Genomic DNA, 113,812 nt, shown 5'->3' on the forward strand with positions numbered 1-113,812 from the left:
CGTAAATGGTCTGGGCTTATTGGATTGCTCCAGGCTGTGAAGTTGTCCCAGGAAATAGCCCCTCCGTATAGACCGTACCCTAAACCGACACAGGTGGAATGGTAGAGTATACCAAGGCGTTTGAGAGAAGTATCCTGAAGGAACTCGGCAAATTGCCTCCGTACCTTCGGAAGAAGGAGGCCCCACATAAGCGCAAGCTCTTGTGGGGGGCACAGGCCAGGGGGTAGCGACTGTTTAGCAAAAACACAGGGCTCTGCTAAGTCGGCTTCAAGACGACGTATAGGGCCTGACGCCTGCCCGGTGCCTGAAGGTTAAGAGGAGGAGTGCAAGCTCTGAATTGAAGCCCAGGTAAACGGCGGCCGTAACTATAACGGTCCTAAGGTAGCGAAATTCCTTGTCGGGTAAGTTCCGACCTGCACGAATGGCGTAACGACTTCCCCACTGTCTCCAGGATATGCTCAGCGAAATTGAATTCTCCGTGAAGATGCGGAGTACCCGCGGTTAGACGGAAAGACCCCGTGCACCTTTACTGCAACTTCAGAGTGGCATTAGGAAAGAGCTGTGTAGCATAGGTGGGAGGCTTTGAAGCATCGACGCCAGTTGATGTGGAGCCATAGGTGAAATACCACCCTGCTGTTTTCTGATGTCTAACCTCGTACCGTTATCCGGTACAGGGACCCTCTGTGGTGGGTAGTTTGACTGGGGCGGTCGCCTCCTAAAGAGTAACGGAGGCGCGCGATGGTGGGCTCAGGACGGTTGGAAACCGTCTGTTAGAGTGCAATGGCATAAGCCCGCCTGACTGCGAGACTGACAAGTCGAGCAGAGACGAAAGTCGGTCATAGTGATCCGGTGGTCCCTCGTGGAAGGGCCATCGCTCAACGGATAAAAGGTACGCCGGGGATAACAGGCTGATGATTCCCAAGAGCTCATATCGACGGAATCGTTTGGCACCTCGATGTCGGCTCATCACATCCTGGGGCTGGAGCAGGTCCCAAGGGTTTGGCTGTTCGCCAATTAAAGTGGTACGTGAGCTGGGTTCAGAACGTCGCGAGACAGTTTGGTCCCTATCTGCCGTGGGCGTCGAAATTTGAGAGGAGTTGACCCTAGTACGAGAGGACCGGGTTGAACATACCTCTGGTGTACCAGTCGTTCCGCCAGGAGCGCAGCTGGGTAGCTATGTATGGACGGGATAACCGCTGAAAGCATCTAAGCGGGAAGCCTCCCTCAAGATAAGATTTCTCAGGACGGTCGAAGACCACGACCTTGATAGATCGGATGTGGAAGTGCGGTAACGCATGAAGCTAACCGATACTAATTGTCCTATTCGCGCTTAAACGGTTCACTTGTGAACCGCAGAGTCCCACCATCAACGACAATGCTGGAAACAGCAAAGCTCGGCGATCGCAGGTTGTTAAGCCAGCCCAGATATACGCTTACAAAACATACACCAAACGCGGCTGTTGCCGTGTTTGGCAAGCAAATACTCATGTGCACGGCATCGATCAAAAACCCATATATGCGCCAGCTTCATTGCTTGGTGACCATAGCGTCTGTGACCCACCCGATCCCATCCCGAACTCGGCCGTGAAACCAGTCTGCGCCGATGGTACTATTGCTCAAGCACTGGAAGAGTAGGGCGTCGCCAGGCATTGAAGCTCGCGCATATATCGGACAAACATAAAACCCATTCATAAGTCTCATAAAAGGGCGACCCAAAAGGTCGCCCTTTTACCGTTGGTGACGCGGGATGAAGCAGCCCGCCGTCAGACCGCAAAAGCGGGATGACAAGCAAAAATGCTTCGCAGGCTGCAAAACGCAGCCCATGTTGGTGACGCGGGATGGAGCAGCCCGGTAGCTCGTCAGGCTCATAACCTGAAGGTCGCAGGTTCAAATCCTGCTCCCGCAACCAACGAAACCGACATTCCACAAAGCCCCGACGCCAAAGCGCCGGGGCTTTGTGCATTCTGCGCCACTCGACGCTGTTCGATCCACTCCAGGATTCTGCCAAACTCGCCATGGAGCATGGCGTTGACCTCACCACGCTTCGCGCCGGGCGTAAGCTCGATGCGCTCGATCAGCGCCCGCAACGCATCGGCGGCTTCCTGGCGCTCCTCCGGCTGCGATAGTGCGTGCGTCAATCGCTCGACTTTGCGCCGATAAATCTCGGAGATGTTGGGATGGATGTCCGGCACGTCAGCAGGGGCCGCAGCCAAACGAGCGCGGATCGCATCCTCCTGGGCTTCCAATTCCAAAAGCTCATCGACCAGCGCGCGCGTGCCCTTGCCTGCCTTTGCGAGTGTCACGAGACCCTTGATGGCCTTGACGACTTTCTGCAGGTCGGTTCGATCGGCACTTTCTGACGCGCGGCGCTGGTGGTTAATGCGATTATTCTCCTCGACATAGGTCCGAATGGCCTCTGCCGCGACCTCGGGGGTCATCATGCGATCGCGCAGACCATCAAGGACGCGCGCTTCCAGCTTGTCGCGTGTGATGCTGTGGCTGTTCGAGCAGCTTTTCGTATCACCATGGTTCGAACAGGCAAACCGCCCCTGCCCGCGAAGGGAATAAGGACCGCCGCAGCAGCCGCAATAGACCAGGCCTGAGAGAAGGCTTTTGGGGCGATGCGTTCGATTAAGAGCTGTATGGGCAGAGCGCGTTGCCTCGATGACGTCGGCATATTGGATCGCGATATTCTCCTGCCTTGCCTTCACAGCCTGCCAGAGTTCTTCATCCACGATCCGCAGGTCAGGAACCTCGGTCACAATCCATTCGGATTTGGGATTGATGCGGGAGACCCGCTTGCCGGTTTGCGGGTTCTTCAGATAGCGCAGCCGGTTCCAGACAAGTTTGCCGATATAAAGCTCGTTGTTGAGGAGGCCTGTGCCGCGCTTGGCGTGGCCGCGGATCGTGGTTGATGTCCACAGCTTGCCCGTTGGGGCTGAAATCCCGGAATCATTCAGACGGCAGGCGATTGCGTGGGGGCTGAGCCCGTTGGCGAACTGTCGGAAAACCTGGCAAATGACTTCAGCTTCGGCGGCATTGATACTCCGCTCGCCGTGGACCGGTTCGCCTTCGCTGGAGAAGCGCCGCACGACGTCATAGCCAAAGCTGTCAATCGGCGTGCAAACGGGACCCCTTATCGGCGCGCAAAAGGGACCCCCTGTCAGGATGGCGGAGCGTTGATGTGACGGGCTTCCTTGCGCTGCGCGCGGCGTAGGGAGGGCGTAGCCCGACCGGAGGCGCGCGCAGCGCAAAACATCTTCTAATTGATCGGTGCTGGGGGGGATCAGCTGCGGTTTTTGAAGCGCCAGCTGTCATTGCCGGTCTCGACGATGTCGCAATGATGGGTGACGCGGTCGAGGAGCGCGGTGGTCATCTTGGGATCGCCGAACACGGTGGGCCACTCGCCAAAGGCGAGGTTGGTGGTGATGATGACGCTGGTCTGCTCATAGAGTTTGCTGATCAGGTGGAACAGCAGCTGGCCGCCTGATCGGGCGAACGGCAGATAGCCCAGTTCATCGAGCACGATCAGATCGAGGCGGGATAGCTGGGCGGCGAGAGCGCCACTCTTGCCGATCCTGGCCTCCTCTTCGAGGCGGGTCACCAGATCGACCGTGTTGAAGTAGCGGCCTCGGGCGCCGGAGCGCACTACATTGGCGGTGATGGCGATGGCCAGATGGGTCTTTCCTGTGCCTGTGCCGCCGACCAGGACGATATTGCGCCGTGCGGGCAGGAACGCGCCGCTGTGCAATGAACGCACAAGCCCCTCGTTGATCGGGGTACCCTCGAACCGGAAGGCATCGATGTCCTTTACGACTGGCAGCCTGGCAGCGGCCATCCGGTATCGGATCGACGCGGCATGACGATGCGTCGCCTCCGCTCGCAGGAGATCGGTCAGTATCTCCATGGTGGTGCGCTGGCGCTGAAGGCCGGTGGTGACGGCATCGTCGAACGCGCCCGCCATGCCCTTGAGTCCAAGCCCGCGCATGGCCTCGATCATATCATGCCGCTGCATCGAAGGTCCTCAGCTGGTCGTAACGGGCACAGTCGGCGATCGGGGGATGGCGCAGAGCGCTATCCTCGGAGGTGATGATCGTCAGAGGACGCGGCGGTTCCCGGCGTCGTGCCAGGATGTTGAGGATCAGGTCGTCGCTTGCCGTGCCCGTCGCCAGTGCCTCACGCACAGCGGCTTCGACAGGCTCCAGGCCATCGGTCAGTACGGCCGACAACACACGGACGAACCGGCGATCGGCATCGTCGCCATTACCCAGCTTGCGGCGCAGGCGGGCAAGCGCCGGTGGCAGATCCCAGTCCTGGAAGGGGGCACCGTTCCGCAGCGCGCCAGGCTTGCGGGCCAGCACTGGCAGATAATGCCAGGGGTCATAGATCGTGCGGTTGCGCCCAAAGTAGCGAGGATGTTCAGCGACAACCTCTTCGCCGCAGCGAACGACGATGCGATCGGCATAGGCGCGGACCTGCACCGTGCGTCGTGCCACCGTCGATAGCACCGAGTAGCGATTGCGGTCGAAGCTGATCAGGCAGGTGCCGGTCACAGCATGCTCGCTCTCATTGAAGCCGTCGAACGGTCCCAGCATCGGCTGCAGCGCAGATCGTTCGATCTCCAGCATCTGCGCCACGGTCAGCTCTCCCTGTTCGGGATGGGGCTGCCGTTCCGCCCAGCGCCGACACTCGGCCTCCAGCCAGCCATTGAGCTCTTCGAGACTGGCGAACCGCAACCGGGGCTGGAAGAAGCGACCCCGGATCGTCTGCACCTGGTTCTCGACCTGACCCTTCTCCCATCCCGCCGCAGGCGAGCAGGCCGTGGGCTCGACCATATAATGGTCGGTCATGATCAGGAACCGCCGGTTGAAGACGCGTTCCTTGCCGGTGAACACGCTCGTCACAGCCGTCTTCATATTATCGTAGATGCCGCGCCCTGGCACGCCGCCGAAGAAAGCAAAGCCGCGCGCATGCGCGTCGAACAGCATCTCCTGGCTCTCACGAGGATAAGCCCGGACATAGACCGCGCGTGAGGCACACAGTCGCATATGCGCGACCTTCACCCGCATCGGTGCCCCGGCGATCTCAACATCTTCATGGCTCCAGTCGAACTGGTAGGCCTCGCCTGGCCTGAACATCAGCGGGATGAAGGCCGTGACACCATCGCCGGCATCTTTGCGCCGCTCGATCTTCCAGCGCGTCGTATAGCGCCGCACCGCATCGTAAGAACCCTCAAAGCCTTCGCGCACCAGCAGGTCATGGATCCGCGTCATCCGCAGCCGGTCACGCCTGCCGCGCAGCTCGTTCTCTTCCAGCAGCGTGTTCAGGCGCTCCTGAAACGGACCGATCCTGGGCAGCGGCTGAACCTTGCGCTGATAATCAAAGGCGCCCTCCGGCGCTCGGACCGCTTTGCGGATGACCTTCCGCGACACATGCAGATCCCGTGCGATCGCCTTGATCGCCTTGCCTCCGGCATACTCGCGCCGGATCCGTAAAACTGTCTCCAAAACCAACATCCCGATCTCGCCGCCTGAAAATCCAGCCGGCTGCTTAAACCATCGAAATGAGGGGTCCCTTTTAGACGCCGATCACCCCGCTAACGGGGTCCTTTTTGCACGCCGATCCACATGCTGCGGCGGTGCCTGCGCTGTTGGCCGCGCTTGCGATGTTCAGCGCGGGCTGGATGCGTCGCGATCGCTAGGGCCTGCTCGACTGAGGTTGGGCTTTCCTCAAATCGATCTGCTAATCAGAATAGGCTTTGGCTGGTCCCAAGCGAAGCGGGCTGGATCAGAAATGCTTTCGCCTTCATCCAGCCCCACAATCCGTCACGATCAATAGGCCAGCCCTGTCGCCTTGGTTAAAGGCCGACTTTTGCCCTTTTTCGACCCCTGTCAGAAAGAGATCGGCTCATGTGTTGGCCCTCCTAAAGACATTCTCACGAAGCGACCGCCCGGCCGTCTCAGGCATGAACCGAAGCGCGACGAGGCCCACGAGACAGGCGAGCATCATGTAGAAGGCCGGCATCAATTCATCGCCGGTTGCGCCGATCAGACTGCTACTGATAGCAGGGGCTGTCCCGCCAAATATCGAAGTCGACATATTATAGGCGATCGCAAAGCCCGCAAATCGAACCGGTGTGGGGAAAAGGGCCGGAAAAGTCGCAGAAATGGTCGCCAGTTGCGGGACATAGAGCAGTCCAAGCAACACGAACCCTAAAATCGCTCCGACAAGTCCCGTCGCCATCAGCATGTAGAGCGGAACCACCGCCAGTAGCAGGCCGACGAACGATAGCCGCCACATCGGGCGACGGCCGATCCGGTCTGACAGATGACCTGCAAAAGGCAAAAAGAGCATCATGAAAAGCATACCGATGATCGGCACGAGCAGCGCTTCATCGGAAGACAGGCCGATACGCCGCTGCAAATAGGTCGGCATATAGCTGAGCAGCGTATAGTTGACGACATTGAGCGCCACCACCAAGCCACTGACAACCATCATCGGTCGCCAGTGTTCGCGCACCAGTGTTTTGAGCGCTGGCGAACCGCTACCATCGGCGGCCTGTTCGCGAAAGACCGGCGTGTCCTCCATTTTCGAACGCAGATACATGCCGATCAGGCCCATGGGCGCGGCCACCAGAAACGGAATCCGCCAGCCCCAGTCATGCATCACCGCGTCGCCCAGCAGGAGTGAGAAGCCGAGCATCAGCACGGCACCGAACGAAAAGCCGGCCAGCGTTCCGAATTCCAGGAAGCTGCCATAGAAACCGCGCCGGTCGTCTGGCGCATATTCGGCCATAAATGTCGCTGCGCCGCCATATTCGCCACCGGTCGAAAATCCCTGCACCATACGCAGCGCGATCAGCATCGCGGGCGCGCCCCAGCCTATCTGCGCATAGGAAGGAATCAGTCCGACCGCGAGGGTAGCCCCCGACATCAGCAAGATGGTGAGGGCCAAGACCGACTTGCGCCCCAACCGATCCCCCATCGGTCCCCAAAACAGCCCGCCCAATGGTCGCACAATGAAGGAAATGGCGAAGGTCGCCAGTGCAAACAACACAGCGTCATCCACATTGCCGGGGAAAAGCGCTGCCGAGATATAGGTTACACCATAGGCATATATGCCATAGTCAAACCATTCGGTTGCATTGCCCAGCGCAGAAGCTGTGATGGCGCGCCGCAAAGTGGCCCTGTCGGCCATGGCTCTATCGGCTTCGGCCTCCGGGGCTGACAGGATTTTGGCGGAAGCGATCATGACAAATGTCCATCTGCGGTATTAGGGTCGAGCAGCGATGCCACCGGAGTGGTGCGCGGAACGATCTGAAAATCCTGTTGATCGGGCGCTGGAGGGGTGGCCGTCTGGCGCCATAGACCGAAAACAACTGTGGCTCCGGCGCATAGGGCGATGAAGAAGAACATGCCGCCGCCGGGCGCAATGCTCATCATTAACGCCGCGCCCAATGGACCGATCGCTGCGCCGACGGCATAGAGCAGCACCAACCGTCCGCTTGCCGCGATCCGCTCCGTCGTCAGCAGCCGATCGTTGCAATGGGCGACGCACAGGGGATAGAGGGCAAAGCTGAGGCCGCCGAACAGCGCGCCAAGCCCCAGCAATTGCGGCCCGCGCGACACCGGCATCGCCAACAACATGCACAAGGTGAGCGTCGCAGCGAAGCAACCCACGATTACGCGCCGTCGATCAAGACGGTCGGACAAGCGACCGAGCGGCCATTGCAGAGCCACCCCGCCCAGGATCACGACCATCATGAAGCTGGCGGTCGCGCCTAGATCCAGCCCCAGTCGCCGGACATGGACCGCAGCCATACCGTAGAAGGCGCCCAGCATCAGCCCCGTCGTCACAGCGCCAAAGGTGCCAAGGGGGGACGCGGCGTAGAGGGTGCGGATTGAGAAGGCCGGCGCCTCCATGGGCGTCGGCGCAGCGCTGCGGGTCAGACACAGCGGAATGATGGCCAAGGAAATGAGAAGGGAAGCCAATTGAAACGGCGCAGTCGGCTGCGCGCCGCTCGCCGCCAGCAGCAATTGTCCGACCGCCTGCCCCGAATAGAGCGCCACCATGTAGGCGGCCAGCACGCTGCCGCGCGTATGCGCTTCGGACCGGTCATTGAGCCAGCTTTCAAGACAGATGAACACGCCCGCCACACAGATGCCATCGACGAACCGGAGACAGGCCCAGAACAGCGGAAACCGAACCAGCGCATAGGCGAGCGTGCTGGCGGACAATAGGGATACGAAGGCGGCGAAGGCGCGGATATGCCCGACCTGGCGCACGATGCCGCCAGCGCGCAGGGCGCCGATCACCAGCCCCCCGAAATAGGCGGTGGCGACGGCGCCGATCGCCATGGTGCCCGCCCCTGCCCGTTCGAGCCGAAGGCTTATCAGCGTGGACAGGAAGCCGCTGCCCGCCATCAACATGAAGATGGCGAGCAGCAGGCTGCGAACAGGATGGATTGCGGCGAACATGGATGATGATGGAACGTGGTTCAGGCCGCGCGCCGATCCTCCGTGGCGTCAACTCCGCCCTCTATCAACGCGCGGTGAAGCGCGCGCACTGCGCGATCAAAATGGTTGATATCGACGATGAATTGCACATCGACGTTGCGAATCTGATGCTGCATCGCGATGATCGGCACATGTGCGGCCGCCAGAGCCTGAAACGCATCGGGCATAAGCCCTGGTCGTGATATATCGCTGCCGATGACCGACACGATCGCGATCGGTTGGGCCGATATGGCCGCATCGGGATAGCGCCCCTGAAGGTCGGCGATCACCCGCTTCACCGTCGCGGCATCGGCCGACAGATAATGGGTGATGGTGTTGGCGTTGGACGCCTTACTGACGATCCATGCGCCATGACGGGTCAGCGCCTCCAGAATGGCGGCGTCATAACCCTTAACTCCAACCATATCCTGCTCGAAAAACTGCAGCGCCTGCGCGTGGCGCACTCCCGTCACGATCTCAACGCGCGGCATGTCGGAGACGTAATCGCCGCAGATCAGCGTCCCGCCATCCTCCCTGTCGAAGGTGTTGCGCACACGCAGCGGAATGTCGGTCTGACGCAGCCCTCTGCCCGCGCCGGGGTGGATAGCCTCCATCCCAAGGTTCGCTAACTGGTCCGCCACATCGTAATTGGTGCGGCCGATCTTACGCGCCTTATCGGCGCCGACGAGGCGCGGATCAGCGCTCGACAGGTGAAACTCCTTGTGAATGATCGCCTCGGATGCGCCGGTCAAGACGGCGATGCGGGAAAATGTCATTTCAGAATAGCCGCGCGCATAGCGACGCACCATCCCTTCGCTGCACCCCGCATAGCCGGTGACGATCGGCAGGGTGTTACCAAGATCGATGGATGCGAAGGCCTGCACGATGCGATCGTCCAGTTCCCGCATGTCCTGCTGGTCCCACAAGGTGAGATCGACAAATTGGGCGTTGACGCCGCGATCGCGCAGCAACAGCGCGGTCGAATGCGCGCTGTGCGCTTCGCCAAGACCCGCGAGCAACTCGCGCACCGTGACCAGCTGTTCCTTGACGCAGAACCGGCCATGGCTGCGCAGCCGCGCCAGATCATCGAGGCAGGCGGCGACGGCGTCTATGCGCATGTCGACAAAGGCGTTCGCCTCCGCCAGCCGGTCAGCCCGCACGAACATGGCCCTATTGCGATCCTGCATGGCGCCGCGCACCATTTCTATCGCCTCGCGCCAGCCATCGGCATCCTCATCGGCGACGAAGCGCGCATAAACGCCCGGCTCGCCGCTTTTCTTATGCTCCAGCAGCAGGTCGGTCATGCCGGCATAGGCCGACACCACGAAGATGCGATTATATAGGTCTGCATCCTTGCGCCCGCCGATCAGCACATTGTCGAATAATGTAGCGGTCGCGGCCATGGAGGTGCCGCCGATCTTTTCGACGCTATGAAAGTTGCTCATGCCAATGCTTCCTCCATCAGCGGCCCGCTGACCGGCGTGATGACATCCGGCTCGCCGCGCGCTGCTATGAAAGCGGGGCGCGGCCTGTCTACGCCGAAGGGCGCGATCAGCCGGTTCGACACCGCGTTATAGACCAGAAAAGCGTTGGCGCGCGGGAACGGCGTGATGTTGCCATTCGATCCGTGCATGATGTTGCAATCGAAGATCACGACCGATCCTGGCTTGCCTGTCGGCGCCACGATGCCGTGACGATGCGCCAGTTCCGCCAGGCTGTCCTCGTCGGGAACGCCATATTCCTGCTTTTTGAGCGACTGGCGATAATGGTCCTGCGGTGTTTCGCCCACGCAGGTCAGATATTGGCGATGCGATCCGGGAATCAGCATCAGCGGGCCATTATGCGGCGTGTTGTCCGCCAGCAGGACCGACATGGATAATGCCCGCATTCGCGGCATCCCGTCCTCGACATGCCATGTCTCGAAATCGCTGTGCCAATAGAATTCCTTGCCCTGGAATCCCGGTTTATAGTTGAGGCGCGACTGGTGTATGTAAACATCGTCGTCCAGCAGGAAGCGGGCGACCCCGGCTAGTCGCCGGTCGGCTGCCAGGCGCGCGATCACGCGGCTCTGGGCATGAATACGGAAGATGGACCGGACTTCCTTGCTGCCTGGCTCGGCGATCACCGTTTCGGCTTCCAACGCATCGGGATCGCCCAGCAGCTTGCCTGCCTCGTTCTGTAGGAACATGACTTCATTGTCGGAAAACATGTCTTCCAGCATCAAATAGCCGTCACGCTCGAAGCGTTCCGCCTGTTCGCGCGTGATAGGCGAGTCCTGATGCCAATCGCTATGGACTACGGGATCAAGGCGCGGTAAAAATTCCGCCACGCTATCGTGGCGGGATGGGTAGAGGTCTTTCATGGGACTCCCCCTTTTCAGGTGATAGATGGTTTAATGCGATTTCTAATCAGATGGATTCATCTGAGGCCTGGGCAATCGCATAACATCAGTCGGCCAGCGCGTGTTCGCGCGGCGCACTTGTGTCGGCGGGATAGGCGCCCGTCTCATCATGTACTTCCTTGCCGGTCACCGGCGGGTTGAAGGTGCAGACGCACAGGATGTCGGTTTCCGGCCGCACGATATGCTGGTCATGAGCGTCAAGCGCGTACATGACGCCGGGCGCCAAACGATGCGTGACACCGCTGCCCAGATCCTCAATCGTGCCCTTGCCCTTAAGCACCAGCACCGCTTCCAGATGATTCTGATAATGCATGTGCAGTTCCTTGCCAGCGTACATGGTGGTGACGTGGAAGGAGAAGCCCATATTGTCGTCCTTGAGCAACAGGCGGGCGCTCTCCCAGCCTTCGGACTTCACGTTGCGGTCGGACTTGCGGATATCCTGAAGTTTGCGAACGATCATTTGTCGTATCTCCTTTATTCTGCGGCGACGCCATAGGTGACGGCCAAGGCCGAGCGGACGCTTTGCTCAAGAATGTCGAGGCCGGCCGACAGGACCGAATCGTCGATCACGAGGGGTGCCAACACCTTGACGATTTCGTCATGCGCGCCGCTGGTTTCGATGATGAGTCCCTGCGCAAAGCAAGCGGCGGTGATGGTTTGCGCGATCTCGCCCGATCCGACATCAATACCGCGCATCATGCCGCGCCCACGAATGGACAGGCCATGTTCAGTCGCCATCGCTGCGAGCCGGCGCTCCAGCAACGCGCCGCGACGGGCGATATCCTGCTGAAAATTGCCGTCGCTCCAGAAATGCCGGAGCGTCGCAGTCGCAGTGACGAAGGCGTGGTTGTTGCCGCGAAAGGTGCCGTTATGCTCGCCGGGCGACCATTGGTCGAGTTCGGGGCGGAACAGGGTCAGCGCAAAGGGCAGGCCCATGCCCGACAGCGATTTGGCCATGGTGACGATATCGGGCGTAAAACCCATGCCTTCGAAGCTGAAGAAATTGCCGGTGCGACCGCAGCCCGCCTGAATATCATCGATGATCATCAACGCGCCGTGGCGCTTTGCGATGTCGGCGATCTGGCGTAGCCATCGGGGCGATGCGGCATTGAGACCACCTTCGCCCTGCACCGTCTCCACCAGAATGGCCGCCGGCGCGTCGAGGCCGCTCGACGGGTCCGAAAGGCGACGCTCCAACTGTTCGGCGGTGTCCACGTCGGGACCATGATAGCCATCATAGGGTTCATGGCTGACATGGTTCAAAGGCACGCCGGCGCCACCGCGTTTGGCGGCGTTGCCGGTGCAGGCCAGCGCGCCCAGCGTCATCCCATGAAAGCCGTTGGTGAAGGCGATCACCAGTTCGCGCCCCGTGATCTTGCGCGCCAGCTTGATCGCAGCCTCGACAGCATTGGTGCCGGTCGGTCCGGTGAACATGGCGCGATAGTCGAGGTCGCGGGGCGTAAGGATCACATCCTCCAGCGCGGCGAGGAAGTCCGCCTTGGCGTCGGTATGGAGATCAAGCCCATGGGTGATGCCATCGTTGACGATATAATCGACCAATGCGTTTTTCAGGACCGGATGATTATGGCCATAATTGAGGGTGGAACAGCCCGACAGGAAGTCGAGATAACGACCGCCCTGATTGTCATGCATCCACACGCCTTGCGCCTGGTTGAACTGGCGCGGCATGGCGCGCGCATAACTGCGCACGGCGGACTCGCGCCGTTCATAGATGGCGGTGTCGGGGATGGAGGCGGTCGCCTTGGGATAGATGTCGATGGTCATAGTGGTTGATCCCTCTTAGGAATGGGCCGGCGTCTGCAGCGGGCCGATGCATGTCTGCCACTCGGTGGCGTGAGCGCCGGCAAAATGGCGATTGCGCTCAAAGCGTGCGCTCTTGTCGATGGACGCGCCCCATCGCCGGGCCAACCCTTCGAACAGGCCCCAGGATGCGTGATTATCTTGTGTTATGGTCGTCGTCAGATGGGTGACGCCGGCCTGTTGTGGTCGCGCCAGCAAAGCTTCGATCATACGACCGGCAAGGCGCTGGCCCCGCGCGGCGGATGACACCGCCACTTGCCAGACGAAGAATTTGTCGGACGCAGCGGGTGGGCGATAACCCGACACCCAGCCCACCATTTCGCCGCCTCGCTCAGCGACGATGCAGCTATCGGCGAAGTCCGTGCATTGTAGCAGATTGCAATAGGCCGAATTGGTATCGAGCGGCGGGCAAGCCGCGATCAGTCCGCTGATGGCCGGCCCGTCGGTCGGGCGGGGCTTTCGAAGGTCAATGTCCTGCCCCTTGTTCTCTTGCGAACACGCAGAAGCCCGTGGCGGCTCGGCGGCCGCTGTAGCTTGGGAATCAAAGATTGTTTATCTCCCGAATTATATTTTGCTCAGGATGGCTGATGCATCCCGGCGAGATGGGCCGCTATATGCCCGGATGCCTCGAAAATTTCAACCCGGCCTACGAAATTATATTTCATTGTATGAAGGATTATGGCCGATGTCCTGAGACGGTTGGTTCCAAAGCCGCTTTCCAGCTATGGCGAAAAGCTATGGACTCTGAAATTTCCTCCCTCACTCTTCGGGCGTTACGACGCGTTCTGCGGGCCACCGAAATCGGTAGCCGTCAACTCGCCGCCACAACCGGGCTGACGCCTTCTCAAATGCTGGTATTACGTGAGATCGACGTGCGTGGATTGACGACGCCATCGACTATCGCTCACGCTGTGCAGTTCAGCCAGGCGACGATTACGGCAATCGTCGATCGCCTTGTCGCCCTGGGCTTCGTACAGCGCCAGCGCAGCGAAACGGACAAACGCCAATTTCGCCTCAGCCTGCTGCCAGAGGGGGTCAGGGCGCTGGCCGAGGCGCCGGACCCGCTTCAAAAGCGCTTTACCGATCGGTTCGATGCGCTGCCTGCATGGGAACGGGCGATGATTTTGGCTGCGACGGAACGGCTGGCCATGTTGATGGACGCGCAAAGTATCGATGCCGCGCCACTGCTCGATGGTGGTCGCATTGATCGCATCGAGCCGGATTGATATTTGGCGATGCGCCGGGTTGCGCAGGCGCATCGGGCTTGGCATAGCGCCCGTCGGGTGTTCGCCATGATGCAGGCGGGCAGGTTTGTGTCGTTGGTCGGGCCGCCAGCGTGCGACGTCCCTTGCCCGGAGTTTCCCTGATGGCCTTATCGCGCGCCAAGCCACTCAGCGCCCTGCGTCAGTTTCTCGAAGGTCAGGCCTCCGCCGGACTGGTGCTAATGGGTGCCGCCGTCATCGCCATGGTCGTCGCCAATTCGCCTGCGGCAGCGGATTACGAGCATGTGCTTCACAGCATGGTCGGACCGCTATCCTTTCATCATTGGGTGAATGATGGCCTTATGGCCATCTTCTTTCTGCTCGTCGGGCTGGAGATCAAGCGCGAAATCATGGACGGCCAGCTTTCTTCCTGGCCGCGCCGGATCTTGCCGGGCATCGCCGCGGCGGGGGGCATGGCCGTGCCAGCGCTTGTCTATCTTGCTTTCAACAGTGGCGCTACAGCCCGCGGCTGGGCGATCCCTGCCGCAACGGACATTGCCTTTGCGCTTGGCGTCATCGCGCTTCTGGGCAACCGCGTCCCCATATCTCTGCGAGTCTTCCTCACAGCGCTCGCGATCATTGACGATCTGGGCGCTGTCGTGATCATCGCCTTTTTCTATACGGCGCAAATCTCTTTGTTCGATCTTGGCGCGGCGGCGGTTATCACCTTGCTTCTGTTTGCGCTCAACCGGAGCGGCGTGCGCCGCCTTGCGCCCTATCTGCTCATTGGAGCCGTGCTGTGGATTTTCGTGCTGCGGTCGGGCATCCATGCCACTCTGGCGGGCGTGATACTGGCCTTTGCCATTCCGCTGCAAGGAACCCCAGGCAAGCCGGACGCCGATGAGCATAGTCCGCTCCATCGTCTCGAACATTGGCTGCATTTGCCTGTCGGATTCCTGATTGTGCCGATATTCGGCCTGGCCAATGCCGGCGTTCCGATATTGGGCCTCCAGCCAGAAGCTTTCACCGCGCCGGTCACGATCGGCGTGGGACTTGGGTTGTTGGTCGGAAAAGTCATCGGGGTGTTCGGCACGTCCATGATTGCGATTCGATTGGGAATCGCCGACATGCCCGCCCATGCCAGCCGCCTGCAACTTGCGGGTACCGCGCTGCTCTGTGGCATCGGCTTTACGATGAGTCTGTTCATTACGCTTCTCGCCTTTTCTAACGATCTGCTTCTTCAGGCAGAGGCCAAGATCGGCATTGTCGCAGGATCGCTGCTGGCGGGCTTGCTGGGCTATGCTTTGTTGAGGGTGGCGAAAGGCGAGAGATCAGAGGGTGCTGGCGACAACCAATCGATCGCTTAAGCTCAACCAAACACATAGCTATCAATCGGAGGCGTGATCCATTTTTACGCCAATCCCGGCACCTTCTACACCGCGCTCGGCAATATCGATTTCCGCGTCATGGACGGCAACCCCGCCGCCACGGCGATCCGTTTCCATTCCGCCCAGCATAGCTTCGTCAGCCCTGTCGATTTCCACATCGGATCCCCGCCAGCGACATCGCCGTCATTCCGGCGACGCCCACCGCTACCCATGATGGCGCGGCCACTGTGCTATCGGTCAACTGGTGGAATAATGGCGAGTTCAAGGATCAGATCGACCCCGCCACCTATCAGTTCACCACCCTCGTCGAGATGTTCGCCCGCGATATGGCACGGCGCGACGCGCGGGATTATGTGCCATCCGACGGCAGCGTGGTCCTGCCCGCCTGGCGGGTTCTCGCGCAAGGGCCGGCGGACCATCGCGGCCTGCGCTTCTCGGACTCGCTCGACAGCTATGGCTTCATTCAGGGGCGGCCAGGCGAGCGTGTCTATGTCGCCAACGGCCAGGTCTTCGTCTACGCTGCCACTGGCAAGGAAATCGGCCGCATCGATTTGCCCGAACGTCCCTTGCAGATACCGTTCGGCGGGCCGGATCGACGCACCCTCTTCATCCTGTCTCATCATGGCGTGTATGTCGTGAAGTTGGATATGGAAGGCGCGGCAGATAATCGGTTCGTCCTGGCCTGCCCCACGCCTCGCGTGCCTCATGGGGCTGCGCTGTCTTTACCACTTTTCGCGACGAGCGGATTGATCGTCTGGATGGTGCCGTCTGGATTATAGCGCAACTCCGTCACTTTGACATTGCGAAGGCGGGTCTGCCCTGACAGCTGCGTATCGGCATAGAATAGCCACCAGCGGCCATTCCATTCGACGATTGAATGATGCGTCGTCCATCCTTCGACCGGCTCGAGGATGCGCCCCTTGTATGTGAACGGGCCATAGGGTGAATCGCCGATCGCATAGGCCAGATAATGGGTGTCGCCAGTCGAGTAGCTGAAATAGTATTTACCCATATATTTATGCATCCAGGACGCCTCGAAGAAGCGGCGATCATGATCGCCGCCCAGCAACGGCTTGCCCTTCTCGTCCATGATCTGCACCGCCTTGGGCGTTTCGGTGAATTCCAGCATGTCGCCTGTCAGTTTGGCGACGCGCGGCGCCAGTGCGGGCTTGTCGTCCTGGCCCAAATCGGTCTTCGACCCATTGGCGTCATATGTGCCATCGACATTGCGTTGAAGTTGCCCGCCCCAGATGCCGCCGAAATAGACATAGCTCTGCCCATCATCGTCGGTGAAGACGGCCGGGTCGATCGAATAGCTGCCCTTGATTGGCTGGGGCTGCGCCTTGAATGGACCCATCGGGTTCTTCGACGTCGCCACGCCGATGCGGAAAGCGCCCTCCTTATCCTTAGCCGGGAAGTAGAGATAATAGGTGCCATTCTTGTATGCGGCATCGGGCGCCCACATCTGCTTGTCGGCCCAGGGCACATCTTTGACGTCCAGGGCTACCGGTCCGACCGTTACCGGCCCACCGATCTTGTCCATCGACAGGATGCGATAGTCGCGCATCTCGAAATGCGCGCCCAGATCGTCTTCGGGCGTCGGGCCGTCGATATCATGGCTGGGATAGACGTAGATTTTGCCGTTCCACACATGCGCGGACGGGTCGGCGGTATATATGTCTTTCACCAAGGGTTGAGACAGATAGTCGGAAGCGTCGCCGCCGCTGTCGCTGGATTCCTGCACCTTGTTTTCCGGCTGCGCCGATGGCTGGCACGCGGTTGCGAGCAAGGTCGTGGCAAGCGCGAGCGGCGCCAGTTTTCGCAATGGCATGAGCATGGCTGTCCTCTCCGATTGTGCGACATTCATTTATGAAATCGAAAGATAGCGCTATCATAAATCGCGCGCAATCCCTGTCATGCAACGTGTCGATAGCGGCGGTGCGGATCATGGCGTCGCTCGTCAACGGGCCGGACTATAGTGATAGAGGCCGATGACCGTGCCCACGAAGCCACCTGCCTTCTTCGTACTGAGCAGCGTGGCGTCGATATCGTCCTTGAGCGTCTTCGTGCTGCCGCCCACCCCATAGTCGAAGCCGATCGTCCCGCCGGTCACGCGGATGGTCAGGGTTACAGGGCCGCTGTCGACGACAGGCGCGCAGGCGACCAACCCGTCGGTATCGGCGGCGTCGCGGGTGTAGAGGGCGACCACTGGCTTGCCCGCGATCCGGGTGAGCCCGAAGAACAGGTTGCTGCGGTCGCTCTGCACGGCGGCGAGGCCGGCGCGGTCGCCCTCTCTGGCCGGCGTGTAGCGTAGCGTCGTGGAGAAGGTGGCGTTGCTATGCTGTTGCCGCCGCCCGATGAAGGCGGGAACGCCGTTCAGGTCGCCAAGGCGCGCGCCGCTGTCCAGCGCCAGCGCGCCGCCCGCGAGATGATAGAAGGGCTTTTGCGGCGTACGGATGCCGATCCATTCCATCGGCAGCTTAGTGCCGTCAAATTCCTCGACATAGGCGAAGTCGCCGCTGCTGGGTACAGTGGGTTTGGGCTGGACGGGTCGATCCCTTCGAACGGCAACCAGATCGGGTCGGACCAGGGCCGGCCGGGTCTTTGGCGGTGATGACGAAATTGCCCTTACAGTCGACGCAGGTGTTGACGATGTAGAAGAGGCCATCGTGATAGCTGATATGCGGCGCGAACACGGCTTGAGAGATGCGGCGGCCTTTGAAATCCAACTGTTCCGGCCGGTCAATCGCGTTGGCGATCTGGGTCCAGTTGACCAGATCCCTCGAGCGGAAGATCGGCAGGCCCGGATAATGGGCGAAGGACGAATTGACGAGATAATAGTCGTCGCCCACGCGCGTAACCGACGGGTCGGGATAATAGCCGGTCAGGATCGGGTTGCGATATTCGCCGGGCTTGACCATGATCTTCTCGGCCCACTTCCCCGCATAGGTAAGCGTTCGAACGGCGCCGGCGCGGTTTGGGCCGGCGCGGTTTGGGCCGGTGCTGCGAACAGCGAGATAGACAGTATCGCGGGCATAAGCGCAGACAGGCGCAGGGTCCGGTGGAACATGATCAATCTCTCCTTCAATCGCCGCGCTTTGGTGCGCCACGCTTGTAGTTAGCGCTAACATAAACTGGGATGAAATGCCGAACGGATAGCCGGATTCTACGCCGCGGTTCGAAACCGGCGGTGTGGAAGTCCAGATGGTGCATGGCGATACGTCCGCCGTTCCGAAAGGACGCGCGGCAGCGGGGCGAGGAGCGGTCAAGGCTCTCGCCGCCGTCTGCCTCCAACTTGGCGGAAAGGGCTGCGGCATCGTCAGCAGGGGGCCCCGATCGGTGATCGTGCGCAGCAGATTGGGACAGAGCGCGGCGATCGGCAGACAGTCCGCGCCATCCCGCGATAACAATATCAGCGCGCCGATGCCGCTCGTCGATCTGCCTATCGTGCGCGCAATACTGCAATATCATCATGCGCGATCGGCGGACATCGGTTTCGTCAGCAACTGCGTAACGCCATCGCCGACGGCATAGGTGGAAGGATCATCGTCACCAAAGGACGGTCCGTCCAATCCCTATCTTTCCCAATATCGGTCAAGCCGCTTTCATGGCATTGCGGGACGGCTCTTCATCAGCGGTTGGATGCGGGTGCCGAATGCTTCCACCCCTTCGAGAAAATCGTCAAAGGTCAGCAGCACGCCCCCGGTATTCGGCACTTGCGCCATCTTGTCGAGCATATGCGCCACGCTTTCGTAGCTGCCGACCAGTGTACCCATGTTGATGTTGACCGCTCCTTCGGGCGCCGCGAGTTGGCGCACGTTTGTGTCGCTGTTCACAGTGTCCTTGGCGCCCTGATCAGCCAGCCAGGCGATAGCGTCGACATCGACGCCGTCATTGTAGCTTTGCCATTTAGCCATGGCTTCTTCATCGGTTTCGGCGGCGATCACCATAACCAGCACGAAGACTGAAACGTCGCGACCCGTCTCTGCGGTGAAGTGGGCCAAGCGATCGTTGTTGAAGGCGAAAGCGGTCGGCGTATTGACGCCCTTGCCAAGGCAGAAGGCATAATCCGCCCACTTGGCCGAGAAGGCGAGTCCCGCATCGGACGAACCTGCGCAGATGATCTTCATGTCCGCTTGCGGTTGGGGGCGGACGAGACAGTCGTCCATCTGATAATATTGGCCGTTGAAGTCGGAGCGGCCGGTTTTCCACAATTCGCGCAATATGCGTGCATATTCATCGAGCACGTCGTAGCGGTTGCGAAAATGCTCGTCGCCCGGCCAAAGGCCCATTTGTGTATATTCGGGCGGTTGCCACCCGGTAATCAGATTAAGCCCGAACCGGCCATGGCTGATGCTGTCGATGGTGTTGCACATGCGTGCGGCGAAGGCGGGCGGAATGATCAGCGTGGGGCAGGTGGCGAAGATCTTGATCTTTTCCGTCACCGCCGCAAGCCCGGCCATCAGGGTGAAGCTTTCAAGCCCATATTCCCAAAACTGCGTCTTGCCGCCGAAGCCGCGCAATTTAATCATCGAGAGCAGGAAATCCATCCCATATTTCTCGGCGCGCTGGGCGATCTCCTTGTTGAGATCAAAGCTCGGCATATATTGCGGGGCGTTCTCGCTGATCAGCCAGCCATTATTGTTGATGGGAATGAAAACGCCGACCTGCATGGATTTCAACTCCTGAGAAATTCGAGAGCGATGCGGTTAAAATGGCCGGGATCGGTCACGTTGCAGGCATGACCGCCCCATTCGAACGTGGCGACAGCCGCGTGGGCGACCGGCTCCGCGAGATCGAGGGCGGTGGCGAAAGGCACGAGAAAGTCGTCGCGGGTGGCAATGACGAGCAACTGTTCAAACGCCGCCAGCGCCGCCGGATCGGGCGCATAGGCCTGGACGGCGGCGATGCGCTTGGCGGTCGTCTCGACGCCGGGAAATGCTGCGATATGGTAGTCTAGGTCTGCCGTCAGTTCGTCGTCATGGGCGGCGATCCAGTCTGGCGGATACAGGAAAAGCGGCTGCGCTTCCAGAAAGGCTTGCTCGCCTGCGCCATGCAGCAGCGCGAGGCGTGCGTCGAAACAGCGCCGCGTATGCGGCGAAAGCGACCGCCAGCCGTTGATGACGACCAGTCGGTCGATCCGTCCCGTGCAGATGGCGGTTTGGATGCCGATGGCCCCGCCCAGCGCATGGCCGATGCAATGCGCGCGCGCGATGCGGAGAGCATCCATCAGCAGGATCACGTCGCCAGCCATGTCCTCGACCGATGTGGTGTCGGGAAGGATGCGGTCGCTGCGGCCGGTGCCGCGATGATCGTAAGCGATGATGTGGAAATGTTCTGCCAAGGCCGCCAGGTTGGGCGTCCAATAGCGCGCCGAGCCACCCAGTCCGCTGGACAGGATCAGAGCGGGCGCATTCGCGCTCCCGTGTGTTTCATAGTAAAGCCCTGCCGCCTCAGCCAAGATGCGCGACCGAGGCGATCTCGACCAGACAGTCGGGTTTCACCAGTTCGCATTTGACACAGTAGCGCGCGGGTTTGTCACCCGGAAAATATGTGGCGTAGACCGTGTTGAAGGCGGCATAGTCATCTAGGTTTTTGAGGAAAATGTGTGTTGGGGTGGACGACCCCCGAACGGCATCAAAGTGTGCCAGAATGAGGTCGTTGTAGATCTCAACCGAGGAGGCCGTCCGTGGAACAGTTTATCCGAGTTGGAATGGATACGTCAAAGCATGTCTTTCAGCTGCATGGCGTGAATGCGGCCGAGGAGCCGGTATTGCGCAAGAAGCTTCGGCGCAAAGAGATGGTCGAGTTTTTCGGTAAACTGCCGCCGACGGTAGTGGCAATCGAAGCGTGCGGCGGCTCGCATCACTGGGCGCGGGAGCTGCAATCGTTGGGGCATGAGGTGAAGATGCTGCCGCCGCAATATGTGAAACCATATGTAAAGCGTGGCAAGAATGACGCCGCCGATGCCGAGGCGTTGTGCGAAGCGATGAGCCGCCCGACGATGCGCTGCGTGCCGGTGAAGACTGCCGAGCAGCAAGCGGCACTGATGTTGGTCGGTACGCGGGACCGCTTGGTTCGCAATCGCACGCAGCTGACCAATGCGATCCGTGGTTACGCGGCCGAATTGGGACTGACGGCTGCCAAAGGGATGCGGCATATCACGCCATTGCTCGACCGGATCGCGACGGATGAGACGCTGCCGGAAATGGCGCGCGATCTGTTCGCACTTCACGCCCACGAATATGCGCAGTTACAGAAGGAAATCGAAAGGGTTGAGAGCCGGCTGATGACATGGCACCGTGCTGACGAATGCAGTCGTCGCCTTGCGCAAATACCGGGCGTTGGTCCAATCGGAGCTTCGCTTTTGATGATGAAGACGCCGGCGCCTGAACTGTTTGGATCTGGCCGCGATTTTGCCGCGTGGCTTGGCCTGACACCCAGAGATCATTCGACAGCCGGGAAGACCAGACTTGGCGTCATCACCCGCGCCGGTGACGAGGCCTTGCGAAGTACCTTGATACAGGGTGCAACCGCTCTCCTCCGACAGGTGCGGATGGGGCGAAGTAAAAATGCATCTTCCTGGCTCATGGAGTTGCTCAAGCGCAAGCCGCCCAAGCTTGTCGCTGTGGCGCTGGCGAACAAGGTCGCCCGTATTGCCTGGAAAATGATGATGACAGGCGAACCCTACAAATCCCGATCTGCAGTGCCTGCACTAGGGGTCGCGGCATAGAGCTCATCGCTGCACGGGGAGTACAGCTAACGCTACCGTGCTGAGTTGGGGCTGGAACTTGCAAGAGAACGAGCAGATGGTGTGATCGATCGATCCGAAACGCGTGACACTCCGCATGAATCACTGGCCTTCACAGGTCGCGATTGTGTTTGGAACTCGCGTGGCGGAAACCATCTTGGCCCGCGGTCATGTGCGACCGCACACCGAGGCCGGACATATGATCGCAAGCGATCCGTTCAAAATATCTGTTCAGGGTTCTTGTAAGTGGGGGTCGTCCACATATGATTCATGGCGATATCCGCCATGCTACCGCCGGCCGCCTCGATCGTGGTCTTGACGACCTCCAGCACATGGCGCATCTGCGCGGCGGCATCGCCGATATGCAGCACCGTGCCGCCTTCTCCCAATGCCAGCACGCCTGAAACATAGACCGTATTGCCCGCCTTCGCCCCGGCGGAATAGGGCGCGATGGGCGTGGGGAACTGAGGCGGGTTGATCGGTTCGAAAGGCATCAGGACTCCTTTGGCGGAAGTTGGCCGACGGCGGTGCGGAAATCGGCGACGCTGCTTACCCAGCCGAAGAATGTCTCGACATTGTAGAGGCTGGCCTGGCGGACGAAGTCCGGCCCTAGATGATGCACCGCATCTTCCAGCAGCACGCCGAAATATTCGAGATGAAAGCCGTCGCGCAGCGTCGATTCGACGCAGACATTGGTGGCGATGCCGGCAAAGATCAGCGTGCGGATGCCGCGTGCCCGCAGCACGGAATCGAGCTGCGAATTGAAGAATGCCGAATAGCGCGGTTTGTGCACGCGAAGGTCGCCTTCCTGTACCGGAAGCGTATCGACAAGCTCATAGTCCCAGCCGCCGCGGGCAAGGAACTTCCCGGCAAGCGCGGGCCGCGCGCGCATGGTCTTGAGCGCATTGGATTTATGCCAATTGGGAGAGAGCGGCGTGCCGGCCTCGACATAGGCTGAATCCCAGCCGTTCTGCAGGAATATCACCGGTATGCCCGCCAAGCGCGCCGCGTCGACGACCTTCGGGATGACGCCCGCCGCGGGACCGAAATCGAAACCGGCCTCGTCCACATAGCCGCCCTGGCTGACATAGGCGTTCTGCATATCGACGACGATGACCGCCGTTGTCTCGGCATCGAGCCGGATCGCTTCGGGTCGCGCCGACAGCACCGCCGAAGGGCCGGGACGCGAGGGGGCGGGATCTATGATGGCATCGTTCACCGACGCAGGATTGAGCAGGTGCGGCAAATCGTCAAGCGGGGTTTGACCTGTTCGCTCGACCCTGTGGCGCCTGGCGCGCAGAAGCCGACCTTCCGCGCGCCAGGCGCCACCTATGATCGGGAGTTTCGGACTCCGCTATTTCTGCTGCCGGCGTTCAATGCCCATCAGGCGGTCCAGAGACCATTCGCCCCCGCCCCGCGCGAATAGGAAGAGCTGCAATCCCGCCCAGACAAGATGAGTCGGCCAGGCGTCGGGATAGACGAATATCTCGATCACCAGGGTCATGCCCAGCAATGCGGCCGCGGCTGGTCGGGTGAACAAGCCCAGAACCAGCAAGATCGGGAAGACATGCTCCGAATAGGTCGCCACATGCGCCGCGACGTTCGGAGGAATGAGCGGCAAGGCATATTCGGTCTGGAACAGCTCGTAGGTGGAGGGCGTGATGGTCTGCAGACCCTCCACCTTGGTCCGGCCCGACAGGGAGAAGGTGGCGGCGATGCCCAGACGCGCGATCAGCAGCACCAGATTGTCGGGGATCAGCATGGTCAGCCGATCGCAGGCTTCAGCATAATGGCGCGCAAAGGATATCATCGCTCTTCTCCGCAGGATCAGGAAGGATCACGCCTTGGGTGTCAGCGACCCGAAGCCCTTGGGCGTCTTGATCTTGGTGCAGGTGCCGGCCTTCACCAGTTTCCAGGCGTCGCCCTGATAGGCTATCCGCGACGTGCCGGCGCAACTGGTGCCCGCGCCCGCCTTGCAGTCATTCTTGCCGGCCTGTGACACGCCATAGCATTTTTCCATGGGCTTGGTCGGCTCTGCGGCATGGGCGCCGCCGGTCGTGATCGCGATGGCGAGGGCGGCGGCCAATATGGCCGGGGTCGATGACATGATATTTCTCCGTCGAAAAAGCGGGATGGCCTCACATGCGACAGAGCCGTTTGCGGCGGCTCCGTCGCACGGCAACCCTGGGAGGCCAAGCGGGCCGGGTTACGGAAGCTTCTTCGCGGCGGAACGGAAAGACGTTACAGATGGCGCAACAGATGGCGCAGAAAATGGTCGCGCAGCATTTTTCCGCCGCATCGCTGTAACCATTGGGCCTCTAGCCACGAATGACTGTTCGGGAGTGCGTATGCGGGCGAGCGAAGAACAGCTCAGGATATGGATGATCGGCGGTCTTGATGGAGACGCCGATGCCTATACCGCCTTGCTCGGCGCGCTCGTCCCGTTGCTGCGATCCTTCTTCGGACGCCGCCTGCGCGGCGGCGCCGATGATGTCGAGGATCTGGTGCAGGAAACATTGATGGCCATTCACGCCCGTCGCGGGACATATGACCGGACCCGGCCCTTTGTCGCCTGGGTCTATGCGGTCGCGCGCTACAAGATGATCGACCAGTTCCGCCGGACCCGGCCCATGGTGCAGATCGAGGGACTGGAAGAGATATTGGTCGCGGAAGGATTCGAGGATGCCTGCGCCGCGCGCATGGATCTCGATCGGTTGCTGGGCGGCCTGTCGCCCAAGCAGGCGAAGGCGATCCGCGATACGAAGGTCGATGGGCTGAGCGTGATGGAGGCCGCGCAGGCGGCCGGCCTGAGCGAAGCCGACGTCAAGGTTTCCGTCCATCGGGGCTTGAAAACGCTGGCCGCGCGGTTGAGGGGACAGGGGTGATGCAGACCGAAGACCTTATCCGCGCGCTGGCGAGCGATGCGCGCCCGGTTCCGCGCCATGCGGTGGAATGCAGGGTCGGGATTGGCCTGGCCAGCGGCGGCATCGTCACGCTGGCGGCGATCGCCGCGGCGCTGGGGTTCCGGCCCGATCTGGGGGTCGCGATGCAGGCTTTCCCGTTCTGGATGAAATGGGCCTACACGCTCTCGCTGGGGATCGGTGCGATCGCCGCGACGCTGCATCTGGCCCGGCCGGATGCGGCGCGCGCGCCTTGGCTCTGGCTGCTGGCGCTGCCGTTCGGCCTTTTGCTGGCCGCCGCCGTGAGCGAACTGATCCGAACCCCGGTTGATGGCTGGCAGCGTCTCTGGCTGGGCCATAGCTGGACGCGATGTTCGATGCTGGTGGCAAGCTTGTCCGTGCCGCTGTTCGCCGGCCTGCTCTGGGCCTTTCGTCGCCTGGCCCCAACCCGGTTGCGTCTGGCGGGCGCAATGGCGGGGCTGGCGTCTGGCGCCTGTTCGGCAACGCTCTATGGCCTGCATTGCCCGGAAGCGTCCGCCACCTTCGTCCTCACCTGGTACACGCTGGGGATGGTTCTGGCGACGCTGAGCGGTGCGCTGATCGGGCCGCGTTTCCTGCGTTGGTAGATAATGTGTAACCATCGCGGACGTTGCCCCGAAGAACCCTGTGCCATCCCGGCAATATTCTTCGGAGATCATCTCATGACCAGCATCAAGTCCGGCGTCAGCATCGCCACCACCGCTGCGCTGCTCGCCATCGCCGGCATCTCGGCCGCCGCTCCGGCCTTTGCGGCCGATGCCGCCAAGACCACCCATTGCTATGGCGTCAATAGCTGCAAGGGCACGTCGGACTGCAAGACCGCCAAGAATGACTGCAAGGGCTTGAACAGCTGCAAGGGGCAGGGCTTCAAGGAGATGTCGGCTGAAAAATGCACCGCCGCCGGCGGCAGCCTGACCGAGCCCGCGGCTCAATAATATCGGCCTTCGCGCACGCCCCCATCGCGTGCGCGATATCGAGGCCCGGCTTACCCCCGGCCGGGCCTCCCCCTTTCCCGGAGCGTGCCGATGACCGCCACCCCCATCGCCTCCTTTGACGGCTTCGGCCTTGGCCTGCGCACGCCGCACTATCAGGATTTCCTGACGAGCACGGCGCCGGTCGATTTCGTGGAGGTCATATCCGAGAATTTCATGATCGATGGCGGGCGTCCCCGTCATATCCTCGATCAGATTCGCGAACGGCATCCGGTGGCCTTGCATGGCGTGTCGATGTCGATCGGATCGGCCGACGGGCTGGATCGCGCCTATCTGGCACGCCTGAAAACATTGGTCGACCATGTCGATCCGCTATTCGTGTCCGACCATCTGTGCTGGACCCGGATCGCGGGGTTCAACGCGCACGACCTCCTGCCGCTTCCCTATACCGAGGAAGCGCTCGATCTGGTTTGCGCCAACATTCTGCAAGCACAGGACGTGCTGGAACGGCCGATGCTGATCGAAAACCCCTCCACATACCTGCAATTCACCGCCGACAGCATGACCGAATGGCAATTTCTGAACGCGATGTGCGCGCGCACCGGCTGCGCTCTGTTGCTGGACGTGAACAATATCTATGTCAGCGCGATCAATCATGGCTTCGATCCCATGACCTATCTCGATGGCGTGCCGGCCGACCGCGTGCGCCAGATTCATCTGGCCGGACACAGCCAAGGCCGCGATTGCCTCATCGACACGCATGACCAGCCCGTGCCGCCGCCGGTCTGGGCGCTCTACGCCGAAGCCTGCCGCCGGATCGGGCCGGTCGCGACCATGATCGAACGGGACGACGACATTCCCCCGCTTGCCGACTTGCTGGCCGAACTCGACATGGCCCGCGCGATCGCGACGATGGACCGGAGGCGGGCGGCATGAGCCTCGCCGCGATGCAGCGCGATTTCGCCGGATGGCTGACCGACCGGCCCGGATCGATGGCGGCCTGGGTGGATGGCGCGGCGCAAGCCGGGCTGGATGTCTATCATAATGCCTACCATATGCGGTTGGCCGATTGCCTGCATGAGATGTTCGAAAAAACGGCGCTCTGGCTGGGCGACGAGGCGTTCATGACCGCCGCGCGCGCGCATATCGACGGTAGGCCGCCCCATGGCTGGACGCTGGGCGTCTATGGTGACGGGTTCGACCGGACGCTGGCGCGGCTCTATCCCGACGATCGCGAAGTGGAGGAACTGACCTGGCTGGACCATGCGCTGACTCGGACGTTCGAGGGACGCGATGCCGATCCGGTCAGCGCAGAGAGGCTGGCGGGGGTGGATTGGGATGAAGCATCGTTGATTTTCGTGCCGACGCTCAGCATTGGTCCAGCGATCACCAATGCAGGCGCGATCTGGTCGGCGCTGGCGGCGCAAGAACAACCGCCGGCCGCGGCCATGCTCCCTGAACCCGGCGCCATGCTGGTGTGGCGACAGGGCTTCACCCCCTGTTTTCGCGCGATTGGAACGGTCGAAGCCGACATTTTGGCTGATGCCGTTGCGGGCGCCAGCTTTAGCGCATTATGCGCGTCGCTGATCGATCGGCTGGGCGAGGAAGCTGGCGTGAGGGCGGCCGGCGCCTTGCTGGGCCAATGGATCGGAGAAGGGCTGATCACCGATATTTTTCACGCCAGTTCGATCCGCATCGCGCCGCCTTTCATGCCATAGCGCAATTCTGCCCCGTTTACGGTGCAAGGCGAGGGTGGACCAATGCGGCCAAGCCCGCAACGCCCGACTCGCTCAATAGGTCGGGTGCGAATAAAAATTAGAGATGGATCGACCTCTTAGCTTTAACGCCATTCCGGCTCTTCCCACTAGGGATAGAAGCCCGGCATGTCCTGACTGACGCTGTCGGGATAAACGGGCGTGCGCTTTTCGAGAAAGCTGGTTACGCCTTCGCTTGCATCGGCGCTGCGCCCACGGCCATAGACGGCGCGGCTGTCGATGCGGTGCGCCTCCGTCGGATGACTGAAACCCAGACCGCGCCAGAGCATCTGCCGGGTGAGCGACACCGAAACGGGGGCGGTGTTGTCGGCGATTTCCCGCGCGATACCGCGCGCGACGTCGAGCAGCGTATCGGGCGCGTGAACGGAGCGCAACAGGCCGCCCGCCTGCGCCTCATCCGCCAGCATGACCCGGCCGGTGGCGCACCATTCCATCGCCTTGCTGATGCCGACAAGGCGCGGCAGGAACCAGCTTGACGCCGCTTCGGGTACGATGCCGCGCCGGGCGAAGACGAAGCCGATCTTCGCGCCTTCGGCGGCGATGCGAATGTCCATCGGCAGGGTCATGGTGATGCCCACGCCGACCGCCGGGCCGTTGATCGCCGCGATCACGGGTTTAAGGCTGTTGAAGATGCGCAGGCTGACCAGACCGCCAGTGTCGCGCACATCCGGGTGGGACCAGTCGATGCTGCCGTCGGCGCCTACGGGGCCATCTTCACGCACGGCATAGTTGAAAGTGTCCGCACCCGCTTCCAGGTCCGCGCCGGCGCAGAAACCACGGCCTTCGCCCGTGACGATCACGACCCGCACCATATCGTCGGCATCGCTGCGGTCGAAGGCGGCGATCAATTCCTGCGCCATGGTGGCATTGAAGGCTATCGACGGGCGCCCGAAAGCTTTGACGGATGACGAAAAGGCGCGAATGGAGGGGTTGTCGATCGGTTGACGGGTGTAGGCCAGTCCGATGTGGCGGTCACTCGCTGGAACAACGGAGCGCCGCTTCCCGGTTCCGGATTCCATTGGCCAGCGTCATGTTCCATTGCAGGCAAGTCCGGCACCGAGATCATTAGCCTAGGCGGCGTGGACAAATTGGCGGGCGTGAGCTTATCGCGGCTGACGGGCGATCTCGACTGCGGCCTCGATCAGGTTTGCGGCAACTTCCTTGCCGAAGGTGTTGACGGTGATGTGACCGTCATCCAGTATGCTGATGTCGAAGAGTGTAGTTCCGTCGCTTGAGAGCACCTCCAGACGTATGCCGTCGAAGTTTACGTCGGTTGCCCACTGGTATTCCGCAGTGCGATCTTCGAGTTTCAGCGTTCCCATATAAATAGCTTATCGCCTACCGGTCCGGTTTGCTATCGATCCCGCGCTGTAGGTGTCGGCCATCAGCGAAGACGATTGACGTAGCGCAGGCGGATTGATTCAAGGCTGCTTTTTGGAGGCAGGCTTGAGCAGGGGCGATCTCACTGAATCAGAATGGCGCGTTCTGAAGGCCTTGTTGCCCATCGAGCCTGAAAACCGTGGTCGAGGCAGGCCGCCCGAACAGAACCGCTCCATCATCAATGGCATCCTCTGGCGACTTCGTTGCGGCGCTCCGTGGCGTGACGTGCCGCCTAAATATGGCAGTTGGAACACCATCTATCGACGATTCCGGCGGTGGAGCGAGGCCGGGGTCTGGGAGGCGGTCGCCGTGACGCTGGCCGAGATCATGGCGGACAGCGGCCACTACAGCATCGACAGCACCACCGTTCGCGCCCACGTCTCGGCAGCGGGCGGAAAAGGGGGACTCATCGACGCGCTCTTGGCCGCTCGCGGGGCGGGTTCACAAGTAAGCTTCACTGCTTGGCTGATGCCCTCGGACGACCACTCGCCTTCATCCTGACGGGCGGTGAAGTGGCGGATTGCAAGGCATATGATGCCTTGATCGGCCTGCCAGAACGCGCACCTGATGCACTGTTGGCCGACAAGGGCTACGATGCCGACGCAATCCGTGCCGACCTCGCCAAACGGCAGATAGAGCCCGTAATTCCGGGCCGCTCAAACCGCAGGGTGAAGATCGAGCATGACCGAACGCTCTACAAGCAGCGCAACCGCATCGAGCGTATGTTCGGGCACCTCAAAATCAACCGTGCCATCGCAACCCGCTACGACCAACTGGCCAATAGCTTCCTCGGCATGGTCCATCTCGCCACCGCCAGATACTGGCTCAAATTTGTCCACGCCGCCTAGGCAATATGGACGAATTTGTCGGTATGGAAAATTTCCAATTCCTAAAATGAATCCGTTCTGATTCCTAGGCTTCCGACTATCAGGGAGGTCGGAATGGTTGTCGACACGGATGGATGAGGAAGAGTGGGAGCACGCGCTGCTGCTATTCTGGGCGTGCTTGCCGCGCCGGGGACGCAAGGCGGACAACCGGCGCTTTCTGGAGGCACTGCATTTCTTCACAGTGGAGAATGTGCGTTGGCGGTCGCTTCCCAAGGATTACGGCCACTGGAACAGCGTGTGGACGCGGTTCGACCGGTTGAGCAAGGCCGACATGTTCGCCCCCTTTTCGACACGCTGGCTTCGATGAGTCCGTCAGCGCATCGGATGCAGATGTTCGATTCTACGACCGTGTGCGCCCCTGTGTCGGCAGCGGACGCAAAAGGCAGCAAAGTGGTCAAGCCCCCGGCCGCTCGCGCGGCGGGTTCACGACCAAAATCCACAAATAATATATCAAGTATCACGGCAATACAGGCGACCCGCTCGGAATGCCGACCTTCATCTTTGGCGAACCGGGTTTTTACGGCATTTCGGCGAGCTTGCCCTTTGGCGGTGCGAAACGAGCCGTGATCGTCGCTCTGCGCTGGGTCTGATCGGCGCCGCCGCCTGGTCCCCGGTGGCCGCCAACCCGGCCGAAAAGATCATTGTCCGCTTCAATGATGGTGTCGCCAGCGGTGATCTGACCGCGCGCGCTGAGGTGGCCCTATGGATCGAAAATCCCGGTCAGCCGGTATTTCGCGTAAAAGCCGGACGGCCAACCAATCGAGAGCGGCCGGACCCAGGCGCGGCCCGCACGCGACTTCACGGTCAAGATCGAACCCAAACGGCTGAAACCCGGCCGGGATTATGTCATGCCGGATGCGCAGTGGGGCAACGAGTGGTACTATGTTCGAAGCTTTCAGATGACTTCACAGGTCGCCGCAACATTATTTCTTGGCGCGTCGTGGTCGCAGTGCGTCGCGCATGGCGATGCTGGAGTTGATCCGCGTCACGCCGGGCATCCGCGACAGGATTTCGCCGTGGATGCGCTCATAGGCGTCGACGCTGTCCGCCTCCACCCGCAACCAATAATCGACCGCCCCGGTCATCAGGAAACATTCGCGGATTTCGGGACATTGCCGTACCGCATGTTCGAACCGGGCGAGAAAATCGTCGGTCTGCCGGTCCAGCGTCACCTGGACCAGCACATTGACCATGGCGGTTTCGTCGCGCCCGCCAGCGACGAGCGTATAGCCGCGAATATAACCACCGGCCTCCAACTGTTTGATGCGCCGGTGGCAGGCGGACGGAGACAGGCCAACCTTTGCGGCGATGTCCGCATTGGAACGTCGGGCGTCGAGTTTCAACAAGCGCAATATGGCGCGATCGCTATTATCCAGGGTGGCGGTCATTCGTTCGAATCCAACGGAAGATTCATTACTTCATGCCAAAATGTTCGAATAGTGTCCTGCATATAAAATGGATATTCGAAGAAACGTGATCTACTATGGTCTCGTCGAAAGGATATGGCATGGACGGTGGGACGGCGGCGACCCTGCGCATCGATCTGGGCGCTTTGGTGGCCAATTATGCACTGATTGTGCGTCAGGTCGCGCCCGCCAGCGTGGCCGGCGTGGTGAAGGCGGACGCTTATGGCCTGGGCGCGGTTCCGGTGTCGCATGCCCTGCTGCGGGCGGGGTGCCGCCACTTCTTCGTGGCGCATCTGTGCGAGGCGGCGGCGTTGAAGCCGCATCTGCCGGCGGATGTTCCGCTTTATGTCCTCAATGGATTGCCGCCCGGCGCCGAAGCTGCCTGTGCCGCGCTCGGCGCCGTGCCGGTGCTCAATTCGCTGGCGCAGATCGATGGCTGGGCCGCGGCCGCCCGCACGCTGGGCTGCGCGCTGCGCGGGGCCGTCCAGGTCGATAGCGGCATGTCGCGCCTCGGCCTCACGCCGGGCGAACTGACGATCCTGCGCGACCAGCCCCACCTGCTGGACGGCATCGACCTGCGCCTGGTCATGAGCCATCTCGCCTGCGCCGATCAGCCGGACGACGCCTTCAATCGAGATCAGCGGGACAGGTTCGACGCGATCGCCGACCAGTTTCCCGGCGTACCGCGGTCGCTCGACAATTCGGGCGGGGCGATGACGACCGGCGTGCGGCATGGCGACCTGGTCCGCGCCGGCATCGCGCTCTATGGCGGCGCGCCGCATGGCGATCCCGCTCCCAATCCTATGCGGGCCGTGATCGCGCTCGACGCCTATATCGTGCAATTGCGGACCGTGCCGGCGGGTGCGGGCGTCGGCTATGGCCTGACCCACCGTTGCGATCGTCCGTCGCACATCGCGACCATTTCGGTCGGTTATGCCGACGGCTGGCCCCGTCATCTCAGCGGTCGCGGCAGCGCCTATATCGGCGGCGTCCGCGTACCGATCGTCGGGCGGGTGTCGATGGATAGCACGGCGATCGACGTCACCGACATCGCCGATTATCTGCTCTATTCCGGCGCACCGGTGGAACTTATCGGGCCGCACCAGACGATCGATGCAGTCGCCGCGCAGGCGGGCACGATCAGCTACGAGATATTGACCCGGCTCGGCCACCGCTACGCGCGCAGCTACCTGCCCGCGCCGTCCGCCGCTGCTGACCAGAGGAGCGGCAAGGCATGAAGATCGTCATATTGGGTGGCGGCGTGATCGGCGTCACATCCGCCTGGTATCTGGCGCAGGCGGGGCATGAGGTGGTCGTCGTCGATCGCCAGGCCGGCGTGGCGCAGGAAACCAGCTTCGCCAATGCGGGCGAGATTTCCCCCGGTTACGCCTCGCCCTGGGCGGCGCCCGGCATCCCGGCCAAGGCGCTGCGCTGGCTGTTCATGCGCCATGCGCCGCTGATCCTGCGGCCCAATGTGGACATGGCGATGCTGCGTTGGATTGTCGCGATGCTCGGCAACTGCAACGCGCGGGATTATCGCATCAACAAGGGGCGCATGGTCCGGCTGGCGGAATATAGCCGCGACCGGCTGATCGCGCTGCGCGCGGAAACCGGCATCGCCTATGACGAACGCAGCCGAGGCACGCTCCAGCTATTTCGGGAACAAAAGCAACTCGACGGCATCGCCAAGGATATCGAGGTGCTGCGCGCCGACAACGTCCCGTTCGAAGTGCTGGACCGCGCCGGTTGCCTGGCCGCCGAACCGGGGCTGGCGGCCAGCGGGTCGCCGATCGTCGGCGGGCTGCGCCTGCCCAATGACGAAACCGGCGATTGCTTCAAATTCACCAATGCGCTGGCGGACATGGCCAGGGCGCGGGGCGTGCAATTCCTGCTGGGCCGCAATATTCAGGCGCTGGCGACGGGCGCCGGCCGCATCCGCCATGTCGTCACCGATCATGGCATGGTCAGCGGCGACGCTTATCTGGTCGCGATGGGCAGCTTCTCGCCCTTGCTGGTCGCGCCGCTCGGCCTGCGCCTGCCGGTCTATCCAGTGAAGGGCTATTCGATCACCGTGCCGATCGTGCAGCCGGACGCCGCACCGGTGTCGACCCTGCTCGACGAAAGCTACAAGGTGGCGATCACCCGGCTGGGCGACCGCATCCGCGTGGGCGGCATGGCCGAACTGTCGGGCTATACCAACGATCTGCCGCAGGCGCGCCGCGACACGCTGGACCATAGTGTCAATACGCTGTTCCCCGGCGCTGGCGACCTCTCACGCGCGACATTCTGGAGCGGACTGCGGCCGATGACGCCGGACTCGACCCCGGTGGTGGGTGCGACGACGATCGACAATCTGTTCCTCAACACCGGCCACGGCACGCTGGGCTGGACCATGGCCTGCGGATCAGGTCGGGTGATCGCCGACATCATCAGCGGGGCCAGGCCGGACATCGAAACCGCCGACCTGGCGCTCTCGCGCTACCGGCACTGAGGCAAGGAGACATAGCATGACCATCACCCGCATCGAAACCGGCCCGCGCATGAGCGAAGCGGTCATCCATGGCGACACCGTCTATCTGGCTGGCCAGGTCGGGGAAGGCGACAGCGTGACCGCCCAGACCCAGTTCGCGCTGGACGAGATCGACCGCCTGCTGGCCCTCGCCGGCAGCAGCAAGGCGCATATCTTGCGTGCGACCATCTGGCTGGCCGACATGACCGATTTCACCGAAATGAACAGCGTTTGGGACGCCTGGATCGCCGACGTCGACGCCCCGGCCCGCGCCACCGGCGAAGCCAGGCTGGCGACCGCCGACTATAAGGTCGAAATCATCATCACCGCCGCGCGCGCGTGATCGTTATGCCGGTGGATAAGTGTATGCAGGCGAAATCTTCAGCGCCGGCTTGGCACGCTGAACACCTGAACTGGCGGTGATGAATTTTGTTGATCGCATCCTGCGACGGACGCGCATTTGGAGCCGCTTCGTTGAACGTCAGCATGTCTGCCTTGATGGCTGCACCTTGATCGTCATTGGTTCCGGGTTGCAAACCAGATAATATGGGTGGCGGCTTCTCCATCGATCACGACCGGCACGTCAACCTCTTCGACATGGAAACGGGCGCGTTCAAGTCGATCGACGAAATCATCGTCTGGATAAGCCGACCATATAGCGAGTATCCCCTTTGGCCGCAGGGCCGCGTGTGCTGCGCGCAGCCCCCAATTGCAATAGAGGCGCTCATTGGCAATGTGGATCAACCCATCGGGACCATTATCGACATCCAGCAGGATCGCGTCATAGCCGACCGTCTCCTTGACGATGGCGTCATGGACGTCGCCCATTGTCAGGCACACCCTGTCGTCGGTCAAATAATCATGGAACAGGTGGGCCAGCGGTCCTTTCGCCCATTCTACGATCGCGGGGAGTAGCTCGGACACCGTAACCGCGGCGGTTGTGGGAAGGGATTTGAGCGCAGCGCCCAGCGTGAAGCCCATGCCCAACCCGCCGATGAGGATGCGGCTGTCGCTCTGCGTCAGCCGCTCGCATGTCAAGACGGCCAGCGCCTCTTCGGACTGACGGACTTGGTTGCCCATCAACTCCGTGTCGCGGAAGCGGATCGAATAATCGTCGCCCCGGCGCAACAGGCGCAATGTCCCGCCATCAGGAAGATCGGCCGTGTCGATCAGTTCAACCGGCACTGTTGCAACTTCAGCAGTTATGGCCAAAAAACATGCCCCTTTATTGGCTTCATGCGCCTTTATTGCGTGGCATATTGTCCAGGTTGAGCCTTGAACGTATCTCGCGCAAAGTTGCGCACGGCTGCTGCCGATTTGAACACTTCATCTTGTAACTGAGATGTTACGAGCGGATAACCCTGCGAATTATAACGGGTTTCGCGAACCGTGAGCCGAAAATTCCCTTCCTCATCCTTAGTGATCAAAAAGGGGCGGATTTTTTCTCGGCTCATCGGTGTTCCTTATAATATTGGGAAGCCCGCAATGGATATGTTTGCGAGCCTGCGATTGGTCAGCCCAGAACGGCCGCGACGATCTGCTTCAATTCGCAACTCGACAATGTTGCTGCGGCGGGCGTGGCGGGTCGTCTGACCGACCTGCCATAGGGCAGGCGGAAGGCCGGGCGGCTACGGGTTTCGGAAATGATATTCATATAAAATCCTCGCGGCTTGTGCCGCGTTTTGTTTGCAGGCGATGGCGCTTGACCCATCCAATGAGCGTGTCGTTGGGAGATTGTCCCCGGACTGTCGCTGATGGTGGAACTGCGCCCTGCCTATTCAAGATCAGGCCCGGTTCTTCCGGGCGAGATAGCGCGCGTCGCGCGCAGCTTTACGTTCGGCTTCGGTCAATACCGGCTTCTGGCGTGCGGCGCTTGCCGCTGCGGCTTCGAGGGCCAGCGCTTTTTTGGCGGCCTTCTCTTCTTTAGCCGCCAAAAGGGCGTTTTGACGCTTTTCGCGTGCCGCCGCTTCCTTTGCTAGACGCCGTTCGGCGCGTTCGGCCGCTGCGGCTTCATCGACCGGGGGCTTGTCGCGCAATTGTTCGAGAACCGCCGTTCGGGCGCGCGCGGCCGCAGCGATGCGCTCCTGAAACTGAGGTTCCTTATATCTTTTCATGCAGAGAAATATCCTGTTGTGTTAAATGCAGCCCGATAGGGGCCGGGCGGCCGAGCCGCCCGGCCAAGCCCTTGTCAGGCTGCCTGGAGGTTGACTGCCGACATCTTGCCGCGCTGATCCTTTTCCAGCTCGTAGGTGACGCGCTGGTCTTTATCGAGCGTGCGCAGGCCGGCGCGCTCGACGGCAGAAATATGCACGAACGCATCGTCGCCGCCCGTTTCGGGAGCGATGAACCCATAGCCCTTGTCGGCATTGAAGAATTTGACGGTTCCGGTGATCATAACGAAGTCTCCTTGTCACAGGTCTACGGGCATACGCGACAATTCGCGCATCCCGGCTTTTAGAGGCAAATATGGGGACAAAGGAGAGCCGAAGCGGCCCGATATCCGTCAAAACGCGACGTTCAGCAAAGTGGCTTTAGCACAAGTCGCTGCGATTTCAAAATCGAACCCCGCGCATGGTCGCTGCGCCCTGACAGGTGGACCTGAGGCGAAGCGCTATGGATGGGAGATATGGTCATGTAGGATCGTACGGCTTGCGACGCCTGACCTCATTTCTAGGGCCGCCGCTGCCACCTGCAACGGCGTCGTCAAAGCGGATCGTAGCTGAACAGCCACATGGACGAAGGCTGATTATTCGCCTTGTCTCCGGCGCTTTGAAGAAGGCCCACCATCGTATAGCGCGTGTCGGCCTTAATAGCGCCGGAGAGTGTCAGGGGAGACAGGCGGGGAAACATAGAGCACAACGTCACGTCCCTCTTCGGTCGCCCTACTGACGGCGGTATAGCCAAGCTTGCGACCCGGCCGCCGCTCATTCGCCGGGCCGATGCCAGTCGAGCCCTTGAGCTTGGTGATGCGGCCTGCGACGCGAATCAGATTGCCATTGGGTGGTCGCTGTCGGTAAATTCGGCTTCCTTCACAAGGCCGGGGTCTAACGCCACTGCCGCCTAACCCTGGCGGCCATCGGAATATTCCTGCGGATACCGAGTATCGCAACCCCTCGTATGATCGCCAATGCATGGGGATCTGGGGGCGATCCAAAAGGCCGCGAAGTTGCAGGCCGCTATCTGCACTTGATCAGTCTGCACTTGATCAGAAGGAACGGATGGCAGATAGTTTCCGGGCGGCGCCAATATTCGATTTACTCTTATGCGGTCGAACTATCCGCCATCCAAAGAGCATTGAGCGCCGGGACGAAATGATCCCGATGCTCCTGGGGAATGCGCGCCAAGAGGTCCGTCTCAAACGCCTGGGTGATGGCCTTGGTTCGCACAAGGCGTTTCTTTCCCTCCTCAGTGAGCGTGATCGCCATCGACTTGCGATCCAGCGGCCGACGCTGGATCAGCTTTTGCGCATCCAGCCGGTTGAGCAGCGGGACCATGTTCGCACGCTGAATGTCGAGTATGCGCCCGATCTCGCTCGAGGTGATATCATCCCGTCCATCGATCAGCAGCAGAACGGATGCCTCGGACAATTTCAGATCGACCGCCTGCAATCGGGTGGAGAGATCGACCATTATGACATGGGCGGCGCGACGCAAGGCATAGCCGGGCAGATGGGAAAGCGGATCACGCATCGAATCTCCATTATGCTATTGTCAATAGCAATCATATAATGCTATTTGACATAGCAAGTTTTAGTCCATCCGGGAAGGAATGCCATGTCTGATCGTGGAGAAGAAGACACCGTCGGCTTCAAAGTCGAAAACCGCATCGCTACCGTCTGGTTCAACCGCCCTGAAAAGCGAAACTGCATGAGTCCCAAGCTCAATCGGCAAATGATGCGCATATTGGAGGAGCTGGAATTTCGGGAGGATGTCGGCGTGCTGGTGCTGACGGGCGAAGGCACGTCCTGGTCGGCCGGCATGGATCTGAAGGAATATTTCCGTGAGAATGAACATCAGGGTCTGCACGCGACGCGTAAGGCCCAGCGCGAGGCTTATGGCTGGTGGGAACGACTGCGCTGGTATCAGAAGCCGACGATCGCGATGATCAACGGTTGGTGCTTTGGCGGAGCCTATGGCCCGCTCTTCGCGTGCGATCTGGCTGTCGCGGCGGAGGACGCACAATTCGGCTTGTCGGAAATCAACTGGGGAATCCTGCCCGGTGGCGGCGCGAGCAAGATCATCACCGAACTCACGGGGTTCCGTCGGTCGATGTACCACGCCATGATGGGGGAAAACCTGACCGGGACGCAGGCGGCGGAATGGGGTCTTGTCAACGAAGCGGTGCCGACCGATCGCCTTGAGGCGCGGGTGACGGAAATCGCAAATGTGCTGCTGGGCAAGAATGCCGAAGCTCTGCGTGGCACGAAATGGGCCATCCGCCGCGTGCGCGAGATGACCTATGATAATGCTGAAGATTATCTGGTGCGTGCGCAGGAGGCGGCCGGCTTTTTCGACAATGAAGGCCGCAAGGAAGCAACCCGACAGTTCATCGACGAGAAGTCGTTCAAGCCTGGTTTGGGCAGCTATGATCTGGATAAGTCGAAGGGTTGACCGGAACTGTTATCAAGCGGATCGGTTTAGGTCGGTCCGCTTCTATGTGGCATCACGGATCAACGCGACAATCTGGCTCCATCGGCGCGGTCCTTCGAAAATTTCGCAATCAACTCCGTCAGGCTTGGAACGGTCGTCATATTATCCTGAATCACTTTCAGGGGATCGACCATCTGCATGAAGCGGACTCCGCACAGGTCATCGCGCACCCAACTGACGCGCGATGCTATGTCCAGCCCTTTGGCGCGAAGCTGTACCCGACTACCGACATTGAAGCCGCGTCCCTCTTCCAATAGGCATCCCCCCGCGGAGATATCGCCCACGATCACCATGCGGACTTCATCGCCTTCGACCAATTCGGCTTCGAAAGCCGTCACGAAACGCGGGTGCTGTCGACGGTCAAATTTGATAGGTAATTTTTCGACTGTCATCGCGACATTCCTTTAAAAGCGGAAGCGTCGAGCTTTTCGGCGCGGGCATATTCGATAAATCGGTCGAATGTCGCTGAATCTTGTCGATATTGATGAAGAAATCGTTAACGAGGCACATAGACTAATTCAGTTTAATGATTGATTTTATGGTAGAAATTTCTCTACGCACATTCTGCGATGCGGGCTGTCGGTCGAGCGGACAAATAAGTGAGGCCAATCGGAATACACTGAACTTCGCGATGGCTTTCGCTCAGACAATCAGAATATCTGCCTGGCATAATTAGGAACAGTCGGCCATCAACCGTCGGGGGATAGACCAGCGCTTTGCTGCGCCGCATTTTCGGTGTTTACATTGTCGGCCCCTGACTGACCCGTTTCGAAAAAACCAAAGCCCAGTGCAACGGCCAATATAATGACGATCAGCAGCAGGCTGATTGTGAGGATATTGCGGGTGGCCCGCGTGCGCGATCCACCGCGTGCTTCGGTCGTCGTCACATGGGTGACGCTTTCCTCTTTGCTTCCAGTCTCATACATGGCCTTCTCCTTTTGAAACATAACCCGCGCCCTAATTGGCAGGTTCCCTTCCAAACGGAATCCGATCGGCGTCTTACCGCACGCGCACCGCCCTACTGCTGCCCCGCACTATTAGCCCCCCCCTTCGATCACGACATCTTCATGCCTGGCGGGGTCTTCGCGCAATATGCGTATCAGGCGCAGCACTTCATCAACCATGCGCTGGGCGGGTTGGGCATAGGTGGCCAGGGAACAGGCAGGCTATGCCGCCATCGGCACATCGTCATAGCCAACGATCGAGATTTGCCAACCGACATCCCATCCGCACTCATGTCGCGCGACATTGATGGCGGCGATCGCCATGCAGTCATTGGCGCAGAAGATCGCGTCGGGCCGATCCTTGCCAGCCAGCAACCGTCGGGTCGCCGCGGTGGCGGCCTCGATCCGATAGTCGCCCGCCGCGCGAACCGGCGCCGTCACGCCCTGTTCGGCAAGATAGGCAAAAAACGCCTGTTCACGCTGCATGTTGGTGGATGAGCCGTCTGCGCCGGCGATGTGCCCGGCAACTTCCGTCATTGATGGGGCGGACCCCTCGCCGCTAACTCGCTTCGATCATAAAGAGCAAGTCGCGCCGGCTCCGGATACGCTGACGAGCAACTATATCCGCGCCATCATCACGAGAGTCTTGCGGCAATTTTCAGGGCCATTACACGGCTTGGGCTGCCGCATATTGATACAGATCAGCTTTGGGTCGGGTGAGTATGCAATCCGGCCGATCCTGTAAAACAATCGCTTGGCGGATGGCTGAGACCCCTTTACGCGAAACGGCCATGGCAATTGGAAAAACAGCTTTCGCGGCAAGCCCGCTGTCGCGCGCATCGATCTGGGCAGCATTGGGACTGGCCGTTGGTCTCGCCTTTTTCCTTGTCAGCGGTGCGATCGCCTATCGCAACATCCAGAGCCTTCGCCAAAGCGACGAGTCGATCCGCCATACCCACAGCGTGCTTGTCTCGCTCGATGATCTACTTTCAACGACGCAGGATGCGGAAACCGGACAGCGTGGCTATCTGTTGACCGGCGCCCAGGCCTATTTGGAACCCTATGACAGCGCGGTGAAGAATCTGACCGCGCGGATGCAGGTTGTCGCAACGCTGACTCGCGACAATCCGACGCAGCAGGCGAATGTCGCTGCGCTGAAGCGGCATGTCGACGCCAAACTAGCGGAATTGCGTGAAACCGTCCATCTGCGCCGGACCCAGGGGGTCGCGGCGGCGCTGGCTGTGGTGGCGACCGATCGCGGCAAAGTGGCAATGGATGCGATCCGGGCGCAATTGAACGGCATGGCGCAGGAAGAGTTGCGGCTGCGCCAGATTCGCATGGACGACATGGCGACCGCGTCGCGCACGGCCATCACCACCAGCATCTTAACCAGCCTGATCGGCGCGGGACTGACTCTCGTCATCTTCATCCTCATGCGCATCAGCAACCGCGCCCGCGCGCGCCAGCAATGGTTGCAGGCTGGCCAATTAGGCCTGGCCAAGGCGATGGGCGGTGAGAAATCGGTTGAGGAATTGGGCGAGGCGATCCTTGTCTTCCTGGCCCGCTATCTCGGCTTTCAGGGCGGCGCGCTGTTCAAAGGCGAAGGAGGGCGTTTTCAGCGCGTGGCTACGCTTGGCGTGCCGACCGACGCGGATATGCCGTCCGGCTTTTTGGTCAAGGACGGGCTGCTGGGGCAGGTTGCTGCGGAAGGCGCCCCGCTTGTGCTAGAGGATGTTCCCGACGGCTATCTGACCATCGGATCTTCGCTGGGCAGGGACCGACCACGCCATCTTGTCATCATCCCGGCCAAGGCGGACGAGGTCGTCAACGCCGTGCTGGAACTGGGCTTTTTCCAGCCGGTCAGCCCGGCTGTCCTCGAACTCCTCGACCATGCGTCACCGGCGATCGGCATCGCCCTGCGCTCTGCCCGCTTTCGCGCGCGATTGCAGGATGCGCTGGAGGAAACCCAGCGCCAGTCGGGCGAGTTGCAGGCGCAAAGTGAGGAATTGCGCGTTTCCAACGAGGAACTCGAAGAACAGGGGCGAGCGCTCAAGGAATCGCAGGTCCGGCTGGAACAGCAGCAGGTCGAGCTTGAGCAGACCAACAGCCAGTTGGAGGAACAGGCCCAGACGCTGGAGAACCAGCGCGACGAACTGGAACGCGCGACCGGCACATTGCAGTTAAAGGCGCGCGAGCTGGAGCAGGCGAGTCAGTATAAGTCCGATTTCCTGGCCAATATGTCGCATGAATTGCGCACGCCGCTCAACTCGCTGTTGATCCTGTCCAAGTTGTTGGGCGACAATCCCGATGGCAATCTGTCGCACGATCAGGTCAAATTCGCCCGCACGATCGAAGCGTCGGGCAATGATCTCCTTACGCTCATCAATGACATTCTCGACCTGTCGAAGATCGAGGCGGGGCATATTCAGGTCCAGCCCGAAACCGTGCCATTGCAGCGGCTGGTCGGCGATTTGCGCCAGCTGTTCCAGCCTGTCGCCGAAACGCGTAATCTGGCTTTCGAAATAGAGGTAGCGGCCGATTGCCCGCGCGCGATCGAAACCGACCGGATGCGTATCGAGCAGATCCTCAAGAACCTTTTGTCCAACGCCTTCAAATTCACCGAGCAGGGCCGCGTGCGCCTGACCCTGTCCCCGGTGGAGGGGAATCGGATCGCGCTTGCCGTCACCGACACCGGCATCGGCATGTCGAAAGAACAACAGGGGCATATTTTCGAGGCGTTTCATCAGGCCGACAGCACGATCAGTCGGCGTTATGGCGGCACTGGCCTTGGCCTCTCCATCTCGCGGCAGCTCGCCCGTCTGCTTGGCGGCAGCATCAGCCTGGACAGCAAGCCTGGCGAAGGCAGCAGCTTCACCCTCATCGTGCCGCTTATTTACGATCCGGCCACGGTTGCGTCCCGTCCCCCCGCCGCGCCGCCCGCCCGCGTCGAACCCGCGCCGGTTGCGCCTGCGGCATCCGCGCCCGCCAGAAGCGCGCCGAACCAGCCCAAATGGATCGTGGAGGACGACCGCGCTTCGATCGCCGAAGGGCGCCGCCTGCTCCTGATCATCGAGGATGACGAGGTGTTCGCATCGATCGTATGCGAATTGTCGCGCGACCTGGGCTTCCAGTGCATCATTGCCGGCACCGCGGAGGAGGCTGTGAAGCTGGCGCGGGAATATAAGCCGAGCGCCGTCGTGCTGGATCTCGGCCTGCCCGACCAGTCCGGGCTGACCGTGCTCGACCGGCTCAAGCATGATGATGCGACGCGCCATATTCCCATCCATGTCGTGTCTGCGTCCGACCATAGCCAGGCCGCGCTGTCACTCGGTGCGGTCGGGTATCTGGTGAAGCCGGTGAAGCGCGAACAACTGGCGCAAGTGCTGGAAAATCTGCACGCCAAGCTGGCAACGCGGGTCCGCCGCGTCCTTATTGTCGAGGATGATCCGGTCCAGCGTGACGCCGTTGCGCGGCTGCTGTTGACCGACGACGTGGAAACGGTCGGCGTGGGCACCGCGGCGGAATGTCTGGAACAGCTGCGCCAGCACACGTTCGACTGCATGGTGCTGGACCTGAGCCTGCCGGATACGTCGGGATTTGCTCTGCTGGAGACGCTGAGCGAGGAGGGGGATCATGGCTTCCCGCCGGTCATCGTCTATACCGGCCACGACCTGTCGCCCGACGACGAGCAGCGCCTGCGCCGCTATTCCAGCTCGATTATCATCAAGGGCGCCAAGTCGCCCGAAAGGCTGCTGGACGAGGTGTCGCTGTTCCTGCACCAGATCGTATCGGAACTGCCGCCCGAACAGCGCAAGATGATCCAGAAGGCCCGCAATCGCGATGCCGCGTTGGAAGGGCGCCGAATCCTCATCGTCGAGGATGACGTGCGCAACGTCTATTCGCTGACCAGCGTGCTGGAACCGCGCGGCGCGGCGGTCCAGATTGCGCGCAACGGGCAGGAGGCGATCGATGCGCTGGCGGCGTCTGTGGACGATCCTGTAAAGGGCATCGATCTGGTCCTCATGGACGTGATGATGCCGGTGATGGATGGACTGACCGCCACCCGCGTATTGCGCAGCGATCCCCGTTGGGCGGCGCTGCCGATCCTGATGCTGACCGCCAAGGCGATGCCCGACGATCAGCAGCGCTGCCTGGAGGCGGGCGCTAACGACTATATGGCCAAGCCTATCGACGTTGATAAACTGCTCTCGCTGGTGCGCGTATGGATGCCGCGATAATGCAGGGCCAGATGCAGGCCGGCGTCGAGGATATCGAAATCCAGCTGCTGCTGGAGGCGCTGTACCAACGCTATCATTATGACTTTCGCCATTATGCGCGCGCGTCGATCAAGCGCCGCCTGGTTCAGGCGCGCGGGCAATTGGGCTTCGCCAGCTTTTCCGCCATGCAGGATCATCTGCTGCACGATCCCGCGACGTTGCCGCGCCTGCTCAACTATCTGACTGTGCAGGTCAGCGAGATGTTTCGCGATCCCAGTTATTTCCGCGCCTTGCGGGAAAAGGTGATCCCGCATTTGCGGACCTATCCCTCGCTCAAGGTGTGGGTAGCGGGGTGCAGCAATGGCGAAGAACTTTATTCGCTGTCCATCCTGTTCCGCGAAGAGGGGCTGGACCAGCGCACGCTCTTCTATGCGACCGACATCAATCCCGACGCGCTCCAGGCTGCGGAAGCAGGCGTCTATCCGCTCGATCAGATTCGCAAATTCACCGAAAATCATCAGCAGTCGGGCTCCCGCTCGTCGCTGTCGGATTATTATACCGCGGATTATGGTCGCGCGGTGTTCGACAAGGGCCTGCGGTCGCAGGTCGTCTTTTCCGATCATAGTCTGGTGACCGACGCGGTCTTTGCCGAAATGCATCTCATTTCGTGCCGCAACGTCCTCATCTATTTCGATCGCGATTTGCAGGACCGGGCGCTCGGCCTGTTTCGCGACTCGCTCACGCGAAAAGGCTTTCTGGGCTTGGGGTCGAAGGAGAGCCTGCGCTTTTCCAGCCACGCGCCGTCTTTCGCGGATTTCGTGCGGGAAGAAAAAATCTACCAGAGACGGGAGCCATGAACGCGCAGCCGATGGAGGCGATCGCGATCGGCGCGTCGGCTGGCGCCGTTCAGGCATTGCTGCGGATCTTGCCCGCGCTGCCCGCCGATTTTCCGCTGCCGGTGCTGATCGTCGTCCATGTGCCGCCTGATCGGAGCAATGCGCTGGTCGCTCTGTTCCAGTCCAAATGCCCGCTGCCGGTCCGGGAAGCGGAGGACAAGGAACCGATCGCGGCGGGAACGATCTATTTCGCGCCTTCGGACTATCATCTGCTGGTGGAGGCCGACCGTTCGCTTGCCTTGTCCTGGGACGAGCCGGTGAACCACAGCCGCCCGGCGATCGACGTGCTGCTGCAAAGCGCGGCGGACGCCTATGGTCCTGCGCTTGCTGGAATCGTCCTCACCGGCGCCAATCATGACGGCGCGGCAGGCCTGGCGGCCGTGGCCGATGCCGGCGGCTTCGCCATCGCGCAGGAACCGGCCGAAGCGCAGGTGGCGACCATGCCGGCGGCGGCGCTCGCGGCCTGCCCGTCGGCAAGCGCCATGACCCTGGACGACATGATTTTCTATCTTCTGACACTGGCGACGACATGACGAGCGACACGCATCCCCTTTATTGCCTGCTGGTCGACGACCTTGAGGAAAATCTGCTGGCGCTTGAAGCACTTTTGCAGCGCGACGGACTGATATGCCTAAAGGCCCGGTCAGGGGAGGAAGCGTTGGAACTGCTGCTGGTCCACGAGGTCGCCCTCGCCTTGCTCGACGTTCAGATGCCCGGCATGGACGGATTCGAACTGGCCGAATATATGCGGGGCAACGACCGTACCCGCCATGTGCCGATCATCTTCGTGACCGCGGGCAGCGCCGATCTTCAGCGCCGTTTCCGCGGCTATGGGGCAGGGGCGGTTGACTTCATCCAGAAGCCGATCGAAGCCGATATCTTGCGGTCGAAGGCCGCGATCTTCTTCGACCTATACGATCAGCGTCGGCAGATCATCGCGCAGCGTGACGAACTGGCGTCGCTCGCTGCGGCATTGCAGGTGGCCGATCGGCGCAAAAATGAATTTCTGGCGATACTGGGACATGAATTGCGCAACCCGATCGCCGCGCTGGGTGCGGGCCTGCACCTGTTGGAAAAGCGCGAAGGCACGGACGCCGCGCGCGACGTTCGGGGGCGGATGGGCCGGCATGTCCATCATCTGTCCCGCTTGATCGAAGATATCCTCGACATCGCCCGCATCGACCAGGGCAAGATTTCGCTCAAGACGCAGCATATCCTGCTACAGGACGCCCTCGCCTTCGCCGTGGAAACCTGCCAGCCGACGATCGAGGCGGCGCAACACCGGCTGGTCATCGACATCGCCGACGATCCGATCTGGATCGACGCCGATTATGCCCGCATCGTCCAGATCGCCAGCAACCTGCTTAACAATGCCGCCAAATATACGCCGCCTGGTGGTGAAGTGCGCCTGACCGTGCGCGTCGTGGATGGCTGGGCGGAGATAGAGGTGGCCGATACCGGCATCGGCATCGCGCCGGACATGCAGGCCCGGATTTTCGACCTGTTCGCGCAGGTGAATCGCCCGGCGGGCGATGCGCAGGATGGCCTTGGCATCGGGCTGGCGCTGGTCCGGCAACTGGTGGCGCTGCACGGCGGCGCGCTGTCGCTCAAGCACAGCATCCCCGGCGAGGGCAGCATCTTCCAAGTACGGCTGCCGACGGTTGAGGCGCTGGTGGCCTGAACCATGGCCTGAACCATGGACTGAATCCGGCGCACGGCCGCCGTGGCTGTCGCGGGCAGACGATGCTAGGGAGGCACCATGCTCACCCTGCGCCAGATCGAAATATTCCGCGCCATCATGATCGCCAAGACGGTTAGCGCCGCCGCGCAGATGCTCGGCACGTCGCAGCCGGGCCTCAGCCGTATGCTTGGCCATATGGAGGACAAGCTGCATTTCCGGCTGTTCGACCGGACGCGCGGCCGATTGGTGCCGACCCATGAAGCGCGGGTGCTGTTCAGGAAATCGAGCATGTCTATAAGGGCTTCGAAGACCTCAACCATGTCATCAAGCGGCTGGCCAAGGGCGAGGACCGGACCTTTCGCGTCGGCGCGTCGCCCTCGCTCGGCCATTCCGTGGTGCCCAGGATGCTGGCCCGGCTGACCGCCAACTATCCCGGCCTCACCATTCAGTTCGACATATTGTCGGTCGAGCAGGCGTCGGATTATCTGGCGTTGCAGCGGGGCGACTATGCACTGAGCGTCTTCCCGATCGACCACCCCAACATCCTGTCGAGCCGGATCGGCGCGGGGCGGATGGTGTGCGCGGTGCCCACCAGCCACCGACTAGCCGACCGCACGCGGATCAGCGTCGCCGACATCGCCGGCGAACAGCTGCAATCCTTCCGCCCGGACACGCCGCACGGCCGCATTATCGCCGACATGTTCGCGCGGGCGGGGCAGGCGCTGGACGTGGAGACTTATATCCGCTTCGCCGAAACAGCGGTGGCCTTCGTCGCCAACGGCATGGGCGTGGCCTTGGTGGACAGCTTCACCGCGATGCAGGCTCATGCCGAAACGGTGCGCTTCCTGGAGTTTGACGATCCTGGAACGCTGCCGGTCTATATCAACCGCAATCTGGAATCGCCGCGCGCGATCATCGGCGAGACGTTCGAAGAGATCGCCCGCACCATATTGTTGAGCGTTCCCCGCCCAAAGCCATAACATAATAGCATGGACGACCGTGTTTGAGGCTCTGGAAAGCAAGGGTCAATCGCAACATGGTGGCCAGACCCGCAGAATAGAACCAGATACGGCACCGGGTTGGTTCGAGCTATGGGGCATGGTTCGCCCCGCGAGAGGATGAAAGGCGTTTCTTCGATGGCCAGCTATTCCGCCAGCGGCACCGTATCTGTCCGGCCCTATGTGACCGTGGACAATCCCGCCACGCCCATATCGGCATTGGCGTCGGACAGCGTCTGGACTGCGCGTCAGATACTGGTCGTTGCGACCTGCTTCATCCTCAATATGCTGGACGGCATGGACGTGCTGATCCTGTCCTATATCGCGCCGGCCCTGTCGAGCGATTGGCAGGTCAGCCCTGAAAGCCTGGACGTCGTCTTCAGCGCTGGCCTAGCCGGCATGGCCGCGGGCGGCCTGCTCATCGCGCCGCTGGCGGATCGCTTTGGCCGCCGCAAGCTGATCCTCGCCTCGCTGGTCATGATGGCCGCCGCGATGTTCGCGTCCGGCATTGCCACCTCGATCGGCGAACTGATCGCCAGCCGCTTCATCATCGGCATCGGCATCGGCACGGTGCTGGCCAGCATGGCGGCGCTGACCGCCGAATATGCGCCGACGAAGCATCGCACCTTCGCGGTCGGCTTCCTCCAGGCGGGCTATCCCGTCGGGGCGACGCTCACCGGCTTTGTCGTCGCCAGCCATTTGTCGGAACATGGCTGGCAGGCGATGCTGCTCGCCGCCGCCGCCCTGTGCGCCATCGCCATCCCGATCGTCTGGCCGGTGCTGCCCGAATCGATCGCCTTCCTGCTCAGCCGCCAGCCCAAGGGGGCGTTGCAAAAGGCCAACCGGCTGCTCGCCTCGATCGGCCAGCCGCAACTCGATGCGCTGCCGCCGCAGGATGTCAGCGAAACCCGCCACGCCGGCGTGCGTGGCCTGCTGACCGAAGGGCGCGCGCGCAGCACCATCCTGTTGTGGCTGGCGATCACCTTCAGCTTCATGACGCTCTATTTCGTCATCAGCTGGATTCCCAAGCTGGCGGTCGAGGCTGGCCTGCCCGCGAAGGACGCCATCTATGCCGGCGCGATCTACAATATCGGCGCTTTCATCGGCACATCCTCGATCGGCCTGGTCGCCATGCATTTCGACCTGCGCCGCCTGATCCTGGTCTATATGGCGCTGGCGGCCGTGGCGCTAACGGTCTTCGGGTCGGTCGCCATGCCGCTGGCCGCGACGCTCGGCACCGCCTTCCTGATCGGTGTGTTCGTGCAGGGCGGCTTCAACGGCTGCTATCCGCTCGCCGCCAGCCTCTATCCGCCCGAAGCGCGCGGCACTGGTATCGGTTGGGCGATGGGCGTCGGCCGGATTGGGGCGGTGATCGGCCCGATGCTGGGCGGCGTCCTGCTCGCCGCCAAAGTCTCGCTGCCGGTCATCTTCGGCATCTTTGCGGTGCCGGTGGTGCTGGCGGGGATTTGCGCCTCGCTGATCCGCCTGCCCAAAGCCGCCTGAACCGCTTCATCCAAGGATCATCGCCATGTCCTTCGCTTCCCCCGCCGATGCGGGCTCATCCCGCGCGTCCATCCTCTGTGGCCTGATCGGCAGAGGCATCGCTGGATCGCGCAGCCCGGAGATGCACGAAGGCGAAGCCCGCGCGCTGGGCCTGCCGATGGTGTATCGCATCCTCGACGGGGAAGTGATGGGCTATGACGCGGACGGCCTGCCGGGCCTGCTCGACATGCTGGTCGGCATGGGTTTTGACGGGATCAACGTGACCCATCCCTTCAAGCAGGCGGTGATGCCGTTGGTCGACAGCCTGTCCGACGCGGCGAGAGCCTTGGGTGCGGTCAACACCATCCTGTTCCGCGATGGCAAGCGCCATGGCGACAATACGGACTGGTCTGGCTATCGCGCGCATTTTCTGGCGGGCCTTGGCGATCGGCCGCGGGCCCATGTCGCGCTGATCGGCGCGGGCGGCGCGGCGGCGGCGATCGGCTACGCCCATCTCGACCTCGGCGCGCAGAACATTACGATCATGGACCCCGCGCCGGAACGGGCGAGCGCGCTTGCCGATCGGCTGGGCACGCTGTTCACGCAAGCCCAGGTGAAGGCGGCGCTGTCGGCTGCAGACGCCGTTCGCGGCGCAGATGGCATCGTCCAATGTTCGCCGATCGGGATGCTCAGCCATCCGGGCCTGCCGTTCGACCCTGCCTTGCTGGCGCCCGATCAATGGGTATCGGACATCATCTATTTCCCGCTGGAAACCCAATTGCTCCAGGCAGCTTCGGCCAAAGGCTGCGCGACGCTGAATGGCGGCGGCATGGCTGTGATGCAGGCCGCCCACGCTTTTGTGCTGTTCACTGGCGTTGAGCCTGATACCGCGCGAATGCTGCGTGCTTTCGACAGTTTCAGCGATCGAAAGGGCGCCGCATGATCGCCGACAGTCCGCCCGCCATCGTTATCGCCGTGCCGGTTGTCGCCGCGCGGCAATTGCAGGGGCCGTCCGCCGGTCCTCAGACTCCGGCGCCGTCGCCGCCGGCCGACAAACCCGGCTGGCGCGCGCGGTTGAAGGACAAGGGCGTCGAGCTGACCTTCTCCTACGTGTCCGAAAGCGCCGCGTCCATCACGGGCGGGCGCGACGGCGGCGCGGCCTACACCCAGCAATTGCTCGCCTCCGCCGCGATCGACACCGGCAAGGCGTTCGGCCTGGATGGCGGCAAGATCATCGCGACGATCATCCACCGCAAGGGGGAGGATCTGACCGCGACACGCCTTGGCAACCTGTTCGAGGTGCAGGAATTATTCGGTGGCGGGCAGGATTTACGCCCGGCTGAACTCAGCTATGAGCAGAAGCTCAATGGCGGCAAGACCGCGCTCAAATTCGGTCTCTATCATACTGGCGACGATTTCGCGACCTTGCCCAGCGGCTGCCAGTTCCAGAATTTCGCCTTCTGCCCGCGCCCGACCACGCTATTTTATAACAGCGGCTTTTCGGGCTTCCCGATCCCGCGCTGGGGCGTGCGCGTCCGGCAGGAGATTGCGCCGAACCTGACCGTGACGGTCGCGGGGTTCGAAGTGAACGCTTTCCGCGCCCAGACCGGGGCAGGCTGGAAGCTGGCGCCGCGTTTCGACAGTTTCGTGCTCCCGGTAGAACTGGGCTGGAAGACGGGGCAGGCGATTGGCGGGCTGCCGGGCCTGGTTCGCATCGGGGCGCTGGTGGACACGACCGACCGCGCCGACGTGCGCGATGATATGAACGGAGATTCCTATATTCTGTCGGGCCTCGCCCCGGCCATGCGGCAGGAACGGTGGAGCGCCTGGGCGATGGCGGAAAAGATGGTGGTCCGCTTCGGGCCGGGCGATCGCGGCCTCAGCCTGTTCGGCACGGCCACCCTGTCGGATCGCCACACGGCGCGGGTGCCCATTTTCGTCAGCGGCGGCTTCGTCGCGCGCGGTTTGTGGGACAGCCGGCCCAAGGATAATTTCCGGCTGGGGCTTGTCTATGCCAGGGTAAATCCTCGGATCACGGATCGGCAGCGTGACCAAGTCGCACTGGGCCAGAATGTCGCGGTGCAGACCCATGAGGTCAGCGGCGAGATTTTCTATGGGTGGCAGGCGACCCGGCAATTGCTGCTGCGTCCCAACCTCCAATATATCCACCGCGTCGGCGCAACGAACCTTTATCCGGACGCGCTGGTGGCGGGCGCGACCATCAAGTTCATCTTCTGACGGATCAAGCCCGATCTCCCTTTGCTCCGACGCACGGAAAGAGGGGCTGATTTACAGCGTTGCCGTCGGCGTCGCTTCTGGCCTGAACCGGTTCTGCGCTGCCAGCCGCACTCCGGCATTGGGCGCGCCATAACCGGCATAACCATTGGCGCGCTGGACGAATTCGAAGAAGAACAATTTGTCGAACGCGCGGCTATAAAGCTGCCAGAAGCCCGCGCCGTCGCTATCCTCGTCATAGAGGATGCCAAGGTCGGCCATGCGGGCGATCATCGCATCGTCCAGATCGAAGCGGGCGGCCAGATCGGCATGATAGTTGACGGGTATATCCAGCATCGCCGCGCCTTCGTCGCGCAGCGCCTGCGCCGTCGCGAAGATATCATCGGTGATCAATGCGACATGCTGATAGCCGCCGCCAATGCCATGGTCCAGAAAGCGGGCGGACAATGTCTCACGCGCATCCGTCGCATTGATTGTGACCCGGAACGCGCCGTCCGCCGATTGCAGCGCCTGGCTGTGGACGAGGCCCGAAGGGTCGATCACATCTTGCGCCGCCCGCGCTTCCAGCCCGAACAGGGCGCGCCAGTAGAGCTGCCACGACAGAAATTCGTCATTATGGACGACGGCAGCGAGGTGATCGATGCTGCGGGCGTCAGCACCGACCACCCCCGCATCGCCATCCGTCGCGTGAAATTCGCGCGCCCACAATCCCTCGACCTCGTCCGCGTCGATCAAATAGACTAGGCTGCCGCCCACCCCGCGCAGCGCCGGCATGGCGAGGCGACCGGGCCGGCCTTCGGGGCTATAGGCCTTGATGCCCAGCGCCGCGGCGCGAGCCAGCACCGCCGCCTTGTCCTTCACCCGCACGCCTATCGCGCAGATCGCCGTGCCCTGCGCCGCGCGATAGGCGCTGGCGAAACCCTTGGGCTCCGCATTGATGACCAGATTGACGCCGCCCTGCCGCCAGCGTGTCACCTTCTTGTGGCGATGCTCGCCGACCAGCGTGAAGCCCAGCGTCGCGAAATTGCTGCCCAGGCGCGCGGCATCGCGACCATCTGCGGTGAATTCGACGAATTCGGCGCTCAGCACGGGTTGTGGCGCTGGCATATCGGTGGGTTGATCGATCAGTCGCTTCGCCGCGTCACGCACATAGTCGAGCGACCGGCAGCCATCTTCGGCGACCAGCCGCGCGGCATTGGAGCGGAACCGGTCGTTGAAGATTTCCAGGCTCAATGGCCCGTCATATCCGGTGCGCAATATTTCCGCCACGAAGCCTTCGACATCCAGCCCGCCCTGACCCGGCAGGTTACGGAAATGGCGGCTCCAGTAGAGCAGGTCCATGTTCAGCAACGGCGCGTCGGCCAATTGGACGAAGGCGATCTTGTCGCCAGTTATGGCGCGGATGCTATCGTTTGGGATATTGCGCGACAAGGAATGGAAGCTGTCGAGGATGATGCCCACATGGGGATGGTCGACCGCCTCCACGATGGCCCAGGCGTCGCGATGGTCCTTGACATGCCGGCCCCAGGCGAGCGCTTCATAGCCCAGGATGATGCCGCGTTGCTGCGCGATATCGCCCAGTTCGCGGAAATCATCGACGATGCGCTCCCGCTCGCCCAGCGCCGCGGGGTTGCAACTGGAGCAGATAAGGATGCGATCGGCGCCCAGTTCATCCATCAGGTCGAACTTGGCCTTCGCCCGGTCGAAGGCGCGGCGGCGCAGGTCGCCCGGCATCCCCTCGAAATCGCGAAACGGCTGGTAGAGCATACAGGCCAGGCCCAGATCGTCCAGCATCGCGCGGACCTCATACGGGGCGAGGGCGGAGCCGATCAGGTCATTCTCGAAAATCTCGACCCCGGCGAAACCGGCGACGGCCGCCGCCTTCAGCTTTTCCTCCAATGTGCCGCGTAGCGACACGGTGGCGATGGCGTTCTGGGGCAGGGTGGGGGACATGGCGGCTCCTTATCAAGCCGTCATAGTCGTGGCCTCGGTCGACATCGGCAATCGGGCCGAAATGACCGGGGCATAGCTTATGGTTATAGCAGAGGATCACTGGAGAGCGTCTTGATGTCAGCGCTGACGCGGGCGATGTCGGGTGGCGCAGCCATGACGATGGCGGACGTAGAGAGCAGCCCGGCCAGCATGAACGAACGTACGATAAAGAGGGCAACATAATCAACTCTTTGACGCAGGGCTGCGCGATGAGTCGGATCATGCCGATCAGGCCGACGATGTCGACAGTAACAGGCTGGGATATCTGGTAATATCGTGGCGCCAGACGGCGGGTTGATCGAAGCCCCGGCCGTGGTCCAAAGGGAGATGATCGCGGCCGAAGCGACCATCCCCCCGCGCAGTTTACTTCATCGTCGGAATTACGAAGCTCTGGTCCACAACTGCGCCGCCGGTCGGCCAGCGCTGGGTGATCTTCTTGTTGCGGGTGTAGAATCGCACGCCGTCCTCGCCATATTGGTCGAGATCGCCAAAGCCTGAACGCTTCCAGCCGCCAAAGCTGTGATAGGCGACCGGCACCGGGATAGGCACGTTGATACCGACCATGCCGACTTCGACCTGCGCCGCGAATTTGCGGGCATAATCGCCGTTGCGGGTAAAGATGGCGACGCCGTTCCCATATTGATGCTTGCTCGGATAGCTCAGCGCTTCCTCGAACGTCTCGGCGCGCAGGATCTGGAGCACCGGGCCGAAAATCTCGTCCTGATAGCTCTTCATCTGCGGCGTGACCCGGTCGATCAGCGTGGGCGCGAGGTAAAAACCGTCCTCATAACCCTGGAGCTGGAAGCCGCGGCCATCCACCACGATTTCCGCGCCTTCATCGGCCGCCATCTGGATGTAGCTCTCCACCCGCGCCTTATGCTGGCCAGTGACAAGCGGGCCATATTGCGCGTCGGGATCGCTGGGGATGCCAGGGCGCAGCGTCTCGATCGCAGCAATCAGCTTGGTGCGGAAGATTTCAGCCGTCGCTTCGCCCACCGGGGTCACGACCGGCAGCGCCATGCAGCGCTCGCCCGCCGAACCATAGGCCGCGCCAACGATGTCGGCGACCGCCTGGTCCATGTCCGCATCGGGCAGGATGATGCCATGGTTTTTCGCGCCACCCATGCACTGGGCGCGCTTGCCGTTGGCGGCGGCGCGCTGATAGACATAATTGGCGATGTCAGACGACCCGACGAAGCTGACCGCCTTTATGTCGGGGTGGTCGAGGATGGCGTCGACGATTTCCTTGTCGCCATGGACGACGTTCAGGATGCCCGCGGGCAGGCCTGCCTCCAGAGCCAGTTCAGCCAGTCGGACCGGCACCGACGGATCGCGCTCGGATGGCTTGAGGATGAACGCATTGCCGCAGGCGATCGCCATCGCGCTCATCCACAGCGGAATCATGGCAGGAAAGTTGAATGGAGTGATGCCCGCGACGATACCCAGGGGCTGACGGATCGAATAGACGTCGATGCCGGGCCCGGCGCCTTCGGTATAATCGCCCTTCAGCAGATGCGGGATGCCGCAGGCGAACTCCACCACTTCCAGCCCACGCTGAATATCGCCTCTGGCGTCGGCGATAACTTTGCCATGTTCGGATGACAGCATCCGCGCCATATCGTCCAGATTAGCCTCGATCAGCTCTTTGAAGCGAAACATTACGCGGGCGCGGCGCTGCGGATTGGTTGCAGCCCAGTCCGGTTGCGCCGACAGCGCGGAATCCATCGCCTTTTGCAGCTGCGATGGCGTAGCCAGGCCGACCTGCGCCTGCACCGCGCCGGTGGACGGGTCCAACACGTCCGAGAGGCGCGCGCCGGGGAAGGACACGCTTTCCCCGTGAATGAAATGGCTGATGGAACGCATGATTTTTGATCCTCTCCAGACGATGCAATGACAGCGCTATAGACCCACCGGCTTTGCAGATATACAAGCCCATTAACACAATGGTTGTGCGAATTTACCTATGCTTAATTCCGACGAACTGCGCCTGTTCCTGGCCGTGATGCGTGAAGGCAATATGTTGGCCGCCGCGCGCCGTATCGGCGTGGACCATAGTACGGTCGCCCGGCGCATGACCAATATGGAGCGCACGCTGGGCGCGCGGCTGTTTGATCGATCGCCTCGCGGGGTGATGCCCACGCCCGCCGCCTTCGCGCTGGTCGGCCATGCCGAACGGATCGAGAGCGAGTTGCTGGCGGCGATCAGCAGCGTAGAGGGGCGCGACCGCGATGTCGAAGGCATAGTGCGGCTGGCGACGCCCGAAGCCTGCGCCGCGCATCTGGTGGCACCCCATGTCGCGACGTTACGCGCGCGCCACCCCCGGCTGACGCTGGAACTGGCGTCGGAAAGCCGCGCGGCGAGTCTCTCCAAGCGGGAGGCGGACATTGCGGTGATGCTCAATCCGCCGCCCAAGGGACGGCTGGTGACGCGCAAATTGGTGGATTATCGCCTCGCTCTCTACGGTTCGCGCGACTATCTGGAGCGAGAGGGAATGCCGGAAAGTCGCGCCGACCTCGCCCGACACGGCTTTGTATCCTATATCGACGATCTGGCCGGATTTCCCGAAATGATCGCGCTCGACGAATTGCTGCCCGGCGCGCAAATCCGCTTTCGCGCCAGTTCGAGCGCGGCCCAACATGCAGCGGTCGCGGCCGGCATGGGGCTGGGCATGCTCCATGTCTTCGCGTCGGCGCAGGACGATCGGCTGATCCAAATCCTGCCGGCGGAGATGGCGGCGCGGCGCAGCTACTGGCTGGTGATGCACGCCGACCTGGAGGGATTGCCGCGTGTCCGGGCGGTGGTCGATTTCCTGGACGAGGTGATGCGGACCCTGCGCGATCAGCTCTGATCGCGCGATCACCTGCAACTTTCAGCTTTTGATCGCATCCTGTTTGAAACGGGCGACATGCCCCAACACCGTTTCGGCATGTTCGGGCCGACAGATCAGCAGGTCGGGCAGATATACGTCAGCCTGGTTGTAGACGAGCGGCGCGCCGTCAATGCGCGAACAATGGAGGCCATGGGCGCGCGCGACCGCGACCGGGGCCATGCTGTCCCATTCATATTGGCCGCCGCTGTGCAGGTAGATGTCGGCCTGACCCAGGATGATCGCCATCGCCTTGGCCCCCGCCGATCCCATCGGCACCAGTTCCGCGCCGAGATGTGCGGCCACTTCGATCGCTTCGGCCGCCGGACGGGTGCGGCTGACAACCATGCGCAGCCGGTCCGGCGCGAGGGGCAAAGGGACGGGTTCGTCGGACCTCAGCACCATACCGCCATCCAGCCCCGGCAGCGCAACCGCGCCGATCACCGGCTGGCCGTCGATCGCCATACCCACATGCACCGCCCAGTCGGCTCGCTCCTCGCCATATTCGCGGGTGCCATCGACCGGATCGACGATCCACACCCGGCTTTTGGCCAGGCGATCTTCATTATCCTTTTCCTCTTCGGACAACAGCCCGTCGTCGGGCCGCTGTTCGCGCAGGGCGTGGCAGAGGAACTGGTTGGCGGTCTGGTCCCCGGCCTTGCCCAGCGCCTTGGGGCTGAACAGGCCGGACGCCCGGACGTCGAGCAGCAGCCGTCCCGCTATCTCGGCGAGATAGGCGGCCAGCTTGGCGTCCGACATCGCACTATTGGGGGCGGTGCTCATGGGATCAGCCGCGCGACGATCGCCTCGGCCGCTTCCTCCGCAGTCATGTCCGCCGTGTCGATCCGGATCTCCGGATCTTCGGGCGCTTCATAGGGGCTGTCGATGCCGGTGAAATTCTTGAGCTGGCCCGCTCGCGCCTTCTTGTAGAGGCCCTTGACGTCGCGCGCTTCGGCATCGGCCAGCGAGGTGTCGATATGCACCTCGATGAACTCGCCCGGCTGCATCATCTGCCGCACCATGTCGCGTTCGGCCCGGAAGGGGGAGATGAAGGCGGTGATGACGATCAGGCCCGCATCGGTCATCAGCTTGGCGACCTCGCCCACGCGGCGGATATTTTCCACCCGGTCGGCGTCGGTGAAGCCCAGATCCTTGTTCAGGCCATGGCGGACATTGTCGCCGTCCAGCAGGAAGGTATGGCGGTTCATCCGCGCCAGCCGCTTTTCGACCAGATTGGCGATGGTCGATTTGCCTGCGCCTGAAAGCCCGGTGAACCAGAGCACGGCTGGCTTCTGATTCTTGAGGCCCGCATGAAAATCGCGGCTGACGTCGGTCGCCTGCCAATGGACATTCTGGGCGCGGCGTAGGCTGAAGTGCAGCATCCCCGCGGCCACCGTGGCGTTGGTGATCTTGTCGATCAGGATGAAACCGCCCAGCGTCCGGTTGTCGGCATAGGGTTCGAACACGACCTGCCGATCGGTCGACAGGTTCGCGACGCCGATGGCGTTCAACTCCAGCGTCTTGGCCGCCAGTTGCTCCATCGTGTTGACGTTGACCTGATATTTGGGCTGTTGCACTGTGGCGGTGACCGTTTGGGCGCCGATTTTGAGCCAGTAGGAGCGGCCCGGCAGCATTTCCTCGTCCGCCATCCATACGATCGTCGCTTCGAACTGGTCGGCGACCTGGGGCGGGCTGTCGGACGCCGCGATCACGTCGCCGCGCGAACAATCGACCTCGTCGGCGAAGCAGAGCGTGACCGACTGGCCGGCGACAGCTTCTTCGAGATCGCCATTGAGGGTTACGATGCGGGTGATGGTGCTGGTCTTGCCGGAGGGCAGCACGCGGATGGCGTCGCCGGGGCGCACCGATCCGGTCGCGATCTGGCCGGAAAAGCCGCGAAAATCCAGATTGGGGCGGTTGACCCACTGGACCGCCATGCGGAACGGCTTGTCAGCGTCGGCCGCGCTGTTGACATCGACCGTCTCCAGATGCTCGATCAGCGCCGGGCCTCTATACCAGGGCGTATTGGGGCTGAGGCCGGTGATATTGTCGCCCTTGAACCCGGAAATCGGCATCGGCGTGAAGGCGGTGATGCCGATCGAGCGGGCGAACGCGGCATAATCCTTGACGATGCCGTCGAACACGGCCTGATCATAGCCGACCAGGTCCATCTTGTTCACGGCCAGCACGATGTTGCGGATGCCGATCAGGTGGGCGAGATAGCTGTGGCGCCGGGTTTGCGTCAGGATGCCCTTGCGTGCGTCGATCAGGATGACGGCCAGGTCCGCGGTCGATGCGCCGGTCACCATGTTGCGGGTATATTGTTCGTGGCCGGGGGTGTCGGCGACGATGAACTTGCGCTTTTCGGTGGCGAAGAAACGATAGGCGACGTCGATGGTGATGCCCTGTTCGCGCTCGGCGGCGAGGCCATCGACGAGGAGGGCGAAGTCGATCTCCTGCCCCTGGGTGCCGACCTTCTTGCTGTCGGCCTGAAGCGCTTCGAGTTGATCCTCGAAGATCATCTTGCTGTCGTAGAGCAGCCGGCCGATCAGCGTCGATTTGCCGTCATCCACCGACCCGCAGGTGATGAAGCGCAGCATCGTCTTATGCTCATGGACCTTGAGATATTGATCGATATCTTCAGCGATGAGCGCGTCGGTCTTGTAGATGGGGTCGGTCATATGTTCATCCCGTCATCCCAGCGAAAGCTGGGATCGCTATGATCTGGGCGAAGGCGGTGCCCGGTGGCACAATACCCCGGCCTTAGCCGGGGTTGACGCTTCGGAATGCTGCGCATTCCGTGGCGCGTCAAAAATACCCTTCCTGCTTCTTCTTCTCCATGCCGGCGCCGCCCGCATCCTTGTCGATAGCGCGGCCCTGCCGTTCCGACGTGGTCGTCAGAAGCGTTTCCTGGATCACTTGCGGAAGCGTCTTGGCGGTGCTTTCGACCGCGCCGGTCAGCGGATAGCAGCCCAGCGTGCGGAAGCGGATCGAGCGCATGACCGGCGTTTCGCCCGGCATCAGGGGGAAACGATCGTCATCGACCATCAGCAACATGCCGTCCCGCTCCACCGTCGGGCGGATGTCCGCGAAATAGAGCGGCACGATCGGCACATTGTTCAAATGGATATATTGCCAGATATCCAACTCGGTCCAGTTGCTGATCGGGAAGACGCGGATGCTTTCGCCCTTGTGCTTGCGGGCGTTGTAGAGGTTCCACAATTCGGGCCGCTGATTCTTGGGGTCCCAGCCATGGGACGCGGTGCGGAAGGAGAAGATGCGCTCCTTCGCCCGGCTCTTTTCTTCGTCGCGCCGCGCGCCGCCGAACGCCGCGTCGAAGCCATGGAGGTTGAGCGCCTGCTTCAACCCTTCCGTCTTCCACATGTCGGTATGCAGCGCGCCATGGTCGAACGGGTTGATCCCCCGGTCCATCGCTTCCTGATTATGATAGACCAGCAATTCCATGCCGCTTTCCTGCGCCATCCGGTCGCGCAGCTTGTACATTTCCTGAAATTTCCAGGTCGTGTCGACATGCAGGAGCGGGAAGGGCGGCGGCGAGGGATAGAAAGCCTTGCGCGCCAGATGCAGCATCACCGCCGAGTCCTTGCCGACGGAATAAAGCATTACCGGCTTTTCGGCCTCAGCCACCACCTCCCGCAGGATATGGATGCTTTCGGCTTCGAGCCGCTCCAGATGAGTCAGGGTCTTCACGTCCGCCATGGATCCTCGCAATCTTCTTGCGAGCGACCTTGGCAGCAAGCAACTATCATTGGACCTCCCAAATGGGAGGGTATATGACCAGCTCATGCGATTGGATGATTCCGGCCTGCTGGTCAGCCTGAGCGAGGGCATGTTCCAGCAGCCGCTTTGGCACGATTTTCTCGACCGGCTGCGCAGCCGGATGCAGGTCCGCTATGTCAGCCTGGCCTTTCGTCCGATCGATGAGAAGAATATTGTCGAGCTATATGCCGGCCCTGCGGCGCCGCCACATCTGGGCCGGCTGTTCGCCGAGAAATATGTGCACGATCCGCTGGCTCATCGCAACATGCGGGAAGGGCGGGTTTATTCGCTCGCCGAACTGATCCCGCCGGACAATGCCGCGTTGCAATCCTATCGGAGCGATTTCCTGCATGGCATGGGCGTGGATGACATAAGATCCGTGCGGGTGACGGAGAGCAGCGGGGTGGATGCCTGGCTGAGCTGCGCGAGCACGCGCATATCGTCATCGGCCACGGCGTTGCTGACCGCGCTCGCCCCGCATCTGCGCACGGCATTGCGCGGCTTTGTGGCGCTGGAGCGGGAGAAGTTGCGATCGACCCTGACGTCAGAAGCCTTTGGGCGGCTGAATTTCGGCTGGCTGACGCTGGATTTCCAATGCCGCATCTTGGACATGACGCCCCATGTCGAACAGCTGTTCCAGCGCAACACTATCCTGCGGCGCGGGCGCTATGACCGGCTGACCCCGACATCGCCGGGGCTGGACCGCGAATTAACGGCGCTGGTCAAGATGTTCGCGCAGGATGCGGAGGCGCGGCCGCGCGCGATCAATCTGAGCCGCGATCCGTGGATGGACATGCTGGTCGCGCCATTTCGCGGACAGTCGGTGGCGGCGGGCGGGACGCCGGTGGCCATCGTCTATCTGAGCGGCGACCGATCGTCGCAGGCGGATCGGTGCGAGCAGTTGGTCGACCTGTTCGGGCTATTGCCCAGCGAGGCGCGACTCGCCTGGGAAATGGGCCAGGGGATTCCCATCGCGCAGGCCGCTGCCAATCTCCATCTGACGGTTGAGACGGCGCGCAACTATTCAAAGAAAATCTACGCCAAAATGGGGGCGCGGGGCCAGGCCGAACTGGTGCGGATCATCCTGAGCAGCGTCTTGGCGATCGCCTGATCGCGCCGATGGGACAGCGAGTTGGACAGTATCACGCGATCGCATAAATTTATCAAATTTAACATAAGATATATTATCGTATATATTGACTGTAAGCGCTAGATAGAAATGTCACCCCTCCGCTAGTTAGAGATGTCACTCTCGACGTCACCACGCGGCTCATCGGTGGCATGGTCATCTCCTGATTCAGGAGTTGGCGCTTATGATGGTGATTGGCATGAGCCACGGCGAGCTTTCCCGTTACGATACGCTGCTGCGGGTCGAGCGCGGCGAACTGCGTGTTGAGGATGCGTCAGCGCTATTGGGCCTTTGCCGAAGGCAGATATTTCGGCTGCTGTCACGATTACATGCAGCTGGTCCCGAAGGATTGGTCTCGTGTAAGCGTGGCCGGCCAAGCAACCGACGGTATGATGACAATTTCCGCGAGCGCGTCGTCGCGATCGTGCGCGAGCATTATCATGATTTCGGGCCAACCCTGGCCCGCGAGTATCTGGCGGAGCGGCACGATATCCACCTAGCCTCCGAGACGCTACGCCAATTCATGATAAAAGCGGGGCTCTGGAAAGATCGCGATGCCCGTCGCCCTCGCCCGTATCAACCGCGTTATCGGCGGGACTGTCGGGGTGAACTGATCCAGATCGACGGCTCGAAGCATTGGTGGTTTGAGGATCGCGGGCCGCAATGCACCCTGCTCGTCTATATCGATGACGCGACCAGCGAGCTGATGCATCTCAAGATGGTCGAGAGCGAGAGCACCTTCGCCTATATGGAAGCGACGCGCGAGTATATCGAACAGCACGGCAAGCCTGTGGCCTTCTATTCCGACAAACACACTGTCTTCCGCAATCCGAGGCCCACAGCCAATGGCGATGGCATGACCCATTTCGGGCGGGCGCTGGATGCGTTGAACATCGAGATCATCTGCGCCAACTCGCCGCAGGCCAAGGGCCGGGTCGAACGGGCCAACGCCACCTTGCAGGATCGCCTGGTCAAAGCGATGCGCCTGGAAGGCATTTCATCGATCGAGGACGCCAACGCCTTTCTCGACAGCTATATGGCCCGGCACAACGAGCGGTTCGCCCGCCCCGCCTTCGATGCTCGCGATCTGCACCGCCCCCTCGCCCTGCATGACGATCTGCGTTCGATCATGGTCTGGCGTGAGCAGCGGACGGTGACGGCGGCACTGACGCTGCATTACAACAAAGCGATGTTCATTCTGGAGCCGAACGATGTCAGCCAAAAACTGGCGCGCAAGCGGGTCACGGTCTGCGAATATCCCGACGGCCGACTGGAGATCGAGCATGAGGGCCATGTGCTGCCTTATCGCCAGTTCGACAAGATGCGGCAGGTCAATCAACCTGCGATTGTAGAGAACAAGCATCTGGACGCAGCCTTGCTGCTGGCCAGACAAATGCAGGCGATGATGCCGCATCACCGCAAGCGCAACAACGACGCCCCTGCCCGCCGTGACCAGCCTATGCATATTTTCCCCGAACCAGACCCGCCACCAAAGATCGATCGGCGCACACTGGGTGGCTCGAAGCTCAAGCGTGGTCCCCGGCTCAGTGATGAGGCGTTGCGCGAACGCGGCACGCTCGCCTTCGTACAGAGGACATGACCGTGCCCACTGCTAACGCAGTGGGTCCATGGGTCTACTACCCCCAGGTCAGCGCATCAGCAGGGGCTGCGCTGCGCTGTGTCGATGGCTCCACGCAGCCCCTGCTGTACTCACAGGTGGGACATTTCTATATGGCACAGATAGTGACTTCTCTATTTAGCGAGAACATTGACTGTAAGCGCTAGATAGAAATGTCACCCCTCCGCTAGTTAGAGATGTCACTCTCGACGTCACCACGCGGCTCATCGGTGGCATGGTCATCTCCTGATTCAGGAGTTGGCGCTTATGATGGTGATTGGCATGAGCCACGGCGAGCTTTCCCGTTACGATACGCTGCTGCGGGTCGAGCGCGGCGAACTGCGTGTTGAGGATGCGTCAGCGCTATTGGGCCTTTGCCGAAGGCAGATATTTCGGCTGCTGTCACGATTACATGCAGCTGGTCCCGAAGGATTGGTCTCGTGTAAGCGTGGCCGGCCAAGCAACCGACGGTATGATGACAATTTCCGCGAGCGCGTCGTCGCGATCGTGCGCGAGCATTATCATGATTTCGGGCCAACCCTGGCCCGCGAGTATCTGGCGGAGCGGCACGATATCCACCTAGCCTCCGAGACGCTACGCCAATTCATGATAAAAGCGGGGCTCTGGAAAGATCGCGATGCCCGTCGCCCTCGCCCGTATCAACCGCGTTATCGGCGGGACTGTCGGGGTGAACTGATCCAGATCGACGGCTCGAAGCATTGGTGGTTTGAGGATCGCGGGCCGCAATGCACCCTGCTCGTCTATATCGATGACGCGACCAGCGAGCTGATGCATCTCAAGATGGTCGAGAGCGAGAGCACCTTCGCCTATATGGAAGCGACGCGCGAGTATATCGAACAGCACGGCAAGCCTGTGGCCTTCTATTCCGACAAACACACTGTCTTCCGCAATCCGAGGCCCACAGCCAATGGCGATGGCATGACCCATTTCGGGCGGGCGCTGGATGCGTTGAACATCGAGATCATCTGCGCCAACTCGCCGCAGGCCAAGGGCCGGGTCGAACGGGCCAACGCCACCTTGCAGGATCGCCTGGTCAAAGCGATGCGCCTGGAAGGCATTTCATCGATCGAGGACGCCAACGCCTTTCTCGACAGCTATATGGCCCGGCACAACGAGCGGTTCGCCCGCCCCGCCTTCGATGCTCGCGATCTGCACCGCCCCCTCGCCCTGCATGACGATCTGCGTTCGATCATGGTCTGGCGTGAGCAGCGGACGGTGACGGCGGCACTGACGCTGCATTACAACAAAGCGATGTTCATTCTGGAGCCGAACGATGTCAGCCAAAAACTGGCGCGCAAGCGGGTCACGGTCTGCGAATATCCCGACGGCCGACTGGAGATCGAGCATGAGGGCCATGTGCTGCCTTATCGCCAGTTCGACAAGATGCGGCAGGTCAATCAACCTGCGATTGTAGAGAACAAGCATCTGGACGCAGCCTTGCTGCTGGCCAGACAAATGCAGGCGATGATGCCGCATCACCGCAAGCGCAACAACGACGCCCCTGCCCGCCGTGACCAGCCTATGCATATTTTCCCCGAACCAGACCCGCCACCAAAGATCGATCGGCGCACACTGGGTGGCTCGAAGCTCAAGCGTGGTCCCCGGCTCAGTGATGAGGCGTTGCGCGAACGCGGCACGCTCGCCTTCGTACAGAGGACATGACCGTGCCCACTGCTAACGCAGTGGGTCCATGGGTCTACTACCCCCAGGTCAGCGCATCAGCAGGGGCTGCGCTGCGCTGTGTCGATGGCTCCACGCAGCCCCTGCTGTACTCACAGGTGGGACATTTCTATATGGCACAGATAGTGACTTCTCTATTTAGCGAGAACATTGACATGAGCGCGGCTTGACCCAACCCATATAAATTTATGAGAAGATATACGAATATCCTTTTGAATATAGACGAATAAAATGATTCGCCTGCAAATCGCCCATAAGCGTGACGACAACCCGCCATTCTGATGGAAGCGGGATAGACCGTCGGACGGACTCGGTCGGCATATGCGGCCGGTGGCATCACCATAGCCGCCGCTCCCGCAGCAGATGTAGCAGGAAGACAGGAACGCCCAGGAACGCGGTGATGACGCCGAGCTTTAGTTCGTTATAGGTCGGGATCAGCCGCACCGCGATGTCAGCCAGCGTCAGTAGCGCCGCGCCGGCCAGCAGCGAGGGCAGCAGGATCGACGAGGGGCTGCGATCCGTCAGCGGACGCACCAGATGCGGAACGATCAACCCGACGAAGCCGATCGAGCCGGCGACCGCCACCGCGCCGCCGACGCCGATGCCGATCCCCAGCAGCAGCCGCAGCCGCGTCCGCCGCAGGGTGACGCCCAGCGCCTGCGCGCCTTCCTCCCCCAGCGTCAGGGCATCGAGAGCGCGCGCGTCGAGCAGGAGAAGCGCCGCGCCGCATCCGATACAGGGCAAGGCGATCCAGACATGTTCGATCGACCTGTTTTCGATCGATCCTAGCAGCCAGGCGGTGATCTCCATGGCGGCAAAGGGGTTTTCGGACAGGTTGAGGGCCAGGCTGATGCCGGCGCTCGCCAAGGCGGAGATCGCGATGCCGGCGAGAATGAGGCTGAGCGGGCTTTCGGCGCGTCCCGCCAGCGCAAAGAGCAGCAACAGCGCGAGAAGCCCGGCCGCGATCGCCAGCACCGGCAGGAATAGGATATGGCGCTCGGACAGCCCGAAATACAGCGCGCTGACGGCTCCCAGCGCCGCGGCGCTGGATGCCCCCAATACCGACGGTTCCGCCAGCGGGTTGCGCAGATAGCCCTGTAACGCAGCGCCGGCCAGGCCCAACATGCCGCCCACCGCCAGGCCGAGCAGGACGCGCGGCAGTCGCAGCGTGAACAGGATGGCCGTTGCGATTGGGTCGCCATGGCCGGTCGCCGCCGCCAGCAACCGCGCCGGATCGATGGCGGCCGATCCCACCCCCAGAGAGGCGACGCCCGCCAGGATCGTCACGACCAGAAGGATGAGCAATAAGGTGCGCCGCCGTGCGTGTGATGGGTAGGACATGGGAAATGGCACCTCGCATTGGATCGGTGGTCCCCGTCACGCTTGTGTACCGGGGTCGTGTGGGTCATGGGGTGGGCATGTTATGCAGATTGACGAAATGGCCATCCGCCCGGCTGACGGCGCGCCTGTTCGCATGGGTGGCGGGCGGCCTCCTGGCTGGTTCGGCGCCCGCATCGCAGACCGGCCGCAGCGCCCCGCCGCGGCGGATCGTGTCGTTGAACCTGTGCGCCGACCAATATCTGCTTGCGCTGGCCGATCGGACGCAGATTGCCGGCCTGACCCGGAATGCGAACAATGCGGCCATGTCCGCAGCGGCGGCGCAGACGCGCGGCCTGCCCATATTGAGGGGGTCGGCGGAGGAGGTGCTGGCGATCGATCCCGATCTGGTGATAGGCGCGCCGGCCCGCCGCACCGGCATGATGGCGGCGCTGTCGGGCGCGCATTATCACACCCTCGATCTCAAACCGGCTGGTAGTTATGCCGGCATCGTCACGCAAATCCGCGCCGTCGCCAAGGCCATTGGCCATGTCGATCGCGGCGAGGCGCTGATCGCCCGGATGGACCGGGATCTTGCCGCCATCGCTCGGCCGCGCCCGGCCGGCATCGCCGCTTACTATCAGCGGCGCGGTTTCCTGACCGGAACGGGCACGCTGATCGACGACCTGATGACCCGCGCGGGTCTGGTCAACCTGGCCGGAAAGCTCGGCAAGCCGGTCCTGTCGCAACTCACCCTCGAAGAGTTGATGGTTGCCCAGCCGGACTATTTGCTGATCGAAAGCGGTTCCGAACGGGTGGTGGATCAGGGCACGGAGATGCTGCGGCATCCGCTGTTGAAAGACATCAAGCGGCTGCGCCTGCCCCAGGCATGGACCGTCTGTGGCGGCCCGGCCTATGTCGATGCCGCCCGCAGCCTGGTGAACCAGATCGACCATCGCCCCTAAAATTCGATGCCGGGCTGCGCCTTGACGCCCTGTTCGCGGAACGGGTGCTTCACCAGCGTCATCTCCGTCGCCAGATCCGCGGCTTCGACCAGCGCTTCGGGCGCGTTGCGGCCGGTGACGATGACATGCTTCATCTCCGGCCTGGCCTTAAGAACCGCCAGCACCTCGTCGAGGGGGAGATAATCGTAGCGCAGGACGATATTGAGTTCGTCGGCCAGCACCAGATGATAGGCTGGGTCGGCGATCATGCGCTTGACCTGATCCCAGGCTTTGCCTGCCGAAGCAATGTCTTGCGCCCGGTTCTGCGTATCCCAGGTGAAGCCGTCGCCCATGGCCATGAATTCGACCTGATCTGGGAAACGATCGAACACGGCCTTCTCGCCCGTTTCCATCGCCCCCTTCACGAACTGGACCACGCCGACCTTCTTGCCATGGCCGATGGCGCGCACCACCATGCCCAGCGCCGCGGTCGTCTTGCCCTTCCCCTTGCCGGTGTGGACGATCAGCAGGCCCTTTTCGACCGTCTTGCCCGCGACGATCCGGTCGTGCGCGGCCTGCTTCTTCTTCATCTTCTGCGCATGTTGTTCGTCGGTCCGTTCGGCCATCGTCATCCTCCTGCAAGCTGGGCGAGCAACAGGCCCGCGCTGTTCGATCTGGGTTTCCACATGCCGCGCTCCAGCGCTTCGGCCAGGCGCGCCGCAGTTTCGCGCAGCGCGGCCGGATTGGCCTCCGCCAGGAAGGCACGCACGGCTTCATCCTCGATGAAGGCGGCATGGACTGCGTCGAAATGATGATCGCGCACGGCATGTGTCGTGGCGGCGAAGGCGAACAGATAGTCGACCGACGCGGCGATCTCGAACGCGCCCTTGTACCCGTGGCGCATCACGCCCGCGATCCATTTGGGATTGGTGACGCGGGCGCGGACCACCCGGCCGATCTCGTCCTCCAGCGTGCGAACGACAGGGCGTTCGGGGCGGCTATGGTCGTTATGATAAGCGCGCGGCCGCTTGCCCGACAGATGCTCGACGGCGGACGCGACGCCGCCCTCGAACTGGTAATAATCGTCGCTGTCGAGCAGGTCATGCTCGCGATTGTCCTGGTTCTGAACGACGGCGTCGGCTTGCGCCAGGCGCGTGGCGAACAGGTCGCGCGCGGCGTCGCCCTCCACCCCTGCCCCATAGGCATAGCCGCCCCAGTCGAGATAGACGTTGGCGAGATCGGCGCGGTCGTGCCAGATTTTCTCGTCGATCATCGCCTGAAGGCCCGCGCCATAGGCACCCGGCTTCGATCCGAACACGCGAAAGCCCGCGCGCAGGGCGGCCGCCTTCACGTCATGGCCGGCGTCGATCAGTTGCGCCGTCTCACGGCGATGGCGGGCGGCGGCGGGATTGTCCTCGTCCGGCTCGTCCAGCGCCATCACGGCGCGCGCGGCGGAATCGAGCAGGTCGATCTGTTCGGGGAAAGCATCGCGGAAGAAGCCGGAGACGCGGAAGGTGACATCGACGCGCGGGCGGTTGAGTTCGGCGATCTTCATCACCTCAAAACCGATCACGCGGCCCGACGTCCAGTCCCAGCGCGGTCGCACGCCCATCAGCGCCAACGCCTGGGCGATGTCGTCCCCGCCAGTGCGCATATTGGCCGTACCCCACGCGGACAACGCCATGGCCCTTGGATATTCGCCCTCGCGCTGGAGATAATCGTCCACCATTAGTTGAGCGGAGCGGCGGCCAAGCTCCCAAGCGGTGGCGGTTGGCACGGACCGGGTGTCGACCGAATAGAAGTTGCGGCCGGTCGGCAGCACGTCGGGGCGCCCGCGCGTGGGCGCGCCGGAGGGGCCGGGCAGCAGGAAACGCCCGTCCAGGCCAGCCAGCAGCGCAGCCTTTTCGGCGGGGCCGCAACGGTCCACGCGGCCGGCGAGATCGCCCAGCAGCGAACGCATAACGGTCTGCGACGCCGGGCCGGGCGCTGTCGCACCCTCGACCAGCGCGACGGCCAGCAGTTCGAGCCGTTCGATCGTGTCGCCATGGCTGCGCCAGGGCGCATCGCTCACCGCTGCCAGCACGGCCGGTCGGGGGCCGGTCCAGCCGTCGCCCATCCGGCAATCGAGCGGATCGAAGCCAAGGTCCAAATCGTCGGCCATAGCGCGGAGCAAGGATGCCTGGCCCGCGTCGTCATAGCCGCGCGGGGTGCGCGACAGAGCGATGAGCAGGTCGGTGCGCAATCGGCCAGTCGGCGACCGGGTGAAGATGTGCAGCCCGTCGCGTATCTGCATCTCCTTCAATTCGCACAAATAATTGTCGAGAGCCGCGAGCGCGTCGTCGCCATCCCCGACGGCCCCGGCATCAGCGTCCAGTCCTTGCGACCGGGCGAGATCGAGAATTTCGGCTTTCAGATGCTGGATGCGGCGCGGGTCCATGCCGGCTGCGAGATAATATTCATCGACCAGCGCTTCGAGCGCCTTCAACGGGCCATAGCTTTCCGCGCGCGTCAGCGGCGGGGTGAGATGATCGATGATCGCCGCGCCGATGCGCCGCTTCGCCTGCGTCCCCTCGCCCGGATCGTTGACGATGAAAGGATAGAGTTGCGGCACCGGCCCCGCACAGATTTCCGGGAAACAGCTGTCGGACAGGGCCAGCGCCTTGCCCGGCAGCCATTCCAGATTGCCATGCTTGCCGACATGGATGACCGCCTGCGCGCCGAAATCATGGTTCAACCAGAAGTGGAAGGCCAGATAGGCGTGGGACGGGACCAAAGCCGGGTCGTGATAGCTGGTCTTGGGATCGATATTGTAACCGCGCGCCGGCTGGACCGCGACGACGATATGGCCGAAGCGATGGGCGGGCAGATGAAAGGCGCCGTCACGCACGAAAGGATCGTCCACAGGGACGCCCCATCGCGCCATCACCGCCTCGCGCACCGCTGCTGGCAGCGCGTCGAACCGCAGGCGGTAATCGCCGATCGGCAGGCGGATTTCCGGCAGGCGATCCAGCGACGCACGGGCGTTGGTGACGCCGCCCAGCAGGATCGCCATCAGTCCCGCGCCGTCAACAGGAGCATCGCCGACATGATAGCCCGCTTCACCCAGGGTAGAGAGAATGGCGGCCGCGCTGGCGGGCGTGTCGAGGCCGACGCCATTGCCTAGCCGACCGTCGCGATTGGGATAGTTGGCGAGAATGAGCGCAACGCGCCGATCCGAGGCGGGCGTTCGCCGCAATGCCGCCCAATTGGCGGCAAGATCGGCGACGAAGGCAACGCGATCGGGCGAGACGCGCGGCGCCACAATGCCGCATTGGGTCCGGGCATCGAAACGCTCGGCCGCCTTGAAGGCGACGGCGCGGGTGAACAGGCGCCCGTCTATTTCCGGCAGAGCGACGTTCATCGCCAGGTCGCGAGGACCAAGGCCACGCGGACTGTCGGCCCAGTTGGCCTGCTCGACGCCCGCGAACACGGTCTGCAGGATCGGACAATCCGCTGCTTCGAGGACGGCCGGCGTTCGCCTGTCGCCGGGCGAGGAGGCGGCGAAGGACGTGGCGTTCAGGATGATATCGGGCCGGATCGCGCCGATCAGCCCGTGCAGCCAGTCGATCGCGAAGGGTTCGCGCAGCGCCCGCACATGAACGGCGACGACGTTCAGCCCGCGTCCCTTCAGCGCGGCGACCAGCGCTTCGACGGCATCGAGCGTACCGGCGATCATTAGCGCGCGATAGAAGCAGAGGAGCGCGACGGGCTGTCCCGCGCGCCATCCTGTCCGCACATCATCCAACGTCGGCCGCTTCATGCCGGCCAGATAGAAGCCGGCGTCCGCGATCGGCACGGGATCGTCCGGCACGCCTACATCCGCACCGATCAGCCGCGCGGCATGGCGCAGGAAGCTGACCGCATTGGCGACGCCGCCCTGCCGCAGATAGTCACGGAGCCGCTCGCTGATCGCCTTCGGCAGCGTCGCGGCGGCGTCCAACGACGGGTCGGGTTCCCGGCCATCGGCGATCGCTGCAAAGGCGATGCCCTTTTCCCGCGCAACCCGCGCGATTTCATCGACGCCATAGGGCCAATAGCTCTTGCCCCCCAGCAGTACGATGCACACGAAACGCGCATGGGCGATCACCTTTTCGACGTAGAGGTCGACCGAATAGGGATGTTTGAGCTGCAGCAGGTTGACCAACCGGATCGACGGCGCATCCTCACCCAGCAGGGCCGCCGCCTGGGCGAAACAGGCCAGCTCGCTGTCCGCCACGGTCAGGAACACGATCTCGCCCGGCGATTGATCGAGGTCGATCGCCTCGTCGCCGTTGGAAACGGTTCCCGGCGTAGCGGCCAGCAAATGCATCAGGCGAAGGCCGCGCGAAGGGCGCTGTCGATGGCGGCCTGATCCAGCCCCTTCTGCCCGATCACCACCAGTTGTGACAGGCGCGACTCCTCCGCCTTCCAGGCGCGGTCGAAATAATGCTGGATGCGGGGACCGACCGCCTGGACCACCAGGCGCGCCGGGCGATCGGCGATGGCGACCATGCCCTTGATGCGCAGGACATCATGCGCCTCGATCAACGGGGCCATGGCCTGCACCAGCGCATCCACGCCCGTAATCTCGCCGCCGGTGACGACGAAGCTGTCGAAATCGTCATGGTCATGATCGGGGTCGCCGTCATGGTGCGAGGGTCGCGCATCGATATCCTCTTCGACTTTGGCGAACAGGCCGAGCACGACGCCGGCATCGATCGCGCCATGATCGGTCCGCACGATCTTCACCCCACTACGGATATCCTTGCCTATGTCGCCCTCGATCCGGGTCAGCGCATCAGCATCGACCATGTCGGCCTTGTTGAGGATGACGAGGTCCGCGCAGGCGAGCTGGTCTTCGTATAGTTCCTCCAGCGGACTGTCATGGTCGAGCGAGGGGTCGGCCGCCCGCGCCAGCGCCAGCGCGGCTTCGTCGGTGGCGAAGCGCCCGGCGGCGACCGCATCCGCATCGATCAGCGCCACGACGCCATCCACGGTCGCGCGGGTGCGGATGTCGGGCCACTGGAACGCCTTCACCAGCGGCTTGGGCAGCGCCAGACCGGACGTTTCGATGATGATATGGTCTGGCGGATTGGCGCGGTCGAGCAGCTTGAGCATGGTCGGCAGGAAATCGTCGGCCACGGTGCAGCAGATGCAGCCATTGGCCAGTTCGACGATATCGTCTTCCGGGCAGGCGTCGTCATTGCATCCGCGCAGCAGCGCGCCGTCGACGCCAACATCGCCGAACTCGTTGACGATCAGCGCCAGCCTGCGACCCTTGGCATTGTGCAGCAAATGCCGGATCAACGTCGTCTTGCCCGCCCCCAGAAAGCCTGTGATGACGGTGGTCGGGATCTTGCTCACGCTTCTTCTCCTTCAAGCGCCATGGGATTCATGCGCGAAGGGGCGATCGGCATCGCCGAGCCTGATGATGGCCATGTCTACCCCCGCTGCACCTGAGCGATATCTCGGCGGGGGCGTGCCGGACGCGAACGAACGGTCGATGCGCGGCGACGAGCAGGCGCATGGAGCCCGTCAGCGCGCACCGATGCGGCCCCAGCCACATGGGTTCGTCGCTCAGACGGCGTTCACCGTGCCCCGGCCATCCCCTGGACCAAAGCAAGAGCGACCAGACGCCGGCAGGTCTCCTGGCTCGCGGGTCATCGCTTGATGCACGCCTTCCCAGGCCTCGCAGGATTTAGCGTCCGGCCCAGTGGCTGCTCCCCTGGAAAGGGAGCGATGTGCATCGCGCTCGCCGCTTACAGTTGCAGGGACAGCTGCGGATTTGGATGAGCGCCCTTGTCGAGGGACTGCCACCCGCACCGCCTTCCCATTTTAATCCCCTTGCGGGGAACCGGCGCGATCAGTCATCGAAGGGGGCTTGCGGCTCCCCGGATGCGGTCGGCGATACCGGCTGCCGGGGCCGTCCGCAAGCCCTGAGTGCGGTGCGATCGCCTGAAGCCGCCAGATGCGGTTGAAGGACAGGCGAACGGTCGATAGCGGCGCAATGTCGATGGCAGGCGTCGTCACGAGCGGAAAGCCGAGCGCGTGCGCCAGCGCGGCGCGGATCGTCATGGCATGGCTGATGGCGCAGATGCATCCGGGCGACTGCGCGATTCCGTCCAGCCAGCCGCCTACCCGCTGTCGCACCGATTCCATGGTCTCACCATCCGCGGTGCCCTGCGTCGGATCGGCGATCCAGTCGGACAGGGCGGCCGGTTCGGCGGCGAAAAGGTCGGCAAACGACCGGCCCGACCAGCGCCCGGCATCCATGTCCACCAGCGCGACCTCGACCGAGGCATCCAGCCCCATCGCCTGGGCAGTCTGCGCGGCGGCGCGGGACGGGCTGCAAAGGACATGGTTGTCGAAACCCGGCGGCAGGCGGCAGGCGGCGGCATCATGCGCGCCGCGTGCGTCCAGGCCCTCGTCCAGCGCCGGGAAGCCGCCGACCCGGCTGGACGGCGTGGACGCCGCGCATAGGAGAAGGAGGGATGTGGACAGCGGAACCTCCAAGACATGTTGACGTCGCGCCATCGCGCACCCTAAACAGCGCGGGCATCAGGAAGAAGAAGCCGGTGAGATTCCGGCGCGGTCGCGCCACTGTTATCGACGTAAAAGGTCGAGAGCCAGACCTTCTTCCTGAACGAACAATCTCTCGCGGGACGCGCAATCCCTTATAGGAGTCTGGGTTATGTCAACGACTGCCGCACTGTTCGACGACCATTTCATTCCCGTCCAGGGCGGTTCCGCCATCCCGATCGAGGACATCGCACCATGGGCCGTGTTCGGCACACTGATTGCGCTTATTTTCCTTTATTTCGTCAGCACCGAACAGGGCGCCGTCGCCTTGTTCGACGGCATGTATGTGCATGAATATGTGCATGACGGCCGCCATCTTCTCGGCTTTCCCTGCCACTGATCCCAGGCGATGACCAAGAGCCTGTTGTGGCGCGGAATGCTGGCCGGCATTCTGGCGGCCCTCATCGCGACGATGTTCGCCCGCGTGATTGCGGAGCCGCATATCGACCTCGCCATCGGCCACGAGAACGCACATGTAGTGCATCATATGGACATGCCTTCGGATGGGGAACAAGCGGAACTGGTAAGCCGGGCGACGCAGAAGGGCGCGGGTCTGCTGACCGCGCTGGCGCTCTACGGCGCGGCGGTCGGCGGGATTTTCGCGCTCATATTCGCCTATGGTTATGGACGCTTTGGCCGCTTCGGTCCACGCAGCTTCGCCCTGTTGCTCAGCGGAATCGCCATCTTCCTGGTGGTCATCGTGCCGGGAATCAAATATCCGCAGACGCCGCCGGCCGTGGGCAAGCATGAAACGGTGGGTCTTCGCACCGCCGCCTATTTCGCAATGATCGCCTTGTCGGTGGGCGGGGCGGTGATCGCTGCCAAGATCAGAAGCGTGCTGGCCCTATCCCGTCCGGGCATCGATGCGACGTTGATTGCGGTGGGAGCCTATGGCGCGATGGTCGTGCTGGGCCAGTATCTGCTGCCCAGCGTCGATGAAGTGCCGGCTGATTTCCCGGCGACCCTGCTGTGGAACTTCCGTTTGGCCTCGATCGCGACCCAATTGCTGTTGTGGGCGACAATCGGAATCGTCTTTGGCCTGGCGGCGGAACGGGTGATGGCGCGCCCATAGCTCTGGGAATATCTATGTCGCCAGCATCTGCACGATCATGCTGTCGCAATGGCGGTCGATCGTGCCGATCGGGCAGGATGCGCTGCTGTCGCGCGCCGACAGCGAAAGGTTGCTGACGGCGCGGCGCATGATCGAGGATCGCTGGCGGAGACGCTGACGCTGGACGGCATCGCGCGGAGCCGCGCGGGCAGATAATGAGCGACGCCCGGCGCGAATGGCACCGCGCATCGAAGCGCGAAAATCTGGTCGCGCAGGCCCAAATTGGGCGGGGCGCCGGGGACGCCTTTGCGTTGTGGAAAATTATGCGCGTAAGCTGCTAATGCGATTGACTTGCATGATGCGCGTCGGATAATCCGGTCATCGTTTTGACGAGGAGTGTTCCGATGGCCCCGCCCATCCATTATCGGGCGAGCCGCTGGCGATACCGCGCCAATGTCGCTTTGCGCACCATCGCCGGGACGGTCGGCGCCTATGGCGTGGCGGCCTTGGGCGCCGCAGCGCTGGCGCGCACCCTGCCGATGGCGCGGGTGGAGGCGGTGACCTTTGCCACCATGATCGCCTATCTGATCGCGCCTGGCGTCTCCATCTGGGCCTTTCTGGCGCAGGGGCCGTGGCGCGCGGTCGCGGGCGTGGTGCTGGCGGCGTTGGCGCTGAGCGGCGTGGCCTGGATCGCAGGGCAACCGGCATGAGCGGGACGAGCGCCATGGTGCGCGATGGGGCGCGGCAGGCGATGACCTGGCTGCATGGCTGGACCGGGCTGCTACTTGGCCACATCCTCTTCATCATCTGCCTGGCCGGGACGCTGGCCGTGTTCAAGCCGGAGATCAGCCGCTGGATGCGCCCGGAAATCAGCGGACAGGCCGATCCGGTCCGCGCGATCACGGCCGCGACCGAGTGGCTGTCGACCAATACGACCGGATCGGCAGGCTGGTATCTGTCCGCACCCGACGGCCGATCCAATGTGGTCAACGCCAATTATGACAGCGGCGGCGCCTATATGAGCCGGGCGCTCGATCCGGTGAGCGGTGCGCCGGTGGCGCGCGACACGCTGGGCGGGGAATTTTTCTACCGCCTGCATTTCGAGCTGGAACTGCCCTATCCCTGGGGACGGTGGCTGGCGTCGCTGGCGGCGATGCTGATGCTGGTGGCGATCATCACGGGCATCATCGCGCATAAGCGCTTTTTCAAGGACATCTTCACTTTCCGCCCCGGCAAGGGACAAAGATCGTGGTTGGACGGGCATAATGCGCTGGGCGTGCTCTCCCTGCCCTTTCATATCATGATCACCTTTACCGGGCTGCTGACGCTGGCGTCGCTCAACATGCCCTGGGGGATTGCGGCCGGCTATGGCGCGGATGTGGCGACGCTCTATAGCGACCTGACCCCCGGCACGGTCAGCCGGGAAGCGAGCGGGACCAAGGCGCCGCTGGCCCCGGTCGGGCCGATGCTGGCGCAGGCGCAGCGCTATTTTGGCGGTGCGCCGGTGGGTCGGGTCTATATCTTCAACCCCGGCGATGCCGCCGCGGTGGTGACCATCTATCCGGTCGAGGTGGGCGCGATCGGCACTCTGCCCGCAGAGATCAGCTTCGACGGCGCGACCGGCAAGGTGCTGAAAGCCTGGACGGAAAAGCGAGCGGGCGTGCGCGCCTATCAGACCATCTACGGCCTGCACATGGCCCATTTTGCCCCGCTGCTAACGCGCTGGCTCTATTTTCTGGGCGGCGCCATGCTGACCTTGGCGATCGCGAGCGGCATGATCTTGTGGATCGTCAAGCGACGGGAACGCGCGCCCTTGTCGATCGGCAACCGGCTGCTGGAGCGGTTGAACGTCGGTGCCCTTGTGGGCGTGCCGATCGGCATGGCGGCCTTCCTGATCGCCAATCGGCTGTTGCCGCTGGGCCTGGCGGAACGCGCGCAGCAGGAGGTTGCAGTCGCGCTGTGGAGCGCGGGCGCGGCGCTGCTGCTGGGGCTGGTCCTGCCACCTGCGCTGGGCTGGCCACTCCTGCTGGGACTGCTGGCGCTGCTATGCGCGCTCGCCGCTGCGCTGGGACCGATCTGGGCGGGGGATGTGATGATCCTGTCGGGCAATATGCTGCTGACCGCGACTGCGGTCGCGCTGGGCCTGCTGGTCTGGAAGCAATTGCGCCGCCGCAGCGCGCCGACCCCGGTTCGCCGCCGGATGGCGCCGGCATGACGCTCACCATCGGTCTGCTTTACCTTGCTTTGTTCGCGCTGGCGGGGCGGATGCAGCGACATCGGCCGGTTCTGCTCACTACATGGCAGCGGCGTCCCTTTGTCGGTCATCTGGAATTGGCCGGGTGGACGCTGCTGGGCCTGTCGCTGCTCAGCCTGATGTTGTGGGCCGATGTCGGCATGGCGCTGATCGCCTGGATCGGGCTGTTGCCGCTGCTGGGCGGCGTGGTGGTGCTGGGCATGACCTACCGTCCGGCGGTGGCGCGGGCGGGCGTGCCGGTTGCGGCCGTCATGTTGGTTGCCGGATTGCTGGTTTAGGCCTTCATGTCGATGGTGGCGATCAGGCCGCCATCATCGGCATTGCGCAGGCGCACCGATGCTTCGAAACTCATCGCCAGCGAGCGGCAGATGGTCAGGCCGATGCCGGTGCCATGACGCCCGCCCGGCTGGCTGCTGGCGCCGCGGGTGAAGGGTTCGAACATCTGGTCGAGCTGGTCGACCGGGATGCCGGGGCCATGATCGCGCACATGGATCAGCAGCCTGCCGCCCGATCGCGCGCAGCTAATCTCTGCGCTGCCACCATAGCGCACGGCATTGTCGACCAGATTGGCGATACAGCGGGTCAGCGCATTGGGCTTTACCCGCACCGTGCCGCCGCACCCGCTGCGGAACCGGACGGGCGCGCCCAGTTCCTCGGCATCCTCCGCCATGCTGGTCAGCAGCGAATCGATGTCGAGCGCCGACCATTCCTCGCGCGCCTCGATACTGCTGGCGAGGTCCAGCCCTTCGCGCACCAGCGTCTGCATCGCCTGATGATCCTGCAACAGGCGTGCGCGCAATTCCTCATTCTCGACCAGTTCCAGGCGTAGCCGCAGGCGGGTCAAGGGCGTCTGGAGATCATGGCTGATCGCGGCGAGCAATTGCGTCCGTTCGGCAAAGCCCGCCCGCGCGCGGCGCTGCATCAGGTTGAAGGTGGACAGGGCGGCGCGCACCTCCTCCGGCCCGCGTTCGGGAATTTCCTCCGGGTCGAGCGACACGGAAAAGGCCTCTGCCGCCTGTTCCAGCCGCCGCAGCGGCGTAGCCACGATGCGGGCGACAAGGATGCCCAGACCCGCCGAGGCCGCGACGATGACGATCAGGTAAAGCGGATTGAAGATGGTGCTGGGCGGTTTGGCGATGCGCGGGAAGCTGAGCGCGATCGCCCGGCGCTGGCCGGTTCCATCGGTATAGCGCACCACCCAACAGTCCGGGCGTGGCGCGTCGATCAGCCCGGCGACCAGTTCTTTCGACCTGTAGCGGTCGGGGAAGCAAAGGCCGACCGGCACCTGTCCCGCTTCGGGCTGCGATTGCGGACCAAGGCGCGCGCGCAGAAGCGATTGGAGATCGCCGTCCGGCTCGTTCAGACTGATGCCTTCGGGCGCAGGCGCCGCGCCGATGATGCTGTGCGTCGCCATCATCTTTTCGATGCGCCGGGGGTCGCGGCGGAAACGATCGGCGACGTCGATGGCGCTGGCAAGAACGCGCTGGCGGCGCACCCGTTCGAAATCGTGGCGGCGCGTCTGTTCCGCCACCAGCAGCGCGACAATCGCGGCGACCGACATGCCGAGCGTCAGGATCAGGAAAATCTGCCCCGCCATCGACCGGAAGAAGGCGCGGGCGCGGCCGGCGATCCCGCGGATCATGAATGATCGACCGAACAGGCCAGGACATAGCCTTCGCCACGCACCGTCAGGATCAGATCCTCGCCGCCCGGCAGGCTCGACAGCTTGTGCCGCAGACGACTGATCTGAAGGTCGATCGAGCGATCGAAGGCGGCGGTGGCGCGGCGTTCGGGCAGCAATGTCTCCCGGTCCAGCACGACATTGGGTTCGTCAATGAAACGGCTGAGCAGTCGAAATTCGGCCGACGACAGCATCACCAGCCGATCGTCGGGCGCGACCAGACGGCGTTGCACCAGATCGACGCGCCAGGGACCGATATGCGCGTAGCGCATCGCACCGGTGCGCGCGGCCGGCCCGTTGCGCGCGCGGCGCAGCAAGTTGCGGATGCGCACCAGCAGTTCGCGCGGCTCGAACGGTTTGGTCAGATAATCGTCCGCGCCCAGTTCCAGCCCCAGCACCCGGTCGATCGCGCTACCGCGCGCCGTCACCATGATGATCTGCACGTCCGATCCCTCCGCCCGCAATTCACGGCACAGCGACAGTCCGTCGCCATCGGGCAGGTTGAGGTCGAGCACGATCAGATCGACCGCCTCGTCCCGCAATGTCTGACGCAGGTCGGCCAGATTGGCGGCGGCCAGCAGGCGGTAATTTTCCTGCCGCAACTGGCCGACGATCAGGTCGCGGATATCCGCGTCGTCATCGGCCACCAGCACTGTGGCGGGAGGGAAGGATGCAGCATCGGCCATGGCCCGTCCTAGCGCGCGTCGCATTAAAAGTCTGCGCTTCTTGTTGGCCGATACAGGCCGATACAAAGCGATACGAACATGCGCGGTCATGCAACGCATCGCCGCATTTCGAAAAACAGTCACTCTACCATGAGACGGGCAAAGCCGCGAAGAGGGCCAGGTCGGCTCCCCTGCCGACGCCAACGGAGTCCTTGCGATGCCTATACCCGCCATCCTGGCTGGAAACCCGGTGCACGGCCCGAATCGGTCGCGCACGCCCCTCCCCCCTCCCCCTCGTGCGCCCGGTCCGGTCTTATTCGTGCATCGGCGGGCATCGCAGGGGCCTGTGCGGCACAGTTTCAAGGATAAGCGCCACACCATGCTCCTTTCCGCCACCTTGCGCAGCCTTCGGGTTGCGCCAATCGCTCTTGGCCTGTCGCTTGCGGCATGTGGACAGCAAAAGCCGCCGCAAAAGGGGCCGGTGGAAGTGGGCGTGGTCACGCTGAGCACGCAGGACGCCACGGTGTCCAGCGAACTGCCCGGCCGCACCGTATCGACCATGATGTCGGAAGTGCGGCCGCAGGTGGCGGGACTGATCAAGAAGCGGCTGTTCACCGAAGGATCGATGGTCAGCGCCGGCCAGCCGCTCTACCAGATCGACGCCCGCCTCTATCGCGCGTCGCGCGACGAGGCGCAGGCCAGTCTGGCCAGTGCGCAGGCGACCGCCGCAGCCGCGCAGGCCAAGGCACAGCGCTATCGCAGCCTGGGCGATACCGAAGCGGTGAGCGCGCAGGACCGCGACGATGTGATCGCGACCGCGCGACAGGCGAGCGCCGCGGTGCAGCAGGCGCGCGCCAGCCTGCAGACCAGCAGCGTCAATCTGGACTTCACATTGGTCCGGGCGCCGATCAGCGGGCGCATCGGCCGTACCCTGTTCACGCCCGGCGCGCTGGTGACGACCAGCCAGACCGACCCGTTGACCACGATCCAGCAACTCGACCCCATCTATGTCGACGTCACCCAGTCCAGCTCGCAAATCCTGGCGTTGCGCCGGTCGCTGGCGGCGGGCAAGACGCTGGCGGCCAGCGCGACCATCCGGCTGAAACTGGAAGATGGCGCCGACTATCCCCAGGAAGGCCGGATCGAATTCGCCGAGCCGATCGTCGACGTCAACAGCGGCACGGTGACGTTGCGCGCGCGCTTTCCCAATCCTGACGGGCTGCTGATGCCCGGCATGTTCGTCCGCGTGATCGCGCCGCAATCGGTGGTGCCCGGCGCGATTCTGGCGCCGCAACAGGGCATCAACCGCGATCCCAAGGGCAACGCCACGGCGCTGGTCGTGAACAAGGCGAACAAGGTCGAACGCCGTATCGTCACCGCCGCTCAGGCGATCGGCGACAAATGGCTGATCACCGCGGGTCTCAAGGCCGGCGACCGCCTGATCGTCGAGGGCACCGACAAGGTGAAGGCCGACGACGTCGTCAAGCCTGTCGCCATCAAGACAGCGCAATAGGAGCCGGCCCTTGCTCAGCCGCTATTTCATCGAACGGCCGATTTTCGCCTGGGTCATCGCCATCGGCATCATGCTGGCGGGCCTGGGCGCGATGCTGTCGCTCCCCATCGCCCAATATCCCGACATCGCCCCGCCTGGCGTCGGCATCAGCGCCACCTATCCCGGCGCATCGGCCGAAACCGTGGAAACCAGCGTCACGCAGGTGCTGGAACAGCAGCTCACCGGCATCGATGGCCTGATGTATTTTTCCTCTTCCTCGACCGCCACCGGACAGGCGCGGATCACCGTGACTTTCCAGAAGGGCACCGATCCCGACACCGCGCAGGTGCAGGTGCAGAATCGGGTGCAGCAGGCGCTCAGTCGCCTGCCCAACGCCGTGCAGCAGCAGGGGCTGTCCGTCACCAAACAGCAGACCGACTTCCTGATGCTGGTCGGCCTGTATGACGAGACGGACATAGCGACGCAGGCGGACATCGCCGATTATCTGGTCAATAATTTCCAGGACCCGATCGCGCGTATCGATGGCATCGGCGCCACCCAGGTCTTCGGGTCGCAATATGCGATGCGGGTGTGGCTGGACCCCTACAAGCTTGCCGCGGTAAAGCTGATGCCGTCCGACGTACAGAGCGCGATTGCGGCGCAGAATGTCGAAGTGTCGGCGGGCCAGATCGGCGCCGACCCGGCGCCCGCCGGGCAGCAGATCAACGCCACCGTGACGGCGCGCGCGCGGTTGCAGACGCCCGAACAATTCCGCAACATCATCGTCAAGACCCAGACCGACGGATCGATCGTCCATCTGTCCGACGTGGCGCGAGTCGAACTGGGTAATGAAAGCTATACCACGGCCGCGCGGCTCAACGGCCATCCCGCGTCCGGCGTTGCGCTGCAACTGGCGCCGGGCGCCGACGCGCTCAAGACCGCCGAACTGGTCAAGGCGAAGGTCGCCGAACTGTCGAGCAGCCTGCCGCATGGATATAAAGTCGTATTTCCGCGCGACACCACGCCCTTTATCCAGCTGTCGGTCGAAGAAGTCATCAAGACGTTGCTTGAAGCGGTCGCGCTGGTCGTGGTGGTGATGTTCGTCTTCCTGCAAAGCTGGCGCGCGACGCTGATCCCCGCCGTCGCGGTGCCAGTGGTGCTGCTCGGCACCTTCGGCATTCTCGCCTTGTTCGGCTATTCCATCAACACGCTGACCCTCTTCGGTATGGTGTTGTCCATCGGCCTGCTGGTCGACGACGCGATCGTCGTGGTCGAAAATGTCGAGCGCATCATGGAGGAGGAAGGGCTTTCCCCGCGCGAGGCGACGATCAAGTCGATGGAGGAGATCGGCAGCGCGCTGGTCGGCATCGCTTTGGTGCTGTCGGCAGTGTTGCTGCCCATGGCCTTTTTCGGCGGATCGACCGGCGTCATCTACCGCCAGTTTTCCATAACCATCGTGTCATCGATGCTACTGTCGGTGGTGGTCGCGTTGATTCTGTCGCCGGCGCTGTGCGCGACCCTCCTCAAGTCCGCGAGCGAGGACCATCGCAACGAAGGTTGGGCCGGCAAGTTCAACCGCTGGTTTGAGAGGCTGACCGGCGGCTATGTCCGCCGCACGCAGCAGATGTTGAATCGGCGCAAGCTGTTCTGGGGCCTGTATGTCGTGGTGCTGGTGCTGCTGGTTCTCATCTTCGTGCGGCTGCCGTCCAGCTTCCTGCCGGTCGAGGATCAAGGGCAGGTGATGGTGCAGGTCACGCTGCCCGCCGGCGCCAAATCGAGCCGGACCAATGCGGTGATCGACCAGGTGCAGAATTATTTCCTGAACGACGAGAAGGACAATGTCGCCTTCGCCTTCATCATGACTGGATTCAGCTTCCAGGGCCAGGGCGAGAATGTCGGCCAGGGCTTCATCAACCTGGCGCCATGGAACGAGCGTAAGGGTATCGCAAACACGGCGGGGACGATTGCCGGACGCGCGACCAAGCAACTCGCGGCGATCCGCGACGCCAAGATACTGGGCATGACGCCGCCCTCTATCCGGGGCCTCGGCCAATCGAACGGCTTCACCTTCGAACTGCTGAACAATGGCGGCCTCAGCCGCGCGCGCTTTCTGGAACTGCGCAACCAGTTGATCGACGCAGCGTCCAAAGATCCGGTGCTGGCCGGCGTGCGCGCCGCATCGCTGGAGGATACGCCCCAGCTCAAAGTCGATATCGACAATGAGAAGCTGGCGGTGCTGGGCCTGACGCAGAGCGATGTCGACGATGTCCTCAGTTCCGCCTGGGGCAGCACCTATATCAACGATTTCGTCGATCGCGGCCGAGTGAAGCGCGTCTATATGCAGGCTGATGCGGCCTATCGCGCGTTGCCGACCGATATCGACAATTGGATGGTGCGGTCGAGCAGCACCGGCGAAATGGTGCCCTTCTCCGCCTTTGCGACCACGCATTGGACGATGGGGCCTAGCACGATGGCGCGTTTCAACGGTCTGTCCTCTTTCGAAATCCAGGGCCAGGCCGGCGCGGGCGCCAGTTCGGGCGAAGCGATGGACCGGATAGTCGAATTGCAGAAGCAACTGCCGACCGGCACCAGCTACGCATGGAGCGGCCTGTCCTATCAGGAGCAACTGTCCGGCGGTCAGGCGCCGTTGCTCTACGGCCTGTCGGTGCTGGTCGTGTTCCTGTGCCTTGCCGCTCTCTATGAAAGCTGGTCGATCCCGCTGGCGGTGCTGCTGGTGATCCCGCTCGGCCTTGTCGGCGCGGTGATCGCGGTGTGGGCGCGCGGGCTGGAGAATAATATCTTCTTCCAGGTTGGTTTGCTCACCACGATGGGCCTGGCCGCGAAGAATGCGATCCTGATCGTCGAGTTCGCCGAACTGGCGCACAAACAGGGCAAGGACGCGCTGTCCGCCGCGCTGGAGGCGGCGCGGCTGCGCTTCCGCCCGATCCTGATGACCAGCCTTGCCTTCATCGCCGGCGTCATCCCGTTGGCGATCGCAACGGGCGCAGGCGCACAGAGCCGTGTTGCGATCGGTACGGCGGTCGTTGGCGGCATGACGACGGCGACGGCGCTGGCCATCTTCTACGTGCCGCTGTTCTTCGTCACGATTGCGGGCCTTTTCAGCGGTAAAAAGAACGCCGCGCCGCCAGCCCCGGCGCCAGACGCAGGAGTTCCGGCATGATCCGCCTTTCACTGTCGGCCGTATCGCTGCTGACGCTGGCCGGATGCAACATGGCGCCGACCTATGTGCGACCGACAGCGCCAGTGCCCGCCACCTTGCCCAACGGGGAAGCCTATGCGCCTGGGCAGGCCGGACAAAAGGTTGGCCTAGCCTGGACCGAACTGGTCGGCGACACGAAGCTGCGTAGCGTGATCGCGCGAGCGCTGGCCAATAATCGCGACCTGCGCGCCGCGATCGCCAACATCCAGTCGGCGCGCGCGCAATATAGGGTGCAACGCGCCGCCCAATTGCCCACCATCACCGCCGACGCCGGCGCCAGCTTCGTCCGCCAGAATGACAATCGGCAGAATAGTTACAGCGCCGACATCGGCTTCAGCGCGTTCGAGATCGACCTGTTCGGCCGCGTCCGCAACCTGACCCAGTCGGCGCTCGAAACCTATCTGGCGACGGAGGAAGGCGCGCGGGCGACCCGGATCACCTTGATTGCTGAGACCGCGACCGCCTATGCGACGCTGGCCGCTGACCAGGAACTGCTGGCGGTTTCGCGCCAGACCCAGGCGAGCGCCCAGCGTACGCTGGACATCACCCGCCAGCTCAATGGCGCCGGCCTGACCGGCAAGCTCGATGTCCATCAAGCCGAAACCACGGTCGAGCAGGCGGCGTCGGACGTCGCTGCGAACGTCACCCAAGTCGCGCAGGATCGCAACGCGCTCGACCTGCTGGTGGGGACGCCGGTGGAGGAGGCCTTGCTACCCGCCTCGCTCGACAGCCTGATCGCGGGCGTGGCGAAGGCGCCGGCGGGCCTGTCGTCGGACGTGCTGCTCCAGCGGCCCGACGTGCTGCAGGCGGAACATCAGCTCAAGGCCGCCAATGCCGATATCGGTGCGGCGCGCGCGGCCATGTTCCCGACGATCAGCCTGACGTCGGCGATCGGCGTGGCCAGTTCGGCCCTGTCCTCGCTCTTCACCGGCAACGGCTTCGCCTGGTCGGTCAGCCCATCCGCCAGCCTGCCGATCTTCGGCGGTGCGAACCGCGGGAACCTGGACTATAGCAAAGCGCAACGCGACCTTTATGTCGCACAATATGAAAAGGCGGTGCAGACCGCCTTCCGCGAAGTCGCAGACGCACTCGCACGCGAGGGGACGATCGATGCGCAGCAGGCGGCGCAGCGGCGATTGGTGGCGGCCAGCCAACGCGCCTATGATCTGGCGGACCAGCGTTATCGGTCGGGTATCGACACGTTCCTGACCGCGCTGACCAGCCAGCGCGCGCTCTATAGCGCGCGGCAATCGGCTATCGTCACGAACCTTGCGCTAGTGAGCAACAGAGTGCTGCTCTACCGCGCAATTGGCGCTGATCAGTAAGCAACCATATTATCGCTCCCCCTCTTCTCCCATGGCGCGAATCTGCTATGATGCGCGGATAATAAGGGAGAGGAACCATGCTGCTATTGGCACGGTGTCTGGATTGGCTTTGCCAATTATTTGCGTCTGGCGCGCAGGATGAAGTGCGCCTCAACCAATTGATCTCGCGCTGTGGCGCGCGGGACAATATGCGGCGCCGTCCTTGACGCGAGCAAATTATAGCAGGCTGCGTGAAAGGCGGCGCCTGCTATAGTTTTTGTTTTCGCATCATTTCAAGCCAAAATCCGATTCCCGCTTTTCTACACGATGCTCTCAGCGCATTTTGCCGGGCTGTTCCGACGACGACAAACGCTTAGCGGTGGTTAGCGTCTGGCCGATGAACAGCAGCACCAAGATGGCGCCGATTATGCCGACGAAAAGGTCAAATCCCGACACCGCGCCGAACCAGCCAGGGGCGTAGCCCAACAGCATCATCGCGATCGTCAGACCGATCAGCAACAGCCGCAATTCGGTGGGTCCGGCGGCAAGATAGGATAGTTTGAATTCGCCCAAGACTCGCGCCGACAGATAGGCGTGGATCGACAGCAGCAGATAGCCCGCCAGCGCGACCAGCGCGACATCCATGCGGATATAGGGGCTGGCCCCCATGCCCGCCAGGATCAGCAAGGTCGCCAGGCCATCACAACTATGGTCGATGAAATAGCCGTAGGATGGCCGTTCGATATGGCGGAACCGCGCCAGGCTGCCGTCCAGCGAGTCGCCGAACCATTGCAGCGCATAGCCCGCGATCGCCAGCCATAGCCAATCGACGCCCCAATTGCTGGCGGCATAGCCCGCGAAAATGGCGAACGCGCCCACCATGCCCAGCGCGGTGAGCATGTCGGGCGTGACCCAGCGCGGCATATGGGCGCAGAGCCAATTGAGAAGGCGACGTTCCGCCACGGCGAGCACATTTTGCTGGATACGGGCGATGGGTGGGGCCGACGGGCCAGAAGGCAATGACATGGCGCTTTATGACGGAAGGATGACGAATAGACAATGTTGTTGCGTCGCACCGACAAGGTCATTGCCTGTTCCTTGGCTTCCGGGGCAAAGGCGAGCGACCGGGCGGGAAGCCTGGGGGAGGAGCATATGAGCAAGGACGGTCCCCAGGATGTGCGCGATATCGTGCTAAGGATGGAGCAGCGGCCGTCCAATCCGATCCGACGCGCGCGCTTGATCGTGGAGCAGGAAGTGCCCCCCGCCCGTCGGGGACCGGGATGGGACCGGCATTGGCGTGAACTGGAAGCCTATCTGGATGAGGGCATCGCCTGGACAGTGCCGCAGGGGCTGGACGACGCGCGATCCGACGAAGACAAAAAAAGGGCCGATCCGAAGACCAGCCCGTAAAGTTTTAGGAGAGGATGCCTGAAAGGCCCGTTCCTGATGTACCAACTGGTAATCTTTCGCAAGTGCGAACGATTATTTCGCAATTGCAAAGATTGCATCCGTGGCAGAGTGCAACGCTTTCCGTAGCGGAATTAGGCATTGATAGCGGCCTGAATTCTGCTGATATCGGTCTTCATGCGAAGCGCGAATCGCTGCATCGGCTCACGCCCTGATTCGCAAGGTCGCCAACGCCGCCAGCAGCAGCGTGGCCGCGGCGAAGGCCATGGTCCAGATGGGGTCGCCAGGGAAGAATGTCTTCATGATCGATCCCATCGCCGTCGCCACCAGCAATTGCGGCAGCACGACGAAGATATTGAACACGCCCATATAGACGCCGAGCTTGGCCTGCGGCAGGGTCGAGGCGAGCATGGCATAAGGCATGGCGAGGATCGAGGCCCAGGCGATGCCGATCCCGGCTTCGCTGAGCAGCAGCAGGTTGGGATCACGCACGATCAGGAAACTGGCGAAGCCTGCCGCGCCCGCAACCAGGCACAGCGCATGGGTCCGCGCCTTGCCGATCCGCGCCGCCACCCAGGGCAGAAGCGTCAGGGCGGCGATTGCGGCCACGCCATTATACACCGAGAAGAGCACCCCTACCCAGTTGCCGCCAGCCTGATAGGCGGCGCTGGCGGGATTGGCCGATCCGAACATATATTGGGCGACGACCGGCGTGGTGTGAATCCACATGATGAAGAGCGCCGACCAACTGAAGAACTGGATCACCGCCAGTCGTCGCATGATCGGAGGCATAGCGCCGATATCGCCGACGATATGCGCCAGCATATGTGCGCCGCGTCCAGCGCGGGCCAGCAGAATGGCGACCAGGCTGGCGAGGCCGTAGCCGGCCAACAGCGCGGCGAGCAGATAGACTTCCTTTTCCATTGCCCAGAGGGCGACCAGCAGCGCGACGAAGACTCCCGCGCCAATCCAGATGACGCAGGGACCGATGGCGCGGCCTGCCAGATCGGGCGCCGTGGCGGCGGCTTCGTCAGCGTCGGCGAAGGCGCGGATCTGGTCCGGCGCATATTCGCGCGTCGTCATCACGGTCCAGAGCACCGCGGCCAGCAACGCAGCGCCGCCTGCCCAAAAACTGTAGCGCACCGTATCGGGCACCTGCCCCGCCGCCGCGACGTTGGCGACGCCCAGATGGTCGAGGACATAGGGAAAGAGCGATCCCACCACCGCGCCCGCACCAATGAACGCGGTCTGCACCGCATAGCCTATTATATGCTGATCCTTGCCCAGCATATCGCCGACAAAGGCGCGGAACGGCTCCATCGAGATATTGAGGCTGGCGTCGAGCATCCACAGCAGCAATGCGGCCATCAGCAGCCCGTCGCTTTGCGGCATCCCCAGCAACGCCACCGTGGAGAGGATCGCGCCTGCCAGGAAATAAGGGCGGCGACGGCCAAGCCGCCCCAGCCAGGTGCGATCGGAAAAATGCCCGACGATCGGCTGGACCAGCAGGCCGGTCAGCGGCGCGGCGACCCATAAGGCCGATAGGTCGTCGATGCTGGAGCCAAGCGACTGGAAGACCCGGCTCATATTGGCGTTTTGCAGCGCGAAGCCGATCTGGATGCCGAAAAAACCGAAACTGATATTCCACAATCCGGCAAAGCCCTGTTTCGGCTTGTCCATGCCTGTCCCCTCCCGTCGCGGACGCGGCCTGCCGCCGCTTGCCTGCATCAACCATCACCGCTTGCATGGCGACGGGCGACGAGCAAGCTGCGCATACGAATTCATACAGAATCGGCATGACACATTGGGGATAAGCTACGGAATTGCTGGCCAGATTCTCAAATAGGGCGTGACTGCAGTGGGTTAGATGGGATTGTGAAGACTGGATGCCTAGACCGAGCTAGTCTCGGCTAGGCGAGTTTGGACACCCCTTTTATCGCGGTTTTTATCGCGATTATCCTCTGTGGCCACGCCGTGAAGGTGCCAACAGATGAAAGCTAAGACTGGTTTCTCTCCCTCGCTCATCGATTCTCTGAGAAACGGGAGTCTTAATGATCCCCTTTCTCTAGGTCTATCGGTAAAGGTGCTATCGAGCGGAAAATTGGCTTGGAAGTATATGCGATGGCTGCCGTTCAAGCGTCTGTTTTTGAGGCGCACATTAGGACTGTACCCGCATGTCTCAATTGCTCAGGCTCGCGAGGCCGCGGCTATGCTCAACCAACAAATCGATGCCGGAGTCGATCCCCGAGAGATTGAGAAGGAGAAAAACCTTAGGGAAAGCATGACGGTAAATCGGGCCCATGTTCTGTACATGACTGCGGTCAGAGAGGGTCGGCACCTGAAAAGGGCTCGGCTGTGCAAACCAGTCACTATAGACGACAAGATTTGGCGCTACGAAAAATATATCAAACCGAAGATCGGATCTCAAATAATATATAATATAACAGAGGATCAACTGATAAGAATTATTAAAGATGTTCAATTAACAGCAAAAATTCAATCTAATAGAGTTATATCAGAAGTTAGGGTATTTTTTAGATGGGCTTCCTCGCTCAGGGGGCTTGAGATTGGACTTGAGAAAGATCCCGCTTGTCGACTTGGCGATCTGCAGGTTCCTGAGTATCCTAAAAGCAGAATATTGAATCTAGACGAAATAGAATGGCTTCTCCATTCGATTTCGGATGAAGCAGAATACTTGCGACGCGCAATATTGCTGTATCTGCTCACAGCAGTTCGTCGATCCGAACTTGAGTATGCGCGATTTGACGAACTTCAGGACGATGTGTGGATCATTCCTGGAGGGCGAACGAAGAATGCAAAAGAACACAAGATTCCGCTCGGGCCATGGGGTCTGAAGCTGTTTCTAGCAGAAGTCGATATGGACGCAGAGTGGGTTTTCCCTTCAGAAAAAATCGCTGGGCCTAGAAAAAATGATTGGAGCGCCACACTCCGACGCATAATAGGGAAAATGTCCACTGTTGGATGTCAGAATGTACCAATGTTCACTCTGCATGATTTGAGAAGAACATTTAGGTCAAATACTAAAAGAGTTGGAATTGATTATGAAACAGCAGAAGCTATGCTGAACCATTCAAAAACTGGACTCGATAAAGTTTACGACCTTTACGATCATGATAATGAAAAGCGTAGCGCATTCTTAGCGTGGGAGAATGAGATATTAAGGATTGCAAAAAAGGCAGGTATTGAGCAGCTACTCGACGCCCCTCGGGAGCGAATCCCTTCACCACCAGAGGGCTCGAGTGTCAAACCATCGTTGGACATTTGACAGGCGAAATCGGGGGCAGCGGCGAAATTTACTGCTGCCTTCACTTGGCTTACACTCTCGAGGAAAGTTGGGCGGCCGCCGACCTCGCAGCCTGTCAATCTAAATAGCCTTTACATATCTGGACGTCTTGTGACCCTGGCAACCTTTGCCGCCGAACTGCAAAGGCTATGGCCTGCTCCGCCGCGCGTCATCGAATCATCCGTCCAAACCCGCAACAAAACCGCTCAGCTTTAATTCCGATGGGAGGAATTTTGTTGGTCAGTCATCAGCCCTACCCGGCCGCATGTGAACCGCCCCGGGTTTGCCGGAGGCTCCAACTCCTGAGAAGGTGGGGCCTGTATGAGCAAGACAACGAACAAGTTTGCGCCGGAAGTCCGCGAGCGGGCGGTGCGTATGGTGGCCGATCACGAGCGCGATTTCCCGTCGCGCTAGGCGGCGGTGGTTTCGATCGCGGAGAAGATCGGCTGCGTTCCGCAGACACTGCATGAGTGGGTGAAGAAGGCGGAGGTCAACAGCGGCAAGCGCGCCGGTGTTCCGACCGAGGTTGCCGACAAGATGAAGGCGCTGGAGCGCGAGGTCCGTGAGTTGCGGCAGGCCAACGAGATCCTGCGCAAGGCGTCTGCATATTTTGCTCAGGCGGAGCGCAACCGCCCGTTCCGGCGATGATCGCGTTCATTGACGATCACCGCAATGCCTATGGGGTCGAGCCAATCTGCCGCGTCCTGCCGATCGCCCCATCCACCTATCACGAGCGCGTCGCGCAGCGGCAGGATCCGACACGCCTGTCGACGCGAGCACGGCAGGATGCGGTCCTCAAGCCAGAGATCGCGCGCGTGTTCGCCGAGAACTTCGCGGTCTACGGTGTGCGCAAGGTCTGGCGGCAGATGATGCGGGAAGGCTTTCCGATCGCGCGCTGTACTGTCGCTCGGCTGATGCGTGAGATGGGCTTGGCAGGGGTGATCCGGGGCAAGCCGGTGCGCACGACCATCAGCGACAGGGCGGCACCGTGCCCGCTCGATCACGTCAACCGCAAGTTCTAGGCGCCAGCGCCGAACATCCTGTGGGTGTCGGACTTCACCTACGTCGCGACCTGGGCGGGGTTCGTCTACGTCGCCTTCGTCATCGATCCTATGCTCGGCGGATCGTTGGCTGGCGGGCCAGCAAGACGGCGCATGCCAGCTTCGCCCTCGATGCACTAGAACAGGCGCTTCACGATCGTCGGCCGAACCACCGGGGCGGCCTCATCCATCATAGGGACCGCGGGTCGCAATACGTATCCATCAAATACACCGAACGCCTCGCCGAAGCCGGGATCGAGCCCTCGGTCGGCAGCGTTGGCGACAGTTATGACAATGCTTTGGCCGAAACGATCAACGGCCTTTACAAAGCCGAGGTGATCCACCGGCGTGGACCGTGGCGCAGCTTCGAAGCAGTCGAGTACGCCACGCTCGAGTGGGTCGACTGGTTCAACAATCGCCGGCTGCTGGAGCCCATCGGCAACATCACGCCTGCCGAAGTCGAAGATCAATATTATGCTGCCGCAGACAACATCGATATGGCAGCGTGGCTCACAACCCAGCGCCTCCGGCAGACCCAGGGAGGTTCAGAAGGAGGCGTTGCTGTTACCGATCCGACTTCTAGCTTTTAAAGGGCAAGGTACGCAAATCTAAATAACTTTTTATTGGCTGCCTCGATAATAGAATAGCACGGGGTAGGCTGGGCTCGGTTTAATAAATTTAACATATCTATTATTATCGTGCTACTAATTTTCCAGTGCAGACGTCGGCTTACTACGCTGCTCAATCAAAAGTCCGATCGCCGTGTTACTCGACTTTATTTGGGCACGTCTGTATTTTGCGAACCTATTCATTACGTAGCGCGGGGAGATCGGCGAGATCGGATGCAGCCGAAAATGCGCCCGCCGCCACCCCGTCGTCGTGTGATCGCGGCAATTCTCGCCGGCCGTACCGCGCATAGAGCGTTGGCAGCACGAACAGGGTCAGCAGCGTCGCGGAAATCAGACCGCCGATGACGACCGTTGCGAGCGGCTTCTGAACTTCAGCGCCCGCTCCATGGCCAAGTGCCATCGGCACGAAACCGAGCGATGCCACCAGCGCCGTCATGGCGACGGGGCGAAGCCGGGCCAAGGCGCCGTCGCGGCTCGCCGTCGCCCGGTCGATGCCGTTGCGCATCAAGTCTTGGATCGATGTCACCATCACCAGACCGTTCAGCACCGCGATGCCCGACAAGGCGATAAAGCCTACGGCCGCCGAGATCGAGAAGGGCATACCGCGCAGCACCAGCGCCAGAACGCCGCCGACCAGCGCCAGTGGAACGCCGGTGAACACTATCGCGGCATCGCCCGCGGAGCCGAGCTCCGAGCGATGCCACCAGCGCCGTCATGGCGACGGGGCGAAGCCGGGCCAAGGCGCCGTCGCGGCTCGCCGTCGCCCGGTCGATGCCGTTGCGCATCAAGTCTTGGATCGATGTCACCATCACCAGACCGTTCAGCACCGCGATGCCCGACAAGGCGATAAAGCCTACGGCCGCCGAGATCGAGAAGGGCATACCGCGCAGCACCAGCGCCAGAACGCCGCCGACCAGCGCCAGTGGAACGCCGGTGAACACTATCGCGGCATCGCCCGCGGAGCCGAGCGCTCCATAGAGAAGCAGGAGGATCAGAGCGAAGCAGGCCGGCACCACCAGCGCGAGCCGCGCCCGCGCCGATGCGAGATTCTCGAACTGGCCACCCCATTCGAGATAGATGCCCGCTGGCAGCCGCACATCGCGCGCAATCGCCGCCTGCGCTTCCTCAACCACGCTCGCGACGTCCCGTCCGCGGACATTGGCCTGGACGACGACGCGCCGCTTGCCGTTTTCACGGCTGATCTGGTTGGGACCGTCGTCGATGCGGATGTCGGCGACGCTTGCTAGTGGCACCGATGCACCCGAGGGCGTCGGCACGGGCACCTGTCCCAGCCTCTCGAAATTGGCGCGATCGACGTCGGACAGGCGGATGACCACAGGGAAGTGGCGATCGCCCTCGAAGATGACGCCGGCTTCGCGACCGCCGACCGTTGCAGCAATGGCCGCCTGCACGTCCTTCGCGGTGACGCCCAGGCGGGCGGCCGCATCGCGGTTGAAGGCGATGTCGAGCATGGGCAGGCCCTCGGTCTGCTCGACTTTCACGTCTTCGGCGCCGTTTGCACGGCGGAGCACAGCCGCGACCTTGTCGGCGACATCGTTCATCTGACCGAAGTCATCGCCGAACACCTTGACCGCGACATCGCTGCGGACGCCGGCAATCAGCTCGTTGAAGCGCATCTGGATCGGCTGGGTGACCTCGTAGGAATGCCCGGGAACGCCGGCCAGACGTTTCTCGATACGCTCGACCACCTCCGCCTTTGCCTCGCTCGGATCGGGCCATTGATCGCGGGGCTTGAGCATGACGAAGGTGTCAGTCGCGTTGGGCGGCATCGGGTCCGACGCCAGCTCGGCCGTGCCGGTTCGCGAGAATACTGTCTTGATCTCGGGCATCCCGGCGAGCGCCTTCTCGATCTGGAACTGCATCTTCTGGCTCTGCTCGACCGACGTGCCCGGCACGCGAAAGGCAGACACGAGGACGTTGCCCTCGTCGAGCTGGGGCAGGAACTCCTGCCCGAGCGTCAGATAACCGCCGGCCGCGAGTGCGAGCGACGCCACGGCCACGCCGATCGTGAGCTTGGGACGACTGAGCGCATGGTCGAGGCTCGGTTCGTAGCGCTGACGCAGCCATCCTACGATCCGGCCTTCCTTCTCCTCCACTGGCTTGCTCAACCAGATGGCGATCGCGGCCGGCACGAAGGTGAGAGACAGGATGAAGGCGAACAGCAGCGCCATGATGACGGTCAGCGCCATGGGCTCGAATGTCTTGCCCTCGACGCCCTGGAGAGTCAGCAGCGGCACATAGACGATGATGATGATCGCCTGCCCATAGACCGAGGGACGGATCATCTCGCGAGCGGCCTGGGCGATCACCGACAGGCGCTCGCCTAGGTCGAGATGGTGACCATGGCGGTGCTGTCGCTCGGCCAGACGACGAAGCGCATTCTCGACGATGATGACGGCGCCGTCGACGATCAGACCGAAATCCAAAGCGCCAAGGCTCATCAGATTTGCCGAGACTCCTGCGCGCAGCATGCCAAAGCTGGTCAGCAGCATCGTGACCGGGATGACCGCTGCGGCGATCAGTGCTGCGCGAAAATTACCGAGCAGCAGGAACAAGACCACGATGACCAGCACCGCCCCTTCGCCCAGGTTGCGGGCGACCGTCGAAATGGTCGAATTGACCAGCGCGGTGCGATCCAGCACCGGCTCGATCACCACGTCGGGCGGAAGCGACGGACCGATCTTGCGCAGCCGCTCCCCCACGCCGGTCGAGACAGTGCGGCTGTTTTCGCCGATCCGCATCACGGCGGTGCCGGTCACCACCTCGCGGCCATTCTCCGACGCCGAGCCGAGGCGGATGCCCTGGCCGAGACGGACTTCCGCTACCTGCCCAAGCAGGATCGGCACGCCGCCGCGGGTGGCGATCACGGTGTTGCGGAGCTGCGGGATGCTGCGGATGCGGGCGTCAGCGCGCACTGCCAGGCCCTCGCCATTGCGATCGACGACGCCAGCCCCGATCGCGCTGTTGTTCGCTTCCAGCGCCTCGGCAAGTTCGGCCAGGCTGAGCTTGAGCGCCGCGAGTTTCTGGACGTCGGGCACGACAAGATATTCCTTGTCGAAGCCGCCGAGCGAATCGACGCCGGCAACGCCGGCGACTGATTTAACCTGCGGTGCGACGATCCATTCCTGAACGCTATGGAGGTAGGTCGCCCGGTCGGCCTCGCTGACAAGGCGGTCCCCTTCGGGCGTTATATAGCTGCCATCAGGCTGGATGCCAGGCTCGCCGGGCCTGTGCCGTTCATGACCGCGCTCCTGATAGTGGAGTGTCCACATATAGATGTCGCCGAGGCCGGTCGCGATCGCACCCATTTCCGGCGTGACACCGGCCGGGAGCGCCTCTTTCAGGTCGTTCAGCCGCTCAGCCACCTGCGCCCGCGCGAAATAGATGTCGGTCGTGTCGGAAAAGACCGCCGTGACCTGGGCGAAGCCGTTGCGGCTCAGCGACCGCGTGCTCTCCAGACCCTTGATGCCGGCGAGTGCTGTCTCGACGGGGAATGTGACCTGCTTCTCGATCAGCTCGGGCGACAGCGCCGGCGCCCGCACGTTGATCTGCACTTGGTTGTTGGTGACGTCGGGAACAGCGTCGATGGGGAGTTGCCTGAGCGATACGATGCCGATGATGGCGGCAATGACGGTCAGCAGCAGGACAAGCCAGCGCCGCGCGACCGCAAGGGTGACGATGCGTTCGATCATGACTCAGTCCTCGTCCCCGCCCGCACTCTTGCCGAGTTCGGATTTGAGGGTGAAGCTGTTGGCGGACGCGACCTGCTCGCGCCCGGTAAGGCCCGATACCACGACGATCGTCTCGCCGGACTGGGCGCCGAGCGTCACCGGCGTCGCCCTGAAGCCGTCCTCGGTTCGGACGAACACGACGGATTTGCCATTGATCGTCTGGATGGCCGTCAGCGGCACGCGAACATTGGCGTCGCCCTTGCCGGCGAGCTGGATCGCGGCCGTCACGGATTCGCCTACCCGCCATTGACCGGCTCGGTTATCGATGGTCGACGACGGGCACGAGCCGCGTCTGTGGATCGAGCGCGGGCGAAACGAAGGTTACGCGGGCCTGCGTCGTCCGTCCCGGCGCCGTCACCGCGATGGCCGCTCCAGGGCGCACCCGGCCGGCATCTGCGGGCGACAGCGACAGCGAGAGGGAGACCGTCGACAGATTGGCGACGCGGAACAGTTCGGCATCGGCCGCCACGGTCTGGCCGAGCATGGCGTTCCGGCCTATGACTTGGCCGGAGATCGGCGCGACGATGCCGACGCGGTTGAGGGATCCACCGCCGCCGCCGGTCGCGGACAATTGCTGGCGCGCGAGGCGTAGTGCGATGCTCGCTTCGGTCGCGGCAGTGCGTGCCGCGATCAAATCCTGCTCGGGCGACACGCGCTCAGCATAGAGGCGCTGCTCGCGGGCGTAGTTCGACTGCGCGAGCGCGAGCCGCGCGCGAGCCGCCTCGACCTCACCCTTGAGCGAGGCCGCCTCGCGGCTCTCGATCACCGCCAGCGTCTCGCCGCGCCGGACGGCCTCGCCAAGATTGCGATTGAGCGCCACGACCCGTCCGGCAATCGCAGCGGACACGATTTGCGTACCTTGCGGATTGCCCTCGACGGTCGCGGGTAGCTCGATCGCGCCGCCATTCCCGCCAACAATCGGATGCACGATCTCGATTCCGGCCGTCCTGATCTGATCGGCCGACAGCTTGACCGTGCCGGCCTTTTTGCCGCTCTCGCCCTTGGCTTCTCCGGCGGCTTCGGTCTTTTCGCCGCCATCCTCCTTGGCGGCATGCCCCCCACACCCGGCGAGCAGCGCGGCGAGGAGAAGCGGCGGGACCGCCCGGAAACGGGATGACGTCATCGGATCAGTCCTTGCGTGCGGAAGCCGTCAGGCGATCGAGCTGGGCCTGGGCATTATGGAAGGCGGCAAGCGCGTCGATCGCGCCTGATCGGGTTTCAGCGAGGGTGCGTTCCGCCTCAAGCAGGTCGAGCTGGCCGAACTTGCCTTCGCGATAGCCGATGCGGGCAATGCGCGCGGCCTCTTGCGCCGCAGCGAGTGAGGGTCCAGCGGCGGTCCTGGCGGCCGCCACGGCGTTGGCGACATCGGCCTGCGCCTGCCCGATTGCCTGTTCATTGTCGAGTTCGGCAGCGCGGCGAAGCGCTGCGGCCCTGTCTCGTTCGGCGCCCGCCTGCGCGACCGAAGATGCGCCACTGTTGAAGAACGGCAGCGGCACGGACACGCCAAACACCGCCGCCATGTCATTGTTGATCGGCAGGCGCCGCACCCCGGCGCTCAACGTCACATCGGGCAGGCGCTGCGACCGCGCGAGGCGAAGTTGCGCTTCGGCCGCTTTTTCGTCGGCCCGCGCGGTCGCGACGGCGAGATTGCTGTCCGCGTCGAGCCGTGCTGGCCCATAGCCGTCCACCCGGTCGAACCAGGGCTGGTCAAGTGCGCCCGTCACGGGCCGGCCGATCCGGCGACCAAGGTTCGCCCGCGCCAGATCTGCGAGACGGACTGCGCGGTCCACCGCCGCGTCGGCACTGATGCGCAGCACTTCGGCGCGCTGCTCCTCGAGCGGCGATGCGCGACCGGCCAAGACGCGAATATGCGCCGCCCGAAGCGCCTCTGCCGCGATCACGGCCTGATCCCGCGCAGTCGCCAGACGCCGGTCGGCGGCGACGGCTTCCACATAGGCTTGTGACACGGCCAGTCGAAGGTCCGCGCCGGCCGCCACGCGCTCGATATCGGCGCGATTGCCCTGGGCATCGGCGAGCGCGATCCGGGCCGATCGCTTGCCACCCAGTTCGACCGGTACGCCAACCGAGACCGTCTGCTTGGGCGCTTCGATGTCGTTATAGGCGCGCGAACCACCGACATTCTCGATGTCGGCGTTCAGTGACGGGTTTGGCCGAAGGCCGGCGACACGACGGGCCGCGCTCGCGGCACGCACACCTGCGTCGGCAGCGTCGATATTGGGCGAGGCCGAACCCGCGAGGTCGAGCGCGTCGGCCAGCGTCAGGACCGGCGCGTTCACGGATGCGGCCGTCTGGGCATGAGCGGCAGGGGTGCCGGACGTCGTGGCGAAGACGACTGCAACCAGCGCGCAGGCAAGGGGGTTCGAAAATGACGGCATGGGACCTAGGATTCAGAGGGTGGGACTGAGTTCGGACCGCGCGTTGCGGACGATCTCATAGGCAGAATGAAGGAACAGGAGGGCGATCACGCCGGCGACCACGAGGTCGGGCCACGCGCTGCCCGTCCAGGCAACCAGTCCGGCCGCGACGATCACGGCGATGTTCGCGACGGCATCGTTGCGGCTGAACAGCCAGATCGCCTGCACATTGGCGTCGCCTTCGCGGAAGCGGGCGAGCACCAATGCTGCGGTGACGTTGACGGCAAGCGCCACCACACCAATCCCGCCCATCAGTTCTGCCTCCGGCACGGTTGCATTCAGAGCGCGCCAGACCGCGAAGGCTATCACGCCGAAGCCCAGCGCGCCCAGAAAGAGCCCTTGAGTGAGCGCCACTTGGGCGCGGGCACGGGCAGACCATGCGAGTGCGATCAGCCCCAGCAGGCTGATCGAGCCATCTCCAAGGAAGTCGAGCGAATCTGCCTTCAATGCCTGGCTGTCGGCGATGAAACCGCCGACCAGCTCGCACAGGCCGAAGCCGAGATTGAGGATGACGACGATCCTCAGCGCGTGTCGATAGGCCGGGTCGTGCTGTGCGCGTTTCTCGTCGCCATGGCAGGCGCAGGATGAGGATTCGGTCATCAGCCTTCCCTACAATCTCTAGTCACTGTAGGAGCAAGCACTAAAGCGACGCGCTCGCAAGAAGTTGGAGCCAAGAAAGATATGAAGATCGGGGAATTGTCACGCGCGACTGCCACTAAGGTGACGACGATCCGCTTCTATGAGGAAATCGGACTGCTCGATCGGCCGGTGCGTACCGAGTCAAACCGACGCACCTATGCGCTTCGCGATGTCGATCGGCTCAACTTCGTTCGCAACGGCCGCAGACTGGGCTTTTCGATCGAGGAGATTCGTTCGCTCATTGCGCTCGCCAGCGACCCGGGCCGCGACTGCGGAGAAGCGATGGCGATCGCGTCCCGCCACCTAGCCGCAGTGGAGGAACGATTGGGACAGCTCGCCGCCCTTCGCGATGAACTGGCGGCGATGAGCCGGAATTGCGATCGCCAGCGGATCGCCGAGTGCCGCGTCATCCAGGCCATTGCCCGGCCGGTCGCATAGCAAATACGCCATCTCTTCGCGAAAAGGCTTGATCCTCTAGCGGCTGGAGGAAGTAGGAACCGACTGACCGCTGCGATTTTGAACAGCGATCAACCAGGTAATGTGGTGAACGTAGTTCGAACCTCTTGATCGTGCAGCGACGCGCGATACTCGCCGGCCTACTATCCGGCAGTGGCTTGGCGATGGCCGCCACGCCGTCCCGCTTGCTCGCCATGACGGCGCATCAGGGCGGTTTGTGGAGCGGGCTTCCTCCCGACGCCGCTTGGAACAGCTTCGAAATGGCGACCGGCGACACGCTGCTAGTGCGCGCACACGTCAAGGGGATCGCCACGGCGGCCATTCTCGACAGCGGCAGCGCCGCTTCGATCATCAGCGCTTCGCTTGCGGCGAAGCTAGGATTGGAAAGTGTTGAACAACGCACGGTCCGTGGATTGACCGGACGAGCTCCCGCCAGGATCGTCCGCGGACTCGATGTCGAGATCGACGGACAATCGCGCCGCCTGGCTATGGCCTATATTGTCGATCTCGATTCAGCGTCGGCAGCGTTGGGAAGGCCGATCGATCTAGTTTTGGGTGAGGACGTGTTCGCTGATCGCTGCTTGGTGCTGGATTTCGCGAATAGCCGCTACGCCTTTGCAGAGGGCTTTGCAGGCGGACCGGGTTGGGCTTTCGCGCCGATGGGGCACGGAAGCAATCGCGAACTGTTAGTGTATGCCTCGATTGCCGGGCTTGATCCCGTGCCACTCATGGTCGATCTCGGGAACAGTACGGCGCTGATTCTGTCGCGCGACTATGCTGATCGGCACGGCCTGCTGGAGGGAAAGCAGCGTTCGACGACGCTTCTTGGTGGCGTGGAAGGCGAGCGTCTTGCAACCTCGTTCATGGTGGAACGCACGGAGATCGCGGGCCTAGGGGTGGATGTCATCCCCGCGCTCGCCGTCAACGACTGGCTATCCGCCAGCACGGTTGGCAATATCGGCCTGCCGCTGCTCGCCCAATTCAACGTGGTGCTCGACTTCAAGGTTGGACGGCTATGGCTCCGTATGCTCCCGGCCGGCCGTCGACCGGCAATGTTGAAGGACCATAGTGGCCTCAGCCTTATGGCATCGGCCCACGCCCTCACTGTCGTCCATGTTGCGCTTGGAAGTCCCGCGGCGCAAAACGGTTGGTCAATCGGAGATCGGATCGTCGCGATTGACGGCAAGCCGGCCGACATGACCTATACGCGAGGGACGCTCTGGCGCTGGCGCTTCGGACCGGCAGGAAGACGCGTGAAGCTTACGATCGACAGCGGTGCCGTCCGCGAGATCCGGCTCGCCGACTATTATTGATTCTTACCGATGGATCCTCGCCCATGATGCGCATCAAATCGTTCCAATAATTGCTATTGCGTCGTGCTCGCAAACTTCTTGCTTCTACAGCTACTGGAGGTTGTACGGCGTAACGATGTCCTACCTCCCTTTTCGCCGATTCCCAGCGGCAACGGCTCGGCGCGTCCTCGCCTCGGTTATCGCGCTTTTTTGGCTTGTCACGACACCGGCCGGCCTGAGCGCGGCACCAGCAGCCGACCTGAACGACGTGCAAACCGCCTGGCGGCTGCTGGACTATATGGCCGTGGATTATGGCGGAGCGGTCGATGGAGGCCGGATAAAGAGCGCGTCTGAATATGCCGAGATGACAGAATTCGCGGCATCCGTGACGGCGCGGCTCGCGACCTTGCCACCCACGCCGCAGCGCGCGGCATTGATGTCGGGGCCGTGCGCCTCCAGGCCGTTATCGGCCGCAAGGCATCGCCCCAAGAAGTCGCGACGCTGGCGCATGGACTGGCGGCAGACCTTCTCCAAGCCTATCCTGTCCCGCTCGCCCCCGCCACGCCGCCGAGCTTCCCACGGGGCGAGGCATTGTTCCAGACGACCTGCGCCGCGTGCCACGGCGTGACCGGTGATGGGCATGGCCCGAATACCGCCAAGCTCAGCACCCCGCCGATTGCTTTCACCGATCTGACCCGCGCTCGCCAGCGAAGTATCTTCGCGCTGTATCAGGTGATCGGCCAAGGCATTGATGGAACCGCCATGCAGAGCTTCGCTGATGTCCCGAGCGAAGATCGCTGGGCGCTCGCGCTGCGGGCCGGGAGCTTTGCCTTTACCGATACGCAGGCACGCGAAGGCGAACGCCTGTGGAAGACGGATTCGGCGCTTCGGCAGCGCATACCTGATCTCAAGACTTTGGTGTCGCTCACCCCGGCCGCGCTGGCATCGAGCGTCGGTGAACCGCAGGCGCTGGCAGTGATGGCCTATCTGCGCCGTCACCCGGAAGCCGTAGTCGCGCAGGCCCCAGCTTCTCTGGCGCTGGTTCGGCAAAAGCTCGCCGCCAGCCTTGATGCTGTTCGGAAAGGCGATCGTCGCGCCGCCAAAGAGATGGCGCTCTCCGCCTATCTTGACGGATTCGAGCCGGTCGAGCCCACCCTGGGCGCGCGCGACGCGACATTGTTCAGCCGGATCGAGGGGGAAATGGGCGAATATCGCGCCGCGATCGACCAAGGTGTTTCCGTGGATGATCTCGCCAATCACGTGCTTGTCCTGAACGGCTTGTTCGACGACGCCGAAGCGGCTTTGGCGCCAAGCGCGTCCAGCAATGCCTCGACGTTCGTGGGAGCGTTCACGATCCTGCTGCGCGAGGGGCTCGAAGCCATGCTCATCATTGTCGCCATGATCGCTTTTCTCCGAAAGGCTGAGCGCACCGAGGTTCTTCCCTATGTCCATGGCGGTTGGGCCGGCGCCCTCGCCGCCGGACTGCTCACTTGGTTCGTCGCCACCTATGCGATCAGGATCAGCGGCGCGAGCCGCGAGGTCACCGAAGGGTTCGGCTCCCTGTTCGCGGCCGTGGTGCTGCTCTCGGTCGGAATCTGGATGCACGGCAAGGCGCAAGCCGATCAATGGCAACGCTACATTCGGGAAAAGATGACGCACGCGCTGTCCGGCCGGTCGGCCTGGTTCCTGTGCGGCCTCGCTTTCGTCGTCGTGTACCGGGAGGTGTTCGAGACGATCCTGTTCTACGCGGCGCTCTGGACACAGGGCAATGGCGGTGCGCTGCTCGCGGGTGCCGGAGCCGCGGTGCTGCTGCTTGCCGTGATCGCCTGGGCCATGCTGCGCTACAGCCGTCAGCTGCCAATCGCCCAATTCTTCTCCTACAGCTCGTGGCTGATGGCGGTGCTGACGGTCGTTCTCGCCGGAAAAGGCGTCGCGGCACTCCAGGAGGCGGGGATCATCGACATAGCGCCCTTGGCGGCCGCGCCGCGGCTGTCGATGCTCGGCATCTTTCCGACCTGGCAGTCGATCCTGACCCAGTTTGCGATGGCCGCCGCGATATTCGTCGGCTTCTCGTTCAATCGGCGGCGGGCATCCTGATGCGGCCCGCGCTACCCGAAGGGCAGGATGGTCCGGCTGGCACCACAGTCCGGCCACAGTCTGGCCCGTCGTCTAGCGGCCCGGGTCAGCCGCAGCAGGCGCCGCCCTTGCCCTCGGCCTGGATGGGCGGGCACGGCACAGTCCCATAGGAGCAGAACACGCAGCAATCCCCGGACCTGGGCCTGAGCAGCGCGCCACAGCCCTGGCAATCGTAGAAGAACTGGCAGGCGTTGGTCGGCATGGTCTCGGTGGCCTGGTGGCCGCAGTGCGGGCAGGTCAGCGCCGAGCGGAGTTCGGGGACGACATCAGACATAGTGCCAGCCCAGCCAGAGCAGCGCGCCGCCGACCAGCAGCCCGACCAGGATCAACGCGCGTACCCATAGCGGCGTGCAGGCACCGCCCGGACCACACCGCGTCGCGGCAATCTGCTGGCGCACCAGCAGCACCGCACCGGCAAACAGGCAGAATGCACCGACGGCAAGGAGCGGTGTGCGCCAGGGCGCGGCCGCAATTCCGATTCCGCCCAGCCATGCCGCGCCGATCCCGGCCGAGGCGAACAGGATCGGCAGTCCGCAGCACGCGGCGACGCCGAAGGCGGCCGCAATCCCGGCCAGAGTGAGGCTGGCGGCGGCGAGCCCTTTGGATGAGGGCGCAGGCGATGGCTGGATCATGGTCGGTTCCTTGTGGGCAGGCGACTCATGCTCTACCGTCTGTAGCAACTACAGACTCAAGCGGTATTTTGACGATGACCGATCCCCATGCCGCAATTGCGATCGGCGAGCTGTCACGGCGGACTGGCTGCAATATCGAGACGATCCGCTATTATGAGCGGATCGGCGTGCTGCCGGTGGCACTGCGCCGGGGCCGCTACCGCAGCTATGACGCGGCAGACATCCAGCGGCTGGCGTTCGTGCGGCGCGCGCGAGAACTCGGCTTCCCAATCGAGGCGGTCCGCACGCTGCTCGCGCTCGCCGATGGCGGCGCGGCGTCGTGCGCGCAGGCGCGCGATCTCGCCGCCGCGCATCTCGGCGAGGTTCGCGCCAAGATCGCCGACCTCGCGCGCATGGAGCATGTGCTGAGCGCGGCGGTGCGATCCTGCGAGGCCGGCGACGACGCCGGATGCCCGCTTCTCGAGACGCTCTGCACTGCCAGCTAGTCGCTGCTCGAGCGCTTGCCGGCAATCGAGCGGAATACGCAAGTCCTGGTAGGCCGGGCAACCGCCTGGGTGATCCGGGAGGCCTGGATCACCAAGACGCTGGAGTCGGTCGGCCTATTGCTTCCTGATCGCCGTCACTTCACCGGCATTCCCCCTTAACGTCAGGTCGAACGCTACTTTGTCTCCGACGGCGACGCCGTTCAGCAACTCAGGCTTTGCCGTGAATCCCATCGTCATTGCCGGCCAGCCGACCTCGGGAATGGGTCCGTGACTGAGCGTTATCTTACCCGTCGCCTTGTCGATGGCGGTCACCGTTCCGGTGCCCTTGCCCATCTTGGTTTCGGCGGGCATCGCCATATTGCCCATATCGCCGCTAGTGGCTGCGGCGGCAGGCGCCGCCTGGTTGGTCTCGGCCGCGATCGGTGCGTCCGCTTTCTTGCCGCACGCGGATAGCAGGACGGCAGTGGCTAGCGCAGCAGCCAGGTACAGAGGCTTCATCGGTCTTCTCCTTCTACAGTGGAAACGGGCGCGGACCGCCGCCGCATCAGCAAATAGGCGGCGGGGATCACGAACATCGACAGCAGTGGGGCGGTGAGCATGCCGCCGATCATCGGCGCCGCGATCCGGCTCATCACCTCCGAGCCCGCGCCCGAGCCGAGCAGGATCGGCAACAGGCCGGCGAGGATCACCGCGACCGTCATCGCCTTGGGCCGGACGCGAAGCAGCGCGCCTTCGCGCACCGCGGCCTCTACCTCGGCTGCATCCGGATCGGCGACCCGCTCCTCAAGCGCGTTCTTCAGATAGATCAGCATCACCACGCCGAACTCCGCCGAAACGCCGGCGAGCGCGATAAACCCGACGCCGGTCGCGACCGATTGGTTGAAACCTAGCAAATAGAGAATCCAGATGCCACCTGTGAGCGCAAACGGCAGCGTGCCCATGATCAGCGCGGCTTCATCGAACCGGCCGAAGATCATGTAGAGCAGCACAAAGATGATCAGCAGGGTCGCGGGCACAACCAGCTTCAGCTTGTCGACCGCACGCTCGAGATATTCGAACTGGCCGGAATAGGCGATGCTGACGCCCGGCGAGAGCTTGACCTGCTTCGCCACCGCGCGCTGGAGATCGCCGACGACGGAGGCGAGATCGCGCCCGCGAACATCGACATAGACCCAGGTGGAGGGGCGCGCATTCTCGGTCTTGAGCATCGGCGGCCCTTCGGCGATCGATATGTTCGCGACCGTACCGAGCGTTATCTGCTGGCCTGAAGGAGTGAGGACCGGCAGTGTCCGCAAACCCTCCAGGCTGTCGCGCAGCTCGCGCGGATAGCGCACGCTGATCGGATAGCGGGCCAACCCCTCGACCGTCTCCCCGATCGTCTCGCCGCCGATCGCACCCGAGACGATCGCCTGCACATCGGTGATGTTGAGCCCGAACCTGGCGGCGGAAGCCCGATCGATGTCGACATCGACATAGCGCCCACCGGTCAGCCGCTCGGCCAGCGCCGAACTGACGCCGGGCACGGTCTTCGCCACCGTCTCGACATCGTGGGCGATACGGTCGAGCTGGACGAGATCGGATCCCGACACCTTGACCCCGATCGGGCTCTTTATGCCGGTCGCCAGCATATCAATGCGGTTGCGGATCGGCGGCACCCAGACATTGGCGAGGCCGGGGAGCTTCACCGTGTGGTCCAGTTCTTCAACGAGCTTGTCGGGCGTCATGCCCGGCCGCCATTGATCGCGCGGCTTGAACTGGATGGTCGTCTCGAACATTTCGAGTGGCGCCGGATCGGTCGCGGTCTCGGCACGGCCGGCCTTGCCGAATACGCTCTCAACCTCGGGCACGGTCTTGATCAGCCGGTCGGTCTGCTGGAGCAGTTGCGAGGCTTTCGCCGCCGACAACCCGGGCAGCGCCGAGGGCATGTAAAGCAGGTCGCCTTCGTCCATATTGGGCATGAACTCACCGCCGAGGTGTGTGAGTGGCCAGGCCGTGGTCGCAAAGACCAGCGCCGCGATCAATAGCACGGTCTTGGGTCGCCGCATCGTCCAGTCGATCGCGGGCCGGTAGATGTTGGTGAGCCAGCGGTTGACCGGGTTGGATTGCTCGGGTGGGATCTTCCCGCGGATCAGCAGACCCATCAGGATCGGCACCAAGGTCACCGATAGGATCGCCGCCGACGCCATCGCGTAGGTCTTGGTGAAAGCGAGCGGCGCGAACAGCCGCCCTTCCTGTCCTTCGAGTGTAAACACGGGAATGAAGGAGAGCGTGATGATCAGCAGGCTGAAGAACAGGGCGGGGCCAACCTCTGCGGCGGCTTCGGTGATAACAATCCAGCGCATCTCGCCCTCGAGATGCTTGCCCGGATGATCCTGTTCCCAGTGCTCGATCTTCTTGTGGGCATTCTCGATCATGACGACGGCCGCATCGACCATCGCGCCGATCGCGATGGCGATGCCGCCCAAGGACATGATGTTGGCATTCACCCCCTGGAAGCGCATCACGACGAACGCCGCCAGCACCCCCAGCGGAAGAGTGAGGATCGCGACCAGCGCTGAACGGACGTGCCAGAGGAACAGGCCGCAGACGATCGCGACGACGATGAACTCTTCGACCAGCTTGTGGGTGAGATTCTCAACTGCGCGATCAATGAGCTGCGAGCGGTCATAGACCGTCACCACCTCGACGCCGGGTGGCAGGCTCTTCTTCAAGTCGGCGAGCTTGTCCTTCACCGCGGCGATCGTTTCGCGCGCATTCTTGCCCGAACGCAGGATCACCACGCCACCGGCGACCTCGCCTTCGCCGTTCAGCTCGGCGATGCCGCGTCGCATCTCGGGGCCGATCTGGATGGTGGCGACATCGCCCAACCGCACGGGCACGCCACCGGCGCCGGTCCTGAGCGGAATCGCCCGGAAATCGTCGAGCGTCTTCAGATAGCCCGAGGCGCGAACCATATATTCGGCTTCGGCCATCTCCAGCACAGAGCCGCCCGCTTCCTGATTGGCTTGGCTGATCGACTGGACCGCTTGCTGATGGGTGATCCCATAAGCGGCCAGCTTCACCGGATCGAGCAGCACCTGATACTGCTTGACCATGCCGCCTATGCTGGCCACCTCGGCGACACCGGTCACGGTCTTCAACTCGTAGCGAAGGAACCAGTCCTGAATCCCGCGGAGCTGCGATAGATCGTGACGGCCCGTGCGGTCGACCAGCGCATATTCATAGACCCAGCCAACCCCGGTGGCGTCCGGTCCCAGCGCGCTGCGGGCGCTTGCCGGCAGCCGCCCCTGCACCTGATTGAGATATTCCAGCACGCGGCTCCGGGCCCAGTAGAGATCGGTGCCGTCCTCGAAGATCACATAGACGAAGCTGTCGCCGAAGAAGGAATAGCCGCGCACCGTCTTCGCGCCGGGAACCGACAACATGGTCGTGGTCAGCGGATAGGTGACCTGGTTCTCGACGATCTGCGGCGCTTGGCCGGGGTAGCTGGTGCGGATGATGACCTGCGTGTCGGAGAGATCGGGGAGCGCGTCGATCGCGGTCGATCGCACCGCCCAGACGCCCACGCCAATGAGCGCCAGTACGCCGATCAGAACGAAGAAGCGGTTCCTGACCGACCAGCGGATGAGATGGGCGATCACTGGCCAGCTACCTTCGCCATGCGACGCACCGTCGGCCCAGCCGGAGGTTGATCGAATCCGAAACGGACCCGATCGCCGGTCTTGAGGCCGCGCGCGACCTTAGGATCGGGAAGCTGGAAGGTCATCGTCATCGCTGGCCAGCCGATAGCCGGCACCGGCTCGTGACTCAGTGTTACCGTATTGGCGGTGATCTGCTCGATCTTGCCGACAGTCTCGTAGAGTCTGCCGATAACGGCGGGATTGGCGGCTATGGGCGCGCCACCCCCGATCGGCCGCGCCTGGACTCCGGACAGGCTCGCCTCGGAGTCTATCAGGAACTGGCCCGACGCCACGATCTTCTCACCCTCGCCCAGGCCCGCCAGGATCTCAGTCTGGCCCCCGGATTCCCGCCCGGTCTGGACCTCGGCCGGCCGATAGCGGCCCTTGTCGAGCGCGAGCATCACCAATGTCCGCTTGCCGGTACGGATCAGCGCTTCGGAGGGCACCAGCAGCGCCGGTTGCGTGACTCCGCCAAACGACACGGTGGCGAACATGCCGGGACGCAGGCGTCCGCTGCGGTTGGGCAACTCAATCCGGACGGTCAGCGTCCGGCTGTCGGCTTGCGTCTGCGGCAGGATCGCTGAAACGCGGCCTGACAAGATCTCGCCGGGAAATGCCGCGAGTGTCGCCCGCACGGTTTGCCCGGGTTTGAGCGGTCCGGCGATCGCCTCGGGCACGGCGGCATTGAGCCAGACAGTGCCGAGACCATTCACCTCTGCGAGCGTCTGTCCTGCCGTCAGTGTCATGCCGGCCCGCACGCCCAATGTTTTGACAACGCCGCCGATCGGCGTGGAGATCGTGATGACATTGTGCGGACGGCCGCCGCGCTCGACCGACGCGATGGTGCCAGACGGCATGCCAAGCAGCATGAGTCGCTGGCGGGCCGCCTGGGTCAGTGCTGCGTTGCCGGTGCGGCGCACCGCGAGAAACTCGGCCTGCGCCCCGCCCCACTCCGGCACCAGGATATCGGCGAGCGGCGCCCCCGCGCCGACCACGTCACCCGGCGCGCGACCATAGACTCGCTGCACGAAGCCCCCGGCGCGTGCCTGGACGACCGCGACATCGCGTTGGTTGAAGTCGATTGTGCCGGTCGCGGTGAGGCTGCTAGCCAGCTCGCCGCGTTGCACCGTGGCGATCCGCAGACCGAGCGCCTGCGAGGCGGAAGCGTCGACCGAAATGCCCGGCACCTGCGCGCTTGCTCCGCCCTCGTCCGCATACCGAGGGATCGTCTGCATCCCCATGGATGAGAGACCGGGGCCCTCATGGTGCTCGGCCGGTATCATCGGATCGTACCAATAAAGAATTTTGCGCGCTGCCGGCTTTACGGCCCCACCATCTTTTGTGCCCTGGAAGCCCGCTAGAGCGAACCCGAGACCGCCGGCAGCAAGCGCAAGAGCAGCAGCTGCGCCAAAGAGCCACCCGCGGGCTATCATAACCTGGCTCATCGATTTTCGCTCCGGTAGGTGAGTGTCAGCCGCGCACCGTCCGCGGTGACCAGGGCTTCACGATCAAGGGTCGTGATGGTGGCATCGGCCAGCGCGGCATAGGCGTCGGCGATATCGACGAGACTGGCACGACCTGCCGCGTAACTGGCGGTTTCCAATTTGACGCGCTGCTCAGCGAGCGGTTGCAGTGTGCTCTGCGCACGCATCCATTGCTCATGGTGCATGACATGGTCGGCGATATCCGCATCAAGGTCGGCGGCGAGCGCGCGCCGCGAGGCCTCGCGTTCAGCCAGCACTCGTCCGGCATTTGCCTGGGCTGCCGCGATCCCGGCATTCTGGCGACTGCGCGTGAAGAACGGCAGGCTGACTGTCACACCGGCCGAGACATAGTCGCCGAACCGGGGATCGCGGCGCTGGTAGGCCAGGTTGACACCAAAATCGGAACGCCGGCCGGCATCGGCTACGCGCACATCGGCATCCGCCTGCCCGGCCTGGGCATCGATCATCTGGATGGTGGGGTGGCGGTCGAGTCCTGCGCGCAGACCCGCTGCGTCGACCGCAAAATCGGGGATCGGTCCGGCGATCTCCGGCGCGGGGTCTCCGGTCCAGCGGGTTAGCGTCGCGCGTGCCCGCGCCACGTTCGAGACCAGTTCACTGCGGCGATCCTGCATCGCGGCGACGGCTTGGCGCCCTGCAAGGGTCTGCGCCGGGCGCGCACCTCCCGATGCGACCGCGCCCGGCGTCGTTCCCACCACACGCTCGAGACGGGACAGAACATCGTCGAGCGCGGCAAGCCTGCGCTCGGCATAGGCCAGGTTGATCCAGGCTAGCGCGGTGCCAACCTCGACCGTGCGCGCCTCGACTGCCGTACCAGCCTCGGCCGCCAGTATGTCGCTGTCGGCGCGCGCCTGTTGCGCATGGCGCTTGGCGAGATTGGGAATGTCCTGGGACACGCCGACCCGCGCCATGCTGAAATTGTCGCGCTGCGGCTCGAACGCGAGCGGTCCCGATACCGGGAAACTGTCGATCCCAATCGCAAGCGTCGGATCAGGCAGGGCGCCGGCCGCGCCGCGCACGGAACGGGCGGCGTTGGCACCGAGCGCCTTCGCCTTGAGCGACGGCGCTTCCTGCCGGGCGCGCTGGAGGGCCGCGTCGAAGGTGAGCGGCTCGGCGAAGGCAATGCCGGGGATTGCCGCTAACAGCGGCATACACAAAAATAATCGCATGGAGATCTCCTGATCGGAGGTTCAGGCAAGCGTGGCACACCAGGCATGTCAGTGGCGGCAGGAAGGGGTATCCCGCCGCCACTGCTGGCCTAGCCGTCTATGCGACCTGAAGCGGCCAGAACCTGCTGCTAGCCAGCCGAGGCGCCGGACGGAGACATCATGCCATGCATCTCCTTCATACAATCCGCGGAGCTCATCTTCATCATGTCGCAGTCGCAGTTGGCCATCTTCGCGGTATCAGGCACCCAGACGCGCCGCTGAGCCGGTCCCGTGGCGCGCGGGCCATATTGGGGAACCGACTTCCACTCATAATGACCGGATTGTTGGCTGTGGTCGGGCTGGCCGGCGAATGCGGCGGCAGGCGCGGCAAGGGCTACGCCCAGCAGGGCGTAGAAAACACGGTTTTTCATGACTGTAATCCTTTGGCAAATCATCGTGGTAGCCGCAGATCGGACAGGATGTTTGAGTGCGCGATAGGCGCACCGATCCTGTCAGCCTGACGGCTGTGGTCGATCAGCCAAGGATAGTCGGTGGTTCAGGCTCGGGGGTCAGATCACTGCCATGCAGGGTCGACGTCGTGGTCCAGAATGCCATAGCTCCGTGAGCCACCGGCGATGCCGGGACGCGCGGCGCGTCGCGCAGAACCATCGGAACGACACAGCCCATTGATGCGACGCAGTCGAGCGTCAGCCCCTTGCAGGGCTTGCCCGAGGGCTGTTGTTTCTGAGCCATCGCATTCATGCAATCTGCGCTCATTCCCGAAATCGCCATCGGCGCGGAAACCGGGGCCGGGTTAGAGGCATAGGCCGCCGCTTGGCCCATGAGGCCAACCAAGGCTCCCAGCAGGAGGAAGAGATGCAGTACCCGTTTCACAGCCGTTACTTCTTACACCCGTCCTTATCGTAGAACAACGACATCATCGTCCGCCATGACGCGCAAAGACATGCTGTCCACCTGGACCGAAGGCGACGACATTATAGGGGTCCACGTGTTGCCCCGGGACTTCCATCCCCGGCGAGCCCATCGGCATCCCGGCAACCGCAAGTCCACGCACGCCGCGCGGCTTCTGGGCAAGGACGCGCTTCATGTCGGTAATCGGGACATGACCCTCGAATGCCATGCCGTCTACAATCGCTGTATGGCAGGATGACAGGCCCGAAGGAACGCCTTGGGTCCGCTGGAAGCTGGAGCGCTGGCGATCGTCGATGATGGTTACTTGGCGCCCGAACTGCTTACGCACCTGCGCCGCCCACTGCGCGCAGCAGCCACAGCCCGGATCGCGGTGAACCACGATAGGCGTCGCCGCCGCGCTGGCGACCGAAACCGACGCAAGGACCAACGACAATGCGACTTTGAGTTTCATATCGTCCTTCACCGCACCCATTCATCAAGGCTACCACTCTTCATAATACGCGCGACCGCCGCCTACCCCTCAAAAAGTGGCAGACGGTCGCAAGATTACCGTAGCGATCACGAACCGACATTCGTCGATGGGCAATCCAGGGTCGTTGCAGACCTCTCGCACTCGCGTCGATTTATGCAGTCGAAAAGCATTATTGCACCCGAGCAGGCCGCATTTCACATCTCAGCGACCCGGTCGCACGGCCGTAAGTTGACCGTTCGGAGTCCCGCATTCCCAACAGACGTGACGTATCTTTTCCTGTTCAATTCCACGTCGAGCAGAGCGACCCTCAGATCACATATTTGTCCCAGCTCGCATAATGTTCAGCGCTGCGCTTGCCGCGCGGAAGGCTGAGACCGACGAGGGCGAGCCCTATGATCACCGAAACGATCGTTCCCAGGTGGCCGGCCCCCGTCAGCAGGAAAGGGGCAGCAACCAGCCAGGCGCCGAGCGCGCCATTGATGAAGCGCACGGCGCGGGCAACTTCGGCGGTGGCGATGATCGCGACGGTGATGACCAGGGCACCAATGACATGGTCGCTGTTCGCCATGGCGCCCTCATTGCCCAGTGTCACCCGCGTGAGCATGAGGAATGCGCCGAGCGCGATACTGACCGCCAGCGTCCACGGCAGGGTCAGCCCCCGCTTTGCATCGGCCCAAAATGCGGCAGGCGACGACATCAGGTCGGAGGCGTCCTCACTGCCGGCCTCGCTCGCGTCGCCCTGGAAGAAGGTGCGAATCAGCGGCTTGCCGCGGCATTTCGCCCACACAAGGAACTGACCCATGGCGATGACCTCGTCGAGCGCGAAAGGGATCATGATCAGCATGGCGAGGGCGGCGATCAGCGCCAGCGTGCTCCAGGTGCCAATGACGATGGGCTGGCTGATGATGAAATAGATGCTGACCACGCCGAGTGGAATGACCAGGATGCCGAAGAAGGTCACCATCCACGGCATCGTGCGCCAGCGGTCGCGGGTGCCCATCACCGCCATCAGGATCTCGAGCACGTAGCTGATGGTGCCGAGACCGCCGTCGGGAATCGGCCACGCCTTTGACATGTTAGACGTGATGATCTCCTCGGTACCATTGCGCGGATCGCTCAACGAGCCGACAAAGAAGGGTTCCCAGACGCTATCGATGTGGCCCAGTTGGTATGCCGTCAGGATGCGCGAGGTAAGAAGACCTATCAGACCCATCACGACGATCGGCAGCCGCTGGGCATCGGTAGACGGGGAATAGGTCCAGCCGGGTGGGATGTTCTTGGGGTCCATCATCCCTGCCATGCTCATACCCGGCATCATCGGCACGAGCACCGACAGCGCGATCACAGCCGAGCCGATGAGCAAATCGTTGTTGTACTGCGCCGCGCTCGGGCTCCAAAAGATCAACGGCGCGAACAGCAGCCAGATCCCAACGAATGCGACCGCCCACTGAGCCCACGTCTTGGTGCGTGGTACAAGCGACAGCGCACCGAACAGCGCGATGGCAAGCCCGCTGACAAGATCGCTTACGGCCAGCGCGCTTGCACGCCACTCGATCGACGGCAGACCGCGATCGAGGGTTACGAACCGCGCCGCCTCACCGACGCGCTGCGCGGTCATGGAGTCGTAGATGAGCGGGCTCGAGGCGAGCCACAGACCGAGGCCGATGTTGGCGTAAAGCGCCCAGCGCGCACGGCGCTCGTCGCGGTCCATCATGGCCATGTGATCGCCATGTGCACCGTGGCTGGGCGTCGCCATGTCCCCATCCCCGGGCCCGTGCCCCATAGCGGCATGGTCCATGTTGCCATGGTCCTCAGCTCCGTGCTCCATGCCGGGCATCGCGCCGGCTGCCGCTTCAGGCGGGTTATGGTCCAGCTCGGCCGGCTTCGGATCGGACTTGTCGTTCCAGGCGACGAGGTTTTCGTTGAGCTTGTTGTTCCGGTACCAGGCGCGCGGGTGGCGCTTCAACGCCGCAACGATCGTCGGAAGCGTTTCGCGAAGACTGTGCTTCGGCTCCCATCCAAGTAGCGACCGTGCGCGCGAGATATCGAGAATGTAGTGGTCGTTGCTGCTGTCGATCATCCAGGGCTGGATGAAATCGTCGTCGCCGAGTGCCTCGTTCTGAAGAACGATACCAGCCTTCGCGAGCGGCTGCGGGATGCGGATCGTCTTCCAGCCCTCGCCGTGGAGCGCCTCGCCGACGATGTCCTGGATTTCGGCGTAGCCGGGGGCATCGGGTTCGCCGATGAGCAGGGGCAGTTCAGACGGAAGATCGTGCCGCCGATCGACCAGGCGCACCACGGCTTCCGCCAGGTCATCGCGGTGCACCGATGATTGCGCCGCGCACAGCATGCCAGGATAGAAATGCGAGATCAGGCGGTGCTCGTAGATCTGCGATATCTGCTGTGCGAGGAACGCTGAGCGCCCATCGTCGGCATAGACTCCTGCGGGTCGCAGGTAGACGACGGGTATCCGTCCGTGACGCTCGTGCAGCAGCGCCTCTGTGTCGACTTTGGACTGCGGGTACGCCCAGGAGGCACCGATCGGCGATTCCTCGTTGATGCGCTCCTGCGGAGTGGCGGTCGGTTTATGGACCAGCATCGTGCTGGCGAAGACGAATTGCTCGACATCGAATGACTGGAGTCCGTCGATCAGCCGCCGTGTCCCTTGGACGGTTACCTTGTCGTAGAGCGGATTGGGATCGCCAGAAATGTCATAATACGCGGCGAGATGAATGACGGAAGCAATGCGGTTGCCGTATCGCGCGCGAACCTCCTCGAGCGCAGCGTGAACCGCTTCATCCGAGCCGACATCAATGTCGATAGCGGCGGCGGGCGGTGGTGGCTCGGGCGGACCGGCGCGATCGAGACCGACGACCGTGTAGCGCTCGCCGAGCCGGGCGATCAGGGCCGCGGCGATAAAACCGCTCGCTCCGGTGACGAGGACGATCTCAGAAGCGCCTTTGGCGCCACTCGGACCGCTGCGCTCGATGTCGGTCATACTTCCACCATCCTGCTTCTTTCGCGAAGAGCGTCGATCGCTGGATATTTGAGCAAGATGCGCATGACGAAGCCTTTCCGACAGTACCCGATCATGTGCCCATCCTGTTTACTTCGAAGAACACACCTCAGGAAATCGGCTTTCGTGTATCTATTCCGGTGCTTTCGTCGGTTTGCGGTGGCGGGGGCGACGCACCGCGATCGCGATAGGAGGGCAGGTCCGGAGCGCCATCCGGCGCCGGGTTAGCTTGCAGGCGCGCGATCATCTGTTTCA

Annotated in this window: 101 protein-coding genes, 1 tRNA gene, 2 rRNA genes, 8 pseudogenes, 2 riboswitches and 1 other annotated feature (2 of these 115 running past the window's edge); of the genes and pseudogenes, 49 read left to right on the forward strand and 63 right to left on the reverse strand. The window is 62.7% G+C overall.

The window, feature by feature from the left end; all coding sequences use genetic code 11:
• The 4 genes from sphantq_RS20470 to sphantq_RS20485 form a co-directional block, all read left to right on the forward strand.
• Nucleotides 1-1,334: ribosomal RNA gene (locus sphantq_RS20470) — 23S ribosomal RNA — on the forward strand; it begins 1,473 nt to the left of the window's first position.
• Between the two features lie 199 nt (nucleotides 1,335-1,533).
• Nucleotides 1,534-1,648: ribosomal RNA gene (gene rrf / locus sphantq_RS20475) — 5S ribosomal RNA — on the forward strand.
• 184 nt (nucleotides 1,649-1,832) lie between these two features.
• Nucleotides 1,833-1,909 (forward strand) — tRNA-Met (locus sphantq_RS20480).
• Nucleotides 1,910-1,955: 46 nt separating this feature from the next.
• Nucleotides 1,956-2,126: a hypothetical protein gene (locus tag sphantq_RS20485; protein ID WP_272800560.1), complete on the forward strand. Its 171-nt coding sequence runs from the start codon at nucleotides 1,956-1,958 to the stop codon at nucleotides 2,124-2,126.
• Nucleotides 2,127-2,507: 381 nt separating this feature from the next.
• Here the strand turns inward: sphantq_RS20485 and sphantq_RS20490 are convergent.
• The 10 genes and pseudogenes from sphantq_RS20490 to ectA form a co-directional block, all read right to left on the reverse strand.
• A pseudogene (locus sphantq_RS20490) lies at nucleotides 2,508-3,092 on the reverse strand (recombinase family protein); the annotation flags it as partial.
• A gap of 194 nt (nucleotides 3,093-3,286) precedes the next feature.
• Nucleotides 3,287-4,015, reverse strand: coding sequence for an IS21-like element helper ATPase IstB (gene istB / locus sphantq_RS20495; protein ID WP_272798407.1), 729 nt, complete (start codon nucleotides 4,013-4,015; stop codon nucleotides 3,287-3,289).
• Nucleotides 4,002-5,516 (reverse strand): IS21 family transposase, encoded by a 1,515-nt coding sequence (gene istA / locus sphantq_RS20500; protein ID WP_125999130.1) that lies wholly within the window; start codon nucleotides 5,514-5,516, stop codon nucleotides 4,002-4,004. The genes istB and istA overlap by 14 nt, the downstream gene beginning before the upstream one ends.
• Before the next feature lie 391 nt (nucleotides 5,517-5,907).
• Nucleotides 5,908-7,251, reverse strand: a complete 1,344-nt coding sequence (locus sphantq_RS20505; protein ID WP_272800561.1) for an MFS transporter — start codon at nucleotides 7,249-7,251, stop codon at nucleotides 5,908-5,910.
• The gene (locus tag sphantq_RS20510; RefSeq protein WP_066608615.1) at nucleotides 7,248-8,477 is read right to left on the reverse strand and encodes an MFS transporter; all 1,230 of its coding nucleotides are present in this window, start codon (nucleotides 8,475-8,477) and stop codon (nucleotides 7,248-7,250) included. The genes sphantq_RS20505 and sphantq_RS20510 overlap by 4 nt, the downstream gene beginning before the upstream one ends.
• A gap of 20 nt (nucleotides 8,478-8,497) precedes the next feature.
• Nucleotides 8,498-9,940, reverse strand: coding sequence for an aspartate kinase (locus tag sphantq_RS20515; RefSeq protein WP_129927682.1), 1,443 nt, complete (start codon nucleotides 9,938-9,940; stop codon nucleotides 8,498-8,500).
• Nucleotides 9,937-10,857 (reverse strand): ectoine hydroxylase, encoded by a 921-nt coding sequence (gene thpD / locus sphantq_RS20520; RefSeq protein WP_272800280.1) that lies wholly within the window; start codon nucleotides 10,855-10,857, stop codon nucleotides 9,937-9,939. Before thpD ends, sphantq_RS20515 begins: the two co-directional genes overlap by 4 nt.
• Before the next feature lie 85 nt (nucleotides 10,858-10,942).
• Nucleotides 10,943-11,356, reverse strand: coding sequence for an ectoine synthase (locus sphantq_RS20525; protein WP_272800281.1), 414 nt, complete (start codon nucleotides 11,354-11,356; stop codon nucleotides 10,943-10,945).
• A 14-nt stretch (nucleotides 11,357-11,370) separates the two neighbouring features.
• Nucleotides 11,371-12,681, reverse strand: a complete 1,311-nt coding sequence (ectB, locus tag sphantq_RS20530) for a diaminobutyrate--2-oxoglutarate transaminase (RefSeq protein ID WP_272800282.1) — start codon at nucleotides 12,679-12,681, stop codon at nucleotides 11,371-11,373.
• 15 nt (nucleotides 12,682-12,696) lie between these two features.
• Nucleotides 12,697-13,140: a diaminobutyrate acetyltransferase gene (ectA, locus tag sphantq_RS20535; protein WP_336314458.1), complete on the reverse strand. Its 444-nt coding sequence runs from the start codon at nucleotides 13,138-13,140 to the stop codon at nucleotides 12,697-12,699.
• Nucleotides 13,141-13,454: 314 nt separating this feature from the next.
• On the opposite strand from ectA, the gene sphantq_RS20540 reads away from it, so the two are divergent.
• The gene (locus sphantq_RS20540; RefSeq protein WP_272800567.1) at nucleotides 13,455-13,943 is read left to right on the forward strand and encodes a MarR family winged helix-turn-helix transcriptional regulator; all 489 of its coding nucleotides are present in this window, start codon (nucleotides 13,455-13,457) and stop codon (nucleotides 13,941-13,943) included.
• 140 nt (nucleotides 13,944-14,083) lie between these two features.
• Nucleotides 14,084-15,286, forward strand: coding sequence for a Na+/H+ antiporter NhaA (nhaA, locus tag sphantq_RS20545; RefSeq protein WP_272800283.1), 1,203 nt, complete (start codon nucleotides 14,084-14,086; stop codon nucleotides 15,284-15,286).
• Nucleotides 15,287-15,307: 21 nt separating this feature from the next.
• On the opposite strand, the gene sphantq_RS20550 is transcribed toward nhaA, so the two are convergent.
• On the reverse strand, nucleotides 15,308-15,463 hold the full coding sequence (locus tag sphantq_RS20550; protein ID WP_165363678.1) for a hypothetical protein: 156 nt from the start codon (nucleotides 15,461-15,463) through the stop codon (nucleotides 15,308-15,310).
• Between the two features lie 8 nt (nucleotides 15,464-15,471).
• Here sphantq_RS20550 and sphantq_RS20555 point away from each other — a divergent pair.
• Nucleotides 15,472-16,086: pseudogene (locus tag sphantq_RS20555) on the forward strand (SMP-30/gluconolactonase/LRE family protein); the annotation flags it as partial.
• Here the strand turns inward: sphantq_RS20555 and sphantq_RS20560 are convergent.
• From sphantq_RS20560 to sphantq_RS20580, 6 genes and pseudogenes are all read right to left on the reverse strand, one after another.
• On the reverse strand, nucleotides 16,011-17,144 hold the full coding sequence (locus tag sphantq_RS20560; protein ID WP_272800284.1) for a glycoside hydrolase family 43 protein: 1,134 nt from the start codon (nucleotides 17,142-17,144) through the stop codon (nucleotides 16,011-16,013). The pseudogene sphantq_RS20555 and the gene sphantq_RS20560 sit on opposite strands and share 76 nt — an antisense overlap.
• Nucleotides 17,145-17,267: 123 nt before the next feature.
• On the reverse strand, nucleotides 17,268-17,780 hold the full coding sequence (locus sphantq_RS24430) for a hypothetical protein (protein ID WP_443021567.1): 513 nt from the start codon (nucleotides 17,778-17,780) through the stop codon (nucleotides 17,268-17,270).
• Nucleotides 17,781-17,796: 16 nt separating this feature from the next.
• On the reverse strand, nucleotides 17,797-18,417 hold the full coding sequence (locus sphantq_RS24435) for a family 43 glycosylhydrolase (protein ID WP_443021568.1): 621 nt from the start codon (nucleotides 18,415-18,417) through the stop codon (nucleotides 17,797-17,799).
• A 495-nt stretch (nucleotides 18,418-18,912) separates the two neighbouring features.
• Nucleotides 18,913-19,980: a pyrimidine utilization protein A gene (rutA, locus tag sphantq_RS20570; protein ID WP_129927498.1), complete on the reverse strand. Its 1,068-nt coding sequence runs from the start codon at nucleotides 19,978-19,980 to the stop codon at nucleotides 18,913-18,915.
• Between the two features lie 5 nt (nucleotides 19,981-19,985).
• Nucleotides 19,986-20,768, reverse strand: a complete 783-nt coding sequence (gene rutD / locus sphantq_RS20575) for a pyrimidine utilization protein D (protein WP_272800285.1) — start codon at nucleotides 20,766-20,768, stop codon at nucleotides 19,986-19,988.
• Nucleotides 20,761-20,916 (reverse strand): annotated as a pseudogene (locus sphantq_RS20580) (Rid family hydrolase); the annotation flags it as partial. The gene rutD and the pseudogene sphantq_RS20580, both read right to left, overlap by 8 nt.
• 80 nt (nucleotides 20,917-20,996) lie before the next feature.
• On the opposite strand from sphantq_RS20580, the gene sphantq_RS20585 reads away from it, so the two are divergent.
• A complete protein-coding gene (locus tag sphantq_RS20585; protein WP_272798613.1) occupies nucleotides 20,997-22,040 on the forward strand; it encodes an IS110 family transposase in 1,044 nt (347 codons plus the stop codon).
• A 236-nt stretch (nucleotides 22,041-22,276) separates the two neighbouring features.
• Here the strand turns inward: sphantq_RS20585 and sphantq_RS20590 are convergent, their stop codons facing one another.
• The 4 genes from sphantq_RS20590 to sphantq_RS20605 form a co-directional block, all read right to left on the reverse strand.
• Nucleotides 22,277-22,552, reverse strand: coding sequence for a RidA family protein (locus tag sphantq_RS20590; protein ID WP_272800286.1), 276 nt, complete (start codon nucleotides 22,550-22,552; stop codon nucleotides 22,277-22,279).
• Nucleotides 22,552-23,277 (reverse strand): isochorismatase family protein, encoded by a 726-nt coding sequence (locus sphantq_RS20595; protein WP_272800287.1) that lies wholly within the window; start codon nucleotides 23,275-23,277, stop codon nucleotides 22,552-22,554. Before sphantq_RS20595 ends, sphantq_RS20590 begins: the two co-directional genes overlap by 1 nt.
• 135 nt (nucleotides 23,278-23,412) lie before the next feature.
• Nucleotides 23,413-23,868, reverse strand: a complete 456-nt coding sequence (locus tag sphantq_RS20600; protein WP_272800288.1) for a DoxX family protein — start codon at nucleotides 23,866-23,868, stop codon at nucleotides 23,413-23,415.
• Nucleotides 23,869-23,895: 27 nt separating this feature from the next.
• Nucleotides 23,896-24,165: a BufA1 family periplasmic bufferin-type metallophore gene (locus sphantq_RS20605; protein ID WP_272800289.1), complete on the reverse strand. Its 270-nt coding sequence runs from the start codon at nucleotides 24,163-24,165 to the stop codon at nucleotides 23,896-23,898.
• 241 nt (nucleotides 24,166-24,406) lie between these two features.
• Here sphantq_RS20605 and sphantq_RS20610 point away from each other — a divergent pair, with 241 nt between their 5' ends.
• The 5 genes from sphantq_RS20610 to sphantq_RS20630 all read left to right on the forward strand — a co-directional run bounded on the left by sphantq_RS20610 (nucleotide 24,407) and on the right by sphantq_RS20630 (nucleotide 27,647).
• A complete protein-coding gene (locus sphantq_RS20610; protein WP_272800290.1) occupies nucleotides 24,407-24,943 on the forward strand; it encodes a sigma-70 family RNA polymerase sigma factor in 537 nt (178 codons plus the stop codon).
• Nucleotides 24,943-25,584, forward strand: coding sequence for a DUF1109 domain-containing protein (locus sphantq_RS20615; protein ID WP_066608584.1), 642 nt, complete (start codon nucleotides 24,943-24,945; stop codon nucleotides 25,582-25,584). Before sphantq_RS20610 ends, sphantq_RS20615 begins: the two co-directional genes overlap by 1 nt.
• A 75-nt stretch (nucleotides 25,585-25,659) precedes the next feature.
• Nucleotides 25,660-25,932: a BufA2 family periplasmic bufferin-type metallophore gene (bufA2, locus tag sphantq_RS20620; RefSeq protein ID WP_066608582.1), complete on the forward strand. Its 273-nt coding sequence runs from the start codon at nucleotides 25,660-25,662 to the stop codon at nucleotides 25,930-25,932.
• Between the two features lie 90 nt (nucleotides 25,933-26,022).
• Nucleotides 26,023-26,865: an MNIO family bufferin maturase gene (gene bufB / locus sphantq_RS20625; RefSeq protein ID WP_272800291.1), complete on the forward strand. Its 843-nt coding sequence runs from the start codon at nucleotides 26,023-26,025 to the stop codon at nucleotides 26,863-26,865.
• Nucleotides 26,862-27,647: an HvfC/BufC N-terminal domain-containing protein gene (locus sphantq_RS20630; RefSeq protein WP_066608577.1), complete on the forward strand. Its 786-nt coding sequence runs from the start codon at nucleotides 26,862-26,864 to the stop codon at nucleotides 27,645-27,647. Before bufB ends, sphantq_RS20630 begins: the two co-directional genes overlap by 4 nt.
• A gap of 146 nt (nucleotides 27,648-27,793) precedes the next feature.
• Here the strand turns inward: sphantq_RS20630 and sphantq_RS20635 are convergent, their stop codons facing one another.
• Complete coding sequence (locus sphantq_RS20635) at nucleotides 27,794-28,564, reverse strand: crotonase/enoyl-CoA hydratase family protein (RefSeq protein ID WP_443021570.1); 771 nt, start codon at nucleotides 28,562-28,564, stop codon at nucleotides 27,794-27,796.
• 243 nt (nucleotides 28,565-28,807) lie between these two features.
• Nucleotides 28,808-29,026 carry a hypothetical protein gene (locus tag sphantq_RS20640; protein ID WP_272799346.1) on the reverse strand — a complete coding sequence of 73 codons (219 nt, stop codon included), beginning with the start codon at nucleotides 29,024-29,026 and terminating at the stop codon, nucleotides 28,808-28,810.
• Between the two features lie 124 nt (nucleotides 29,027-29,150).
• Here sphantq_RS20640 and sphantq_RS20645 point away from each other — a divergent pair.
• Together sphantq_RS20645 and sphantq_RS20650 are read left to right on the forward strand one after the other, a co-directional pair.
• A protein-coding gene (locus sphantq_RS20645) for an IS5 family transposase (protein ID WP_272799347.1) occupies nucleotides 29,151-29,932 on the forward strand; the annotation gives its coding sequence in 2 pieces (ribosomal slippage) (nucleotides 29,151-29,475 and nucleotides 29,475-29,932; 783 coding nt in all).
• 97 nt (nucleotides 29,933-30,029) lie between these two features.
• Nucleotides 30,030-30,278: a transposase gene (locus sphantq_RS20650; protein ID WP_272800292.1), complete on the forward strand. Its 249-nt coding sequence runs from the start codon at nucleotides 30,030-30,032 to the stop codon at nucleotides 30,276-30,278.
• Nucleotides 30,279-30,894: 616 nt separating this feature from the next.
• Here the strand turns inward: sphantq_RS20650 and sphantq_RS20655 are convergent.
• Nucleotides 30,895-31,359, reverse strand: a complete 465-nt coding sequence (locus sphantq_RS20655; RefSeq protein WP_066608283.1) for an Lrp/AsnC family transcriptional regulator — start codon at nucleotides 31,357-31,359, stop codon at nucleotides 30,895-30,897.
• A 119-nt stretch (nucleotides 31,360-31,478) separates the two neighbouring features.
• On the opposite strand from sphantq_RS20655, the gene alr reads away from it, so the two are divergent.
• Genes alr through sphantq_RS20670 form a run of 3 tightly spaced genes read left to right on the forward strand, consistent with a single transcriptional unit; the run spans nucleotide 31,479 to nucleotide 34,229 of the window.
• Nucleotides 31,479-32,615 carry an alanine racemase gene (gene alr, locus sphantq_RS20660; protein ID WP_272800293.1) on the forward strand — a complete coding sequence of 379 codons (1,137 nt, stop codon included), beginning with the start codon at nucleotides 31,479-31,481 and terminating at the stop codon, nucleotides 32,613-32,615.
• Nucleotides 32,612-33,868, forward strand: a complete 1,257-nt coding sequence (locus tag sphantq_RS20665; protein WP_066608276.1) for a D-amino acid dehydrogenase — start codon at nucleotides 32,612-32,614, stop codon at nucleotides 33,866-33,868. Before alr ends, sphantq_RS20665 begins: the two co-directional genes overlap by 4 nt.
• Before the next feature lie 16 nt (nucleotides 33,869-33,884).
• The gene (locus sphantq_RS20670) at nucleotides 33,885-34,229 is read left to right on the forward strand and encodes a RidA family protein (RefSeq protein ID WP_066608275.1); all 345 of its coding nucleotides are present in this window, start codon (nucleotides 33,885-33,887) and stop codon (nucleotides 34,227-34,229) included.
• Between the two features lie 173 nt (nucleotides 34,230-34,402).
• Here sphantq_RS20670 and sphantq_RS20675 read toward each other — a convergent pair whose 3' ends face one another.
• From sphantq_RS20675 to sphantq_RS20700, 6 genes are all read right to left on the reverse strand, one after another.
• Entirely contained in the window at nucleotides 34,403-35,098 is a 696-nt protein-coding gene (locus tag sphantq_RS20675; protein ID WP_244884477.1) for a spermidine synthase, read from the reverse strand.
• Nucleotides 35,099-35,130: 32 nt separating this feature from the next.
• Nucleotides 35,131-35,340: a hypothetical protein gene (locus sphantq_RS20680; protein WP_082679199.1), complete on the reverse strand. Its 210-nt coding sequence runs from the start codon at nucleotides 35,338-35,340 to the stop codon at nucleotides 35,131-35,133.
• A 59-nt stretch (nucleotides 35,341-35,399) separates the two neighbouring features.
• Nucleotides 35,400-35,540: a hypothetical protein gene (locus sphantq_RS20685; RefSeq protein WP_165363663.1), complete on the reverse strand. Its 141-nt coding sequence runs from the start codon at nucleotides 35,538-35,540 to the stop codon at nucleotides 35,400-35,402.
• A 130-nt stretch (nucleotides 35,541-35,670) separates the two neighbouring features.
• Nucleotides 35,671-36,000 carry a DUF6481 family protein gene (locus sphantq_RS20690; RefSeq protein ID WP_066608265.1) on the reverse strand — a complete coding sequence of 110 codons (330 nt, stop codon included), beginning with the start codon at nucleotides 35,998-36,000 and terminating at the stop codon, nucleotides 35,671-35,673.
• Nucleotides 36,001-36,074: 74 nt separating this feature from the next.
• Nucleotides 36,075-36,281 (reverse strand): cold-shock protein, encoded by a 207-nt coding sequence (locus sphantq_RS20695; RefSeq protein ID WP_129927484.1) that lies wholly within the window; start codon nucleotides 36,279-36,281, stop codon nucleotides 36,075-36,077.
• Between the two features lie 865 nt (nucleotides 36,282-37,146).
• A complete protein-coding gene (locus sphantq_RS20700; RefSeq protein ID WP_066608260.1) occupies nucleotides 37,147-37,575 on the reverse strand; it encodes a MarR family winged helix-turn-helix transcriptional regulator in 429 nt (142 codons plus the stop codon).
• Nucleotides 37,576-37,659: 84 nt separating this feature from the next.
• Here sphantq_RS20700 and sphantq_RS20705 point away from each other — a divergent pair, with 84 nt between their 5' ends.
• The gene (locus sphantq_RS20705; RefSeq protein WP_066608258.1) at nucleotides 37,660-38,496 is read left to right on the forward strand and encodes a p-hydroxycinnamoyl CoA hydratase/lyase; all 837 of its coding nucleotides are present in this window, start codon (nucleotides 37,660-37,662) and stop codon (nucleotides 38,494-38,496) included.
• A 59-nt stretch (nucleotides 38,497-38,555) separates the two neighbouring features.
• Here sphantq_RS20705 and sphantq_RS20710 read toward each other — a convergent pair whose 3' ends face one another.
• The 3 genes from sphantq_RS20710 to sphantq_RS20720 form a co-directional block, all read right to left on the reverse strand.
• Nucleotides 38,556-38,927: a PilZ domain-containing protein gene (locus sphantq_RS20710; protein ID WP_129927482.1), complete on the reverse strand. Its 372-nt coding sequence runs from the start codon at nucleotides 38,925-38,927 to the stop codon at nucleotides 38,556-38,558.
• A gap of 297 nt (nucleotides 38,928-39,224) precedes the next feature.
• Nucleotides 39,225-39,461, reverse strand: a complete 237-nt coding sequence (locus tag sphantq_RS20715) for a hypothetical protein (RefSeq protein WP_272800294.1) — start codon at nucleotides 39,459-39,461, stop codon at nucleotides 39,225-39,227.
• 240 nt (nucleotides 39,462-39,701) lie between these two features.
• Nucleotides 39,702-40,016, reverse strand: coding sequence for a substrate-binding domain-containing protein (locus tag sphantq_RS20720; protein WP_129925820.1), 315 nt, complete (start codon nucleotides 40,014-40,016; stop codon nucleotides 39,702-39,704).
• Between the two features lie 254 nt (nucleotides 40,017-40,270).
• Here sphantq_RS20720 and sphantq_RS20725 point away from each other — a divergent pair, with 254 nt between their 5' ends.
• The 9 genes from sphantq_RS20725 to sphantq_RS20765 all read left to right on the forward strand — a co-directional run bounded on the left by sphantq_RS20725 (nucleotide 40,271) and on the right by sphantq_RS20765 (nucleotide 50,991).
• Nucleotides 40,271-43,717, forward strand: a complete 3,447-nt coding sequence (locus sphantq_RS20725) for a response regulator (protein WP_272800295.1) — start codon at nucleotides 40,271-40,273, stop codon at nucleotides 43,715-43,717.
• On the forward strand, nucleotides 43,702-44,553 hold the full coding sequence (locus sphantq_RS20730) for a CheR family methyltransferase (RefSeq protein WP_408021517.1): 852 nt from the start codon (nucleotides 43,702-43,704) through the stop codon (nucleotides 44,551-44,553). Before sphantq_RS20725 ends, sphantq_RS20730 begins: the two co-directional genes overlap by 16 nt.
• Nucleotides 44,550-45,125, forward strand: coding sequence for a chemotaxis protein CheB (locus sphantq_RS20735; protein ID WP_272800296.1), 576 nt, complete (start codon nucleotides 44,550-44,552; stop codon nucleotides 45,123-45,125). The genes sphantq_RS20730 and sphantq_RS20735 overlap by 4 nt, the downstream gene beginning before the upstream one ends.
• Entirely contained in the window at nucleotides 45,122-46,273 is a 1,152-nt protein-coding gene (locus tag sphantq_RS20740; RefSeq protein ID WP_066608239.1) for a hybrid sensor histidine kinase/response regulator, read from the forward strand. Before sphantq_RS20735 ends, sphantq_RS20740 begins: the two co-directional genes overlap by 4 nt.
• A 78-nt stretch (nucleotides 46,274-46,351) precedes the next feature.
• Nucleotides 46,352-46,693 carry a LysR family transcriptional regulator gene (locus sphantq_RS20745; protein WP_272800297.1) on the forward strand — a complete coding sequence of 114 codons (342 nt, stop codon included), beginning with the start codon at nucleotides 46,352-46,354 and terminating at the stop codon, nucleotides 46,691-46,693.
• Nucleotides 46,669-47,253, forward strand: coding sequence for a LysR substrate-binding domain-containing protein (locus sphantq_RS20750; protein ID WP_272800298.1), 585 nt, complete (start codon nucleotides 46,669-46,671; stop codon nucleotides 47,251-47,253). Before sphantq_RS20745 ends, sphantq_RS20750 begins: the two co-directional genes overlap by 25 nt.
• Before the next feature lie 156 nt (nucleotides 47,254-47,409).
• Nucleotides 47,410-48,774, forward strand: a complete 1,365-nt coding sequence (locus tag sphantq_RS20755) for an MFS transporter (RefSeq protein ID WP_272800299.1) — start codon at nucleotides 47,410-47,412, stop codon at nucleotides 48,772-48,774.
• 25 nt (nucleotides 48,775-48,799) lie between these two features.
• Nucleotides 48,800-49,696 carry a shikimate dehydrogenase gene (locus tag sphantq_RS20760; protein WP_272800300.1) on the forward strand — a complete coding sequence of 299 codons (897 nt, stop codon included), beginning with the start codon at nucleotides 48,800-48,802 and terminating at the stop codon, nucleotides 49,694-49,696.
• Nucleotides 49,693-50,991 carry a carbohydrate porin gene (locus sphantq_RS20765; RefSeq protein WP_272800301.1) on the forward strand — a complete coding sequence of 433 codons (1,299 nt, stop codon included), beginning with the start codon at nucleotides 49,693-49,695 and terminating at the stop codon, nucleotides 50,989-50,991. Before sphantq_RS20760 ends, sphantq_RS20765 begins: the two co-directional genes overlap by 4 nt.
• A 51-nt stretch (nucleotides 50,992-51,042) precedes the next feature.
• Here the strand turns inward: sphantq_RS20765 and sphantq_RS20770 are convergent, their stop codons facing one another.
• On the reverse strand, nucleotides 51,043-52,941 hold the full coding sequence (locus sphantq_RS20770; protein ID WP_272800302.1) for a bifunctional sugar phosphate isomerase/epimerase/4-hydroxyphenylpyruvate dioxygenase family protein: 1,899 nt from the start codon (nucleotides 52,939-52,941) through the stop codon (nucleotides 51,043-51,045).
• A 402-nt stretch (nucleotides 52,942-53,343) separates the two neighbouring features.
• Nucleotides 53,344-54,843: a CoA-acylating methylmalonate-semialdehyde dehydrogenase gene (locus sphantq_RS20775; RefSeq protein ID WP_066608217.1), complete on the reverse strand. Its 1,500-nt coding sequence runs from the start codon at nucleotides 54,841-54,843 to the stop codon at nucleotides 53,344-53,346.
• Nucleotides 54,844-54,943: 100 nt separating this feature from the next.
• Here sphantq_RS20775 and sphantq_RS20780 point away from each other — a divergent pair, with 100 nt between their 5' ends.
• Nucleotides 54,944-55,828: a LysR family transcriptional regulator gene (locus tag sphantq_RS20780; RefSeq protein WP_272800303.1), complete on the forward strand. Its 885-nt coding sequence runs from the start codon at nucleotides 54,944-54,946 to the stop codon at nucleotides 55,826-55,828.
• A 21-nt stretch (nucleotides 55,829-55,849) separates the two neighbouring features.
• On the opposite strand, the gene sphantq_RS20785 is transcribed toward sphantq_RS20780, so the two are convergent.
• The 3 genes from sphantq_RS20785 to cysD form a co-directional block, all read right to left on the reverse strand.
• On the reverse strand, nucleotides 55,850-56,629 hold the full coding sequence (locus sphantq_RS20785) for a 3'(2'),5'-bisphosphate nucleotidase CysQ (RefSeq protein WP_242495949.1): 780 nt from the start codon (nucleotides 56,627-56,629) through the stop codon (nucleotides 55,850-55,852).
• Entirely contained in the window at nucleotides 56,626-58,527 is a 1,902-nt protein-coding gene (gene cysN / locus sphantq_RS20790; RefSeq protein ID WP_066608204.1) for a sulfate adenylyltransferase subunit CysN, read from the reverse strand. Before cysN ends, sphantq_RS20785 begins: the two co-directional genes overlap by 4 nt.
• A 127-nt stretch (nucleotides 58,528-58,654) precedes the next feature.
• Nucleotides 58,655-59,566, reverse strand: a complete 912-nt coding sequence (gene cysD / locus sphantq_RS20795; RefSeq protein WP_066608201.1) for a sulfate adenylyltransferase subunit CysD — start codon at nucleotides 59,564-59,566, stop codon at nucleotides 58,655-58,657.
• A gap of 85 nt (nucleotides 59,567-59,651) precedes the next feature.
• Between cysD and sphantq_RS20800 the strand changes: the two genes are divergently transcribed.
• The 3 genes from sphantq_RS20800 (at nucleotide 59,652) to sphantq_RS20810 (ending at nucleotide 64,056) form a co-directional block, all read left to right on the forward strand.
• Complete coding sequence (locus tag sphantq_RS20800) at nucleotides 59,652-60,737, forward strand: helix-turn-helix transcriptional regulator (protein ID WP_272800304.1); 1,086 nt, start codon at nucleotides 59,652-59,654, stop codon at nucleotides 60,735-60,737.
• Nucleotides 60,738-60,954: 217 nt separating this feature from the next.
• Nucleotides 60,955-62,355 carry an ISNCY family transposase gene (locus sphantq_RS20805; RefSeq protein ID WP_443021562.1) on the forward strand — a complete coding sequence of 467 codons (1,401 nt, stop codon included), beginning with the start codon at nucleotides 60,955-60,957 and terminating at the stop codon, nucleotides 62,353-62,355.
• Between the two features lie 300 nt (nucleotides 62,356-62,655).
• Nucleotides 62,656-64,056, forward strand: coding sequence for an ISNCY family transposase (locus sphantq_RS20810; RefSeq protein ID WP_443021562.1), 1,401 nt, complete (start codon nucleotides 62,656-62,658; stop codon nucleotides 64,054-64,056).
• A 354-nt stretch (nucleotides 64,057-64,410) separates the two neighbouring features.
• Here sphantq_RS20810 and sphantq_RS20815 read toward each other — a convergent pair whose 3' ends face one another.
• On the reverse strand, nucleotides 64,411-65,415 hold the full coding sequence (locus tag sphantq_RS20815) for a FecCD family ABC transporter permease (protein ID WP_272800305.1): 1,005 nt from the start codon (nucleotides 65,413-65,415) through the stop codon (nucleotides 64,411-64,413).
• A gap of 77 nt (nucleotides 65,416-65,492) precedes the next feature.
• Between sphantq_RS20815 and sphantq_RS20820 the strand changes: the two genes are divergently transcribed.
• Nucleotides 65,493-66,356 (forward strand): ABC transporter substrate-binding protein, encoded by an 864-nt coding sequence (locus sphantq_RS20820; RefSeq protein ID WP_066608186.1) that lies wholly within the window; start codon nucleotides 65,493-65,495, stop codon nucleotides 66,354-66,356.
• Here the strand turns inward: sphantq_RS20820 and cobO are convergent.
• From cobO to sphantq_RS20840, 4 genes are all read right to left on the reverse strand, one after another.
• Nucleotides 66,353-66,961: a cob(I)yrinic acid a,c-diamide adenosyltransferase gene (cobO, locus tag sphantq_RS20825; protein WP_272800306.1), complete on the reverse strand. Its 609-nt coding sequence runs from the start codon at nucleotides 66,959-66,961 to the stop codon at nucleotides 66,353-66,355. The two genes, sphantq_RS20820 and cobO, sit on opposite strands and share 4 nt — an antisense overlap.
• A 2-nt stretch (nucleotides 66,962-66,963) precedes the next feature.
• A complete protein-coding gene (gene cobN / locus sphantq_RS20830) occupies nucleotides 66,964-70,683 on the reverse strand; it encodes a cobaltochelatase subunit CobN (protein WP_272800307.1) in 3,720 nt (1,239 codons plus the stop codon).
• Nucleotides 70,683-71,717 (reverse strand): cobalamin biosynthesis protein CobW, encoded by a 1,035-nt coding sequence (gene cobW, locus sphantq_RS20835; RefSeq protein WP_272800308.1) that lies wholly within the window; start codon nucleotides 71,715-71,717, stop codon nucleotides 70,683-70,685. The genes cobN and cobW overlap by 1 nt, the downstream gene beginning before the upstream one ends.
• A gap of 257 nt (nucleotides 71,718-71,974) precedes the next feature.
• Nucleotides 71,975-72,227, reverse strand: a riboswitch (cobalamin riboswitch).
• Nucleotides 72,189-72,887 (reverse strand): histidine phosphatase family protein, encoded by a 699-nt coding sequence (locus sphantq_RS20840; protein WP_272800309.1) that lies wholly within the window; start codon nucleotides 72,885-72,887, stop codon nucleotides 72,189-72,191. It overlaps the preceding riboswitch by 39 nt.
• Before the next feature lie 24 nt (nucleotides 72,888-72,911).
• Nucleotides 72,912-72,996: riboswitch (adenosylcobalamin (AdoCbl) riboswitch) on the forward strand.
• 48 nt (nucleotides 72,997-73,044) lie between these two features.
• Between sphantq_RS20840 and sphantq_RS20845 the strand changes: the two genes are divergently transcribed.
• The 5 genes from sphantq_RS20845 to sphantq_RS20865 all read left to right on the forward strand — a co-directional run bounded on the left by sphantq_RS20845 (nucleotide 73,045) and on the right by sphantq_RS20865 (nucleotide 76,515).
• Complete coding sequence (locus sphantq_RS20845) at nucleotides 73,045-73,272, forward strand: CbtB domain-containing protein (RefSeq protein ID WP_148648440.1); 228 nt, start codon at nucleotides 73,045-73,047, stop codon at nucleotides 73,270-73,272.
• A gap of 9 nt (nucleotides 73,273-73,281) precedes the next feature.
• Nucleotides 73,282-74,004, forward strand: a complete 723-nt coding sequence (locus sphantq_RS20850; protein ID WP_272800310.1) for a CbtA family protein — start codon at nucleotides 73,282-73,284, stop codon at nucleotides 74,002-74,004.
• Nucleotides 74,005-74,387: 383 nt separating this feature from the next.
• Nucleotides 74,388-74,693 carry a ketohydroxyglutarate aldolase gene (locus sphantq_RS20855; RefSeq protein WP_272800311.1) on the forward strand — a complete coding sequence of 102 codons (306 nt, stop codon included), beginning with the start codon at nucleotides 74,388-74,390 and terminating at the stop codon, nucleotides 74,691-74,693.
• Entirely contained in the window at nucleotides 74,690-76,198 is a 1,509-nt protein-coding gene (locus sphantq_RS20860; protein WP_272800312.1) for a PepSY-associated TM helix domain-containing protein, read from the forward strand. The genes sphantq_RS20855 and sphantq_RS20860 overlap by 4 nt, the downstream gene beginning before the upstream one ends.
• Nucleotides 76,195-76,515, forward strand: a complete 321-nt coding sequence (locus sphantq_RS20865) for a DUF3325 family protein (protein WP_066608156.1) — start codon at nucleotides 76,195-76,197, stop codon at nucleotides 76,513-76,515. Before sphantq_RS20860 ends, sphantq_RS20865 begins: the two co-directional genes overlap by 4 nt.
• Here the strand turns inward: sphantq_RS20865 and sphantq_RS20870 are convergent.
• Nucleotides 76,512-77,879 carry an ATP-binding protein gene (locus sphantq_RS20870; protein WP_272800313.1) on the reverse strand — a complete coding sequence of 456 codons (1,368 nt, stop codon included), beginning with the start codon at nucleotides 77,877-77,879 and terminating at the stop codon, nucleotides 76,512-76,514. The two genes, sphantq_RS20865 and sphantq_RS20870, sit on opposite strands and share 4 nt — an antisense overlap.
• Nucleotides 77,876-78,604, reverse strand: a complete 729-nt coding sequence (locus tag sphantq_RS20875) for a response regulator (RefSeq protein WP_066608153.1) — start codon at nucleotides 78,602-78,604, stop codon at nucleotides 77,876-77,878. The genes sphantq_RS20870 and sphantq_RS20875 overlap by 4 nt, the downstream gene beginning before the upstream one ends.
• Nucleotides 78,605-78,962: 358 nt before the next feature.
• Between sphantq_RS20875 and sphantq_RS20880 the strand changes: the two genes are divergently transcribed.
• The 3 genes from sphantq_RS20880 to sphantq_RS20890 are packed head-to-tail and all read left to right on the forward strand — an operon-like array spanning nucleotide 78,963 to nucleotide 84,620.
• Nucleotides 78,963-80,096, forward strand: a complete 1,134-nt coding sequence (locus sphantq_RS20880) for an efflux RND transporter periplasmic adaptor subunit (RefSeq protein WP_272800314.1) — start codon at nucleotides 78,963-78,965, stop codon at nucleotides 80,094-80,096.
• Nucleotides 80,097-80,106: 10 nt separating this feature from the next.
• Nucleotides 80,107-83,256 (forward strand): efflux RND transporter permease subunit, encoded by a 3,150-nt coding sequence (locus sphantq_RS20885; protein WP_272800315.1) that lies wholly within the window; start codon nucleotides 80,107-80,109, stop codon nucleotides 83,254-83,256.
• Nucleotides 83,253-84,620 (forward strand): efflux transporter outer membrane subunit, encoded by a 1,368-nt coding sequence (locus sphantq_RS20890; protein WP_129925801.1) that lies wholly within the window; start codon nucleotides 83,253-83,255, stop codon nucleotides 84,618-84,620. Before sphantq_RS20885 ends, sphantq_RS20890 begins: the two co-directional genes overlap by 4 nt.
• Nucleotides 84,621-84,932: 312 nt before the next feature.
• Here sphantq_RS20890 and sphantq_RS20895 read toward each other — a convergent pair whose 3' ends face one another.
• Entirely contained in the window at nucleotides 84,933-85,625 is a 693-nt protein-coding gene (locus sphantq_RS20895) for a CDP-alcohol phosphatidyltransferase family protein (RefSeq protein WP_066608140.1), read from the reverse strand.
• A gap of 33 nt (nucleotides 85,626-85,658) precedes the next feature.
• Between sphantq_RS20895 and sphantq_RS20900 the strand changes: the two genes are divergently transcribed.
• Nucleotides 85,659-86,009 (forward strand): hypothetical protein, encoded by a 351-nt coding sequence (locus sphantq_RS20900; RefSeq protein ID WP_129925800.1) that lies wholly within the window; start codon nucleotides 85,659-85,661, stop codon nucleotides 86,007-86,009.
• Nucleotides 86,010-86,023: 14 nt separating this feature from the next.
• Nucleotides 86,024-86,221, forward strand: a complete 198-nt coding sequence (locus tag sphantq_RS20905) for a hypothetical protein (RefSeq protein WP_129925799.1) — start codon at nucleotides 86,024-86,026, stop codon at nucleotides 86,219-86,221.
• Here sphantq_RS20905 and sphantq_RS20910 read toward each other — a convergent pair.
• A complete protein-coding gene (locus sphantq_RS20910) occupies nucleotides 86,211-87,686 on the reverse strand; it encodes an MFS transporter (protein WP_272800316.1) in 1,476 nt (491 codons plus the stop codon). The genes sphantq_RS20905 and sphantq_RS20910 overlap by 11 nt on opposite strands.
• A gap of 310 nt (nucleotides 87,687-87,996) precedes the next feature.
• Between sphantq_RS20910 and sphantq_RS20915 the strand changes: the two genes are divergently transcribed.
• Together sphantq_RS20915 and sphantq_RS20920 are read left to right on the forward strand one after the other, a co-directional pair.
• Nucleotides 87,997-89,292: a tyrosine-type recombinase/integrase gene (locus sphantq_RS20915; protein WP_169574946.1), complete on the forward strand. Its 1,296-nt coding sequence runs from the start codon at nucleotides 87,997-87,999 to the stop codon at nucleotides 89,290-89,292.
• 339 nt (nucleotides 89,293-89,631) lie between these two features.
• Nucleotides 89,632-90,856, forward strand: a pseudogene (locus sphantq_RS20920) (IS3 family transposase); the annotation flags it as partial.
• Nucleotides 89,913-90,029: a sequence feature (AL1L pseudoknot), on the forward strand. Its footprint overlaps the pseudogene before it by 117 nt.
• A gap of 298 nt (nucleotides 90,857-91,154) precedes the next feature.
• Here the strand turns inward: sphantq_RS20920 and sphantq_RS20925 are convergent.
• From sphantq_RS20925 to sphantq_RS20945, 5 genes and pseudogenes are all read right to left on the reverse strand, one after another.
• A pseudogene (locus sphantq_RS20925) lies at nucleotides 91,155-91,667 on the reverse strand (efflux RND transporter permease subunit); the annotation flags it as partial.
• Between the two features lies 1 nt (nucleotide 91,668).
• A pseudogene (locus sphantq_RS20930) lies at nucleotides 91,669-94,692 on the reverse strand (efflux RND transporter permease subunit); the annotation flags it as partial.
• 3 nt (nucleotides 94,693-94,695) lie between these two features.
• Nucleotides 94,696-95,854, reverse strand: a pseudogene (locus tag sphantq_RS20935) (efflux RND transporter periplasmic adaptor subunit).
• A 4-nt stretch (nucleotides 95,855-95,858) separates the two neighbouring features.
• Complete coding sequence (locus sphantq_RS20940) at nucleotides 95,859-97,127, reverse strand: TolC family protein (protein WP_272800318.1); 1,269 nt, start codon at nucleotides 97,125-97,127, stop codon at nucleotides 95,859-95,861.
• 12 nt (nucleotides 97,128-97,139) lie between these two features.
• Nucleotides 97,140-97,766 (reverse strand): cation transporter, encoded by a 627-nt coding sequence (locus sphantq_RS20945; RefSeq protein ID WP_443021571.1) that lies wholly within the window; start codon nucleotides 97,764-97,766, stop codon nucleotides 97,140-97,142.
• A gap of 81 nt (nucleotides 97,767-97,847) precedes the next feature.
• On the opposite strand from sphantq_RS20945, the gene sphantq_RS20950 reads away from it, so the two are divergent.
• From sphantq_RS20950 to sphantq_RS20960, 3 genes and pseudogenes are all read left to right on the forward strand, one after another.
• On the forward strand, nucleotides 97,848-98,243 hold the full coding sequence (locus sphantq_RS20950; protein WP_272800319.1) for a MerR family transcriptional regulator: 396 nt from the start codon (nucleotides 97,848-97,850) through the stop codon (nucleotides 98,241-98,243).
• A gap of 182 nt (nucleotides 98,244-98,425) precedes the next feature.
• The gene (locus sphantq_RS20955; protein ID WP_272800320.1) at nucleotides 98,426-99,574 is read left to right on the forward strand and encodes an aspartyl protease family protein; all 1,149 of its coding nucleotides are present in this window, start codon (nucleotides 98,426-98,428) and stop codon (nucleotides 99,572-99,574) included.
• Nucleotides 99,575-99,689: 115 nt separating this feature from the next.
• A pseudogene (locus tag sphantq_RS20960) lies at nucleotides 99,690-101,650 on the forward strand (FTR1 family protein).
• 85 nt (nucleotides 101,651-101,735) lie between these two features.
• Here sphantq_RS20960 and sphantq_RS20965 read toward each other — a convergent pair.
• Both sphantq_RS20965 and sphantq_RS20970 read right to left on the reverse strand, forming a co-directional pair.
• Nucleotides 101,736-101,963, reverse strand: coding sequence for a GDCCVxC domain-containing (seleno)protein (locus tag sphantq_RS20965; RefSeq protein WP_272800321.1), 228 nt, complete (start codon nucleotides 101,961-101,963; stop codon nucleotides 101,736-101,738).
• Nucleotides 101,956-102,321, reverse strand: coding sequence for a mercuric reductase (locus sphantq_RS20970; RefSeq protein ID WP_272800322.1), 366 nt, complete (start codon nucleotides 102,319-102,321; stop codon nucleotides 101,956-101,958). The genes sphantq_RS20965 and sphantq_RS20970 overlap by 8 nt, the downstream gene beginning before the upstream one ends.
• Before the next feature lie 74 nt (nucleotides 102,322-102,395).
• Between sphantq_RS20970 and sphantq_RS20975 the strand changes: the two genes are divergently transcribed.
• Nucleotides 102,396-102,806, forward strand: coding sequence for a MerR family transcriptional regulator (locus sphantq_RS20975; protein WP_272800323.1), 411 nt, complete (start codon nucleotides 102,396-102,398; stop codon nucleotides 102,804-102,806).
• 114 nt (nucleotides 102,807-102,920) lie between these two features.
• On the opposite strand, the gene sphantq_RS20980 is transcribed toward sphantq_RS20975, so the two are convergent.
• From sphantq_RS20980 to sphantq_RS21020, 9 genes are all read right to left on the reverse strand, one after another.
• A complete protein-coding gene (locus tag sphantq_RS20980; protein WP_272800324.1) occupies nucleotides 102,921-103,304 on the reverse strand; it encodes a copper-binding protein in 384 nt (127 codons plus the stop codon).
• Complete coding sequence (locus sphantq_RS20985) at nucleotides 103,301-106,447, reverse strand: efflux RND transporter permease subunit (protein WP_272800325.1); 3,147 nt, start codon at nucleotides 106,445-106,447, stop codon at nucleotides 103,301-103,303. The genes sphantq_RS20980 and sphantq_RS20985 overlap by 4 nt, the downstream gene beginning before the upstream one ends.
• On the reverse strand, nucleotides 106,444-107,931 hold the full coding sequence (locus sphantq_RS20990; RefSeq protein WP_024018519.1) for an efflux RND transporter periplasmic adaptor subunit: 1,488 nt from the start codon (nucleotides 107,929-107,931) through the stop codon (nucleotides 106,444-106,446). The genes sphantq_RS20985 and sphantq_RS20990 overlap by 4 nt, the downstream gene beginning before the upstream one ends.
• Entirely contained in the window at nucleotides 107,928-109,157 is a 1,230-nt protein-coding gene (locus sphantq_RS20995; protein ID WP_272800326.1) for a TolC family protein, read from the reverse strand. The genes sphantq_RS20990 and sphantq_RS20995 overlap by 4 nt, the downstream gene beginning before the upstream one ends.
• 128 nt (nucleotides 109,158-109,285) lie before the next feature.
• Nucleotides 109,286-109,567 (reverse strand): hypothetical protein, encoded by a 282-nt coding sequence (locus tag sphantq_RS21000; protein WP_024018517.1) that lies wholly within the window; start codon nucleotides 109,565-109,567, stop codon nucleotides 109,286-109,288.
• A 103-nt stretch (nucleotides 109,568-109,670) separates the two neighbouring features.
• Nucleotides 109,671-110,030: a hypothetical protein gene (locus sphantq_RS21005; RefSeq protein WP_024018516.1), complete on the reverse strand. Its 360-nt coding sequence runs from the start codon at nucleotides 110,028-110,030 to the stop codon at nucleotides 109,671-109,673.
• A gap of 43 nt (nucleotides 110,031-110,073) precedes the next feature.
• Nucleotides 110,074-110,520, reverse strand: coding sequence for a DUF411 domain-containing protein (locus sphantq_RS21010; protein ID WP_031308719.1), 447 nt, complete (start codon nucleotides 110,518-110,520; stop codon nucleotides 110,074-110,076).
• 328 nt (nucleotides 110,521-110,848) lie between these two features.
• Complete coding sequence (locus sphantq_RS21015) at nucleotides 110,849-113,539, reverse strand: NAD-dependent epimerase/dehydratase family protein (protein WP_272800327.1); 2,691 nt, start codon at nucleotides 113,537-113,539, stop codon at nucleotides 110,849-110,851.
• 127 nt (nucleotides 113,540-113,666) lie between these two features.
• Nucleotides 113,667-113,812: the 3' end of a DUF305 domain-containing protein gene (locus sphantq_RS21020; RefSeq protein ID WP_037529695.1), read on the reverse strand. Its footprint extends 412 nt past the window's final position; 146 of the gene's 558 nt are visible here — the last part of the coding sequence; the start codon falls outside the window, past its right edge; the stop codon is at nucleotides 113,667-113,669.

The sequence above is a fragment of the Sphingobium sp. AntQ-1 genome (assembly GCF_028538045.1).
Classification (GTDB): Bacteria; Pseudomonadota; Alphaproteobacteria; order Sphingomonadales; family Sphingomonadaceae; genus Sphingobium; species Sphingobium cupriresistens.

Bases quoted from the DNA above. Each gene is read 5' to 3' on its own strand.
- sphantq_RS20605 (WP_272800289.1), bottom strand. From the start codon at position 24,165: ATGTCATCGACCCCGGCCATATTGGCCGCCGCCCTCGCCATCGCGATC.
- sphantq_RS20815 (WP_272800305.1), bottom strand. From the start codon at position 65,415: ATGTCCTACCCATCACACGCACGGCGGCGCACCTTATTGCTCATCCTT.
- sphantq_RS20890 (WP_129925801.1), top strand. From the start codon at position 83,253: ATGATCCGCCTTTCACTGTCGGCCGTATCGCTGCTGACGCTGGCCGGA.
- sphantq_RS20765 (WP_272800301.1), top strand. From the start codon at position 49,693: ATGATCGCCGACAGTCCGCCCGCCATCGTTATCGCCGTGCCGGTTGTC.
- sphantq_RS20870 (WP_272800313.1), bottom strand. From the start codon at position 77,879: ATGATCCGCGGGATCGCCGGCCGCGCCCGCGCCTTCTTCCGGTCGATG.
- sphantq_RS20745 (WP_272800297.1), top strand. From the start codon at position 46,352: ATGCTCACCCTGCGCCAGATCGAAATATTCCGCGCCATCATGATCGCC.
- sphantq_RS20540 (WP_272800567.1), top strand. From the start codon at position 13,455: ATGGACTCTGAAATTTCCTCCCTCACTCTTCGGGCGTTACGACGCGTT.
- sphantq_RS20900 (WP_129925800.1), top strand. From the start codon at position 85,659: ATGTTGTTGCGTCGCACCGACAAGGTCATTGCCTGTTCCTTGGCTTCC.
- cobN (WP_272800307.1), bottom strand. From the start codon at position 70,683: ATGCATTTGCTGGCCGCTACGCCGGGAACCGTTTCCAACGGCGACGAG.
- sphantq_RS20670 (WP_066608275.1), top strand. From the start codon at position 33,885: ATGACCATCACCCGCATCGAAACCGGCCCGCGCATGAGCGAAGCGGTC.
- sphantq_RS20630 (WP_066608577.1), top strand. From the start codon at position 26,862: ATGAGCCTCGCCGCGATGCAGCGCGATTTCGCCGGATGGCTGACCGAC.
- sphantq_RS20810 (WP_443021562.1), top strand. From the start codon at position 62,656: ATGAGCCACGGCGAGCTTTCCCGTTACGATACGCTGCTGCGGGTCGAG.
- sphantq_RS20695 (WP_129927484.1), bottom strand. From the start codon at position 36,281: ATGATCACCGGAACCGTCAAATTCTTCAATGCCGACAAGGGCTATGGG.
- sphantq_RS20775 (WP_066608217.1), bottom strand. From the start codon at position 54,843: ATGCGTTCCATCAGCCATTTCATTCACGGGGAAAGCGTGTCCTTCCCC.
- sphantq_RS20635 (WP_443021570.1), bottom strand. From the start codon at position 28,564: ATGGCGCAGGAATTGATCGCCGCCTTCGACCGCAGCGATGCCGACGAT.
- sphantq_RS20875 (WP_066608153.1), bottom strand. From the start codon at position 78,604: ATGGCCGATGCTGCATCCTTCCCTCCCGCCACAGTGCTGGTGGCCGAT.
- sphantq_RS20785 (WP_242495949.1), bottom strand. From the start codon at position 56,629: ATGAGCACCGCCCCCAATAGTGCGATGTCGGACGCCAAGCTGGCCGCC.
- sphantq_RS20955 (WP_272800320.1), top strand. From the start codon at position 98,426: ATGGCCGCCACGCCGTCCCGCTTGCTCGCCATGACGGCGCATCAGGGC.
- sphantq_RS20715 (WP_272800294.1), bottom strand. From the start codon at position 39,461: ATGTATGAGACTGGAAGCAAAGAGGAAAGCGTCACCCATGTGACGACG.
- nhaA (WP_272800283.1), top strand. From the start codon at position 14,084: ATGGCCTTATCGCGCGCCAAGCCACTCAGCGCCCTGCGTCAGTTTCTC.
- sphantq_RS21015 (WP_272800327.1), bottom strand. From the start codon at position 113,539: ATGACCGACATCGAGCGCAGCGGTCCGAGTGGCGCCAAAGGCGCTTCT.
- sphantq_RS20740 (WP_066608239.1), top strand. From the start codon at position 45,122: ATGACGAGCGACACGCATCCCCTTTATTGCCTGCTGGTCGACGACCTT.
- istB (WP_272798407.1), bottom strand. From the start codon at position 4,015: ATGCAGCGGCATGATATGATCGAGGCCATGCGCGGGCTTGGACTCAAG.
- sphantq_RS20860 (WP_272800312.1), top strand. From the start codon at position 74,690: ATGAGCGGGACGAGCGCCATGGTGCGCGATGGGGCGCGGCAGGCGATG.
- sphantq_RS21010 (WP_031308719.1), bottom strand. From the start codon at position 110,520: ATGAAACTCAAAGTCGCATTGTCGTTGGTCCTTGCGTCGGTTTCGGTC.
- sphantq_RS20950 (WP_272800319.1), top strand. From the start codon at position 97,848: ATGAAGATCGGGGAATTGTCACGCGCGACTGCCACTAAGGTGACGACG.
- sphantq_RS20690 (WP_066608265.1), bottom strand. From the start codon at position 36,000: ATGAAAAGATATAAGGAACCTCAGTTTCAGGAGCGCATCGCTGCGGCC.
- bufA2 (WP_066608582.1), top strand. From the start codon at position 25,660: ATGACCAGCATCAAGTCCGGCGTCAGCATCGCCACCACCGCTGCGCTG.
- sphantq_RS20590 (WP_272800286.1), bottom strand. From the start codon at position 22,552: ATGCCTTTCGAACCGATCAACCCGCCTCAGTTCCCCACGCCCATCGCG.
- thpD (WP_272800280.1), bottom strand. From the start codon at position 10,857: ATGAAAGACCTCTACCCATCCCGCCACGATAGCGTGGCGGAATTTTTA.
- sphantq_RS20510 (WP_066608615.1), bottom strand. From the start codon at position 8,477: ATGTTCGCCGCAATCCATCCTGTTCGCAGCCTGCTGCTCGCCATCTTC.
- sphantq_RS20710 (WP_129927482.1), bottom strand. From the start codon at position 38,927: ATGACAGTCGAAAAATTACCTATCAAATTTGACCGTCGACAGCACCCG.
- sphantq_RS20610 (WP_272800290.1), top strand. From the start codon at position 24,407: ATGCGGGCGAGCGAAGAACAGCTCAGGATATGGATGATCGGCGGTCTT.
- sphantq_RS24430 (WP_443021567.1), bottom strand. From the start codon at position 17,780: ATGGAATGGATCGGCATCCGTACGCCGCAAAAGCCCTTCTATCATCTC.
- sphantq_RS20760 (WP_272800300.1), top strand. From the start codon at position 48,800: ATGTCCTTCGCTTCCCCCGCCGATGCGGGCTCATCCCGCGCGTCCATC.
- sphantq_RS20995 (WP_272800326.1), bottom strand. From the start codon at position 109,157: ATGCGATTATTTTTGTGTATGCCGCTGTTAGCGGCAATCCCCGGCATT.
- sphantq_RS20850 (WP_272800310.1), top strand. From the start codon at position 73,282: ATGACCAAGAGCCTGTTGTGGCGCGGAATGCTGGCCGGCATTCTGGCG.
- sphantq_RS20945 (WP_443021571.1), bottom strand. From the start codon at position 97,766: ATGACCGAATCCTCATCCTGCGCCTGCCATGGCGACGAGAAACGCGCA.
- sphantq_RS20505 (WP_272800561.1), bottom strand. From the start codon at position 7,251: ATGATCGCTTCCGCCAAAATCCTGTCAGCCCCGGAGGCCGAAGCCGAT.
- sphantq_RS20515 (WP_129927682.1), bottom strand. From the start codon at position 9,940: ATGAGCAACTTTCATAGCGTCGAAAAGATCGGCGGCACCTCCATGGCC.
- sphantq_RS20780 (WP_272800303.1), top strand. From the start codon at position 54,944: ATGCTTAATTCCGACGAACTGCGCCTGTTCCTGGCCGTGATGCGTGAA.
- sphantq_RS20600 (WP_272800288.1), bottom strand. From the start codon at position 23,868: ATGATATCCTTTGCGCGCCATTATGCTGAAGCCTGCGATCGGCTGACC.
- sphantq_RS20640 (WP_272799346.1), bottom strand. From the start codon at position 29,026: ATGGGAACGCTGAAACTCGAAGATCGCACTGCGGAATACCAGTGGGCA.
- sphantq_RS20800 (WP_272800304.1), top strand. From the start codon at position 59,652: ATGCGATTGGATGATTCCGGCCTGCTGGTCAGCCTGAGCGAGGGCATG.
- sphantq_RS20615 (WP_066608584.1), top strand. From the start codon at position 24,943: ATGCAGACCGAAGACCTTATCCGCGCGCTGGCGAGCGATGCGCGCCCG.
- sphantq_RS20725 (WP_272800295.1), top strand. From the start codon at position 40,271: ATGGCAATTGGAAAAACAGCTTTCGCGGCAAGCCCGCTGTCGCGCGCA.
- cysD (WP_066608201.1), bottom strand. From the start codon at position 59,566: ATGGCGGACGTGAAGACCCTGACTCATCTGGAGCGGCTCGAAGCCGAA.
- sphantq_RS20685 (WP_165363663.1), bottom strand. From the start codon at position 35,540: ATGAATATCATTTCCGAAACCCGTAGCCGCCCGGCCTTCCGCCTGCCC.
- bufB (WP_272800291.1), top strand. From the start codon at position 26,023: ATGACCGCCACCCCCATCGCCTCCTTTGACGGCTTCGGCCTTGGCCTG.
- sphantq_RS20880 (WP_272800314.1), top strand. From the start codon at position 78,963: ATGCTCCTTTCCGCCACCTTGCGCAGCCTTCGGGTTGCGCCAATCGCT.
- sphantq_RS20970 (WP_272800322.1), bottom strand. From the start codon at position 102,321: ATGATCCAGCCATCGCCTGCGCCCTCATCCAAAGGGCTCGCCGCCGCC.
- sphantq_RS20965 (WP_272800321.1), bottom strand. From the start codon at position 101,963: ATGTCTGATGTCGTCCCCGAACTCCGCTCGGCGCTGACCTGCCCGCAC.
- sphantq_RS20805 (WP_443021562.1), top strand. From the start codon at position 60,955: ATGAGCCACGGCGAGCTTTCCCGTTACGATACGCTGCTGCGGGTCGAG.
- sphantq_RS21000 (WP_024018517.1), bottom strand. From the start codon at position 109,567: ATGAAAAACCGTGTTTTCTACGCCCTGCTGGGCGTAGCCCTTGCCGCG.
- sphantq_RS20990 (WP_024018519.1), bottom strand. From the start codon at position 107,931: ATGAGCCAGGTTATGATAGCCCGCGGGTGGCTCTTTGGCGCAGCTGCT.
- sphantq_RS20655 (WP_066608283.1), bottom strand. From the start codon at position 31,359: ATGACCGCCACCCTGGATAATAGCGATCGCGCCATATTGCGCTTGTTG.
- sphantq_RS20705 (WP_066608258.1), top strand. From the start codon at position 37,660: ATGTCTGATCGTGGAGAAGAAGACACCGTCGGCTTCAAAGTCGAAAAC.
- rutA (WP_129927498.1), bottom strand. From the start codon at position 19,980: ATGCAGGTCGGCGTTTTCATTCCCATCAACAATAATGGCTGGCTGATC.
- cysN (WP_066608204.1), bottom strand. From the start codon at position 58,527: ATGACCGACCCCATCTACAAGACCGACGCGCTCATCGCTGAAGATATC.
- sphantq_RS20905 (WP_129925799.1), top strand. From the start codon at position 86,024: ATGCCTGAAAGGCCCGTTCCTGATGTACCAACTGGTAATCTTTCGCAA.
- sphantq_RS20700 (WP_066608260.1), bottom strand. From the start codon at position 37,575: ATGCGTGATCCGCTTTCCCATCTGCCCGGCTATGCCTTGCGTCGCGCC.
- sphantq_RS20975 (WP_272800323.1), top strand. From the start codon at position 102,396: ATGACCGATCCCCATGCCGCAATTGCGATCGGCGAGCTGTCACGGCGG.
- sphantq_RS20665 (WP_066608276.1), top strand. From the start codon at position 32,612: ATGAAGATCGTCATATTGGGTGGCGGCGTGATCGGCGTCACATCCGCC.
- sphantq_RS20525 (WP_272800281.1), bottom strand. From the start codon at position 11,356: ATGATCGTTCGCAAACTTCAGGATATCCGCAAGTCCGACCGCAACGTG.
- sphantq_RS20895 (WP_066608140.1), bottom strand. From the start codon at position 85,625: ATGTCATTGCCTTCTGGCCCGTCGGCCCCACCCATCGCCCGTATCCAG.
- sphantq_RS20855 (WP_272800311.1), top strand. From the start codon at position 74,388: ATGGCCCCGCCCATCCATTATCGGGCGAGCCGCTGGCGATACCGCGCC.
- sphantq_RS20915 (WP_169574946.1), top strand. From the start codon at position 87,997: ATGAAAGCTAAGACTGGTTTCTCTCCCTCGCTCATCGATTCTCTGAGA.
- cobO (WP_272800306.1), bottom strand. From the start codon at position 66,961: ATGGCCGAACGGACCGACGAACAACATGCGCAGAAGATGAAGAAGAAG.
- sphantq_RS20940 (WP_272800318.1), bottom strand. From the start codon at position 97,127: ATGCCGTCATTTTCGAACCCCCTTGCCTGCGCGCTGGTTGCAGTCGTC.
- sphantq_RS20735 (WP_272800296.1), top strand. From the start codon at position 44,550: ATGAACGCGCAGCCGATGGAGGCGATCGCGATCGGCGCGTCGGCTGGC.
- sphantq_RS20980 (WP_272800324.1), bottom strand. From the start codon at position 103,304: ATGAAGCCTCTGTACCTGGCTGCTGCGCTAGCCACTGCCGTCCTGCTA.
- sphantq_RS20730 (WP_408021517.1), top strand. From the start codon at position 43,702: ATGGATGCCGCGATAATGCAGGGCCAGATGCAGGCCGGCGTCGAGGAT.
- sphantq_RS20680 (WP_082679199.1), bottom strand. From the start codon at position 35,340: ATGAGCCGAGAAAAAATCCGCCCCTTTTTGATCACTAAGGATGAGGAA.
- sphantq_RS20910 (WP_272800316.1), bottom strand. From the start codon at position 87,686: ATGGACAAGCCGAAACAGGGCTTTGCCGGATTGTGGAATATCAGTTTC.
- sphantq_RS20820 (WP_066608186.1), top strand. From the start codon at position 65,493: ATGTTATGCAGATTGACGAAATGGCCATCCGCCCGGCTGACGGCGCGC.
- sphantq_RS20770 (WP_272800302.1), bottom strand. From the start codon at position 52,941: ATGTCCCCCACCCTGCCCCAGAACGCCATCGCCACCGTGTCGCTACGC.
- sphantq_RS20560 (WP_272800284.1), bottom strand. From the start codon at position 17,144: ATGCTCATGCCATTGCGAAAACTGGCGCCGCTCGCGCTTGCCACGACC.
- istA (WP_125999130.1), bottom strand. From the start codon at position 5,516: ATGTTGGTTTTGGAGACAGTTTTACGGATCCGGCGCGAGTATGCCGGA.
- sphantq_RS20840 (WP_272800309.1), bottom strand. From the start codon at position 72,887: ATGGCGCGACGTCAACATGTCTTGGAGGTTCCGCTGTCCACATCCCTC.
- ectB (WP_272800282.1), bottom strand. From the start codon at position 12,681: ATGACCATCGACATCTATCCCAAGGCGACCGCCTCCATCCCCGACACC.
- sphantq_RS20755 (WP_272800299.1), top strand. From the start codon at position 47,410: ATGGCCAGCTATTCCGCCAGCGGCACCGTATCTGTCCGGCCCTATGTG.
- sphantq_RS20720 (WP_129925820.1), bottom strand. From the start codon at position 40,016: ATGACGGAAGTTGCCGGGCACATCGCCGGCGCAGACGGCTCATCCACC.
- sphantq_RS20845 (WP_148648440.1), top strand. From the start codon at position 73,045: ATGTCAACGACTGCCGCACTGTTCGACGACCATTTCATTCCCGTCCAG.
- sphantq_RS20865 (WP_066608156.1), top strand. From the start codon at position 76,195: ATGACGCTCACCATCGGTCTGCTTTACCTTGCTTTGTTCGCGCTGGCG.
- alr (WP_272800293.1), top strand. From the start codon at position 31,479: ATGGACGGTGGGACGGCGGCGACCCTGCGCATCGATCTGGGCGCTTTG.